Raw genomic sequence first — 112710 nt, forward strand, 5'->3', positions numbered from 1 at the left:
AAGGCCCTAGGGCCGCGGTTCGTGTGGGGTGGCCGTCGTGGGCCGGCTCCCGCCCCTGGGAATGCGGGAGGGGTGAAAGACGACAGTGCGCCCCCACCCGCGCGGGTGGGGGGGGCCGGGGGGCCACCGGCGCCGGGGCGCCGAGGCGGGGGCCGTCGCCCCCGCCCGCTCGCGGCCCGGGCGCAAGCACCAAGGGCGGGAGGGGAGGGAGGGGGTGGGGGAGGGGGAGCCCCCTCCCGGTTACGCGTCGCCGCCCGCCGTCCCCGGGTCCGCCGCCGACGCGTCCAGCAGCTGGTACCGGTCGATGGCCTGCTTCAGGGCCGAGCGGTCGACCTTGCCCTCGCGGGCGAGTTCGGTGAGCACCGCGAGCACGATCGACTGGGCGTCGATGTGGAAGAAGCGGCGGGCCGCGCCTCGCGTGTCCGCGAAGCCGAAGCCGTCCGCGCCCAGCGAGTTGTAGGTGCCCGGCACCCAGCGCGCGATCTGGTCCGGCACCGAACGCATCCAGTCGGAGACCGCGACGAACGGCCCCTGCGCGGCCTGGAGCTTGCGCGTCACGTACGGGACGCGCTGCTCCTCCTCCGGGTGCAGCAGGTTGTGCTCCTCGACGGCCACGGCCTCGCGGCGCAGCTCGTTCCAGGAGGTCGCGGACCACACGTCGGCGCGGACGTTCCACTCCTCGGCGAGGATCCGCTGCGCCTCCAGCGCCCACGGCACGCCGACACCCGACGCCATGATCTGCGCGGGGATCGCCCCGGCCTCGCCGCGCCGGTAGAGGTGGATGCCCTTGAGGATGCCCTCGACATCCACGTCCGCCGGCTCCGCCGGGTGCTGGATCGGCTCGTTGTAGACCGTCAGGTAGTAGAAGACGTCCTCCGAGTCCGGCCCGTACATGCGGCGCAGACCGTCCTGGACGATGTGCGCGATCTCGAAGCCGAAGGCCGGGTCGTAGGCGACACAGGCCGGGTTGGTCGAGGCGAGCAGATGGGAGTGGCCGTCGGCGTGCTGCAGGCCCTCACCGGTCAGCGTGGTCCGGCCGGCGGTCGCGCCGAGCACGAAGCCGCGCGCCAGCTGGTCGGCCATCTGCCAGAACTGGTCGCCGGTGCGCTGGAAGCCGAACATCGAGTAGAAGACGTAGACCGGGATGAGCGGTTCGCCGTGCGTGGCGTACGCCGAGCCGGCCGCGATCAGCGAGGCGGTGCAGCCCGCCTCCGAGATGCCGTCGTGCAGCATCTGGCCGGTCGGGGACTCCTTGTACGACAGGAGCAGTTCGCGGTCCACGGCCTCGTACTGCTGGCCGAGCGGGTTGTAGATCTTGGCGCTCGGGAAGAACGAGTCCATGCCGAAGGTGCGGTACTCGTCAGGCGCGATCAGCACGAAGCGCCGGCCGAGTTCCTTGTCCCGCATCAGGTCCTTGAGCAGCCGGACGAAGGCCATCGTGGTGGCGATGGACTGCTGCCCGGAGCCCTTCTTGACCGCCGCGTACGTCTTGTCGTCGGGCAGTTCCAGCGGCTTGGCGCGGACCACGCGGGAGGGCACGTAACCGCCGAGCGCCTTGCGGCGGTCGTGCATGTACTGGATCTCCTCGGAGTTCCGGCCCGGGTGGTAGTACGGCGGCAGGCCCTCCTCCAACTGCTGGTCCGTGATGGGGATGTGCAGCCGGTCGCGGAAGCCCTTGAGGTCGTCGACCGTGAGCTTCTTCATCTGGTGGGTGGCGTTGCGGCCCTCGAAGTTGGGGCCCAGCGTCCAGCCCTTGACGGTCTTGGCGAGGATCACCGTCGGCTGGCCCTTGTGCGCCTTGGCCGCCGAGAACGCCGCGAAGATCTTCCGGTGGTCGTGACCGCCGCGCCCCAGGTGCAGGATCTGGTCGTCGGTCATGTTCTCGACCATGGTCCGCAGCCGCTGGTCGTCGCCGAAGAAGTGGTCGCGGATGTACGCGCCGGTCTCCGTGGCGTACGTCTGGTACTGGCCGTCCGGGGTGGTGTTCATCCGGTTGACGAGGGTGCCGTCGCGGTCCTGGGCGAGCAGCGGGTCCCAGGAGCGGTCCCAGATGAGCTTGATGACGTTCCATCCGGCGCCGCGGAAGACCGACTCCAGCTCCTGGATGATCTTGCCGTTGCCGCGTACCGGGCCGTCGAGCCGCTGGAGGTTGCAGTTGACGACGAAGGTGAGGTTGTCGAGGTTCTCCCGGGCCGCGAGGGTCAGCTGGCCGAGCGACTCCGGCTCGTCCATCTCGCCGTCGCCGAGGAACGCCCACACGTGCGAGCGGGAGGTGTCGGCGATGCCGCGCGCCTCCATGTAGCGGTTCATCCGGGCCTGGTAGATCGCGCCGAGCGGGCCGAGGCCCATCGACACGGTCGGGAACTCCCAGAAGTCCGGCATCAGCCGCGGGTGCGGGTACGACGACAGGCCGTTCGGGAACCGCGACTTCTCCTGCCGGAAGCCGTCGAGCTGGGTCTCGGTCAGCCGGTCGAGGAGGAAGGCGCGGGCGTAGATGCCGGGGGAGGCGTGGCCCTGGAAGAAGATCTGGTCGCCGCCGTCGCCCTCGTCCTTGCCGCGGAAGAAGTGGTTGAAACCGACGTCGTAGAGCGACGCGGAGGAGGCGAAGGTCGCGATGTGGCCGCCGACGCCGATGCCCGGGCGCTGGGCGCGCGAGACCATGACGGCGGCGTTCCAGCGGGTGGCGTTGAGGACCTTGCGCTCGATTTCCTCGTTGCCGGGGAAGTACGGCTCGTCCTTGGTCGCGATGGTGTTGACGTAGTCCGTGCTGCGCATCTCCGGCACGGCGACGCGCTTCTCGCGGGCCCGCTCGATCAGCCGCAGCATGAGATAACGGGCCCGCTCCCGGCCTCGCTCGTCGACGGCGGCGTCCAGGGAGTCGAGCCATTCCCGGGTCTCTTCCGGGTCGAAGTCGGGAACCTGGCTGGGAAGGCCGCCAATGATGATCGGGTTGCGATCGGATGCGGAAGCCACGCTATTCCTTCGCTGGTCGGTGGAGCCCGCGGGGGAGGGAAACCCCGCTGGGGCCGGGATGCTCATCGTGTACCCCGCCGACGGTAAACGTCATCTTTACCGAGCGGTAACCCTCTCGGGGGCGCCTTGTCCGGTCAAATCGCAACCTTACGCCCAACCCGCGCATGCGTTTCGTCCGACCGTTCGGCAGACTGAAGCCGCGTAGTCCCCCATTAAGGGGCGAAGCGTGCATGATTCGTCACGGAGCGCGACGGGATCCGGCCGGAAGTTGCGGCGAGACGGCCCCAAACGTCACCGTTTCGGCGGTCTCATCGGCCGGGTACTTGCGCGATCCGCCCCGGCACGTGTGGACTACGGCCAGCACCGTGCGTACGCGCGCGGTCAAAGCATTTATCCGTTACATGATCAGGAGGCAAGCCGTGAGCGCGACCGCGGACCACGCGGAGGAGCGGACCAACCCGGCAGCGAGGCTGGGGTTCGAGCCCGGACAGGTGGTCCAGGAGATCGGCTACGACGACAACGACGTCGACCACGATCTCCGTGAAGGCATCGAGTCCATCATCGGCCAGGACCTCGTGGACGAGGACTACGACGACGTCGCCGACGTCGTGCTGCTGTGGTTCCGCGACGAGGACGGCGATCTCACCGACGGCCTGGTGGACTCCATCGGTCTTCTGGAGGATGGCGGCCAGATCTGGCTGCTGACGCCGAAGACGGGCCGCGACGGCTACATCGAGCCGAGCGACATCAACGATGCCGCGCAGACCGCTGGTCTCTCCCAGACCAAGAGCATCAGCGTCGCCAAGGACTGGGTCGGCACTCGACTCGGCACCCCGAAGCGCTGATACCCATACGCTGCACGAGCCCCCACCGGGATCACCCGGTGGGGGCTCTGCGCGCGTCGGAGGCGGGGTCTTAGGGTGGGTTTCACCGGTTCGGCCCAAACGGCCGGGCCGACGGCGGAAGGGATGCGTACGCGATGGCCATCGAGATCGGTGCCGAGGCTCCGGACTTCGAGCTGAAGGACAACCACGGTCGCACCGTGCGGCTCTCCGACTTCCGGGGCGAGCGCAACGTGGTGCTCTTCTTCTACCCCTTCGCCTTCACGAGTGTCTGCACGGGTGAGCTGCGCGAGCTGCGCGACCACCTGGACACCTTCGTCAACGACGACACCCAGCTGCTCGCCGTCTCCAACGACTCCATGCACAGCCTGCGCGTCTACGGGGAGCAGGAGGGCCTGGAGTTCCCGCTGCTCTCCGACTTCTGGCCGCACGGCGTCGCGTCCCGCGCCTACGGCGTCCTCGACGAGGACAAGGGCTGCGCGGTGCGCGGCACCTTCGTCATCGACAAGGCCGGCACGGTCCGCTGGTCGGTCGTCAACGCCCTGCCGGACGCCCGCGACCTCGACGATTACGTCAAGGCGCTCGCGACTCTCTGACGACGCTCGGGCGAAACGTCTGTTTCTGCGGGGAACCCGTCACTAGGATCCAGACGTTGATCCCAATGCCAACGCACGACCCGGGGGCCGACGCCCCCGGAAACCAATGGAGGGACTCGTGGGAGTCAGCCTCAGCAAGGGCGGCAACGTCTCGCTGACCAAGGAGGCCCCTGGCCTGACCGCCGTCACGGTCGGTCTGGGCTGGGACGTCCGCACCACCACCGGTACGGACTTCGACCTCGACGCCAGCGCCATCCTGGTGAGCGAGGCGGGCAAGGTCCGCAACGACCAGGACTTCGTCTTCTTCAACAACCTGAAGAGCGCCGACGGCTCGGTCGAGCACACCGGTGACAACCTCACCGGCGAGGGCGAGGGTGACGACGAGCAGGTCAAGGTCGACCTGGCCGGTGTCCCGGCCGACGTGGCCAAGATCGTCTTCCCGGTGTCGATCTACGACGCCGAGAACCGGCAGCAGTCCTTCGGCCAGGTCCGCAACGCGTTCATCCGCGTCGTGAACCAGGCCGGCGGCGCCGAGATCGCGCGGTACGACCTCTCCGAGGACGCCTCGACCGAGACCGCCATGGTCTTCGGCGAGCTGTACCGCCACGGCGCGGAGTGGAAGTTCCGCGCCGTCGGCCAGGGCTACGCCTCGGGCCTGCGCGGCATCGCGCAGGACTTCGGCGTCAACGTCTGATCGGACGGACGGGCGTCTGTCCGCCGGGATCGGCCGGACAGGCACCAGCAGGCAGGCTCCGGCGCCGCACCCCGGGTGCGGCGCCGGAGGCGCCTCGTCGCGTACGCGCGGCGCGGGCGGCAGTAGCACCACAGCAGTGACACAGGCGGCGCGGGCGGCGTGAGCGGTGCGCGCGGCACTGGCGACACCACAGCGGTACACCCAGGGGAGGAATCATCGTCATGGGCGTCACACTCGCCAAGGGAGGCAATGTCTCCCTCTCCAAGGCCGCTCCCAACCTCACCCAGGTGCTCGTGGGCCTCGGCTGGGACGCGCGCTCCACCACCGGAGCCCCCTTCGACCTCGACGCCAGCGCTCTGCTGTGCCGTTCGGGAAGGGTCCTCGCGGACGAGTACTTCGTCTTTTACAACAACCTCACGAGCCCCGAGGGCTCCGTCGAGCACACCGGCGACAACCTGACCGGTGAGGGCGACGGCGACGACGAGTCGCTGATCGTGGACCTCAGCCGGGTGCCGGCCCAGTGCGACAAGATCGTCTTTCCGGTGTCGATCCACGAGGCCGACAACCGCGGTCAGACCTTCGGTCAGGTGTCCAACGCGTTCATCCGCGTCGTCAATCAGGCGGACGGGCAGGAACTCGCCCGCTACGACCTCTCCGAGGACGCCTCGTCCGAGACCGCGATGATCTTCGGCGAGCTCTACCGCTACCAGGACGAATGGAAGTTCCGGGCGGTGGGTCAGGGGTACGCCTCCGGACTTCGGGGGATCGCTCTAGACTTCGGGGTCAATGTTTCGTAAAGCCTCGTATACCTCACGATGGGGAAGACAGTGATTCTGAAAACCTTCGGCTGGTCGTTCGCGATCACAGCGCTCGGCCTGGCGGCCGCCGTGCTGTACGGGGGGTGGGAGGCGTTCGGAGTCGTCGCGATCCTCTGCATCCTCGAGATCTCGCTCTCGTTCGACAACGCGGTGGTCAACGCCGGAATCCTGAAGAAGATGAATGCCTTCTGGCAGAAGATCTTCCTCACGATCGGCGTGCTCATCGCCGTCTTCGGCATGCGGCTCGTCTTCCCCGTCGTGATCGTCGCGGTCAGCGCCAAGATCGGCCCGATCGAGGCCGTGAACCTGGCGCTCAACGACGCCGACCGCTACCAGGAACTGGTCACCGACGCCCACCCGTCGATCGCCGCGTTCGGTGGCATGTTCCTGCTGATGATCTTCCTCGACTTCATCTTCGAGGAGCGTGACATCCAGTGGCTGCGCTGGATCGAGCGTCCGCTGGCCAAGCTCGGCAAGGTCGACATGCTGTCGGTCTGCATCGCGCTGATCGTCCTGCTCGTCTCCTCGATGACCTTCGCGGTCCACGCGCACCAGCACGGCGGCACCCACGTCGACAAGGCGCAGACGGTGCTCATCTCCGGCATCGCCGGCCTCATCACGTATCTCGTCGTCGGTGGCCTGTCCAGCTACTTCGAGAACAAGCTGGAGGAGGACGAGGAGCGCGAGCACGAGGCCGAGGAGGAGGCCGCGCGCAGCGGCAAGAAGGTCTCCACCATCGCCCTCGCGGGCAAGGCCGCGTTCTTCATGTTCCTCTACCTCGAGGTCCTCGACGCGTCGTTCTCCTTCGACGGTGTCATCGGCGCCTTCGCCATCACCAACGACATCGTCCTGATGGCGCTCGGCCTCGGCGTCGGTGCGATGTACGTCCGTTCGCTGACCGTCTACCTGGTCCGCCAGGGCACCCTCGACGACTACGTCTACCTGGAGCACGGCGCCCACTACGCCATCGGCGCCCTCGCCGTGCTGCTGCTGGTCACCATCCAGTACGAGATCCCCGAGATCATCACCGGCTCCATCGGCGTGCTGCTCATCGCCCTGTCCTTCTGGTCCTCCGTGCGCCGTAACAAGGCGCTCGCGGCGGCCGAGGGCGGCGCCGGCAGCCCCGATGACAAGACCGGGGTTCCGTCCGGGGTGTGACACCCCCGACAATGAGGAACGCTTCACTGCGGGGCGGCCGGTGCACCCGGCCGCCCCGCGGCGTGTCCGACGAGATGTGACGACAGTGGGGGGTGCGGCCCATGGGCTTCTTCGACAATCTCTTTCCGGGCCGGGGGGATCCGTTCGGCGCGGGCGACTCGGCGTCGGGCTCCATCGATCTGACCCGCCGCCGCCCCACCGTCTCCCTCACCAAGCAGGGCGCCGCCACCGGCAACCTCCGGGTCAACCTCTCGTGGCGGATGCGCAGCCCCGATCTGGAGTACCGCTCGCGGTCGGCCGGCACCCTGCTGCGCCACCCCATGAAGCTCTTCAAGCCGGACGAGTTCCAGGCCCACACCCAGGGCGTGGCCAACGTCGACCTCGACCTCGGCTGCCTCTACGAGCTGACCGACGGCAGCAAGGGCGTGGTCCAGCCGCTCGGCGACCTCCTTGGCGAGATCAACGAGCCGCCATACGTGAAGCTCAGCGGCGACGACCGGCTCGGCTCGGGCTCCGGCGAGACGATCCACGTCAACCTCGACCACCGCGACGAGATCAAGCGGCTGCTGTTCTTCGTCTACATCTACGACGAGACGCCGGCCTTCGACCGCACCGACGCCAAGGTCACGCTCTACCCGAGCAACGGCCCGCGGATCGAGATCGAACTCGACGAGGATGCGCCGCAGGCCCGGTCCTGCGCCGTCTTCAAGGTCGAGAACGTCAAGGGCGAGCTGACGGTCCGCCGCGAGGTGCGGTTCGTGTACGGCTTCCAGTCCGAGCTGGACCGGTTGTACGGCTGGGGCATGCAGTGGGGCCGCGGCTTCAAGAGCCGCACCTGAGCGGCGAGCGTGCCGGCCGGTCCGTCGAGCCGCCGGGCCGCCACGCCGTGGAACGCGAGGGGTCCGGCCGTGGCCGGACCCCTCGGTCGCGTGGTGGTCCCGCTGATCAGCGGCCGATGAACTGCGGACCCATCGGCGGCATCCGGAACCCCGGGGCCGCGTGCGGATAGCCGTACGCGGCGTCCCCGGCGTGCGCCGCGGCCGGCTGCGGATAGCCGTACGCGGGGGCGTGCGCCGGAGCGCCGGCCGGCTGCGGGTACCCGTACGCGGGGGCGGGGGCGGGGGCGTGCGCGGGGACCGGCGGCTGTGCGGGCGCCGGGGGAGCGGTCGGCTGCGGCGGTACGGCCGGGGCCTGGACCATCGTCGCGTCCGGGTCGTGCGCCGGGGCGGCGGCCTGTGCCGGTACGGCCTGCTCCGCGGATCCGGCGAGGTCGGCGTCCGCCGGGCCGCCGGCGCCGTCCGCACCGTCGTCGACCGACACCCCGAAGGCCGTGGCGAGCCCGACGAGGCCCGTCGGATAGCCCTGCCCGACCGCCCGGAACTTCCAGTCGTCCCCGCGCCGGTACAGCTCGCCGCAGATGATCGCGGTCTCCTCGCCGGTCTCCGCCGCCACGTCGAACACCGCGAGCGGTTCGCCGCCCGCCGCGCCCGCGGCCGCGTCGTACACCTGGATCCGCAGGTCGGTGACGTGCCCGAAGGTGCCGCCGTCCGAGGACGCCGCGATCACCACCTGGTCGACCGAGGGGTCCAGGGTGCCCAGATCGGCCTCGACGGTGTCCGTCAGCCCCTCCGGCTCCCGCTTCTTGGCGAGCCGCCGTACCAGGCCCGACGGGTGCCGGGGCTGGTTGTAGAAGACGAAGTCCTCGTCGGAGCGCACCCGCCCGTCCGCGCCGAGCAGCAGGGCCGACGCGTCCACGTCGGGCACCCCGGGTCCCGGGGTCCAGCGGAGCACGGCCCGTACGGCCGCGGTGTCGAGAGGGACGTTGGAGCCCTTCAGCATCGCGTGCGTCATGCCCGTCATCTTCCCTGCCCGCCCGCCCGCCGGACAACGCGGGGGGCCGTTTCGGAGGGTCCGGATACGGACGAGTTACCAGATCTTCACGCACGCGGGGAACTACGGACACCCCTCCCTACGTACTATTACCGGCCACATATCGTCAGGGCCGCCCATCCAGTCGGGGAGATCAATGCGTCATTTCGGGCATGTCCCGGCCGCGGTGCGAGCGGATCTCTTCCACCGGGAGCCCGCGGAGTTCACGGCGGCCGCGCCCGCGGCCACCCTCGCGACGGCCCTCGGGGCCACCCTCTACAGCCCCGCCACCCGGCCCCGGCTCGCCGAGGACATACGCAAGCAGGCGGCGCGCGGAGTCGTCTCCATGGTGCTGTGCCTGGAGGACTCGATCAGCGACGACGAGGTGGAGGCGGGCGAGGCCAACCTGGTCCGGCAGTTCGCCGACCTCGCGGGGGCCGACCTCGCGCGGGCCGCCGAGGGGGAGGGCTCCGGCCTGCCCCTGCTCTTCGTCCGGGTCCGCGAGCCCCGGCAGATCGCGGACCTCACGGACCGGCTTGGCGAAACGGTTCGCCTGTTGTCCGGATTCGTACTCCCCAAGTTCACCGGCCCTCGTGGCCGCCCCTTCCTCGACGCGCTCCGCGCCGCCGAGCGGACCCACGGCCACCGGCTCTTCGCCATGCCCGTCCTGGAGTCCCCCGACCTGCTCCACCGAGAGACCCGCACCGAGACCCTGGCCGGCATCGCCGCCCTCACCGCCGAGCACCGCGAGCGGATCCTCGCCCTCCGCCTCGGCGTCACCGACTTCTGCTCCGCCTACGGGCTGCGCCGCTCGCCCCACATGACCGCCTACGACATACGGATCGTGGCCGACGTCATCGGCGACGTCGTCAACGTCCTCGGCCGCGCCGACGGCACCGGCTTCACCGTCACCGGCCCCGTCTGGGAGTACTTCCGCTCCGGCGAGCGCATGTTCAAGCCCCAGCTGCGCCGCAGCCCCTTCCTGGAGGGCCGCGCCGAGGAGCTGCGCACCACGCTCATCGAGCACGACCTCGACGGCCTGCTGCGCGAGATCGAGCTCGACCGCGCCAACGGCCTGCTCGGCAAGACCTGCATCCACCCCAGCCACGTGGTACCGGTGCACGCGCTGTCCGTGGTCACCCACGAGGAGTTCAGCGACGCCGAGGACATCCTGCGCCCGGACCGCGACGGCGGCGGCGTACTCCGCTCCGCGTACACGAACAAGATGAACGAGGTGAAGCCGCACCGCGCCTGGGCCGAGCGGACCCTGCGGCGCGCCGAGGTCTTCGGCGTCGCGCGCGAGGACATCGGCTTCGTGGAGCTGCTCACCGCGGGCCTGGCCGGCTGACACCGGCCGGACCGACCGCGGCCGGGAACGCCCCCGGCCGCGATCCTGCCCCGGAACCCGTACGGCCGCGATCCGGCCGGAGACCGACGAGAGGAAGACGACGACGTGGTGTGGACCGGAACCTGGGTCGCGGAACGACTGGGGGTCGAACTCGGCGGGGACGAGCGGCTGCCCGACCTGCTGGGCCTCGCCCTGCGCCGCAACCCCAAGCGGGCACACCTGCTCGTCTCCAACGTGCTCGGCAAACACGTGCCGCAGAGCCCCGGCGTCATCCACGACGCCGGTGTCACCCTCGGCCGGCGCGTCCACGACCTGCTCGGCCCGGAGGAGGCCGCCGACGCCGTCGTCCTCGGCTACGCGGAGACCGCCACCGCCCTCGGCCACTGCGTCGCCGACGGCCTGGGCCACGCGCCGTACCTGCACTCCACCCGCCGTCCCGTCGCGGGCATGACCCCCGCCGGCGGCTTCGAGGAGTCTCACTCGCACGCCACCTCGCACCTGCTGCTGCCCGAGGATCCGGAGCTGCTGAGCGGCGACGGCCCGCTCGTCCTCGTCGACGACGAGTTCTCCACCGGCAACACGGTCCTCAACACCGTCCGGGCGCTGCACGCGCGGCACCCCCGCAAGCGGTACGTGATCGTCGCCCTCGTCGACATGCGCGGCCCCGCCGACCGCGCCCGCTTCGAGGACTTCGCCGCCGACCTCGGCGCCCGCGTCGACCTGGTGGCCGGCGCGAGCGGCACCGTACGGCTGCCCGACGGGGTCCTGGAGAAGGGCCAGGCTCTCGTCGCCGCCCACGAGGACCCGTCGGCCCCGCCGCCCCCGGCACGCCCGCGTACCCCCGTACGGGTCGACCTCGGCTGGCCCGGGCACATACCCGACGGCGGCCGGCACGGCTTCCACGCCGGGCACGCCGCCGCTCTCGACGACGCCCTGCCCGCCATGGCCGCGCGCCTGGCCGAGACCCTCGGCGAGGACGGCGAGGACGGCGACGGCGACGCCGAGGCCGGTGACCGTGACGGTGGCGTGCGCCGTGTCCTCGTCCTCGGCTTCGAGGAGCTGATGTACGCGCCGCTGCGGCTCGCCACCGAGCTGGAGCGGATCCTGGCCCCGGCCGGCACCGAGGTCCGCTACTCCACCACCACCCGTTCGCCCGTCCTCGCCGTCGACGACCCCGGCTACGCCATCCGCACCCGCCTCGCCTTCCCCGCGCACGACGCGCCGGCCGACGGGCCCGGCGAGCGGTACGCGTACAACGTCCGGGGCGGCGGCTTCGACGCGGTCGTCGCCGTCGTCGACTCCGCCGCCGACACCCCCGCCCTGCACGCCCCCGACGGACTGCTGGCCCAGCTCGGCGGCGCCGCGCCGCGGGTCGTCCTCGCCGTCGTCCCCTCGTACGTCCCCTCGTACGTCCCCTCGTACGTCCCCGCGTACGTCCCCGCGTCCGCCGCTTCGGACGCCGCGGGGGACCAGGCCCGGACCGCCGGCGCTCCCGGAAGGAACCCCATGCCGCCCGAGACCCCGACCTCCGGCCCGCTCGCCGAGCCGCTGCGCGGACCCGCCTTCTCCTCCTACGCCCCCGACGAGGTCGGCTGGCTGCTCCAGGACCTGTCCGGCGTGGAGCTGGAGGCGCCGACCGAGGAGCGCGAGGAGGCGATCCAGAGCGGCGGGGCGCACTACGCCGAGTCGCTGCCCGTCGAGTACCAGCCCAGCGCGCGCTACCAGGAGCTGTTCCACACCGCCCTGGAGGAGTCCGCCGCCCGGATCGCCCGGGCCGTCGGCGCCGTCACCGAGACCGTGCTCGCCGAGCGTGCCGCGCGCCCGGGCCGCGGCCGGCCCGTCCTCGTCTCGCTGGCCCGCGCCGGCACCCCCGTCGGCGTCCTCATGCGCCGCTGGGCGCGGGCCCGGCACGGCCTGGACCTGCCGCACTACGCCGTCTCCATCGTGCGCGGCCGCGGCATCGACGCCAACGCGCTGCGCTGGCTCGCCGCCCACCACGACCCGGCCGACATCCTGTTCGTCGACGGCTGGACCGGCAAGGGCGCCATCACCCGCGAACTCGCCGACGCCCTCGCGGACTTCCCCGGCTTCAGCCACGAGATCGCGGTCCTCGCCGACCCCGGCTCGTGCGCGCACACCTACGGCACCCGCGAGGACTTCCTCATCCCCTCCGCGTGCCTCAACTCCACGGTGTCCGGTCTGATATCGCGTACCGTCCTGCGTTCCGACCTGGTCGGCCCACACGACTTCCACGGCGCCAAGTTCTACCGCGAACTCGCCGACGCCGACGTCTCCGGCCTCTTCCTCGACCGCGTCGCCGCCCACTTCGACGCGGTCACCGACGCCGTCGACGCCGACGTACGGGAACTCCTCGCCGCCGACCGCACCCCCACCTGGGCCGGCTGGGCGGCCGTCGAGCGGATCAGCGAGGAGTACGGCATCCACGACGTCAACCTCGTCAAGCCCGGCGTCGGCGAGACCACCCGGGTCCTGCTGCGCCGCGTCCCCTGGAAGATCCTCGCCAAGCGGGGCGCGGGCGCCGACCTCGCGCACGTCCGGCTGCTCGCCGAGCAGCGCGGCGTACCAGTCGAGGAGGTCGACGAACTGCCGTACAGCTGCGTCGGGTTGATCCACCCTCAGTACACGCGCGGGGCGACCGGCGCCGACGGCCGGACGGTGGTGTCCCGATGACCGCCACCGCCGGTACGCGGGGGCCGGTCCTGGTCGCCAGCGACCTCGACCGCACCCTCATCTACTCCACCGCGGCCCTCGGCCTCACCATGCCCGACGCCAAGGCCCCGCGCCTGCTGTGCGTCGAGGTCCACGAGTCCAAGCCGCTCTCGTACGTCACCGAGGACGCCGCGCAAGAGCTGGGCGCCCTCGCCGCCGAGACGGTCTTCGTGCCGACCACCACGCGCACCCGCAAGCAGTACCAGCGCCTCAACCTCCCGGCGAGCGCGGCGAGTTCGGGCGCGGGTCCCGCGTACGCGATCTGCGCCAACGGCGGTCATCTGCTGGTCGACGGCGTCTCCGACCCCGACTGGCACACCCGGGTGCTGCGCGGGATCGCCGACGCGTGCGCCCCGCTCGCCGAGGTCCGCGCCCGCCTGGACGCCACCGGTGACCCGTCCTGGGTGCGCAAACACCGGGTCGCCGAGGACCTGTTCGCGTACCTCGTCATCGAGCGCGACCGGATGCCCGGCGACTGGCTGCCCGACTTCACGGCGTGGGCCGACGCCCGCGGCTGGACCGTCTCGCTCCAGGGCCGCAAGGTGTACGCCGTGCCGAAGCCGCTCACCAAGAGCGCGGCCATGCGCGAGGTCGCCCGCCGCACCGGTGCCCGGCTCACGCTGGCCGCCGGCGACTCGCTCCTCGACGCGGACCTGCTGCTCGCCGCCGACCGTGCCTGGCGTCCGGGGCACGGCGAACTCGCCGACACCGGCTGGACCGCCCCGCATGTCGAGACCCTGGCCGAGCGGGGCGTCGCGGCGGGCGAGGAGATCCTGCGCCGGTTCCGGTCGGCGGCCGCCCAGGCGTAGAAACGGTCGTGGCGGCCGCTATCCGCAGCAGCCGCCACCACAGCAGCCGCCCCCGCCGCCACCGGCGTTGGGGGCGGACGCGGCGGTGCCGCCCACCGCGACGGCGGACAGCAGCTTCACGGTGTCGTCATGCCCGGCCGGGCAGGCGGCGGGGGCGGCGGACTCCGCCATGGGGCGGCTGAGTTCGAACGTGTCGCCGCAGGTGCGGCAGCGGTACTCGTAACGAGGCATGGGCCCAGCGTACGGCCCCTGTTTCGATTCAGGACCTGCCGCGTTCCTCGCGGATCCGCTCCACGACCCGGCCGACGTCCGCGCGGATCGTCTCCAGTTCGGTGAGGAAGGCCCAGTAGTCCGGGTGCCGGCCGGTGTCGAGGATGCCGACCGCGCGCTCGATACGGGCCACCGCGGCGTCCAGCGGGCCGGCGTCGCGCGGGTCGGGCGTGCTGCGGCCGGCCATGGCGAGGCGCTGCGCGTCCCGGACGGCGAACCGGGTCCGCTCGATCTCGTCCTGCGGGTCCTTCGCGACGGCCTCCAGGCGCCGCAGCCGATCCCCGGCGGCGGAGACGCCCTCATCGGCGGTGTTGAGCAGGGCGCGGGCGGTCGCGAGCTGGGAGGTGGCGTCGGGCCAGCGCTGTTCGGCGCGGGCGGTGGCGGCCTCGGCGAGCCGTTCGCCGGCCTGGCGGGCGGCGGCCTGGGCCTGCTCGGGCACGTCCTGGAGGTCGCGCCAGCAGGCGGCGGCGAAGCGGCGGCGCAGCTCGGACAGGACGGGCTCGACGCCGGCGGCGCGGGTGGTGAGCGCCTCGGCGCGGGTACGGAGGGACACCAGGCGCTTGTCGATCTCGGCGGCCCGCTCGGGCACCTGCGCGGCCTCGGCCCGTACCGCTTCCGCCTCGCGCAGCACCTGGTCGGCGCGGCGCAGGGTCTCGGTGGCGCCGTGCCGGCCGGCGCCCTCGTTCAGCTTGGTGAGCTCCGGCCCGAGCGCGGCGAGCCGCGCCGCCAGATGATCGGCCCGGAATCCGGCCTCCCGAGTGGCGTCGAGAGCACCGCTCGCATCCCGGAGCGCCGCTCTCGCCCGCTCGACGGCCGGGGCGAGCCGCGCCAGCTGGCTCTCGGCCCGTGCCAGCAGCGGCCCAAGCCCCTGCTCGAACCGGTCCAGCTCCCCCTTGACCCGTACGAGCTCGTCCCTGGCCCGCTCCAGCTCGGTCCGCGCCCGCCCGGCGGTCGCCGCGTCCAGCTCGACGCGGTCGAGGTCATGGGCGTCGACGGCGGTGATGTAGCCGCCGCTCACCTCGTCGATCCGCCGCCCGAGCGCCGCGAACCCCTCCATGGCGCGCCGCGCGTCGGCCGAGTCGTCCATGGCGGTGATCGTCTCGATGGAGATCCGCAGCCCCCGCTGCGCGGTGTCCAGCTCGTAGAACGCGGCCGCCGCGGCATCCTTCGCCGCCTGCGCCGCCGCCCGCCGGCTCTCGTCCCGGCCCCCGCCGAACCACCGCCGGCCCCCACCGCTCCCGCTCCCGGCGAAGGCGTGCGGCAGCAGCGCGGCCGCGAGCAACGGCATGGCGAGGGAGAGCCGCAGCGTGGACATCCCGGACCTGGCCCTGCCCCTGCGCCCGCTCGCCGCCACGTTCCGTCTCCCGTGCTCGCTCCGTCACCCGCCCGGCTGCCCGGCAGCCCGGATCCGCTTCATTCTCCCACCTGCCAGGGACGCGCCCACGGCCCCCTCGGTTCACCCCCCACCCCACACCCCCCACCGGTTTGCGGCACCCACCCGACGGCCATGTACGCTGTTGCTTCACTCCACGGGTGCGTAGCTCAGGGGTAGAGCGCTGCTCTTACAAAGCAGATGTCGGCGGTTCGAAACCGTCCGCGCCCACCAGCAGGTAGTACGACGAAGGCCCAGGTCACCGGTACCAAACCGGGAATCTGGGCCTTGTTCGTCCCTCAATCGGGTAGGCAGCGGAGGGCGCGTCGTGCCAGATGCGTGGCCAGGCTCGGCAGGCCGGGCATCTCGCGCGAGGTAGAGGGGTGGAAGACGCCTCTGCCCGGCAGACGGCCGGCCACACGCATGGACCCGGCACCTTGCATCCTGAAGCCCTGCGGGTCTATCCCGGGGCTGGGCCGTGTCTTCCGGATCTTGATGCATCCGGGCCTGGACGCGATCGCGTCGATCACCTGCCGGTGATCCGCCACCGCCCACCCCGCTTCGGAGCCCGGTCAGGCAGTAACGGCTCGATCCTCGCCCACTGGGCATCAGTCAAGGACACACATCAACCAACGATCAGATGATCAGAGGGGAACGGTGCTAGGGGCGCAGCGACGCTAATCGCACGAGTCGCAGATGCCAGTCGAAGGCAGTTGGACGAAACAATGTCCACAGACCCTCGGTGGCTCCTCGGCACGCTCGCGGCGGCGCTTGACACTGGCTTGCAGTCTGGGAGCGAGGGCCGGCACACCACCGCCAGGCGGCAAGGCCGCCCCAAAGCGGCGATAGCACGCAAGGCGCGCCTCGGCAGCGTGATGTTCACGCTCAAGCTCGTCCTCAACTGGCGGTTCTCCAGCGACTGCCAGAACTTCCTTGTAGCCGCCGCCCACCTTCCCGTCGTCCGTGTGGACCACCAGGGCCGTCAGCGGTGGGTCGCCGCGATGTTGCGCTTCACGGACTACCCGGCCCAAGACCGGACCGATCCAGTTGTGCAGGAGAGCCTTGGTCCGAATGCCACTCCTGCTCTGAATCTCCTCTGCCAAGTCCTTGTAGGTGATCACTGCGTGGTACGTCTGCGCTACACCGATGAGGATCGAGTACGCCTCGGCACCCCAGGCTTCTCGTGCCTCCTGGGTTGTCGGCTTGCCGGCCCCACGCTCGGATTCCCTCTGACTCATCCCCACCCCGCGGTGCGTTCGTTGGTTGGCGCTCTTACGCATCCTCCCTCTGGAGAGGATCAGGGCGCTATGGATCTGCTTGGGCCCGGCCGGGCACCGACCGAAATGCCCGCAGAGGCGCACAGCGGCAGCTGTGGGCGGTGCAGGGCACTTGAACGCCCGGAGCGGCGGCCCGCTTCGGGCAGCACCGAGGCCAAGGATCTGGAACTGATCTACGAGTACTTCGACGGACGCGAGCACGATGTCGAAGCTGTCGCCTCCGCGGTCGCATCGCGTGTTCTGCGCGGCGCTGGCAACAGCTACGTCGAGGGTGGCTCACCCGACGATCCGGCGACGGCGGGGCGGGCTTCGTCGGGAGACTCGACATCGGCAACGGATTGGCCGGCACCAGTCTCGTCGTTCTCGGGCAGGCGAAATGCGTCAAGCTCGACAACCTCGTGGCCGCCGAGCAGATCGCTCGCGTGGTGGCCAGGCTTCGACGCGGCTGGAACGGTGACCTCGTCTGACCGCGCGTTGCCGAACCTTGTGCCGTATCCGTGCTGCCGTCCGACTGCGATTGCGCCTCCCCCGGTGGGGGTGGGGTTGGGAGCATGGCGGCTTCCGAGGGGGAGGTGCGGGATGGTTCAGCCCACGTGCAATGCGCCGACGCAGAGTGGTGGTCGTTGTAAGAGCAAGGCGATCATGGGTAGTTCGCGGTGTGCGAAGCATCAGGGGCCGTGGTCGGCTTATGGGGTGCAGCAGCGGAAGAAGAAGGAAGCCGAGGCCAAGATGCGGAAGCTTCGTAGGAAACGATGACCAGGGTTGTTCGCCTGCCGAGCTGACCGTGCGGGGGCGGGGTAGGTTGCGCGGCATGACCAGTGACTCTCCGATCTGTCCTGAGTGCGATCAGCCTCTGGAACCGCGCGGGCTTCTTCTCATGGGGCGTGAGGAGGACGCCAAGCGGACCTGCCGTGCCATGTGGCGGTGTCCGGCCCGGCACGTCTGGTGGCACTGGGCCGATCGGTCGGACGAGCCGTTGGAGGTCTTCCCCTACCCGGACTTGGCCAAGTGACAGTGATCAGGGAGTGATCGTGCCTGTCCACCAGTGAGGTTTCGGCGAACTGCTCCGCTGTGGCGAGGGCGGCCGTCTCAGCCTCGGCCGGGGTGCGGTAGCGGACGAGTGTTGTCGGTGTGCCCAGCGTGGCCCGCCAGTTCACGAGGTGCCTTCTCATGGCCGTGCGTTCGGGGAGGTGTAGGCGGTGCCGCCGGCACGGGCGAGGGTGGTGGCGAGGTGGTGGTGGTTGTGGGCGCGGGTGGCTTCGGGGAGTGGGGGGAGGAGTTCTTCCCAGGCCGGGAGGAAGGTGCCGCGGAGCTGGAGCAGTCCCGCGGGGCGGGCGAGGAGCCAGAAGTGGAGGTGGGCCGCGCCGTCGCCCCAGCGGTTGACGTGGACCCGGGCGACGTCGTCGAGGGTGAGCATGGCCCGTTCCACGCGCTGGAGGAGCGGGCCGAGTTCGGCCGCGCGGGCCGGGGGCAGGTCCGTCAGGTCGTGGTGGGCGCGGGGCTGGAGCAGCACCGTGGCGGGGAGTCGGGACTCGGTGCCGGGGGCGTCCAGGCGCCAGTGGTCGTCGGCCCACAGCGCGTCGGTGACGGGCCGGCGGCAGGTCGGGCAGTCGGCGGGGCCGGACTCGCCCGCCCGGTCCGGTTCCGGGAGGACCGGGGGCTGGAGCGGTTTGACCCGCAGGCCGCCCTCGAAGGGGAAGGTGTTCCAGTTCGCCAGCGAGTCCTCGGGCAGCGGCAGGCGCTCGCCTAGGGGCAGGCGGTCGGCGAAGGTCTCGCGCGGTGTCGGTCGGGTCGGTTCCATGGTTCCCCCGTGAGGTGACGTCCCTGTGCGTCGGTGCCGCGGCGGCGCCGGCAGAGCAGGGTGGCATACTCCCCGGCATGGACGACATGGGGGACGGGCCGGAAGTGCCGCCGCACAACGGGGAGATGACGCCGAAGGCGTACGTCGACGAGCGGCTCGGGCAGTATCAGGCGTGGTACGACCGCAAGGCCACCAAGATGAAGGCGATGCATCTGCGGATGCGGACCGTGTCGGTGGTCGGGGCGGCGCTCGTGCCCGTACTCGTGAATCTGGACCTGGGGTTCGCGCGGGTCACGGCCACCGTGCTCAGTGTGGTCGTGGTCGCGTCGGTGTCGCTGGAGAGCGTCTACCGCTATCGCGAGCAGTGGAAGAACTACCGCTCCACCGAGCAACTCCTCGGCCACGAGAGGGTCTACTTCGCCGCGCGGGTCGGTCCGTATCACAAGCTCTCCGGGCGGGAGGCGTTCACGACGCTCGTCGCGCGCGTGGAGAAGGCGATCGCCAGCGAGAACTCGGCGACGCTCAACGTGATGACCCTGGGCGGGCAGGTCAACGCCGAGTTGCAGCAGTACGGGCTGCCCGCGCAGCGTGACGCGAGCGTGGCCCCGTCCGTACCCGCGCCCGTGCCGGACACCGCACCCACGCCGGAAGCCGCGGTCCCGGCCCCCGCTCCCGCGACCGGAACCGTCGCCGGCGCGTGAGGGGCGTCAGGCCTCGAAGTCGTACTCCAGGACGTACGTGGACGCGTCCAGCGTCATCTCGTTGAACTCGACCGCGACTCCCGTCTCCGTCACGGCCGTTCGGCAGATCAGGATCACCGGCGTGCCCGGTTCGAGGGCGAGCCCGGTGGTCTCGGCCGGGGTCGGCATCCGGCAGCGGATCTCCTCGCGGAAGCGGACCGGCCGGTGGCCGTGCTCCGCCAGCCGGGCGTAGGTGCCGCCCGGCCCGGTGTCCGGTTCGGTGATCGCGGTGCCCTCGGTGAACGGGGCCGGCAGGTACGAGACCGCGAGCAGCACCGGCTTGCCGTCCAGGACGAAGCGCCGCCGGCGGACGCAGACCGGCGCCTCGGGGGAGTCCAGGCCGAGCGCCCGGGCCACCCGCGGGCCCGCCGGGGCGGCCGCGGACACCTCGACCCGGTCCACCACGAGGGTGCGGTCGCCGAGGTCGGCCGACCAGACCGAACGGCCGTTGCCCCATCGTTCGCGCGACAGCCGGGTGACGCCCCGGCGGCGCAGCGGGCGGAACGAGCGGACGAAGACCCCGACACCCTTGCGGGCCTCGGCCAGGCCTTCGGCGCGCAGCACGGACAGGGCCTGGCGGGCGGTCATCCGGGCCACGCCGTGCGCGGCCATCAGATCGTTCTCGCCCGGGAGCCGGTCGCCGGGCGCGAAGGCGCCCGCATCCATCGCGGTTCTCAACTCGTCCGCGATGCGCTGGTACTTGGGCCTCCGGTCGCCGCCGTGGTCAGGCATGGGTGGACCACTCCCTTCCGTCTGCCGCACACCCTAAGGCCCGGTTCCGGGGGCTCGGGGCCGCCGGTGCGCCGTCCCGGGCCCGGAGTCCGTCCATCGGGGGACTTCTCTAGAGACGCGTTGACAGGGAGCTGCGCCAGAGCTTGTCTGAGTGGTATCCATCTGATCTCCGACTGGGACGGGAGGGATAGGTGCAGGCACAGCCCGAGGCCGGTGATCTCGTGCGGGACACGGCCACCGGAAGGGTCGGTTTCTACGTCGACAGGGTCGGCGGCCGTTTCGTCATCCGGCCGGTGCGCGGCGGCCTGGAATGGCACGCCGAACCCGCCGACGTCCAGCTCGCGACGCCCCTGCGGGAGCTCCGGGCCCGCGCCGCCGAGATCAACGCCCGCAGCAGACGGGGCTGGGGCACCTGACGGGACCGGGCTGCCTGACGCGACCGAGGTGCCTGACAGGACCGTGGGGACCCGGAGGGGGACCCGGCGGCACCGGGGACCTGGCGCTGTCAGTGGTGCGCGTCACACTGGAAGCATGTGCCGAAGCATCAAGACCCTCCGCCCGCCCGCGCTGCCCCACGAGGCCACCGGGGACGACATTCACGCGGCCGCGCTCCAGTACGTCCGCAAGGTCTCCGGCTTCCGCGCCCCCGCCGCGCACAACCAAGAGGTGTTCGACCGCGCCGTCGAGGAGGTCGCGGCGGCCACCGCCCGGCTCCTCGCCGATCTGGAGGTACGCGGAGCGCACCCCGTCAGGCAGCCGGAGCCGCAGGAGCAGGAGTAGGCGCACCCGCACCCGCACCCACGCCAGGGCCCGCGGCGCGAGACCGGGCCGAGCGCGCCTTGGCCGTACGCCGGAGGGTGAGGGCCGCGAGCGAGCCCGCCAGGAACAGGGCCAGGACCGGGACGCAGGCGCCCAGCCAGGTCGCGCCCAGCCAGTGGCCGCCGAGCCTGCCGAGCCCCACGCCGTACCCCGCCCACACCGTGGCCGCCAGGGCCGACCAGGGCAGGAAGTCGCGCGCGGGGCGCCCGGTCGCGCCCGCGCCGAAGGCGACCACCGAGCGTCCGGCGGGCGCGAAGCGGGCGAGGACGACGAGCGGGCCGCCGCCCCGGGCGAGCGCGTCGCCGAGCCGGGTCCGCGCCGTGGCCAGCCGGCGCGAGCGCGCGGCGGCACGGGCGATCCGGCCCTCGCCGCGCCGGGCCAGCCGGTACGCGGCGAGATCGCCGAGGAACGAGGCCGCGGCCGCGCAGAGCAGCAGCGGGAGCAGGCCGGGGGCGTACGGGCCCTGCGCCGCGGCGGCCCCGCTCGCCCCGCCCGCGACGACGGCCGAGGCGGACGCGGTGGCGGCGGTGACGACGAGGATGCCGCTGGGCAGCACCGGCAGGAACACGTCGAGCAGGATGGACGTCGACACCACCGCGTAGATCCACGGGCTCGCGGTCAGCGACGCCAGTGACCACCCCGTGCCGTCGAGCACGTTCACGCTGCGGAGCCTACGCGGCGCCCGCGCTCCCGAGGCGCGCCGGGTCGCCGCCCCGCGCCCCGCGCAGCCCGTCGAGCGCGAGCGCGCCCGGTCCGGAGAAGACGAGCAGCAGGAAGGCCCAGCAGAACAGGGCCGCGTCCTCGCCGCCGTTCTGCAGCGGGAACAGGGCCCCGGTCTGGTGGACGCTGAGGTACGCGTACGCCATCGAGCCGGAGGCGACGAACGCGGCGGTGCGCGTGCCGAGTCCGAGCAGCACGAGGGCGCCGCCGACGAGCTGGATGACGGCCGCGTACCAGCCCGGCCAGGCCCAGGCGGCCAGGGTGCCGCCGCCGTGGGCGCCGCCCAGTACTCCGAAGAGCTGGGCGGCGCCGTGGCAGGCGAAGAGCAGGCCGATGACGATCCGGAACAGACCGAGCGCGTAAGGGTGGGCCCGGTTCAGGGAACTCGTGAGCGTGCGCATGAGGGGGCTCCTTCGGTCCCGGCCCGGACAGGGCGAGCGGGCCGTGGGGGAGGCGGCAGTCCGATGGACCTTAGGGAGAGCGGCCTCACTCATGCTCGAAGCCCGGTACGGGCTGGGGTGATTACCCCTGGAGCCGGTGTCCCGGGGCGGCTCAGCAGCCGTTCAGGGTCGACTGGAGCGCGCTCTTCTCCGCCGAGTCGATGCTGAGGTTGTAGTAGTACTTCACCTGGACCCACATGCGGACGTACGTGCAGCGGTACGCCGTGCGCGAGGGCATCCACTGGGCGGGGTCCTTGTCGCCCTTGGCCTGGTTGACGTTGTCGGTGACGGCGATGAGCTGGGGGCGGGTCAGGTCGTTGGCGAAGGCCTGGCGCTGCGGGGTGGTCCAGGAGCTGGCGCCCGAGCGCCACGCCTCGGCGAGGGGGACGACGTGGTCGATGTCGAGGTCGGAGGCGGCGGTCCAGGTGGCGCCGTCGTACTCGGAGTACCAGCTGCCGCCGGTGGCCGCGCAGTTGGCGTCGGTGGTGACGTTCACGCCGTCCCGCTTGAGCACCGTCTCGCGGGTGTTGCAGGTGCCGGACTGGGTGATCCAGTGCGGGAAGAGGTCGCGGCTGTAACCGGTGGAGGAGCCGTCGGTCTTCACCGTCAGGGCGGCGAGGTAGGTGCGGGCGGTGGCGGCGCTGACCGGGGTGGGCGGGGACGCCTGCGCGGCGGGAGCGGTGGCCAGGAGGCCGGTCACGGTCAGGGCGGCCGACGCGGCGAGGACGGCTATTCGACGCGCGTAGACGGTGGGGGCGGCGGCGGACATGCGAACTCCCTTGATGTGGGGGGCCGGTGAGCCGGTGTGGCCCGGCCATCGTGTCGGCGCACGGTTTCCGTGGAGGGTGCGCCAGGTTACAGAGTGGCGACATGTGCACGTCACATCAAGGGGTGGCGGGCGGTTGGCGAGACGACGCCACGGCACGCGTGCCGGGCATATGCCGACGAGAGGGGGCGAAGCGGGGCGGGGCGGCGCCGCGGTCAAGTGCCGTGCCACCGCCCCTGGTTATGGGGGGTGTACGACGTCCGCCGGGCGCACCCTCGGCGCCCGTTCCGGCGTAAGCCCGGCGTGCGCACCCGGTGTAAGTCCGGCGTGCGCACCCGGCGTACGGGTACGCCTCCGGTGTCCGTGCCCGGTCTCAGCCCAGCATGTCCTCGATGAGGTCGGCCGCCCGCGCCGTGCCGCCCTCGGCCCGCGCCTCGTCCCGCAGCCGCGCCGAGCGACGGGCCACCTCCGGGTCGCCGGTCAGCGCGCGCAGCGCCGCCCGCAGGTTCTCGGCGGTGGCGTCGGCGGTGTCGATCCGGCGGGCCACGCCCAGCTCCACGAGCCGGTCGGCGTTCATGAACTGGTCGGCCGCCTGCGGCACCGCGATCATCGGCACGCCGGCCAGCAGCGCCTCGCCGCAGCCGCCCATCCCGGCGTGCGTGACGAAGGCGTCCGCCTGCTCCAGGATCGCCCGTTGTGGGACCCACGCGTGCACCTCGACGTTGCCCGGGATGGTCCCGAGTTCCGCCGGGTCGGTGTGCTTGCCGATCTGGAGGACGACATGCCAGCCGGGCAGGTCGCCGAAGGCCGCCAGGCACCGGCGGTAGAAGTCCGGCTGCTGCGTGAACGCCGAGCCGAGCGAGACCAGGAGCGCGTTCTCCGCGTCCGCCGGCCGGGCCCACTCGTTCTTCTCCGGCGGGTCGAAGCACGGGCCGACGAAGGTCACCACGCTGGTGTCCACCCGGTCGGCCTGCGGCTGCATCGCCCGGGCGATCAGCGCCACCGCCCGCCCCGGAGGGCCGGGGAAGGCGTCGGTGTCCAGCGTGGTCGCCCCGCAACCGGCCAGCCACCGCGCGAACTTCGCCCGGTACGCGTCGGCGCCGGGCAGCTTCCACAGCTGCGCCGCGACCTCCTCGGCGTACCCCTCCCACGCCACGAACGTCGGGGACAGCTGGAGCGCGGGCCGCCCCTGCGCCTCGGCGAGGGCGCGCGCCTCGTAGGCGCCGATGTCGTACAGGTACAGGTCCGCCGGATCGTCGTCGTAGACGGCGCGCAGTTGGGGCAGCGCCTGGATGGCGTCGTCGAGGAAGAGTTCGCTCGCGGCGATCGGATCGTCGGGCCAGACGTTGTCGATGAACGGCAACGTCGAGGAGAAGGGCACCAGTTCGGCGCCCATGGGCTCGATGAGGTGGGCCACCGCCGGGTCGTTGGCGTAGGTCACCCGGTGGCCGCGGGCCACCAGTTCGCGGAGGACGGCCAGGCTCGGCAGCATGTGGCTGACGAGTGGGACGCCGACCATGGCGATATGGGCGCGGCGACGGGACATGCGGCATCAACTCTTCCGGTTCGAAGGCGTCTTCGGTGGAGACGGATCGGGTCTCGGTCGGCAGGTGTCGGTCGGCAGGTGTCAGGTGTCAGGTGTCAGGCGCCCGGGGCCGCGGCCTCCAACTCGTCGACGCTGCCCGACATGATCGTCCGTACGTGCGCGGTGATGTGCTCGGCCGGCCAGTCCCACCACGCCACCGCGAGCAGCCGGGCGACGTCCTTCTCGTCGTAGCGGGTCCGGAGCAGCCGGGCCGGGTTGCCGCCGACGATGCCGTAGTCGGGCACGTCGCGGGTGACCACCGAGCCCGAGCCGATGATCGCGCCGTGCCCGATCCGTACTCCCGGCAGGATCGTCGTCCCGTGGCCGAACCAGACGTCGTTGCCGACGACGGTGTCGCCCCGGTTCGGCAGCCCGGTCAGCAGGTCGAAGTGGTCCGCCCAGGAGCCGCCCATGGTGGGGAAGGGGAAGGTCGAGGGGCCGTCCATCCGGTGGTTCGCGCCGTTCATGAGGAACCGCACGCCGGTGCCCAGCGCGCAGAACCGGCCGATGACCAGCTTCTCCGGCCCGTAGTGGTAGAGCACGTTGCGCGTCTCGAACGCGGTGGGGTCGTCCGGGTCGTCGTAGTAGGAGTACTCCCCGACCTCGATCAGCGGGGACGTCACCAGCGGCTTCAGCAGCACCACCCGGGGCTGCCCGGGCATCGGGTGGAGAACGGTCGGATCGGCGGGCACCGGCATGCGGAGGGCTCCCTCGTCGGCGGCGGACTGGTGGGGGGATCGTCATCCGACTGGCGGCGGATCGTCGGCGAACCGGCCGGCGAACCGGCCGGTGGACCGGCCGGTGGACCGGCCGCGGACCAGCCGTGGACCGCGTGCGGACCGGCCCTGGACCGCGTACGGATCGGACGCGGGTCGGATGGGTGTACGGCCCATGATCGCGATTTCATGCCGCCCCGGCATCCCTATTTGCCCGCGCGCCGAACGGGTGAACGTCGTCCGGTCCGCGCCCCGGCGGCCCGGACGCGTTCCTAGGGTGCCGACCATGAGCATTCCCACCGAGCCGATCGGCAGCGTTCCACGCCCGGCCGCTCTGCACCACGCACGCATCCAGCACGCCAATGGCCGGATCAACGACGAGGAGTTGGCCGAGGTCCAGGCGCAGGCCGTCGCCGACACCCTGGACAGGCTCGAGAAACTGGGCAGCCCCGTCCTCGTCGACGGCGACCAGGCCAAGCCGTCCGCCGTCACCTACCCCCTCGACGGCTTCACCGGCCTCGCCCCGGACGGCGTGGCCGTCCCGTACGCCGACGGCCACGTCCGGACCCTGCCCCGGCTGACCGCCGGACCCTTCCGGTACGGGGTGCGCGCCGACGCGTACCTCCGTACCGCCCGGCAGCACACCGAACTCCCCGTCAAGGCGACCGCCGTCGCCCCCTCCGCCCTCAGCCTGCTCTACCCCGCCGACGGGATCGACGGCTACCCGCGCGACACCTTCCTGGACGACCTGCTCGCCGAGTCCGAGGCCGAGATCCGGGCCTGCCTCGACGGGGGCGCGCACCGGGTCCAGCTGGACTTCGGCGAGGCGCGGCTGGCGCTGAAGCTGGACCCCTCGGGCGGGGTGCTCGACGAGTTCGTCGCCCTCAACAACCGGGTCCTGGAGCGCTTCACCGAGGAGGAGCGGGCGCGGATCGGCGTGCACACCCACCCGGGCGCGGACCAGGGCTCCACCCACAGCCTGGACGTCGACTACGCCGCTCTCCTGCCCCGCCTCTTCCAGCTGGCCGCGGGCAGCTTCTTCCTCCAGATGGCGAGCGAGCCCGACCCCGAGCGGGTGCTCGCCGTGGTGGCCGGCACGCTGCGCCCCGACTCCCGGGTGTTCGTGGGCGTGACCGACCCGCTCGACTCGGCGGTCGAGCCGGCCGAGCGGGTACGGGACCGGGTGCTGGCCGCGGCCCGCCACATCCCGGCCGACCGGCTCGGGACCTGCGACGACGCCGGGTTCGCGATGTACGCGGACGACACCGCGCTCTCGCGCGAGACGGCCTTCGCCAAGATCGACGCCCGGCTGCGCGGCACCGAGCTGGCCGCCCGGGAACTGGGTCTGTAAGCGGTACGGCCCGCCCTGGAGGACAGGGCGGGTACGGCGGGTGTGCGGGGTCTCGCGGGCCGACGGCCCGCGGGCCTACGTCTCGCGGGCCGAGGCGCGCGGCTTACGTCACGCGGGCTTACCTCACGCGGGCTTACCTCACACGGCGGCGAACCGCAGAGTGATCGAGCCGTCCCCGGACGGCTCGATCCGGATCCCCGCCAGGTCCGCCACATGGACGTCCGGGCCGAAGGCGGCGGCCCGCGGGCCCACGCCCACGACCCGCATCCCGGCCGCGCGGCCCGCCTGGATGCCCGCCTCGGAGTCCTCGAAGACGACGCAGTCCTCCGGGGCGAAGCCCAGCTCGGCGGCGCCCTTCAGGAAGCCCTCCGGGTGCGGCTTGCTCGCGCTCACGCTCTCGGCGGTGACCCGCGTCCCGGGCAGCGACAGGCCCGCCGCGCCCATCCGGGCGGTGGCGAGCGCGAGGTCGGCCGAGGTCACGAGGGCGTGCGGCAGCGGCGCGAGCGCCGCCAGGAACGCGGGCGCGCCCGGCACCGGCACGACCCCGTCGAGGTCGGCGGTCTCCTGGGCGAGCATGTCCCGGTTGTCGGCGTGGTTCTGCTCCATGGGGCGGTCCGGCAGCAGCGCGGCCATGGTGGCGTACCCCTGGCGTCCGTGGACCACCTTCATGACCTCGTCGGGGACCAGCCCCTGGCGTTCGGCCCAGCGCCGCCAGCAGCGTTCGACGACGGCGTCGGAGTCGACGAGCGTGCCGTCCATGTCGAGGAGCAGGGCGCGGGTGGTGAGGGACGCCGGGGTGGGGGCGGTCATGCGGGATCTCCAGGTGGGTTCGGAGATGGGGAGGAACAGTACGAAGCGGTCCCGCCCGCCGGTCAGGGTGTGCGGGCGGAACCACTTTGTTCGTCCACGATACAAAACGGCGCCCCGGAGCCGCCAGCCCCGGCCCACATCCCGGACCGGGCCGGGCCGGACCGGACCGGACCGGACCGCGAGAGGCACCCCCGGCCTACTGGTGGTCGCCGCCATCCTGCCGCGACTCCGCCTCCAGCGCCGCGCGCGTGCTCGGCCCGTACACGCCCCGGGGATCGCCGCTGAGGGCCCGGGTCGCCTGGAACGCCGCGACCCCGCGCTCGACCCGCCGCGTGTACGAGCCGTTCACGGGCCCCAGGTAGAGCCCGAGCTGTCGCAGCCGCCCCTGCAGATCCGCGACCTCCGGGCCCGTCGAACCCGAGCTCAGCGTGGTCGCCGCCGTGGTGTGGGGCGCCGTCGGGGCCGTCCTGTGCGGCTCCGCCGGGGTCGTGGCCGGGGTCGACGGTACGGCCGGCGCCGTCGAACCGGCGGAGGAGGCGGTCGGGGACGCCGAAGCGGAGGGGGAGGCCGTCCGCGGGGACGCGGACGCCGAGGCCCGGTCCGGGGACGCGGAGACCGAACCGGACGCCGTGGGGGAGGGGGTGGTGGTCGGCGCCTCGGATACGGCGTCGTTCCCGAACGCGCTCGTGGTGGTCACGGGCTCGGCGGCCCGGTCGTCGCCGTCGGAGCCGCCGACCAGCGCGGTGGCCAGGAGCGCGGTCCCGACGACGCCCGCCGCGACGACCCCCGCGGTCAGGGCTCCCCGGCCCCGGCCCTGGCTCTTGCCCCGCCGCCGGCCGCCGCGCCGCCCCGCGCCCGCCGCCCCGGGGACGTACCCGAGGGTGTGCGCGGGCTCGTCCGCAGGAGAGGGCGAGGGTGGGTACGGATGCGCGTACGGGTCGGCTCCGGCGCCCGTACCGGTCTCGTACGCGCCCCCCGACGCGTACGCCGCCCCGGCCCCGTACCCCGTTCCTTCCCCGTACCCCGCCGTGCTCGCGTCGGCGGTCCCCGGCGCCGGCATCGGCACCTCGGGCGGCAGCGGTCCCGCCGGCATCGCCGCCGTCTCCGCGTCCGTGGCGCCCAGCGTCACGTACGGCCGGATCCGCAGCGGCTCGAAGTCCTCGGCGGCCTGCGCCGCGATCCGTGCCGCCTCCTGCTCCGCGGCCCGCTCGGCGGCCTGCGCCCGCGCGCGATCGCAGGCGCAGCCGGGTCTGTGCGCCCCGCAGTCGGGACAGACGTGTCCGGACATCGTTGGATCCCCTCCCCAGTCAACTGCGAGCGATTATGCAGCCCGCCCCTGTGCCGGGAGGGAACACCCGTACACCCGCGCACGTCTCCCGCAGGACGTAAGAGGACAAACGCATCAGGATGGAGGGCACGGACCGGACCGGAGGAGAGCGGAGAGCCCATGGCCCAGGACGTACCCGCGCCGGACGGCGACGACGGTCCCGCTCCCGGGAACGGCCCCGGATCGGCCTCCGGCCCCGAATCCGCCCCCGGCCCCGGATCGGCCTCCGGCCCCGAATCCGCCCCCGGCCCCGGACAGGGCCAGAACCGCCGCACCCTCGGCTTCGCCATCGGCGCCCTCCTCATGGGCCTGCTCCTGGCCGCCCTCGACCAGACCATCGTGTCCACCGCCCTGCCGACCATCGTCAGCGACCTCGGCGGCATGGAGCACCTGTCCTGGGTCGTCACCGCCTATCTGCTCGCCTCCACCGCCGCCACCCCGCTGTGGGGCAAACTCGGCGACCAGTACGGCCGCAAGCGGCTCTTCCAGGGCGCCATCGTCCTCTTCCTCATCGGCTCGGCGCTCTGCGGCCTGTCCCGGAACATGCCCCAGCTGATCGGCTTCCGCGCGCTCCAGGGCCTGGGCGGCGGCGGGCTCATCGTGCTGTCGCAGGCGATCGTCGGCGACCTCGTCACCCCCCGCGAACGCGGCCGCTACCAGGGCCTCTTCGGCGCCGTCTTCGGCACCACCAGCGTCCTCGGCCCGCTGCTCGGCGGACTGTTCACCCAGCACCTGTCCTGGCGCTGGGTGTTCTACATCAACCTTCCCATCGGCATCGTCGCCCTCTTCGTCATCGCGACCGTCCTGCACATCCGGGTCGGCACCACCCGCCACACCATCGACTACCTCGGCACCTTCCTCATCGCCTCGATCGCCACCAGCCTGGTCCTCGTCGCCTCCCTCGGCGGCAGCACGTGGGCCTGGGCCTCGCCGCAGATCATCGGCCTGACGGTGCTCGGCGCCGTCCTCCTCGTCTGGTTCCTCTTCGTGGAGCGGCGCGCCGCCGAACCCGTCCTGCCGCTCAAGCTCTTCGGGATCCGGACCTTCGCCCTCGCGTCCGTCATCAGCTTCGTCATCGGCTTCGCGATGTTCGGTGCGATGACCTACCTGCCGACCTTCCTCCAGGTCGTGCACCGGGTCACCCCCACCATGTCCGGCGTGCACATGCTGCCGATGGTCGCCGGTCTGCTGCTCACCTCCACCGGCTCCGGGCAGATCGTCTCCCGCACCGGCCGCTGGAAGGTCTTCCCGATCGCGGGCACCGCGCTCACCGCCATCGGCCTGCTGCTGCTCCACCGGATGACCGAGTTCACCCCGACCTGGGAGATGAGCCTCTACTTCTTCGTCTTCGGCGCCGGACTCGGCCTCGTCATGCAGGTGCTCGTCCTCATCGTGCAGAACGCCGTCTCCTACGAGGACCTCGGCGTCGCCACCTCCGGAGCCACCTTCTTCCGCTCCGTCGGCGCCGCCTTCGGTGTCGCCGTCTTCGGCACCATCTTCACCAACCGCCTCACCGGCAACCTGGCCGACGCCCTCGCCGGCGTCCCGCTCCCGCCCGGCGTCGGCCCCGCGACCCTCGCCGCCGACCCGCGCGCCCTCGTCGCGCTGCCGCCCGCGCTGCGCCCCGCCGTCCTGCACGCGTACGCCACGTCCATCACCGACGTCTTCCTGTACGCGTCCCCGGTCGTCCTGGTCGCCTTCGTCGTCTCCTGGTTCCTGAAGGAGGACAAGCTGCGCGGCTCGGTCACCGCGCCCGACGCCGGCGAGACCCTCGGCACCGGCCCCGTCGAACGTTCCTCGTACGACGAGTGCGCCCGCGCCCTGTCCCTGCTCGGCTCCCGCGCGGGCCGCCGCCAGGTGTACGAGAAGATCACCGCCCGCGCCGGGCTCGACCTGCTGCCCGCCGCCAGCTGGCTGCTGCTGCGGGTACGCCGTCATGGCGCCGTCGAACCCGGCCGGCTCGCCGCGACCACCCCCGTACCGCCGCAAGTGATCACCCAGGCGGCCCGCCAGCTGGAGCAACGCCATCTCGTCGCGCGCGAGGGCGTACAGCTGATCCTCACCGAGCAGGGAGCCGAGACGGCGGTACGGCTCGGACGGGCGCGCGAGGACTCGCTGGCCGAACTGCTCGGCGACTGGTGGGGGCCGGACCGGCCGACGGACCTGGTACGCCTGGTGGAGCTGCTCACCGACGAACTGAGCGGCGCGAACGGCGAGCAGCTGCGCGGGCGGAGGCCGCCGGGGCCGCCGAGACCAGCGGGGCCGGGCGACGAGGGACCGCCACCGCCGTGACGGCCCGGCCCGGGATCCCCCGAGCCGGGCCGTCATGGTGGATCGGGCCTCCGGTCCGAGTAGCGCGTCTTCACGTGCACCTCGAAGTTGTAGTACGTGGCCGTGATGGAGGCCTTTCCGGCGGCCGGAGCGGCAGGAGCCACTGGGGCGTCCGGGGCCGTCGGGGACGGCAGGGCCTGCGCCGGCCCCGCCTGGAGGCAGAGGGCGGTCACGGCCGCGATCGGGATCCCGGCCAGGACCCGACTGATCTTCTTCATACGATTCCTTCCCCCGTTGGGGATTGCGCTTGTGGCACTCGCCCCTGGGCCGGGGCGACACGACGAGCTTGGGCGGCCGGAGTCCGGGGAACCTTGCGCGCTGTCGGAATCCGCAGGCCGGGACGTACGTCAGGACGCGGCCCGGAGGCGTTCGCGCACCCGGTCGGCGTCCGGGTGGCCGAGGGCCTCCAGGACGCGCAGGGCGTCCTGGTACGCGGCCCGGGCCCCGGCGTGGTCGCCGACGGCGCCGAGGCCGTCGCCGAGACTGGTGAGGGTGTCGGCCTGGTAGTAGCGGTCGCCCAGCTCCGTGAAGAGCCGCAGGGAGTGGCGGAGGCAGACGACAGCGTCGGCGTGCTGGCCCAGCCCCCGGTGGGCGTAGGCGAGGCTGTCCCAGCTGTACGCCTGGCCGGTGCGGTTGCCGACCTGCTCGAACAGGGCGAGCGCGTGCCGGCACGCCGTCAGGGCCTGCCGGTGGCGGCCGAGGAGCGACTGGCACCAGCCGATCACGTTCAGGGCGCTGGCCCGGCCGGGCGGGAAACCGGCGGCGGTGTAGTGGCGCAGGGTCGCCACCGCGTGGGCGAGCGCCTCCGCGTCGCGTCCCTGCTTCTGGCTCACCCAGGACAGGGTGCGCCGGGTGTGCGCCTGGCCGGTCTCGTCGGCCAGCCGCGCGTAGCGGACCAGGGCGTCGTCGAGCAGCGTGCGGGCCTCGTCGTGGCGGCCGGACCAGGAGAGGGCGACGGCGAGACCGTGCCGGCTGTGCGCGATGCCGTACGCGTCGTCCGCGTGGTGGGCCGCGCGCAGCGCCGTGTCCTGGACGTGCCGCCACTCGTCCCAGGAACCGCGCCGCTGCAGGTGGGTGCTGAGCGTCCAGGCCAGCCGCCAGGCGTGGCCCGGGAATCCCGCGGCGGCGGCCCGGTCCACCAGCGCGAGGAGGGTGGCGTGTTCGGCGGTGAACCAGCCCGACGCCTCCTCGTGGCCGGCGAAGTCCCGCACCTGGCTTCCGGGGTGGGGCGGGTCCATGGCGACGGGGTCGCGGTGTTCGTCCAGGATCCGGTCGGCGGCTTGGGCGGTGTGGAGGTAGTGGTCGAGCAGCCGGTGTTCGGCGGCGTGCCGCCCGGACGCCGGCTCGTCGGCGGCCAGCCGCGTTCCCGCGTAGGCGTGCAGCAGGTCGTGCAGGAGGTGACGGTCCGCGCCGCGGCGCTGCAGCAGTCCGGCGTCGGTCAGTTCCTCCAGCAGGACCCGCGTGGCGGCCGGGGACGCCCCGGCCAGCGAGGCGGCGGCGGGCAGTGCGAACTCGGGCCCCGGGTGCGGGGCCAGCAGCCGGAAGATCCGCGCGGCCCCCGGCGACAGCGCGCGGTACGACCAGGAGAACACCGCCGACACGTCGGAGTCCCGGCCGTCGGGGACGGCGAGCGCGCGCAGACCGTGGTCCTGGTCGCGCAACTCGTCGACGAGCGAACGCAGCGGCATCTCCGGGTTCGTCAGCGCGCGGGCGGCCGCGACGCTGAGCGCGAGGGGCAGCCCGGCGCAGTGCCCGACCAGGTCGTCGAGGGCGTCCGGCTCCGCGGCCGCGCGGGCCGCGCCCATCCGGCTGACGGCGAGTTCGCGCGCTTCGGGGGCCGTGAGCGTGCCCAGGGCGAGGGGCTGCGCCTGGAAGCGGGCCACCAGACCGGCGAGCAGGCGCCGGCTCGTCACCAGCACCAGACAGCCCGCGCCGCCGGGCAGGAGCGGCCCGACCTGGTCCGCGTCGCGCGCGTTGTCCAGGACGAGCAGCAGGCGCCGGTCCGCGGTCAGGCTCCGGAACAGCGCCGCCTTGCCGTCCGCGTCGGCGGGCATGCGGTCCGGGCCCACGCCGAGCGCGTCGAGCAGCCGGTGCACGGCCTCCGCGGGCGCCATCGGCGCCTCGGCCGGCCCGAAGCCGCGCAGGTCCAGATAGAGCTGCCCGTCCGGGAAACGGTCCATGACCCGCCGGGCCCAGGACAGGGCCAGCGTCGTCTTCCCGACGCCCGCCAGCCCGCTGACGGTGATCACGACCGCCGTCCCGGCCCCAAGGCTCAGCTCGGCCGACTGGGTTTCGAGGGCGGTGAGTTCACGGTCCCGGCCGATCAGGGAGCGTACGGTCAGCGGCAGTTGCCGGGGAGACGGGGGCGATGGGGGCGGCGGTGGTGCGGTGGTCCGCCCGGTGAGGGGTGCGGCGACGGAGGTTCCGGAACGGGCCGGGTCGAGCGTGGCGTCCCGGCTGAGGATGCGCCGATGGAGACGCCGTATCGGCTCGCTGGGGTCGACGCCCAGCTCCTCGGCCACCTGGCGGCGCAGCCGGGTGTACGTGTCGAGGGCGTCGGCCGTGCGGCCCGACCGGTAGAGCGCGAGCATGAGCTGTTCGGCCAGCCGCTCGTCCAGCGGGTATTCGGTCGCCCGGGCGGACAGCCGGCTCAGCAGCCGTTCATGTCCGCCCTGTCGTAAGGCGGCGTCGTTCCGCTCCAGTTCCGCCACTAATCGTTCCTGCCGCAGGGCCGCGCGCATGTCGTCCGCCCAGGCGCTCTCCACCACGCCGAACGGCTCGCCGCGCCACAGGCCGAGCGCCTCCTCGTACAGCTCGACGGCCCGGGGGTCGTCGGCCGACCGGGCCCGGCCGACCAGACCGCGGAACCGGTGCAGATCCACGGCGTCCGGGTCCACGCGCAGCAGGTAACCAGGGCCCTGCCGTTCCACCGTGACGTCCTCCGCCGGCGCCACGACCCGCCGCAGGCGCGACAGGTAGCTGTGGAGGGCGGCCCGGGCCCGCTGCGGCTGCCGCTCGCCCCACACCCGGTCCGCCAGCTGCCCCAGGGTGACCAGCCGGCCGGTGTCCGTCAGCAGGGCGGCCAGCACGCACTGCTGCCGGGCGTGCCCTACGGCCACCGGCCGCGTGCCGACCCGTACCTCCACGCCGCCGAGCAAGCCGAACCACGTACTCATCCCGCCCCCTTCCCGAGCCGCACCGCTCTGGTGCGCTCAACAGAATCGCGGACGCGGCACCCCGGACACGAAGCTCTGGCGCCCGGCGCTTCCCGCGTGTCGGCGTACCCCGAGGTGTGTCGGATACGCCGGGCATCGACCGGGTCAGAAGTCGAGCGTCAGAAGTCGAGCGTCAGAAGTCGACGGGGTCCCGGACCAGCGGACAGGTCATGCAGTGCCCGCCCCCGCGCCCCCGCCCCAGCTCGGCGCCGACGATGGGCAGGACCTCGATGCCGGCCTGCCGCAGCAGCGCGTTGGTCTGGGTGTTGCGGTCGTACGTGAAGACGACCCCGGGCTCCACGGCGACGGCGTTGTTGGCGCTGTCCCACTGCTGCCGTTCGGAGGAGTACTCGTCCCCGCCGGTCCCGATGACCCGCAGCCGCGACAGGCCGAGGGCCTTCGCCACGACGTCCGTGAACGAGGTGGCGCCCTCGTCCGTGATGTCGACGCCGGGCGACGCGCCGTCGCCCGGGCGCAGGGTGAAGGTGCGGACGGCGCTCATGATCTTCGGGTAGAGGGTGACGACGTCGCGGTCCGCGAAGGTGAAGACGGTGTCGAGGTGCATCGCGGACCGGAGTCTCGGCAGGCCGGCGACGACGACGCGTTCGGCGGCGCCGTTCTCGAAGAGCGCGCGGGCGACCTGGGTGACGGCCTGGCGCGAGGTGCGTTCGCTCATGCCCATGAGCACGACCCCGTTGCCGACGGGCATGATGTCGCCGCCCTCGAACGTGGCCTGCCCCCAGTCCTTCTCGGGATCGCCCCACCACACGGTCGCGTCCCGGTAGTCGGGATGGAAGGTGTAGATCGCCTTCATGAGGAGGGTCTCGCCGTGGCGGGCGGGCCAGTACAGCGGGTTGAGGGTGACGCCGCCGTACAGCCAGCAGGTGGTGTCCCGGGTGTAGAGCGAGTTGGGCAGCGGCGGCATCAGGTACTCCCGGGCGCCGTGCCCTTCCCGGGCGAGCGCCACGTACCCGGGCCGGGAGTCCTCGGGCAGGTCCGTGACCGACAGGCCGCCGATCAGGTACTCGACGAGCAGCCGGGGCGCGAGCGAGTCGAGGTACGCGCGGGTGTCGTCCACCAGGCCGAGCCCCACCTCGTTGGGCACGATCTTCCGGTCGAGGAGCCAGGTACGGGCCTCGGGGAGGGCCATGGTCTCGGCGAGGAGATCGTGCAGCTCGACGACCTCGACGCCGCGCCGGGTCAGTTCGGCGACGAACGCGGCGTGGTCGCGCTGGGCGTTCTCCACCCACATGACGTCGTCGAAGAGCAGCTCGGCGGCGTTCGTCGGGGTGAGCCTGCGGTGGGCGAGCCCCGGGGAGCAGACGAGCACCTTCCGGAGCCGCCCGACCTCGGAGTGGACGCCGAGCGCCGGGCGGGCGGCGCCGGTCTCGGGAGTACGCGTGGTCATGGGCGGCCTTTCCGGTGTCGGGCGGGGGAGGGGGAACGGGCAGGTACGGAGGGCGTGCACGCGGGCGTACGGGACCGGGCGGGCGTACGGGACCGGGCGGGCGTACGGGACCGGGCGGGGGTCACAGGGCGATCCAGCCGACGGCGAGGGCGACGATCCCCAGGGCGGCCCCGGCGACGGAGCCGGCGAGGATCACCGCCTCCCGCGGCGAGAACAGGCGCCGGCCCAGCTCCCGGCGCGCCTTGACGAAGAGGAGCGTGGCCGGGGCGTACACGATGAGGGAGACGAGGACGAACTTCAGCCCCGCGGCGTAGAGCAGGAACGCCGTGTAGAGGGTGGCCAGGGCCGCGACGACGACCTCGCGGCGGGCGCCGGTGCCGGGGCTCCCGGCCCCCTCCCGTACCGGCCACAGCGCGAGCTTCAGGGCGAAGGCGGCGGCCAGGAAGAACGGGATGAGGGTCAGGGCGCTGGTCAGATCGAGGGCGAAGTCGAACGCGTCGCCGGAGAACGCCGTGACGACCAGGACGACCTGGGTGAGCGCGCTCGACAGCAGCAGCGCGGGCACCGGCACGTCGGAGAGGCTGACCCGGGCCAGGAAACGCGGCATGTCCTTGTCCTTGGCGGCGACGAACAGCACCTCCGCGGCCATCAGGGTCCAGGCGAGATACGCGCCGAGGACGGACACGATGAGCCCGGCGCTGACGAAGGTCTTGCCCCAGGTGCCGACCGCCGCCTCCAGGACGCCGGCCATGGACGGCTGGCGCAGCCGGGCGATCTCGGCCATGGGCAGGATGCCGTACGACACGATGGTGACCGAGGCGAAGACCGCGAAGACGCCCACGAACCCGAGGAGCGTCGCGCGCCCGACGTCCCGGCGGCGCTGGGCGTGCCGCGAGTAGACGCTGGCGCCCTCCACGCCGAGGAAGACGAACACGGTGGCCAGCGTGGTGCCGCGGACCTGGTCGAAGAGGGAACCGGCGTAGTCCGCGCCGCGGAGGTTGTCCGTGAAGACGGAAGGTTCGAAGAAGACCAGGGCCAGGACGACGAAGACGAGGATGGGCACGAGCTTGGCGGCGGTCACGATCCGGTTGATCGCCGTCGCCTCCTTCACCCCGCGGCGGATGAGCAGGTAGAAGGCCCACAGCCCGACCGAGGACAGGACGATCGCGAGAGCCGTGTCGCCGTCGCCGAGCGCGGGTGCGACCGCCCCGAGCGTCGACATGATGAGCACCCAGTACGTCACGTTGCCCACGCACACGCTCGCCCAGTAGCCGAAGGCCGAGAAGAACCCGAGGTACTCCCCGAAGCCCGCCTTGGCGTACGCGTAGACGCCCGCGTCGAGGTCGGGCCGGCGGACGGCCAGAGTCTGGAACACGAACGCGAGCATCAGCATCCCGAGGCCCGCCACCGCCCAGGCGATCAGGGCCCCGGTCACTCCCGTCTCCTGGGCGAACCGGCGCGGCAGGGAGAAGACGCCGGCGCCCACCATGGAGCCCACGACCAGCGCGGTGAGCGTCAGGAGACTGAGTTTGGCGGTCTTCGGCGTACCGCCACCGCCCCCGTCGCCGCCACCGCCGTCGGCCCGGGCGTCCTCCAGGGTGTCGGCAGACGGCATGGGGCACCTCGTCCAAGCGCTCGATCCACGGCGGCACCGGAAACCGGATCCGGAACCCGATCCGGGACCGGAACCCGGGCCAGGACCTCAGCCGGAACGGGGACCCGGGCCGGAACCGGAGCGGAGACCCGGGCCGGAACCGGAGCGGCCGCGGACCGGTGGCCCCAGATCCGCAACCTATGCGCCCCGGGCGCCCCGGGCCCGCCGGACGCGTCCATCCGGGGCCGGGGCGCCCGCACGGGGACTTCGCGGGCCCTAGACGGCAGCGGCCGCCACGAGATCCTTGCCGTACCAGATCTCCATGTACGGGCCGCTGCAGTACGCCGGTATCTCCGCGTACCCGTGCCGTGTGTACAGCGCCCGCGCCTCCACCAGGTCGAGCCGGGTGTTCAGCACCATCCGCGTGGCGCCCAGGGCGCGCGCCGCGTCCTCCAGGCTGCCGAGCAGCGCGGACGCCCCGCCCTTGCCCCGGAACTCGGGCAGCAGGAACACCCGGGTCAGCTCGGCGCGTCCGTCGTCCAGCAGGAGGACGCCGCCGCAGCCGACGGGCTCGCCGCCGTACCGGGCCACCAGGAACTGCCCGGTCGGCGGCGTCAGCAGCTCGACCCCGTCGTTCGTCAGTCCCGAGTCGACCTCCGCCGTGGTCGCGGGACGTCCCCAGTAGCTGCTCGCGACGTCGTCGTAGTACGTACGGCGCAGCGCGGACGCGACCGGCGTGTCGTACGCCTCGGGGGCGAAGGTCCAGGTCCTCACCTGGTCCGCGGCGCTCATCCGGCCTGCTTCGGGGCGGTCTGCTGGACGACCTCGAAGGACCACACCGTCGACCCGGTCGCCGCCGGCTTCGGCCGCTCGCCGCCACCCGCGCCGCCGCCCTGGTGGGCGGACTTCATGGGGCCGTTCATCCAGTTCTGGAAGTCCTCCTCGCTGCGCCACCGGGTGTAGACCAGGTAGTCGTCGGTGCCCTCGACCGGGCGCAGCAGCTCGAACCACTCGAAGCCGTCCGAGCTCTCGACGGCACCGGCGCGCGACGCGAAACGCTGCTCCAGTACCGCGCGCTGCTCGGCGGGGACGGTCAGGACGTTGATCTTCACGATGCTGGGCACGGAACACCTCTCGGCAAGCGCGGGCCGGGCACCGCGCCCGGCCGTGACCGCGTGGGTGCAGTCTCCTCCATCGGCCGCCCGCCCGGTCGGGCGGGTGGCCGATGGAGGCGCGGCGGGGTGACGGGCTCGCTGACGCGGCTACGCGGTCACGCGGGCGATCAGCAGGCCGTCGTAGCCCTTCGTGCCGACCGTCTGGAAGGCGGTGGCGTCCAGACGCGGTTCGCGGGCGACGAGTTCGAACATCTCGCGGGTGCCGGTGATCGCCGGGTCGTCGGGGTGCGGGGTGGTGATCGCGCCGCCGCGGACGACGTTGTCGACGATCACGAGGGTGCCGGGGCGGGAGAGCTTGAGCGCCCAGGCGACGTAGTGCGGGTTGTTCACCTTGTCGGCGTCGATGAAGACGAGGTCGAACGGGCCCGCGCCCTCCGCCTCCAGCTTCGACAGGGTGTCCAGGGCCGCGCCGGTGCGCACCTCGACGATCGTGTCCAGTCCGGCCCGGGCGAGGTTGCGGCGGGCCACGTCCGCGTGGACGGGGGAGTACTCCAGGGTGATCAGTCGGCCGTCGGCGGGCAGGGCGCGGGCCAGCCAGATCGTGCTGTAGCCGCCGAGGGTGCCGATCTCCAGGATGCGGCGGGCGCCCTGCGTCACCGCGAGGAGGTGGAGCAGCTTGCCCTGGTTGGGGGCCACCGCGATCCGGGGCAGTCCGGCGGCCTCGGAGTCGGCGAGGGCGGCCGTGAGGGCGTCGTCCGCCGGGGCGAGCAGGTCGGTGACGTACGCGTCGACGGCGGTCCAGCGGGCTTGATCGTTATCGGTGCTCATGCGGCCGAACGTACACCGGGCCGGGCGCGCCGGGCCCGTACGACCGCGAAGCCGCCGCCCGCGGCGAACAGCGCGAGCAGCGCCCCGCCCACGGTCAGCAGCCAGACCGGGACGGCGCCGACCGTCCATAGCCGGTCCTTCCAGACGACCTGGCGGTACGGGGTGTCGGCGGACGCCCGGACGAGTTCGTGGTCGCCGTCGATGCGCGACGGGTCGGGGAAGGACTGGTCGACGGCGGTGAGGAAGACCTTCCCGGAGCCGGCGAGACGGGCGAGTTCGCCGGCCGGCGGCGGGGTGACGGCGCCCGCGAACAGCACCTCGGGGCGCTTGCCGCCGATGGCGCCCTTCGGTTCCATCCGGTGGCCGGCGAGCACGTACAGGCCGAGCGACTGCGGGGTGGCGGCGAGCCGGGACAGCCGCATCGGGTAGACGGGGCGGTCGTTGGCGAAGCGGATACGGATCGGGTCGAGGGCGCCGTACAGCTTGGCCCCGTCCCGCTCCGGGGCGAGGCGGACGGCGACGTACTCCCAGCCCTGGTCCACGTACGGGCGCAGGGCCTCGGAGAGCCGGTCGGACAGTTCGAAGCCGTTGTCGTGCAGCCAGTCGCCGAGCGCGGCCGGGTCGGTGGCCGTGAGCCGGGCGATATCGAAGGGGCCGAGCCGTTCGCGGCCGACGACCCCGACACCGGGGCCGCCCGGGCGCGGCGCGGCGCCCACCGCGTCGTCCATGTCGCCGGGGGCGAAGGGCCAGTCGGAACCGCGCGGCCAGAAGTGGTCGCGGGTGCGGTGCTCGGGCGCGGTGAGCCGGTCGAGTTCGTCGAAGAGGGCCGGGTCGGCCAGGTCGACGTCGGCGCGGTGCGGCACGGGCATGATCCAGGCGGCCTGGTCGGCGTCGCCGTGGACGGTGAAGCGCATGACGATCTGCTCGGTGCCGCCGCGTCCCTCGGCCCCGCGGTGCTCGTCCCAGCGCACCACCGAGGTCTCCCGGTCGACGCCGAGCCGCGCCATCCGGTTGGTGACCATGGCGCCGCAGCCGCAGGCGTACGCCGGTGCGACGAGCGTGCCGAGCTGGAGCGCGAGCAGCAGGCCGAGCGCCGTCAGGATTCTTCCGATGGTCCGGTGGCTGATGCCGTGTATCCGTGTCCCCCGCATGCCGGATCGGACGCGCGAACGGATCTTTCGGTTCCGATCGCGCGCCGCCGGCCGGCCGGCCGTTCGGACCGCCGCTTGGCCGTCCGCTCGGCCGACCGGTCAACCCGCCCTGACCTGAAGCTCCTTGATGCCGTTGAGCCAGGACGCGCGCAGCCGGCGCGGCTCGCCGGCCAGGGTGAGGCCGGGGAGTTCGTCGGCGAGGGCCTCGAAGATGAGGTCGATCTCCTTGACGGCGAGTGACTTGCCGAGGCAGAAGTGCGGTCCGCCGCCGCCGAATCCCAGGTGGGGATTGGGGTCCCGGGTGATGTCGAAGAGTTCGGGGCGGTCGAAGACCTCGGGGTCGTTGTTGGCGGAAGAGTAGAAGATTCCGACCCGGTCGCCCTGCCGGATGAGCTGTCCGCCGAGTTCGGTGTCCTGGGTGGCGGTGCGCTGGAAGGCGGTCACCGGGGTGGCCCAGCGGACGATCTCCTCGGCGGCGGTGGCCGGCCGTTCCCGCTTGTACAGCTCCCACTGCTCGGGATGGGTGAGGAAGGCGTGCATGCCGTGGCTGATGGCGTTGCGCGTGGTCTCGTTGCCCGCGACGGCGAGCAGCAGCACGAAGAAGCCGAACTCGTCGGAGGACAGGTTGCCTTGGCCCTCGGCGGCGACGAGCTGGCTGACGATGTCACCGGCCGGGCACTTCTTGCGGTCGGCGGCCAGGTTCATCGCGTAGCCGATGAGTTCCATGGCGGCCTCGGCGCCGATCTCCTCGGTGATCGCGTACTCGGGATCGTCGTACGCCACCATCTTGTTCGACCAGTCGAAGATCCGGGCCCGGTCCTCCTGGGGTACGCCGATGAGTTCGGCGATGGCCTGAAGCGGCAGCTCGACGGCGACCCGGGTCACGAAGTCGAAGGTGCCGCCCGGGATTCCGCCAGGTGTCCCGTTCGTCCCGCCTCCCGCGCCTCCCGCGGCCGCCGCGGCGGCCTTCGCCTCGGTGACGATGGCGCGGGCCCGGGAGCGCAGGGCGGACTCCAGGCCGCGGATGGCGCGCGGGGTGAAGCCGCGCTGCACGATCTGGCGGACCCGGGAGTGCTCGGGCGGGTCCATGTTGAGCATGATCAGCTTCTGGACCTCGATCTGGTCCCGGCTGATGTGCTCGTTGAAGCGGATGACGGCGGTGTTCGCGTTCGACGAGAACAACTCCGGGTGGGTGGACACGTACTTGACGTCGGCATGCCGGGTGACGGCCCAGTAGCCCTCGTCGGCGAAGCCGGTGACACCGGGCGGCTGGGCGCACCACCAGACGGGCGCGGTCTGCCGCAGTCGCGCGAACTCCGGGTGAGGGACGCGGGCATGGAGCAGATCGGGGTCGGTGGCGTCGAACCCTTCGGGGAGACTGGGACAGCGCATCGGCACACACTCCAGATATCTGATGGTCCATCAGAAGTTGCCGGGAAAGGTAGTGAGCGGCCCCGCAAGAGGCAAGGCATACGGGGGGAAGTATTGCGTTCCGGACCCTTGCCTACCGGCGGTAACCCCCATAAGACTGCACTCATAACTAGAACGCGTACTAGTTCTGCGTGAAGTTGCGCGTGCTGTGCATGTCTCTGCGCGCTCCTGCCCGGTCCCGCCCAGTTCTGTTCAGCCCTGACCGACCCTGACCAGCCCTGTTCGTGCAGTTCCACGTGACCCGTCGACCGGTGGGGTGCCGGGAACACCCGTACCGGGCGAGGAGAGGACCAGCTCATGGCCGCGGAACCCGTCATCGTCGAAGCCGTACGCACCCCCATCGGCAAGCGCCACGGCGCGCTCGCCAACCTCCACCCCGCCTACCTCCTCGGCGAGACCTACCGTGAACTCCTCGGCCGCACCGGCATCCCCGCCGACTGCGTCGAGCAGGTCGTCGGCGGCACCGTCACCCACGCCGGCGAACAGTCCATGAACCCCGCCCGGACCGCCTGGCTCGCCATGGGACTGCCGTACGAGACTGCCGCGACCACCGTCGACTGCCAGTGCGGCTCGTCACAGCAGGCCAGTCACATGGTGGCGAACATGGTGGCGGCCGGGGTCATCGACGTCGGGATCTCCTGCGGCGTCGAGGCCATGTCGCGGGTGCCGCTCGGCTCGGGCTCCAAGCACGGGCCCGGCAAGCCGTTCCCGGACGAGTGGAACGTCGACCTGCCCAACCAGTTCGAGGCGGCCGAGCGCATCGCCCGCCGCCGCGGCCTCACCCGCGAGCGCGTCGACGCCTTCGGTCTGCTCTCCCAGGAGCGCGCGGCCGTCGCCTGGGCCGAGGAGCGCTTCAAGCGCGAGACCTTCGCCGTCCAGGTCCCCACCACCGAGGAGGAGCAGCACGCCGGACAGGGTATGTGGCGGCTGGTCGACCGCGACGAGGGGCTGCGGGACACCAGCATGGAGGCGCTGGCCGGGCTCAAGCCGGTGCTGCCCACCGCCGTGCACACCGCCGGCACCGCCTCGCAGATCTCCGACGGTGCCGCCGCCCTGATGTGGGCGTCCAAGCGGATGGCCCGCGCGCTCAAGCTGCGGCCCCGCGCGCGTATCGTCGCCCAGGCCCTCGTCGGCGCCGACCCGCACTACCACCTGGACGGGCCCGTCGACGCGACCCGGGCGGTGCTCGGCAAGGCGGGCATGTCGCTGAAGGACATCGACCTCGTCGAGATCAACGAGGCGTTCGCCGCGGTGGTGCTGAGCTGGGCGGACGTGTTCGGGCAGGACCTGGAGAAGGTGAACGTCAACGGCGGCGCCATCGCCCTCGGCCACCCCGTCGGCGCCACCGGGGCCCGGCTGATCGCCACGGCCCTGCACGAGCTGGAGCGGCGGGACAAGGAGTTCGCGCTGATCACGATGTGCGCGGGCGGCGCATTGGCCACCGGCACCATCATCCAGCGGCTCTCCTAGCCCGTATACAACGGGACGGGTACGCGAAAACGCCGCAGGCCCCGCTCCCCCTAGGCGATAAGGGGGCGGGGCCTTGCGACGTCAGGATGTGAGGCTGTCGGCTCAGTACCAGCCGTGCGACTGCCAGAAGTTCCAGGCGCCGTTCGGCGAGCCGTAACGCTCGTTCATGTAGTTGAGACCCCACTTGATCTGGGTGGCGGGGTTCGTCTTCCAGTCGGAGCCGGCCGAGGCCATCTTCGAGGCCGGAAGGGCCTGGACGAGGCCGTAGGCGCCGCTGGAGGAGTTGGTGGCGTGGTGGTTCCAGCCGGACTCGTGCTCGACGATCTTGCTGAAGGACGCGTACTGATTCGACGGCACGATCTGGCGGGCGATCTCCTGGGGGGTGGCGGCCGAGGCCGTACCCGTCGTGCCGAGCACCGCGCCGGAGGCGCCGACCAGAATCGCCGCGGAGGCGGCGAAGGCCTTCTTGCGGGCAGAGACACGAGTGGTGATCGAGCGGATCAAAACGTCATACCTAACGTCGGGGACAAAAGGCGCGCCGGGCGATTTCGGCAAGCCGGAACCAGAGCCCGGGGAATCCGGGATCCGGGGGGAACCGGTCTGCCTGCCCCGGTGACGAGCACCGGCTGCCTGGCGACGTCCACCAGAGAAGCAAACCCGGCGGGGGGCTGGCAACGCCCCCCGGTACGAGCCCGGATCGGAGAAGGCCGCCGGGCGCCCCGTCCCCGTACCGGATGTTTCCGCAGGTCATGTGCGCGTATGGGGGATATGGGTGAGGTGTCCGGGTCTACTACTGCGCTTCGGACGTGATCTGGGCCCTATGAGCGGCCTCACCCGCAGCGCCCTGTCGAGGGCCCTCGAATGTGACCTGGGCCTCGAAGTTCGCGCGTCTCGTGGCCCGCCGCAGCGCCCTCAGGAGCACCCCGCCGGCGGTGAGCGTGAGCACCACGGTGAGCAGCGCCCGGCCCAGGTCCCAGCCGAGCGAGGTGGCGGCCACGTACGCCAGGAAGCGCACCAGGTTCTCGCCCAGCGGCCCCCCGGGCTCGAAGGAGATGCCCTCGCCCATGCCCTGGCCGCCGGTGCCGCCGACCGTCACCCAGCCGTAGAGGTTGGTGACCGTGCCGTACGCGAACGCCGCCGCGAAGCCGTACGCCGCCAGCATCAGCCGCTCCGCCCGGCCCCGGATCCGCTCCGGGCCCGGCAGCAGACCCGCGCCCATCGAGAACCAGCCCATCGACAGCATTTGCGTCGGCAGCCACGGCCCCACCCCGCCGGTGAGCAGCGCGGACGCGAACATCGTGACCGCGCCGAGGACGAAGCCGAAGCCCGGGCCGAGGACCCGGCCGCTCAGCACCATCAGGAAGAACATCGGCTCCAGGCCGGCCGTCCCCGCCCCGATCGGCCGCAGCGCCGCGCCCACGGCGGCGAGCACGCCCAGCATGGCCACCGCCTTCGCGTCCATGCCGCAGTCGGCGATCGTCGCGACGACGACCGCGATGAGCAGCGGCAGGAGCAGGGCGAAGAACCAGGGCGCGTCGGCGGCGTGGTCGGTGAGGGCCGAGTCCGCGTCCGCGAAGAGCGGCCAGCCGACCGCGATCAGGCCGACCACGGAGACGAGGACGAGCGCGGCGACGGAGCGCGGGCCCAGCCGGATCGGGCGCGCGGCCCGCGTCCGGGCCTTCGCCCCGGCGGTCGTTCCGGCCTTCGTCCCTGCGGTCGCCCCGGTGGTCGTCCCGGTGGTCGTCCCGGTGGGGCTGGTCATCGCAGCGCCTCCTCGACCTGCTCGACCGTGAGCCAGGGGCCCGGCGCGAGGATCTTCGCGACCTGCGGCGAGAAGGCCGGGGACGACACCACGACCTCCGCCGTCGGGCCGTCCGCGACCACCTCGCCGCCCGCGATGATCGCCACCCGGTCGGCCAGCTCCGCCACCAGCTCCACGTCGTGCGTCGCGAGGACGATCGCGTGGCCCTCGGCGGCCAGCGCCCGCAGGTGGGTCACCAGTCGGGCCTTGGCCGCGTAGTCCAGGCCGCGGGTCGGCTCGTCGAGCAGGAGCAGCGGCGGGCGGGCGGTGAGGACGACGGAGAGCGCGAGCGTCAGGCGCTGGCCCTCCGAGAGGTCGCGTGGGTGGGTCGTGTCCGCCACCCCGGGCAGCAGCTCGGCCACCAGGGCGCGGCAGCTGCCGGGCGGCGCGCCCGCGTCGGCGTCGGCCGCGGCGCACTCGGCCGCGACCGTGTCCGCGTACAGCAGATCCCGCGGCTCCTGGGGGACGAGGCCGACCTGCCGGATCAGCGTGCGCGGGTCCGTCGCGTGCGGGACCAGGCCCGCGACGCGGACGGTGCCGGACGCCGGGGTGATCGTGCCGACGAGGGTGCCGAGCAGGGTGGACTTGCCGGCGCCGTTGCGGCCCATGAGCGCGACCGTCTCCCCGGCGCGGACCTGGAGGTCGACACGGCGCAGCGCCTCGACACGGCCGCGGCGGACGGCGAGGCGTTCGACCGAGACGAGCGGGGCCGAGGGGTCGGGGGCGGCGGCGGCCTGGGCGCCGGGAGCACCGGCCTTCCGGCGCCGGCCGAAGAGGGAGAATCCGCCGGCCCTTGTAGAGGAAGGGACATCCGGGAGAGGGCTGGGCGTGAGCGCGGGCGTGGTGCCGGGCGCCTGCCGCGCGGGCGCCGGGGCCTGGTCGGCCAGGCGGGCGCGCAGGGGCGCCGCGCGGCGGCGGGCGTCGCGGACCGTGAGCGGCAGCGGGTCCCAGCCGGCGGTCCGCCCGAGTGCCACCACCGGCGGATGCACCGGCGACAGCGCCATGATGTCGGCCGGCGGCCCCATGGTCGCCTCCGGGAGCAGCAGCACCTGGTCCGCGTACTGCACCACCCGTTCCAGCCGGTGCTCCGCCATCAGCACGGTCGTCCCGAGGTCGTGCACGAGCCGCTGGAGTACGGCGAGGACGTCCTCCGCCGCCGACGGGTCGAGGGCCGAGGTCGGCTCGTCGAGTACGAGGACCTTGGGGTGCGGGGTCAGCACCGAGCCGATCGCGACCCGCTGCTGCTGCCCGCCCGAGAGGGTGGCGATCGGCCGGTCCCGGAGTTCGGCGAGGCCCAGCAGATCGAGCGTCTCCTCGACCCGCCGGCGCATCACGGCGGGTGCGAGGCCGAGGGACTCCATGCCGTACGCCAGCTCGTCCTCGACCGTGTCGGTGACGAAGTGCGCGAGCGGATCCTGGCCCACCGTGCCCACCAGGTCGGCGAGCTCGCGTGGCGGATGCGTCCGGGTGTCGCGTCCGCCGACGGTGACGCGGCCGTGCAGGGTGCCGCCGGTGAAGTGCGGGACGAGTCCCGACACCGCGCCGAGCAGCGTCGACTTGCCGACCCCGGACGGGCCGACGAGCAGCACCAGCTCGCCCTCGGGGACGGTGAGGTCGATGTCCTTGAGGGTGGGGGAGGCCTCGCCGTCGTACGTCACCGAGACGTTCTCGAAACAGATCACCGCGACGACCTCTCTGACTTCTCTGACCTCTCCGGCTTCTCCGGCCACTGCGACCGCTCAGGCTCCTGGGGCCCGAGCGGCCTCGACGGCCTCAACGGCCTCAACGACCTCGTGGGCTTCTCCTGGCTCTCGGGCTCCACGGACACCTCTGGCACCACGGGTCTCCCTGGTCCCACCGGCCCGCTCGGCACCGGGGCCACGAACGCGGGCACCAGACCCAGCAGCACGGCCAGGGCCGGCCACACCGGCAGTCCGGGCGCCTCCAGGGGGACGACTCCGGGCCGCAGCGCCTCGGGAAGCGCCGACGCCGCCGCGATCATCGCGGCGGCCACGGCGACCCCCGACCCCGCCACCAGGCAGGACCGCACGCCCCACCGGTCCGGCCGGTACCGGGTCCGGGTCGTCCGCCGCCCGCCGAGCCTCAGCCCGGCGACGGCCGCGGCGAGCCCGGCCACGAGCAGCGGCAGCCCGTATCCGGCGCCCTGCGCCGCGAGCAGCCCGTACGAGCCGGCGCACACCCCGAGCAGCCCGCCGAGGGTGAGGACGGCGGTCGTGCGCCGGACCACGCGCGGCACGTGCGCCGTACGGCCGTACCCGCGCGCGTCCATCGACGCCGCCACCGCGACCGACCGCTCCAGGGCGCCCTCCAGGACCGGCAGCCCGATCTGGACGAGGGCCCGGACGCCACCGGCGGGACGGCCGCGCAGCCGGCGGGCGGTGCGCAGCCGGGAGACGTCGGCGACCAGGTTCGGCGCGAACGTCATGGCCACGACGACCGCCACGCCCACCTCGTACAGCGCGCCCGGCAGCGACTTCAGCAGCCGCGCCGGGTTGGCGAGCGCGTTCGCCGCGCCCACGCAGATCAGCAGGGTGGCCAGTTTCAGCCCGTCGTACAGGGCGAACACCAGCTGTTCGGCGGTGACCCGGCCGCCGATCCGGATGCCCTGCGCCCAGTCGGGCAGCGGCAGCTCGGGCAGCGTGAACAGCTCCACGGACCCCGGGATCGGGGTGCCGAGGAGCAGCGAGAAGAACACCCGCAGCCCGACCACGAACAGGCCGAGCTTCACGAACGCGCCGTACGAACGGGCCCACGGCGCGTCCGTACGGCGGGCCGCGACGACGTAGCCCGCGACGCCGACGAGCAGCCCGAGCAGCAGCGGGTTGGTCGTCCGGGAGGCGGCCACGGCGAGGCCGAGCGCCCAGAGCCACCAGGCTCCGGGGTGCACGGCGTTGGAACGGTTCGCCTCGGGGGCGCGCAGCGGGGTCATCGCGGAGTCGTCTCGGGCCGTCCGGTCAGCCGCGCCGCCGGCGCGCCTGCCAGACACCGGCCGCGCCGAGCGCGAGCACGGCGGCCCCACCCGCGACCAGGCCGACGGACGGGCCGCCGGAGGAGCCGCCGGACCCGGCGGACCCGGCGGACTTCTCCGCCGGCCCCGCCTGCTCGGTCTTGCCCTGGCCGTCCTGGACGCCCTCGGTGCCCTGCGCGTCCGAGCCGGTCACCGCGACCTGCTCGCCACAGCCCTTGGCCGGGTACCCGGCGATGCCGCACAGCAGCGCGTTCGCGTCGTACCGCAGCGGCTTCGCGACCCCGGCCAGCGCCTCCGCCGCCGAGGCGTCCTCGCGGACCAGCGGGCAGCCGGTGCGGACCATCGGCTGCGGCGGGGTCTCGCCGGACGGGGCGTCCTGGGCGGTGCCGAAGTCGATGACGACCGCGACCCGCTTGCTGCCCGCCTTCTCCGGCACGTCCGCGCAGAGCTGCCGGAAGTTCGGGGCGGTGGAGGGCTTCTTGGCGTCGGCGGAGTCCGCGCTGACCGCGAAGCGGAAGCCGATGACGTCGCCGTCGGCGGGCCGGGCGGTCGCCGGGCCCTGCGCGGCGAAGCCCCAGCCGGTCTTGCCCGCCTCCCAGTAGGACCAGTAGCGGTAGCCGGCGGCCTGCGCGGGCGCGGCGACGGCGACCGTGACGGTGACGGCGGAGAGGAGGGCGAGAAGGCCGGCGGCGAGCGCGGTGCGGACCCGCGTCGCGGCGCGGGTGCTCCGGACGCCCCGGACGCCCCGGTTGCCCCGGTCGCGTACGGGCGAGAGGCGGCGGGTCACTTCTTGCGGCCGCTCAGGAGGAAGCCGACGCCGACGCCGACGACCGTGCCGATGCCGATGATCCACCACACGTTGAAGCCGCCCTCGTCGTCGGCGCCGGTGGACGCCTCCGAGTTGTCGGGGGCCTTCGGGGCCGGGCCGGTGGCGTTGAGCTGCTCGATCAGGTCGAGGGTGCCGAAGCTGCGCGGGTCGGTTTCCATGGCGTGCGCGGCGAACACGAGCTGCGCGTACGCGCCCGGGCCGTTGGTCTTCGCCCACTCGCCGGCGTTCTTCTCCAGCCAGGCCAGCGCGCCCCGGGCCTCCTTCTTCGCGCCGGCGGCGGCCAGCGCGACGACGGCGTCCGCGGTGTTGCCGTAGTCCGGCAGCACGGTGGCGTTCTCGGCGCCCGGCATCGGCGGGACGTCGAGGTGCCCGGTCTTCGCCAGCCGGCCGGTCAGGTAGGCGGCGCCGTTGGCGGCGGTCCCGTCGGGCGTCGGCGGGTTCGTGTCCACGCAGGCCGGGGTCTGCTGGGGCTCGGCGCCGCGCGCGGTGAGGCCCTTGCCGAGGCCGGCCAGGGTGGCGGCGGCGGTGGCGTCGTCGTTGGCGACGAGCTTGCCGGTCTTGTCCGGCTGGTACGCGAAGGCGCCCGCGCCGCCGTCCTTGACCTCCTTGCCCGCGCACGGCAGGGCGAAGGTGACGAGGGCGTCGTACGGGGTCTTGCCGTCGGCCGACTTCACGGCGGAGGGCCGGACCTTGGCCGCGGCGAGGGCGCCGATGACGAGGGAGGTGGAGTTGGCGTCGCTGGGGGTGGCCGGGCCGCCCGGGGCGGCGGGGTTGTAGCTCCAGCCACCGTCGGCGTTCTGCGCGCCCTTCAGCCAGGCGGCGCCCGCCTGGGCGGCCTGCTTGGTCTTCTCCGGGTCGGCGGACTGGGGGGCCACGGCGATGAGCGCCTGCACGGCGGCGGCCGTGGCGTTGGTGTCCATGACCGTCTTGGCGTCGCAGGGCGCGCCCGCCGGGTCGGGGCGGAACGAGGCGAAGCCGCCGTCCGCGCACTGCTGGGCGAGCAGCCACTCCACCGGCTGGTCGGCGGGCTGGATGCCGGAGGTGCGCTGCGCGAGGAAGGCCAGCGACTGGCGCCAGACGCCGTCGTAGGTCGGGTCGCCCTTGCCGTACAGCCCGGCCGGGACCGTGACGGGGGAGGGCGTCGGCGACGGCGCGGCCGCGGCCACCCCGGCGGCGGTGGTGCTGAGCACGGCACCGGCCGCGAGTGCGGCGGCGGCGCGGCGAACGCTGATCATGAGTCCCTCTCCTGTGTGCCGGACACCGGCACACGGAGGGCCGGCGCACGGCCCGTATTCCTCGACGATGCCGGCGCTCACGTCCCGTACAGGGCAATCCGACTCGCCGCCCGGGCGGGCGGCTCACGGCTGCGGGTCAGTGCCGGAATCCCACCGGCTTCCCCCTGTACGGGCATGACGACAGCCGCCGATTCTACCGGCTGGACATCGCGCTGCCAGGGCGCCGTAGGTCACATGCGCTGCGGCCTTGGCCGGATCGGGAATCGGAGATCCGCGGGGCCTGTCCGCTCCTCACCACGCGGAGGACAGCCGGGTAGGAGTCGATCACGGAGCCGGTGCGGGCTTCGCGGGTTCGGCGAGGCTGTGGCGGATGGTGGCGTCGCCGAGGCGTACCGCGGCAGCCAGCCGGTCGAGCAGGCCGGCCGACAGTCCCCTGCGGCCGAGAGCGCAGGCCCGCACCAGCGACTCGCAGTCCTGGATTTGCCGGACGGTGGCGAGCGCGGTGAACGTGGGGTGGGCGAGGCCGTCGCGGGCGGCGTAGCCGTCGTTGGCCTGGGCCGTGCGCTGGTGGAGGTTTTCGACGACCTTCCGTGCGGCGGGCGATTCGACCGGGCCGAGGGCGTCGAGGACGGTAAGGCCGAGACGGGTATCGAAGACGGTCATGCCGTGTCCGGAATCGTGGTGAAGGTAGGTGTCCACCAGGTGGGGCAGTCTGTCGCCGGTCGGTTGCGAGGCTACTTGGCGGGTGAGGACGTTCAGGCAGAGGGTGACCACCCGTTCCCACGGCTCGCCTGGCGTCGTCTCGGTAAGCAGATCGGCGGCCTGTTCCGCACCCCCCGCGACGAGGGCGGCGACCACGGCTACCTGCCGGCCGTCGAGCATGCGGTTGCCGATGCCGTGGTGCGCCGTGAGGTGTGCCAGGGCCTCCTTCCACTGGCCGGCTGCGGTAAGGGAACGGGTGCCGTCGGCGAGGAGAACGTGCCAGAGCCAGGCGCGGATCTCGTGCCGGTCCCCGGCGGTCGCGGTGAGGCGAGCGGGAACCGCGATGCCCTCGATCCGGGTGGCTGTGCCGGCGCCGACGGCCTCGTACAGGCGAAGGAGACCCCGGCGGCCGTCGTCGGGGTGGCCGGAGCGGATCCGGAGGCGGGTGAGGTTGACGACGGGTTCCAGGGCGTGGATCGCGCTCTTGGCGGGAAGCGGGCAGGCGTGGAGGTAGGCGGCGGCGTGCTGGTGGCACAGGTCGCGGGCGAAGCCGGGGAGGCCGGTGTCGGAGGCGATGAGCGCGGCCTGGTTGTAGACGGCGGAGGCCAGACCCTGGTGGTGGGATTCTGCGGCCTTGGCGGCCAGCTCGCCGAGGGCGTGGACGCGCTCCGGCAGGGGCAGGCAGGCGGGGCGGAAGCGGGCGATGAGCGGGAAGCGCCGGGCGGTTGGGCTGCGTGGGTCCATGAACACCTCGGGGAAGCTGGGGGACGGCTGCCCACCGAAGGGGTTGGGCGGCAGCCGTCGTTGTGAACGTGGTGGCTACTGCCAGGTGACGAGGATGCGGCCCAGTGGGGTGTACAGGGCGAAGGTGCCGGGGACGGTGGTGGGCGGAGTCGCGTCGAGTGCCTGGATCTCGAAGGCCGCGACTCGGTCGCGGTAGTCGTGGTCCCAGGTGCGCATGGCGTCGATGGCCTGCTCCACCAGGGTCTCGTGGCCGGGTCCGTGACCGGCGACACCGAATTCCCACAGCTTGCCGCCGTCGGGTGTCTTCTGGTCCGACAGGCGGCGGGTGAGATAGATGAGGGCGCCTTCCGCGAAGGCCGCGGTGGAGGAGGGGTAGGGGTCCTCGGTGAGCACGGTGCCCTTGGCGTTCTGCGGGAACAGCATCAGCGACAGGCCGGACGGCAGGACGCAGGTCAGCCACAGTTCCATCCACTCGGGTGACTCCATGGCCCGGTACATCACGCCGGACCAGACCACCGCGCGCGGCTGGTCGAGCATGCCCGTCAGCGCGTCGGCGTCGACGTGCTGCTCGGCATGGGCCTGGAGCCGGACCGAGCCGTCCGCCGTCAGCGGGATCCGGCGGCGGTCGTCATCGGCGATGCCGCGTCGCAGGGGCATGAAGGTGTTCATCTTGCTGCTCACGGACACCCACCGGCCGTCGCTCGCATGCTCGTACGCGATCGAGCGGGAGACGCTCCCCTTCAGGCGCTGAGGTACGAGCAGTCGTCCGCCCGGGGCGAGCTGGTCCGTCCAGGCGGGTGGGATGCCGTGGGCGCCGACGGTCGCGATGATCCGGTCGTAGGGGGCGCCCTCGACGTACCCCACGGCGCCGTCTCCCAGCATGGTGGTGACGTTGTCGACCTCTGCCGCCATGAGATTTCGGCGGGCGCCGTCGACGAGGTCGTTGTCCACGTCGATGGTGGTGACATGGCCTCTGTCGCCGACCAGCGAGGCGAGCAGGGCGGCGTTGTAGCCGGTACCGGCGCCGAGCTCCAGGATCCTCTGGCCGGGCTGGGGCTGGAGCTGTTCCAGCATGAGGGCTACGACGCTGGGCTGGGACGCGCAGCTGATCGACGTTCCGTCGCTGTCGCGCTTGATGCTGACGGTCGTGTCGGCGTACGCGGCCTCCAACGACACGCCGGGGACGAAGAGATGACGGGGCACGGTGCGCAGCGCGTGCTCGATGCTCCGAGTATGGACGTGGCCTTCGCCGGCGATCTGGTCGATGAGGCGGTTGCGGAGATGCTCGGCGTGGGCGCCGGTCTCCTCGAACGTGTCGGTGTTCACCCGGGTGAAGTTAGTGCTCGGTGTGCCTGGTTCGACCGGGGACGCGGTGCTGTCACTCGTTCCCATGACTACCTCTTTCGCTAGTGAGGACAAGGTGCTCTGGTCTTCCAACAGGAGGCCGGCGCGGTTGCAGTGGAAGATCACGTGGTGGGCGATCACGGCGCGCAGCCCTCGTTCGAGCTGTCCGCCGCGAGCGAGGTGCGCGAGCTCCGCGCCGGCTTGTACGAACGCCGCGAGCCAGCCTTTGCGTTCGGCCAGCGGACCTCCCGTTCGGCACAGACAATCGGCGTCGGCGGTCATCAACCGAAGCATCGACCTGCGGAGAGCCCGGGTTCGCTCTGGCGACGGGAGCACTGCGGGCGGGCGAAGCGCGGCGGCCTTGGCCCATACGTCGCCCTGCTCGTACCAGTCGAGGCCGGCCGCTCGCATCATCGCGCTGATGAGTAGCACGGCGGTCTCCCGGCGCCCCAAGTGCCCGCTGGTCGTGGGGCAGGCGAGCAGGTGGCGGCTGTCGTGGTGGAAGAGGGTGTGGGCTGCTTCCATGGCGGCCTCGCCGCCGAAGGCAACGGCCTCGGGCTCGTAGATTCCGGGTGTCCACCGCACGATTCGGGCTTCGGCGACGAGGCCGTCGAGCAGGGTGCCGATGGAAGGGGCGGGCAGACCGTCGGTTCGGTAACGCAGCGGCCAGGGCTGCTTGTTCAGGTACCACCAACCGCTGATCTCCCCAGCGGCCTGGGCTGTGACGAGTTCCGGGCCGATGGCGGTGGCGATGATCTGCCGTGCGGAGCCGCGGTCGACGAAGGTGATGTTGTGCTGGTGCCAGCGGTCAGGGGACACCCTGCCTCCTTGGGGTGAAGGGGCGTTCTCAGGCGATCAGCAGGCAGGCGTCCCAGGCGGTGCGGGGTGGGGCCGCCGTGGCAGGTGCGCGCACCGCCAGGGCGATGCCGGCGGCGCCATCGAGCAGTCCCGTGCCTGGGCCGGGCGATTCCAGGATCCGGGCCGCAGCCCGCCCCGGGGCGACGTCCGGGGGGTGAACCGCAGTGAGGAGCGCCGGGATCAGATCGCGGATGCGGCCCGCGTTCCCAGGAAGGGCGTCGTCTGCCGCTCGCGCGGCGATGTGGGCCAGCCCGGCGAAGCCGTGGCACAGACCGAGTTCCGCCGTCGCGCCGATCTGGGAAGGGTCGGTCAAGGCACCGATGAGTGAGGTCTCCGCCGCGAGCTGCCGGGGGACGTCTCCGAGGGCAAGGCCGGCAAGTTGCTGGGCGCGTGCGACCCCGGCGGCGCCGTAGCACCACGACGGACGCTGAGCGGTCGGCGGCAGGACACGACCGGCTTCGAGCTCGCTGCGGGTGACCCAGTAAGGCCAGACCACCCCGTGTGCGATGTCGAATTGCCAGCGGTCGAGCCAGGCCAGGATCGCGTGGATGGCATCCCGGTGGCCGTCCACCATCACGTCTTGGCGGGCCGCGAGTGCGAGCAGAGCCAGGACACCGCCGATCCCGTGGGCGACCCCGGTGTTGGCGTGACCGCCGGGGTATCGGTCGTCCGCGCGACCGGAGGGTCCGAGCAGGGTCCACCACCCGGGCAGTGTCCGCCCGTTGTGGCTGATCGGCGTGGTGAGGTGGACAAGGTATTCCAGGACCTGTCGGACGAGGTCACCGCTCGGATCACTGCGCAGGAGGTAGGCGCCGTATCCGGTGAGCCCGCGAATCGAGTCGAACTCCGCGAGGGCCGGGGGCGCTTCGGAGGCGATGCGCCGGCGGGCGGCGGCGAGACGCCGGTGTACGTCGGTGGCGATCTGCCGGTCCAGGGCGGCGAGTGCCTTCTCGTACGGGCCGGGCATATGCCTGGCCGCGCACGCCAGAACATGGGCGAGAGCCGGTGCCCCATGGAAAGGATGGCTGTCGGGGCCGGTGGTCAGCGGTGTTCGGGTTGCGGCGGCGAGCCAATCGTTCACGCGCTGCCACGGGGAGAGGCCGGCGGCAGCGCGCTCGACGTGCAGCAGGGCGATACCAAGTAGCCCGTGGGCGAGCGATTGCCGACGCCAGTCTTCAGCCTGGGCCCGGATCCATGAGGAGCTGGGGCAGGCAAGACGGTCGGCGATCTCGTCGGAGAGCGTGTGGGCACGGTGGATGGTCACACGGGCCTGCTTTCGGAGCGGGCGGTCCAGGCGAGGGCGGCGGCCCGGGCGAGGTGGAGGCAGGCAGCTTCCTCGGGGAAGTCGACAGCTACCGCTCGTACGAAGTGGACGTGCAGCAGGGAGGTCAGCACATCGTGGAGGTCGATGCCCTGGGTCTCCGGGCCGGGCAGGTGCGCGCGATAGGCGATGAGCGCCCGGTCTCGGTCCGCCCAGGCCCGTACGACCGTGCCACCACCGGGGGCGGAGCGCAGCGCGGCCCAGTCATCGCAAGGGTCCGCGAGCCGGACCGCGTCCGTGAAGGTGGACCGGGCGATCTGATCGGGTGCCGTCGGTGGGATGTTCTCGATGAGCCAACCCATCCCGCGCCTCGTGCTGCCGAGGAACGCGGAGGCGATGGCCACGGTGTGCGCGGCGACCAACGCTCTCCGGTGCGGGCGCCGAGGGAGGGAGAACTGCGTGAGCAGTGCGCGGGAGTCGGCCCGGAAGACGTTCTCCGCCGCTGCCCAGGCGGATCCGGAGCCCCACCGCCCGATTTCCGGGTACGAGGTGGGATACCGCAGGTCCGACAGCAACCCTGCGCCGCGCATCTCGTTCGCCCAGCTGCTCACCGTACCGGCCGTCTGCGCGAACGCGTCCGGTGTGGGCAGGACGATCCTCAACCGGAGGTGCTGGTCGGGGTCGCGGAAGCGGACGAACCACCAAGGGGGGTTGCCCAGCCGATCAAGAAGCCTGGGCAGATGGGTACCGAGGAGGGTGTCCTGGCGGCGGATGTCCCCGTACAGGCTTGCGAGCAGCACCGGCGACGCGGCCGGGGTGTGGACCTCATCGGGATGCAGGACACGGGCCGGGGTGGGGCGGGGCAGGCGCGGCCAGGCAAGCGGCGTGGTGGCCTTCAGCGGCAGGACGACCTCATGTGCCCGGCCGTCGCACCACCCGAAGTCGTCCGGTGTCTCCGCCTCGGTGAGTGCGTCCGCCTCCGCACCCTTGAGGTGCTCACGTAGCAGCACGCGGTGGCCGGCCTGCCCGAGGTCGAGCGTGAGCAGCCGGTCTCCTTCGCCCACCTGCACGTGGCGGGGCAGCCGACGTGCCGCACTCCATGTGGCGAAGGCGCTGTCCCAGTGTTCCCATGGGGTGTCCGGGCCGGGCAGTTCGCGTCGCTCCAGACGCCAGCGGGCGGGCGAGAGCACGACGCGACCGTAGCGCAGGCGTGGCAGGAACGGCATGGTCGACGCGGCACCCCAGTCGAAGACGGTCACCTGGGCGCACTGCGCACGTGAGAGCTCCGTCAGGAACCGCACGAGCGGGGGAGTGTGGGTACGCGGATTCAGCGCGTGCATCCCCACGGCCTCGACCCGATGGCCCCGTGACGGCACGGCGAGAAACATGCGGCGGCCGTCGCAGCCGACTGCCAAGTCCCGCGGGTGCAGCAGGCCGTCATGCGGGGCGCGGTGCTCATCGAGACTGATCACTAAGGGCAGAACTCGTGGGACGCGGGTGACATGCGCGCTCTCCGGCAGGAGCGGGGGGAACGACAGTTGCGCCGGCTGCGTGGCACCGTCGGCGGCAGGCAGATCGGAGAGTTCCCCGACGAGTGAGTCCCGCTCCTTTGGGGCCAGCACCCCAAGAAAGCGACCTACGCCGACGCCCGCACCACGCGACACGCTCACGACTCTGAGCTCGAACTGCCCACTCTCCAGTTGCTTGGCACTTCTCGCCCGTACGCGAAACCCGAGCTCCAGGTGAGGCGGGATCCGGGCCGGCACAGGACCGGTCTCCAGGGCAGTGATCAGCTCCTCGTTCAGGGCGACCTCGTCGGTCCCGTCGAGCGCCGCCCGCTGGGCGAGCCGTACGAGAACCTCGTCGCGCTCCGAGAGGCGGGGCTTGCGCTCGGCGGCCACGGCACCGGGGTAGCCGTTCGGATAGCCGATACCGCTGTCTGCCACAACGTCGAGCAGGGGCACCAGCGAGCCGATGCCGTACCGCTCGTAGAACCGCATGTGGTACCTCTTCCACGCGGCACTGCCGTACGGCACGGCGCTTACGCGGGCCAGGACCAGGGCGGCTCGCTCCGCCTCTCGGGCAATGGCGGTTGGCAGGCCGACTGAGGCGTCCAAGCGGACATCCAGGGCGAGCGGATGACGGCGCAGCTCCGGTACGAGATCACGCATCCTTGTGACGACCGTCTTGGTCGCCCGAGTGTGCCGAAGTTCCTCCCCGATTCGGCCGAGTTCGCGCACGAGATCTCCCGCAGCCGGTACGGCCCCGGCGTCGACAGCGTCCAACTCGCCCTGGAGATATGCGAGAACATCCGTCTCGGTGCTCGGAGCGTGCAGGCTCGTGAACAGCACCCGGAGCCGCATCAGCTCGCGAAGGAGGTCCGTCACCTTCTCGGGTCCTGCCTCGGGGAATTCCGCCAGCACCTGGGCCGCGACATCGCCGAAGGGACGCGGCGTCCGGGTGGCCGAGAGGATGGTGCGTACCGGCCCGGTCAGCCGCAGTGACGCCTCGACGGGACGCGCCGAGCTCTGCACCGCATGCGACTGGTAGGGGGCGACGAGCCGGTCCCCGCGCGTCATCAGCGTGCTGGAAGCGACCAGCGGAAGCCGTACCAACAGGTCCGGACAGTGCTCCAGGCGGTCCACGACGGCGGACAGCCACTCTGCCGACGGGCTGGTAACCGGTAGGTGATCAGCCCCCCACACTGCGCGCGCACACGTGCCCAGAGTGGCGGTGGTGACGCCCGCGAACAGCCCGAACGGGGTGGCTCGATGTTCCGCTCGCAGAAGATAGCGAGCCGTGGACACCGCGGCCCGCCGGATGTCCCGGGGGCGGGGCCGCGTGGCGGCGAGCAGTATGTCGACCCGGGTAGCCAGCACGGGACTGGCGTGCCGCAGGGCGTGGCTGACCTCGCTGTCGGTCCAGATCGTCCGCAGCCAGTCGGTCTGCTTTGTACTCGTGCTGGTGGGTCCGGCGGTCAGGTCCGGCCATGCGGGCAAGGAGGGGGCCGGGCGTGTGATGGCGCGGACCAGCGCGGTGCGGGTGGCACGGAATGCCGGGGCGGTCACCTTTGCCTCCGTGAGTGAGGGGCGGAGTGGGCCGGTGCCACCACGTCGTGGTGACGCGGCGGCACCGGCTGGTTAGAGGCCGTGCGGCCAGGGCTAGGCGACGCCAGTGGTGCAGGCTCCGCAAGTGGAGCCGCAGCCGTCGTCCGTGAGGTTGGTGAGGCCGGCCGGGTCGGCGACCTCGACCAGGGTGACGTCCAGCTCGAAGCCGTCGGGCGTCGTCGACCGGGACGTCTCGGGCCGGACCTGAGTGGTGCTCGGGATGGCGGTGATCGCCATGCTGAACTCCTTGAGTTTCACGTGTTGTCGGATGAGAGATTGCTGTGCGGCCAGATGGCTTCTGGCCTTCTCGTCACGGTGCTGCGGGCAGCATGGAGACGAGAAGCATGGGTGTCGGGTGGTGACTATCGCCGTTGGTCCGGCGCGGCCGGGGTGAGCCGACGGAGTTGCCGTACGAACTGCGTCGCGACCATCCAGGGCATCCTCGGGTCGTCGAATCGCAGGATCCGTTCCACCGGGTCCGCCAGAACGCCTGGCGCCGGGTGCAGCGTTCCGTATACGCCTACGAGTTCGGCCTCGGCCGCGTAGAAGACTTGGTAGCCGCCTTCCCAGAAGGGCGGTGCGGCCCGTGCGTGCTCACCGCACACCGGGGGCTCGATGGCCATGACGCCCTCGGGCCAGTCCTCTCTCCTTCGCTGGTCCGGAGTGTCGGAAGGCAGCGGCAGCAGCCACAGCATGCCGTCCCGGCTTCGTTCGGCCGGCTCCGCGCAGACTCGGCACAGCAGCCGCTCCATGGCGAACCGCTGGGACTCCGACCGCTCGCCGACCACTCCGAGGAGCACGCCCTCGATCGAGCGGTCCTCAGCGTGTTCGTCGGTATAGGCGAGCCCGTTCGGCGTGTGGAGGAGCGGCCGCGGGCTCACGGAGCGCCTGCGCGGCAGCCGGGTACTGGCCGGCGGGGGAGAGACGGTCATGGTCCACCGTTCGTGGGTCGGATGTCGGGGCCTGGCTGCCCTCCTCCTCAGCGGTGCTGGGCGATGGAGAGCCAGGGCCGGTCAAGGCCCTGTTGATGGGGTGCGGCCGAGGGGGAGGGGAACCGAGGCCAGGGCCCCGGCTGGGGATCGGGCGATGAGGGAAGGTCGAAGGCGGCCCAACAGCGCTTGCCGTGCTCCGTCGGCTCGGCTCCGCAGCGGTCGGCGAAGGCGTCGACGAGTTGGAGTCCTCGCCCGGATTCAGCGTGTGGACCGGCGTCGGTCTCCTGGGGAAGGGCTGAGGCGGGGTCGTGGACGGCGATGAAGACCTGTACCTCGTCCTGACGGATGTCCACCGTGATCGGACCGGCCCCGGCGTGCAGTACCGCGTTCGCGATCAGCTCGCCGGCCACCAGCTCGATTCCGTCCAGCCATTCCTCGCAGCGCCGTATGTTCCACGAGCCGATGGTGGCCACGACATGGTGACGGGCCTCACGGACGGCGGACGCGGTGCTGGTGACAGGAAACGAGTGCTGGTGGTGCGCTGGCATGAGAGAGCCTCCTGAATTGCCAGGCGGGCGGGACCGCGGCGACGACGTCCTGAGGACGGGCGGCGAGCTGCCGGGTGCATTTGCATCGTTCTTCACTTCGTGTGCCTGAACGAGGCTCTGACTCGTGCCTGATGCCGCCCTTTCGTGCCCAACCGGTGTCTAATCGGTGCGCGGCGGCGTTTTTCGGCGAACATGGCTGCATCTGCCACTTGTTGCTGTCTAGCGTGGTGATGAAGCGGGCGCCGACATTGAGGAGACGCCGTGCACGCGACAGGACCGACCCTTTTCCAAGCCCTGGTCAACCAGCGCGGCTGGCAGGACTACCAGGTCTTCAAGAGACGCTACGAACAGGCGGCCCGGCAGTTGGCCGAGCTGGAGGGGCCGCGTTCGATCGCGACCGCGACCATCGAGAAGAGACAGTTCTTCCGGTACGCGCACGGCGAGGTCCGGACGCCGCAAACCGTCGCGCGCAGGGTCCTGGAGTTCATGTTTCCCGGCATCCCTGCTGCCCGCCTCCTTGGCCCCGTGCCGTCCGGGGCGGCCGCCGGCACGCCAAGCCCCGCATCGTGCCGGGGCAGTTCAGCGCAATCGATCGAGTACGGGCTTGAGGACGTGGTGACCGTGGCAGCCAACGAGTCGGCGCGGTTCGTGGCCCAGGCAGAGAGCAGCAACGTGGGACCGCACACACTGGAGCAGCTGGAATCCGACATCCGACGCATCGTCGACTCCTATCCCAATCGACCCGTGGGGCCCTTGTTTCACGAGGTCCGGGCCTTGCGCGACCGCGCCTTCGAACTCCTCGAAGGTCGCCAGCCACCGCTGTACACCCGTGACCTGTACGTCGGTGCCGGCGTCCTGTGCGGGGTGCTGGCCAACGCCAGCTTCGATCTGGGTCGTTACGACGCCGCCGAGACCCAGGCCCGTACGGCGTTCCTCTTTGGCGAGCTCGCCGGCCACAACGGGCTGCGTGCCTGGGTCCGCGGGCTCCAGGCACTTGTCTCGTACTGGGCCGGACGCCCGGCCGACGCCGTCAGGCTCGCCGAATCGGGCGCCGCGCACACCCCGGAGTCCGGGACCGCCCACATCCGGCTGGAGAGCATCAAGGCCCGCGCGTACGGCCAACTGGGCAGGCGGGCGGACGCCCTCGCCGCCCTCTCCGAAGCCGACCGTTTGCGCGAACGGCTCGCCGACGGCGACGAACTGCCCGGCGGCATGATGGCCTTCCCTCTGGAGAAGCAGCTCTTCTACGCCAGCAGTACCCACCTATGGCTGGGCGGCCCCGAGCATCTCGGCGACGCCGAGGCCCGCGCCGGCGAGGCAGTAGAGATGTTCCAGGCCGCGCCACCCGAGCGCCGGCGGCTCGGTGAGATGTCCCTGGCCCGCATGGACCTTGCCATGGCCCGCCTCGGCCGGGGTGACCTCGACGGCGCGGCCGAACAGATCCAGGAGGTTCTTGCTGTCAGCGCCCGTCGCCGCACCGAGAGCGTCGACCGGCGCGTCGGCCACTTCGGCCACCGGCTGGCGATGCATCCGGGGGCCGGAACCCCCGCCGCGATCGGCATGCGAGAGCTGATCATTGCTCATCAGGAACGCACCATCGCCGAGCTCCCGCCAGGAGGCAGCCCGTGACCACCGTGACCCTATTGCACCCCGGCTCCATGGGGGCTGCCGTCGCAGCCCAGGCCGTCGCGGCCGGCCACGACGTGCTGTGGGTGCCCCAGGGGCGCAGTGAGGCCACCTACCGCCGGGCGAAGCAGGCCGGGGCCACAGCCTGCGACTCGCTCACGGAAGCGCTGGCCCGCAGCGCCGTGGTCCTGTCCGTCTGTCCGCCGCAGGCGGCGGAGGACGTGGCGGCGGAGGTCGCAGCCCACGCCTTCACCGGGGTGTACGTCGACGCCAACGCCGTCAGTCCGCAGCGGATGCGGCGCGTCGCCGAGGAGATCCGTCCAGGCTCCGCGGTAGTGGACGGAGCGATCTTCGGGCCCCCGCCGGGCGCAGGGCGCGCGGCCCGGCTCTATCTGGCGGGGGACAGCACCGCTCTGGGCCGGGTGGAGCGGCTGTTCACGGACACCGCCCTGCATGTGTGCCGGGCCGGCGACGCCATCGGCTCCGCTTCCGCCCTGAAGATGGCGTTCGCCGGCTACCAGAAGGCCGCCCGCACTCTCGCCGGAGTCGCCCACGCACTGGCCGATGCGCACGGTGTCGGCGAACAGCTCACGGCCGAGGCCGAGGTCATGGCCTCCGCGATCCTGTCGGACCCGGAGTATCTGCCGAGCGTGGCCGCCCGCGCCTGGCGCTGGGCCCCCGAAATGGGCGAGATCGCGGACACGCTTCGCGCGGCGGACCTGCCCACGGACCTCGCCGAGGCCACGGCCCGGGTGATGGGTCGCTGGGAGCGGGACAAGGACCGGTACGACCTGCCGCTCGCCGAGGTCTTCTCCCATCTCCAGGGTTCTTCCTGAACAAGCTCCCCCACGTCCGACGATCCCGATGACCGGAACGATGGGCCCTGGACGTACAACGGGCCCCGCGCGCTGGGGCTGAGGGGTGCGGGCGGGTACAGGCGTCACACCGCGACGTACACGACCGGCTCCGTGCCCGCCACCGCCTCCGCGCGGCCGAGTTTCACCAGCCGGCGCAGGTGGGCCTCGGCCTCGCTGACCGCGATGGAGCGCGAACCGTGCGGGATGCGGTCCCAGGGGCGGTTCCACTCCATGCGCTCGGCCAGCTGCCAGGGGGTGAGCGGGGTGGCGAGGAGGGCGAGCAGGCCGGTCAGCCGTTCCTCGTGGTGGGCGAGGAGGGCGCGGACCCGGCCGGCGGCGTCGGTGAAGGCGTGCTGGTGCGCGGGGAGTACCTCGGCGACGCCGAGCCGGCCGACGCGTTCGAGGGAGTCGAGGTAGTCGCCGAGGGGGTCGCCGTTCGCCGCCTCGCCCGCCGGGTCGTCCGGGTCCTCGTAGAGGCCGATGTGCGGGCTGATCCCGGGCAGCAGATGGTCGCCGGAGAACAGCCGGCCGTGGCCGGGCAGCCCGGCGGGATGCTCCTCCTCCAGGTGCAGGCAGACATGGCCGGGGGTGTGGCCCGGGGTCCACACGGCGCGCAGCCGCCGCCCCGACAGGTCGAGGAGTTCGCCGGGGACGATCTCGCGGTCGGGCAGCGCGGCGCGCTCGCCGGGCAGGGTCCGGGTCCGTTCTCCGGTGGCCTGGGACGCGCGGGCGGCCCGGTCGGCGTAGGCGGCGCGCAGCGGGGCGAGGTGTTCCTCGGGCGCGCCGGCGGCGGTGAGCTTGCGGTCGAGGTAGCCGCGCCAACTCCCGGTCCGGGCCACGCGGCTGCGGCGTACGACGGCGATGTCGGCGGCGTGCATCGCGATCCACGCGCCGGACTCCTCCCGTACCCGGCCGGACAGCCCGTGGTGGTCGGGATGGTGGTGGGTGACGACCACACCGTGCACGTCGGCAATCCCGATCCCCAACGTTGCGAGCCCGGACGTGAGTTCGGCCCACGAGTCGGGATCGTCCCAGCCGGTGTCGATCAGCACGGGCCCGCGGTCGGTGTCGAGGACGTGGACGAGGGTGTGTCCGAGCGGATTGTCCGGGATGGGGACCCGCAGCGACCAGACGCCGCCCCCGTGCGCGGTCACCGCGCCGCCGGTCGGACCGCTCGCCGCCGCCTGCGTCATGGGGGTCCTCATCTCCGGTTGCCGGTCGGGCCGTTGCTCATCATAACGAGAACTGGTATCAGTTCTGAGGCATCGTCAGATTTGTTCGAGCGGGGTTCGAGGTTCGTCCGATAAGAGGGCGTGCGTCCGGGGCTGCCCGTCCAGGGCCGCCGGACGGGCGTGGGCCCGCGGGTTCTCGGGAGGCAGTCGGTCATGACCGGACTTGTGGAGCACGGAGAACTGTTCATCGGCGGTACGTGGACCGCCCCGCTCGGCGACGGCGTCATCGAGGTGATCTCCCCGCACACCGAGGAGGTCATCGGCCGGGTCCCGCACGCCTCCCCGGCCGACGTCGACCGCGCCGTCGCCGCCGCCCGCCGGGCCTTCGACGAGGGGCCGTGGCCGCGGCTGGGCCTGGAGGAGCGGATCGAGGTGATCGGCCGGATCAAGGACGCCCTCCTGCTCCGGCACGAGGAGATCGCCCGCGTCGTCAGCGCCCAGAACGGCTCCCCGTACTCCTGGTCGGTCCTCGCCCAGGCGCTGGGCGCGATGATGGTCTGGGACTCGGCGATCAAGGTCGCGCGGGAGTACGCGTTCGAGGAGCGGCGGGCCGGTGCCCTCGGGCCGCTGCTCGTCCGGCGGGAACCGGTCGGCGTGGTCGCGGCCGTCGTGCCGTGGAACGTGCCGCAGTTCACCGCCGCCGCCAAGCTCGCGCCCGCGTTGCTCGCCGGCTGCACCGCGATCCTCAAGCCGTCGCCGGAGTCGCCGCTCGACGCGTACCTGCTCGCGGAGATCGCCGCCGAGGCCGGGCTGCCGGAGGGCGTCCTGTCGGTTCTTCCCGCCGACCGGGAGGTCAGCGAGTACCTGGTGGGGCACCCCGGCGTCGACAAGGTCTCCTTCACCGGCTCGGTCGCCGCCGGCAAGCGGGTCATGGAGGTCGCCGCCCGCCATCTCACCCGCGTCACCCTCGAACTGGGCGGCAAGTCCGCCGCCGTCGTCCTGCCGGACGCCGACGTGGCGACGGCCGTCGCCGGCATCGTGCCCGCCGCCTGGATGAACAACGGCCAGGCCTGTGTCGCCCAGACCCGCGTCCTCGCCCCGCGCTCCCGGTACGCGGAGATCGCCGAGGCCCTCGCGGCCGCGGCCGGGGCCCTCGTGGTCGGCGACCCGCTCGACCCGGCCACCCAGGTCGGCCCGCTCGTCGCGCGCCGCCAGCGGGAGCGGTCCCTCGACTACATCGCGCACGGTCAGTCCGAAGGCGCCAAGGTCCTCACCGGCGGCGGCCGTCCGGCGGCCCTGGAACGCGGCTGGTACGTCGAGCCGACCCTCTTCGGCGATGTCGACAACTCCATGCGGATCGCCCGCGAGGAGATCTTCGGCCCGGTCGTCTGCCTCATCCCGTACGGCGACGAGGCGGAGGCCCTGCGCCTCGCGAACGACTCCGACTACGGCCTCAGCGGCAGCGTGTGGACCGGCGACGTCGAGCGCGGCGTCGACTTCGCGCGCGGGGTCCGCACCGGCACCTTCAACGTCAACACCTTCAGCCTCGACATGCTCGGCCCCTTCGGCGGGTACAAGAACTCCGGCCTGGGCCGCGAGTTCGGGCCCGAGGGACTGGCCGCCTACCTGGAGCACAAGATGATCCACCTGCCCGCCGGTTACGAGGCTCCGGGGAGTGGTGTCTGATGGGCGACCGCTGGCACGTCGAGGTCGACCGCGGCGTCTGCATCGGCTCCGGCATGTGCGTCGGCCACGCGCCCGACGCCTTCCGCCTCGACACCGCCCGCCAGTCCCACCCGGTCGCCGCGGAGACGGACGCGGGCGAACGCGTCCTCGCGGCGGCCGAGGGCTGCCCGGTCGAGGCCATCCTCCTCACCCTCGCCGACGGCGGCGAACCGGTCTTCCCGCCGGAGGAGTAGAAGAATCCCTCGCGTGTACGGAGGGCGTGGGTCAGCGCCGGACCGGCGGGGCCTCGGCGAGCGCGGTACGGGGGATCCCCCGTACCGCCAGGCGCGCCAGGAGATCGGCCTCCTGGCGCGGGGTGAGCCACAGCCACAGGGACGCGCCAGAGTCGTCGGCGCTGAACACGAGCCGGTCACCGCTCCATCCCTCGGCGCAGATCGTGTACGGCGACAGGTCCGCCAGCACGCCGAACCCGTCGTCGTCGCGGACGTCGATCGCGATCCCCATCCCGGGGTCGGCCCGCCGGGGCCGGGTACCGTTCGCCTTCTCCTCCCGGGCGAGCCGCAGCGCGGTCGCGTAGGAAGGCAGGACCTCGGGCGGCCAGGGGGCGTCGCTGTAGGCGTCGACGAAGGCCGTGTCGATGACGGGGCGCAGCACGCGCAGCGCCTCGCGATGGACCAGCGCCACGTCCGCGGGGCCCAGGCCGTCCGCGAGGACGTGCGCGCGGGCCCGGCCGTCCGTCCGCTCCTGCTCGTTCACGGGAGGACTGTGTCACGCCAGGGCACCGGCCCGCTCGTCGTTTCGCGCGGTGCGGCGCTCCCGTACCCCTTGCCGTGCCGGGGAGTTGGTTCCCGTATGCAAAACTACTCCCTCGATCACGGGGGCAAGAGGCTTTCGTGCGCACTCGTTTGGGAGAGTTGTGCGCAAGACGAAGTGGGTGGCCGCGGCCGCCGGTGTGGTGCTGCTGGTCGCGGGTTGTGGCAGCAACGACGGCTCGGACCAGGGCGGTTCGGGCGGCCGGAAGGGCGGCTCTTCGTCCTCGTCCGAGACGGGCGGCGGCGCGGAGGCGGGCGGCACGGAGCTGACCGCCGACGCGGTGCGGACGGAAATCGAGACCGCGGCGACCGGTGCCGGCTTCGAGCACGCGGCCAAGGGCGAGAACGTGCCGGAGAACCTGAAGGCGTGCATGGTCTCCTGGACCCCGGACGCCCAGAAGGCCGCCGACCCGAAGAAGTCCGCCGCGGACACGGTCGCGGCGCTCGGCAAGGGCGGCTGGAAGACCGAGAAGACCACCGAGCAGTCCGGCTCGACGATCACCGGGCTCTCCAAGGGCACCTGGAAGCTGCAGGCCAGCGACCACAGCGCGGGCATGCTGAAGCTCGTCATGTTCGTCGCCACGAACAACACGCCGGCGTGCGAGGCGCTGTTCAAGGCCGACCTGGAGAAGAACAAGAAGTCCTGACCCCGTCCGCGCCCGCGCCCCCGGACGGGGGGCCGGGCGCGGTCCGGCCCGGGCTCTCAGCCCCGCCCGGCACCCTGGGGAGCCTCGGTCGCGCTCCCCGCCCCGGCCCTGCTCTCGGCTCGGGCCCCGGCCTCCGCACTCGTCCCCGCCGCGCCGCCCCGCGCCGTCAGGTCGATCAGCCGGCACGCCATCTCGATGTCGATCTTCACCTGGGCGATCGACGCCCGCCCCGACAGCCAGGTGATGAGCGCCGAGTGCCAGGTGTGCTCGATCACCCGCACCGCCGACAGCTGTTCCGGCGTCGGCTGCTCCGTGCCCATCGCGTCCAGGATGATCGCCGTCGTCAGCCGCGAGACCGTGTCCACCTCCGGGCTCACGCTCCGGTCGGCGAACGTCAGCGCCCGTACCATCGCGTCCGCGAGCTGCGGTTCGCGCTGCAGCGCCCGGAACGCCCGCATCAGCGTCGCCGCCACCCGCCCCGCCGGGTCCTCGCCCGCCGGCGGCCGCCGGCGCAGCGTCCCGTGCATGCGCTGGAGCTGGTCCTGCATCGTGGCGACCAGCAGATGCACCTTCGACGGGAAGTAGCGGTAGAGCGTGCCCAGGGCCACCCCCGCCGCCTCCGCGACCTCCCGCATCTGCACGGCGTCGAACCCGCCCCGCCCGGCGAGCTCCGCGCTGGCGTGCAGGATGCGCCGGCGGCGGGCCTCCTGGCGTTCCGTCAGGGGCGGCGAGGACGCAGGTCTGTCTTCCGCGGTCATGGGTCCCGTTCCGTGCGGTGGGTGAGGCGGTGGAGAGGCGCTGGGAGGGCGCTGGGAGGGCGGTGCGGGGGTGGTGCGAAGGCGGTACGCGGGTGGTGCCGGAGGGGTCGCGGGGCGGGGGTGGCGGTGGTGCGAGGAGCGCTGAGGGAGCGACAGTATGACGGGTCGGCGGCCGTGGCGTGAATCACCCGATCCGCCTCTCTCCGCCGAGCTACCTGCCGGTAGATTCAATGCTCTCGGTGGACCAGAGGGATCAAGTCTGCAACTTGTTCTAGATTAGCGCGGGCGGTTACGCTCCCGCGAAAAGCACGCTCGAAGGGGGTCCCAGTTGACCGCGGAGGCCATAGAGGCAAGCCCCCGGCAGGGCGTCGGCGCGGACGGTGACCGTCCGTTGCGGATCGCTCTCCTCACGTACAAGGGGAATCCGTTCTGCGGCGGCCAGGGCGTCTACGTCCGCCACCTCTCGCGCGAACTCGCCCGCCTCGGCCACAGCGTGGAGGTCATCGGCTCCCAGCCGTACCCCACCCTCGACGAGGGCGTCCCGCTCACCGAGATCGCGAGCCTCGACCTCTACCGCCAGCCCGACCCGTTCCGTACGCCGAAGCGCGACGAGTACCGGGACTGGATCGACCGCCTCGAAGTGGCCACCATGTGGACCGGCGGCTTCCCCGAGCCGCTCACCTTCTCCCTGCGGGCCCGGCGCATGCTCGCCGCCCGCGCGGGCGCGTTCGACGTCGTCCACGACAACCAGACCCTCGGGTACGGACTCCTCGGCGGCCCCCGCGCCCTCGGCGCGCCGCTTGTCACCACGATCCACCACCCCATCACCGTCGACCGGCAGCTCGAACTCGACGCCGCCGCCGACTGGAAGCGCCGCGCCTCCGTCCGCCGCTGGTACGCCTTCACCCGGATGCAGAAGCGCGTCTCGCGCCGGCTGCCGTCCGTCCTCACCGTCTCCGGCACCTCGCGCAAGGAGATCGTCGACCACCTCGGTGTCCGCCCCGACCGCATCAGCGTCGTCCACATCGGCGCCGACACCGGCCTGTGGTCGCCGGACCCGTCCGTCGCCGAGATCCCCGGCCGGATCGTCACCACCTCCAGCGCCGACGTCCCCCTCAAGGGCCTGATCCATCTGATCGAGGCGCTCGCCAAGCTCCGCACCGAGCGGCCCGACGCCCATCTCGTCGTCGTCGGCAAGCGCGCCGAGGACGGGCCGGTCGCCCAGGCCATCGAACGGTACGGACTCGACGGCGCCGTCCGCTTCGTCAAGGGCGTCACCGACGCCGAGCTGGTCGACCTCGTGCGCTCGGCCGAGGCCGCCTGCGTCCCCTCCCTCTACGAGGGCTTCTCGCTGCCGGCCGCCGAGGCCATGGCCACCGGCACTCCGCTCGTCGCCACCACCGGCGGTGCCATCCCCGAGGTCGCCGGACCCGACGGCGAGACCTGTCTCGCCGTCCCGACCGGTGACGCCGGCGCCCTCGCCGCCGCCCTCGGCCGGCTGCTCGGCGACCCCGAACTCCGGGCCCGGCTCGGCGCCGCCGGCCGCGCCCGCGTCCTGGAACGTTTCACCTGGGCCCGCGCGGCGCAGGGCACCGCCGAGCTCTACCGCTCCGCCATCGCCGCCCAGGGCGCGGGCCCAGGCGCCGGCCGCCGCGGCCGCGCCACGGCCGCCCGCCGCTGAACCGCGGCACCGGCACCGGCACCGAGTGTGGGGCCCTCGCACCCCGAACCCGCGAGCGGTCCACCCCCGAGGTCCGGGGCCCCCGAGCCCCGAGACCCCGTAGCCCCCGAAGCACCTGAAAGGCAGACCCCGTGCTGACCGTCGACTTCACCCGCTTCCCGCTCGCCCCCGGCGACCGCGTACTCGACCTGGGCTGCGGCGGGGGCCGGCACGCCTTCGAGTGCTACAAGCGCGGCGCCCAGGTCGTCGCGCTCGACCAGAACGCGGAGGAGATCCGCGAGGTCGCCAAGTGGTTCGCCGCCATCAAGGAGGGCGGCGAGGCTCCGGCCGGCGCCACCGCCACCGCGATGGAGGGCGACGCGCACAACCTGCCCTTCCCCGACGAGTCCTTCGACGTCGTCATCATCTCCGAGGTCATGGAGCACATCCCGGACGACAAGGCCGTCCTCGCCGAGATGGTCCGCGTCCTCAAGCCGGGCGGCCGGATCGCGGTCACCGTGCCCCGCTACGGCCCCGAGAAGGTCTGCTGGGCGCTCTCCGACGCGTACCACGAGGTCGAGGGCGGTCACATCCGCATCTACAAGGCCGACGAACTGCTCGCCAAGATGCGCCAGGCCGGCCTCAAGCCGTACGGCACCCACCATGCGCACGCGCTGCACGCCCCGTACTGGTGGCTCAAGTGCGCCTTCGGCGTCGACAACGACAAGGCGCTGCCGGTCCGCGCGTACCACAAGCTCCTGGTCTGGGACATCATGAAGAAGCCCGCCGCGACCCGGATCACCGAGCAGCTGCTCAACCCGGTCGTCGGCAAGAGCTTCGTCGCCTACGCCACCAAGCCCCACCTCCCCAAGGGCGACGCGCAGTGACCTCACCCGAGCGGATCGCGGAGCACCTGGTCCTGCCGGGCGTCCTGACCGCCGAGCAGGCCGCCGAGACGGTGGCCGGCATCCTCGCCGTCCAGCGCGAGGACGGCGCCATCCCCTGGTTCCGCGGCCACCACCTCGACCCCTGGGACCACACCGAGGCCGCCATGGCCCTGGACACGGCCGGGGAGCACGAGGCCGCCGCCCGCGCCTACGCGTGGCTGGCCCGGCACCAGAACCCCGACGGTTCCTGGTACGCGGCGTATCACGACGGCGACCCCGACGACGTCACCGACCGCGGGCGCGAGTCCAACTTCGTCGCGTACATCGCCGTCGGCGTCTGGCACCACTATCTGTCGACGGGCGACGACGTCTTCCTCGACCGCATGTGGCCCGTCGTCTACGCGGCCGTCGAGTTCGTCCTCGGCCTGCAGCAGCCCGGCGGGCAGATCGGCTGGAAGCGGGAGGCGGACGGCGCGGCGGTGAACGACGCGCTGCTGACCGGCAGTTCCTCGATCCATCAGGCGCTGCGCTGCGCCCTCGCCCTGGCCGACGAACGCGAGGAGCCGCAGCCGGACTGGGAGTTGGCGGCCGGCGCGCTCGGCCATGCGATACGCAGCCACCCCGAACGCTTCCTCGACAAGTCCCGCTACTCCATGGACTGGTACTACCCGGTCCTCGGCGGCGCGGTCGACGGCACGGCGGCGAAGACCCGGATCGACGAGCAGTGGGACGACTTCGTCGTACCCGAGCTGGGCGTGCGCTGCGTCCTGCCCAACCCGTGGGTCACGGGCGGCGAGAGCTGCGAACTCGCCCTCACGCTCTGGGCGATGGGCGAGTCCGACCGCGCGCTCGACATCCTGAAGTCCATCGGTCACCTGCGTGCCGACAACGGCGCCTACTGGACCGGGTACGTCTTCGAGGGCGACCAGGCCGTCTGGCCGGAGGAGCAGACGACCTGGACCGCGGGCTCGCTGCTGCTCGCGGTGGCGGCGCTCGGCGGCGAGGAGGCGACGGTCGCGGTCTTCGGCGGCGAGCGGCTGCCGCGGGGCCTGGAACCGGACTGCTGCGCCTGATCGTCCGTACGATCGTTCACCCGTTCGATTCGTGTGGGACGCACGTAAATGCGGGATCTCGGGCGGCTCTAGGATGTGCGTGCCCATGGCACTCATGAGCACGCACAACAGGGAGAATCGGGCGCGATGGACGGTGCGGGGTCGGACAGAGACCTTGACCTTGAATGTGACGTCGACCGGGACGCCGACCGGGACGTCGACCGTGACCTCGCGGGCGAACTGCTCGCGCTGAAGAAGGAGTCGGGGGCGAGCTTCGCCCGGCTCAGCCAGAAGACCCACTACGCCAAGTCGTCGTGGGAACGGTGGGTCAACGGCAAGCAGTTCCCGCCCCGCGACGCCGTCGAGAGCCTCGCGCGGCTCTGCGGGACCGACCCCGGACCCCTGCTCGCCCTCTGGGACACGGAGGACGCCCGACGTACCGCCCCGGCCCCGGTGCCGGACTCCGACGAGGCCGAGCCGGAGGCCGGTGAGCCCGCCGAGGCCACCGCGCCTGCCGAGGCCGGTGAGTCCGCGGCCGCGGAAGAGTCCCCCGTCCCCGCGCGCCGCAACCGCCGTACCCTCTGGGGCTCGCTCGCCGCGGCCGCCCTCCTGGTGGCCGGCGCGGGCGCGTACACCGTCGCCGCCCTCTCCGGCGAGGACAAGCCGCCGGCCCCGAAGCCGACCCCGGTGGTGAAGGTCGCGGGCCCGGCGGCCGGCTGCACGCTGGCGGCCTGCGAGGGCCGCGACCCGAAGAAGATGAACTGCGGCGCCGACGCGGTCACCGTCCGCACCGGCTCCATCCCCCCGGACCTGGTCATCGAGCTGCGCTACAGCGGCGCCTGCAAGGCCGCCTGGGGCCGGATCTCCTTCGCCGAGGTCGGCGCCACCGTCCTCGTCAACAACTCCGACGGCGCCGCCCAGGCGGACGTCGTCCACTACGACCGTGACGTCTACACCCCGCTGATCGCGGCCCCGGACCACGGCTCGGTCTTCGCCTGCGCGGCCCTCCCGAAGAAGAAGGGCGCCGAGGACACCGCCCCCACCTGCACGGGCCGGTTCATTCCGAGCCAGGAGCGGGCGCGGCAGCCGTAGCCTTCGCGCCGGTGCGGCTCAGCACCTCGTTCGCGTTCTTGTTCTGGCGGTCCGTCAGCGTCCGCCAGTCCTTCGCGATCGCCGGATTCCCGTCCAGCCATCGCTGCTGTACGGCGGCGAGCCGGGTGTAGGCCGTCGTCAGATAGCCGGTCTCGTCCTTGCAGCGCAGATCCGCCTTCAGGGCCGGGCTGGTCGCGCGCTCCTCGGCTGTGCGGACGGACGCGAGGAGCCGGGCCGGATCCTGCTGCGGGAAGCCGGACCGCTTCATGCAGTCCCGCCAGCGCCCGGTCACGCTCTGGAACGCGGGATCCTTCTCCACGCTCGTGCGGGCCTGCTCCTGTGCCTCGAAGAGCATGATCCGCACCTGGAGCCACCGCATCCGGCCGTCGCCGAGGAGCCGTGTCTCGGCCTCGGCCAGACAGCCGTTGCCCGGTCGGGACACGGCCATCCGGACGCCCTTGGCGGTGACGCGCTTGTCCTGATCGCCGAAGAGGGTCCGCCCGTACGCCTCGGTGCTCTCCGGGCTGCCCGGCTTCGGCGGCGTGTCGGCCTGCGGCGCGGCGGTGGCGGCAGGCGGTGTGGCGGACTCCAGGCCGAACGGCTGCGGCAACTGGTCGGCGTTCTCCGCCTCCTGCGTCTTGGCGACGGGGGCGTAACGGAACCCCTGCTCGGCCATGCACGCGATGGCGAACTGCCGCTGAGCCTCGTGGCTGCGGGTGTTCGGGGTGAAGAGGAGTCCGGTGATCGGGGGCCGCTGCCGCAGCTCGGCCGCGTCGGCCCGGGCGACCGGGGTGGCCTGGGCGGCGGTTCGGTGGTCCGGTGCCTGTTCCCGCGGCGTGCCGCACCCGGAGAGGGCCGCCGAGGCCGCCAGGCCGAGCGTGAGCGTGAGCGCGAGCGCGAGACGCCGGGGAGCACGGGGAGCACGGGGAACGCGGGGGGCCGACGACCTGGTGTCGCCGGCCCCGTGTCGCTCGTCGGACATCAGAAGCAGGGGATGGTGGTCGTGGGACGGAGCCGCAGGGAGCTGGCCTGGTTCCGCTGCGTCCAGTCCAGCTGGTCCCAGTTGACCTGGCTGCCGGGGTTGACGCAGAAGATCAGCCCGCCGCCGTAGTTGATGTCCTTGTAGTAGTGGCTCTCGTAGCCGCCGTTGCTGGAGTTGCTGGCCGCCATCACCTGGTCGTTCACCGGTTCGCCGGTGTCCTCCCAGTAGTCGTTGGTGAAGTCGGTGTCGCTGTTGAAGAACGACTTGTGCCCGATGCTGCCGACGGAACCCTGGAAGACGCAGTGGTAGCCCGACGGGCAGGAGGCACCGGCGGCCGCCTGCCCCGCCGTGGCGACGCCGCCCGCGAGGAGGAGCGCGGTCGCGCCCGCCAGGGACGCGATCCGCTTGCCGAGGCCGGTGTTCCGGCTTGTCCTGGACATCAACGAGGTGCCTTTCGGGTGCGTGGAGCGGGAAGGGGGACGGGGCCCGGCAGACCCCCGTTCAGCCGGGCCCCGGGGCATGTCAGAAGCAGGAGATCGAGGTCGTGCTGCGGACCTGCAGGGAGCTGGCCTCGCCCGACGTGCCCCAGCCGTCGCCGTCGTTGCCGTAGTGCTCCAGCTGCGAGGAGTCGACGGAGCTGCCGGGGTTGACGCAGAAGAGCAGCCCGCCGCCGTAGTTGATGTCCTTGTAGTAGTGGCTCTCGTAGCCGCCGGTGCTGGAGTTGCTGGCGGCGTGCACGGCGTCGTTCACCACCATGTTGGTGTAGATCTCGAAGTAGTCGTCGGTGAAGTTGGCGTCACTGTTGAAGTACGCGTGCTTGGTGCTGTTGTAGATCGAGGCGGAGAACACACAGTGGTAGCCGGCCGGGCAGTTGGGGCCGGCCGCCGCGGGGAGGGCCGTGGCGACGCCGCCCGCGACGAGGAGCGCCGTCGTGCCGAGGACGGCGCCGGCCCGCTTGCGGAGCCCGGAGATGCTGCTCATTCGCTGATCCACCTTCTTGTCGTGAGCGACCCGGCGGGCCGCGCGCGCAGACAGGCTCGCACCGCCCGCCCGCGCCGGTATTGGACGAAAACGCGAGCTTGCGAGGCCGGGAGGTTCGGGAGGTCGCCCAGGACGCGGGGCGGCGGGGTCAGCCCGTGATCCAGGCGGCGTTCTCCGTACCGCCCGCGGCCAGCCACCGTCCCGGCGGCATCCCTGTCAGGGCGTTGAACTCCCGGCCCAGATGCGACTGGTCGAAGAAGCCGCACACCGCCGCGGTGTGCGCCGGCCCGTGCCCCGCCGTCAGTTCCCCGACGGCGCGCCGCAGGCGCAGCACCCGGGCGAGCCGCTTGGGCGTGAGCCCGATCTGTTCCCGGAACCGGCTCTCCAGGTGCCGCAGGCTCCAGCCGGTGCGGTCCGCGACCTCGCCGATCCGCATATGGCCCTGGGCCTGGTGGAGCAGCCGCCACGCCTCCAGGACCGCGGGCGCGACCGTGTGCGCGGGCGCAGCGTCCGCCGTCCACGCGAGCAGGGTCTCGTCGAGCAGCGCGAACCGTTCCGCCCAGCCCGGCGCGTCCGCCAGGCGCTCGCCCAGCGTCCGGCAGCGCGCGCCCAGGACGTCCTCCGGGTCGGTCAGGACGTCGCCGAGCTCCGCGAGGGACGCGCCGCCGAACAGCCGGTACGCCGCCCACGGCGCCAGGGCCAGCTCCACCCCGTGGAGTTCGCCGCCGTGCCCGAGCACCCGGGCGCGGGTGTGCAGCCCCGACACGACGGACGTGTGCCGCGCCGTCCCCGCCCCGGCCCCGGCGCCTGCCGTCGTTCCGCCCCCGCCCACCCGCAGCTCGCCGCCGAGACCGATGAGGAGCGACACCCGCCCGCTCGGCAGGACCAGCCGGTCCTGCGGCACGCCCGCCCGCGCGCGAAAGCCGCGGTACGGGCCGATGCCCGCGCGCAGCCGTGCGTCCGGCGCCTTGATGAACCACTCGCACCGACCGCCACCCGTACACACCCGGTGTCTGACCATCGACCTCTCGACCCTCCCCCCGCCCGGAACCGTCCCGGGCCGGTGATCCACTGTCCGAGCGGTCACCGGGCGGGGGCCAGAGGCGCCGCCGTCCCAGGGACGCCGAGGGACGTCCCACGGCTCTGACCTGCGGAGATGCGGAGGGTGGCGAGAGAGGAAGGGATGCCGTACGCCGTACGGGGCCCTCGGCCGGCCCGCTCGCGGGCGCCGCCCGAACCCGTACGGGTCCACGAGTCCCGCCCCGCACCCGCACGTACGGACCCACGAGCCCGCCCCCGACCCGTACGGGTCCGCCCGCCGGCGTCCCGCCGTGCCCCGGGCGACGCTGGCGCCACACCCCCGGGCAGGCCCCGGGGCCCCAGGGAGGTCTCACCGTGCCCCGCTTCGTACGCGCGCGCGCCGCGCGGCCGCCGCGCTGTTCCTGTCCGGCGCGCTGCTCACGACGACCGCGGCCTGCGGCGGCGGCGACAGCTCGCAGTCCATGACGACCGGTACCGCCGCGACCCCGACCGCCTCGGCGAGCTTCGAGCAGCAGAAGCTGGCCAAGACGCGTTTCGTGGCGAACGCGGGTCTCGCGGCCGGCGCGACCTATCAGTGGATCGTGAAGCCGTACCGCGCGGGCACGTTCAACAAGGGCGCCGACGGGCGCACCTTCGCCCTCGTCAAGGCCGGCCTCGCGGGCGCGTTCACGTACAACCGGCTCAAGGCCGCCGTGAACAACGCCAAAGGCGACCCGCTGCTCTCGAAGGCGGTCGCGCCGCTCAGCGCCGGCATCGAGTCGCTCAAGCAGCTCGGCACGAAGCTGCGCGACGGCGAGGCGAGCGCGGGCGACATCGGGTCCTTCGAGAGCGTCATCAACGGGGTGGAGGACGCGGGGAAGAGCGCGGGCGCGGAGGTCGTCGACAAGGTCCCCAGCGCCTCCCAGCTCGGCGGCGGCTGAGGCACTCCCAGGGGAGACCCCCAGGGGAGACTTCCAGGGGCGTCCCCTAGGAGTTCAGCTCCGCCAGCGTCCGGAGTGTCATCGGGTCCGGTGCCGTGACCAGCAGGTCCGTCACCGGGCCCTTGCGCCATTCCGCCAGCCGTTCGGCGATCCGCTCCCTCGGTCCGACCAGGGAGATCTCGTCGGCGAAGGCGTCCGGTACGGCGAGCACCGCCTCTTCGCGCCGCCCCGCCGCGAACAGCTCCTGGACGCGCCGCGCCTCCGCCTCGTACCCCATCCGCCCCATCAGATCGGCGTGGAAGTTACGGGCCGTGTGCCCCATGCCGCCGATGTAGAAGCCGAGCATCGCCTTCACCGGCAGCAGCCCGGCCGCGATGTCCTCGCACACCTGGGCGCGCACCATCGGCGCGACGAGGAAACCGTCGCGGAGCGGGGCCGTCAGGCCGTACACCTCCGCCCAGCGGGTGGGGGACCAGTACAGCGGCAGCCAGCCGTCGGCGATCCGCAGCGTCTGCGCGACGTTCTTGGGACCCTCGGCACCGAGCAGCACGGGAAGTTCCGCCCGGAGGGGGTGGGTGATCGGTTTGAGGGGCTTGCCGAGGCCGGTGCCGTCGGGGCCGTTGTACGGGTGCGGGTGGTAGCGCCCGTCGAGCGTGACGGGCCCCTCGCGGCGCAGCACCTGCTTCACCACGTCCACGTACTCGCGCGTCGCGGTCAGCGGCGAGCGCGGGAACGGCCGCCCGTACCAGCCCTCCACCACCTGCGGCCCGGACAGCCCGAGTCCGAGCGACATCCGCCCGCCGGAGAGGTGGTCGAGGGTGAGCGCGTGCATGGCCGTCGCGGTCGGCGTGCGGGCGGCCATCTGGGCGACGGCCGTCCCGAGCCGGATCCGGGAGGTGTGCGCGGCGATCCAGGTGAGCGCGGTGAACGCGTCGGAACCCCAGGCCTCGGCGGTCCAGACGGAGTGGTAGCCGAGGCGTTCGGCCTCGCGGGCCAGGTCGAGAGAGGTGGGGGAGGGGCCGCGTCCCCAGTAGCCGAGGGCGAGTCCGAGACGCATGCCGGGCAACCTTCCGACGTGGCGTGACGTGGCGTGGTGCGGCGTGGTGCGGCGTGACGTGAAGCGACGCGATCCGGCATGGCTGACGTTGCGTCAGATCGCTTGCGTCCGGCGACTGTACGACAACGGCCCCCCGCCCGGAAGGGATCCGGACGAGGGGCCGTCGACGAGGCGGACCGGAAGGACGTCGTTCCCGGTGCTCAGCCGCGCTGGATGCCGGTGGTGTCCTGCAGGACACCGCGCCGGCCGTCCTGGGTCTGGGCGACGAGGGCCTGGCCGCGCTGCTCGACGGCCAGGTACCAGGTGCCGGGGGCCAGTTCGGCGATGGGGGCCGGGCTGCCGTCCTCACCGTAGAGCGGGCGGGCGACGGGGACCGCGAACCAGAACGGCGCGAAGTCCGCCGCCGGAGCCTGCCCGTGGGCCGGCGCGGCCTGGCCCTGCGGCTGGGCCTGCGCCGGCGCCTGACCCTGGGCCGGGCCCTGACCGCCGAAGGGCTGCTGGCCGCCGCCGAGCGACGGGTCGGGCTGGGCGCCGTACGGCTGCTGCTGGGCGCCGGGGTAGCCGTAGCCGCCGGGCGCGCCCTGCTGGCCGAACTGCCCGGCCGGACCGGCCTGGCCCGCCTGCATGCCGTACGGCTGCGGGGTCTGCGGCCGGGGCGCGCTGAGCAGCGGGGCCTGGAGGGCCGGGACGAGCGGGCCGGCGATGGCCGCGCCCGCGAGGGCGAGCGAGGCGATGAGGCCGAGGATCAGGCCGGCACCGGCGCTGCTCGACTCGAAGACCCACATGAGGAGGGTCCAGGCGGCGGCGACGGTGAACGCCACGCCGACCTGGCCGAGCTCCAGACCGGCCACCTTGCGCTGCTGCTGCTGGGGCAGCGCCCGCGAGACGACCACGAGGGCGGCACCGGCGATGCCGAGGAGGAAGGAGCCCCAGCCGAGCGGGGACACCTCCCACGAGAACGGCGAGTCGAACGCGTCGCACGCGTTGCCCGGCAGGTCGCAGCCGGAGATGCCGAGGAACGAGGCGATGAACAGCACCACCGCTGCACCGATCAGCACGCCATCGCCTCGAGTGAGGGAGCGGATATTCACGTAAAGAGTCCTTCGTCGGGTCGTCTCGTCGGGGTGGCGCGAAGCACGGGGGCGGCCCCGTCGTCGGGGGCGAATCTATCGTCCGGCCGGCCGCCAGGCGGTTCTACCCCTTGAGGTAGGCCCCGATGCCGTCGGCGATCCCCTGCGCCGCTTTCTGGCGCCACGAGGCGTCCGTCAACAGGGCGGCGTCCTTCCCGTCGCGCATGTTGCCGCATTCGAGGAAGACCTTGGGCACGGTGGAGAGATTGAGCCCCCCGAGATCGTCGCGCACGTCCAACCCGGTACCGGAACCGATGTAGTTGGCCGGCTTGTTGCCGGTGGCCCGGGAGAAGTGCGTGACGAGCTTCTCACCGAGGGTACGGGACGGCGCCATGATCGCGCTGGTGTCGGCGGCCCCGTCCTTCACGCGTGCGGGGAGAATCACATGGAACCCGCGGTTCCCGGCCGCCGAGCCGTCGGCGTGGACGGAGACGACGGCGTCGGCCTTGGCGTCGTTGCCGATGCGGGCACGTTCGTCGACGCACGGACCGTAGGGGCGGTCGGCGTCATGGACGAGCACGACCTTGGCGCCCTGCTTCTCGAGAAGGGCGCGAAGGCGGTGTGAGACGTCGAGGGTGAAGGCGGCCTCGGTGTAGCCGGCGTTGGTGGAGGTGCCGGTGGTGTCGCATTCCTTACGTTTCGTTCCGATATCCACCTTCTTATTGATTTCGGTGGAATGCCGGAAGTTTCCGGGATTGTGGCCCGGGTCGACGACGACCGTGCGTCCGGCGAGCGGACGGTCGGCCGTCGGTGTGGAACGGCCGGCCGAGCGGGTGGGTGCGGGACCGCCCGGAGTGGCCGAATCCTTCGCTCCGGGGACGGCGCCGGCGGCCCCGGAGCCGCCGGTGGCCTTCGCGTCGGCGGTACGGGAGGACCGCTCCGCCGGAGAGGCGTCGGAGGCGCCGCCGCAGGCCGTCAAGGCGAACGGGAGTGCGAGCGGCAGGGTGAGGGCGAGGAACTTGCGGTGGTGGTACGGCACCCCGCGACCGTAGCGGTTTCCGGCCAGGAATGCCCGCGGCGGAATCAAGTGGGTGGAAGGTGTGTAAGGGGAGGGTGAAGGATGTGCGGGTCGCACCAGTGTGACGAACTAGCGTGGCGAGCCAGTGTGATGAACAGAGGGGGGACCGGTGGCCGGGGACCAGCACGACCGCGGCGGCGAGGGTACGGCGGGGCGGGACGACCGCACGGGTGACGGAGCGTCAGCTCCCGTACCGCCGCCGCCCGCGCAGCCGCCCGTATACGACGCGATTCCGCCCGGGTACGAGCGGCAGGCGCCGCCGTCGGGAGCGGGCGCGGCGGAGGACGTGAGCGACGCGGTGCCGGAGGTGAACGACGCCGTGCCGCCGGGCTTCGAGCCGGTACGGCCCGCCGGGACGGCCGAGCCCGCCGGACCCGCCGGGCCCGCGAGCGGTGCGCTGCCGCCGGCCGACGGGGCTGCTCCCGCGCCCGCCCAGCCCATACCCGCGCAGCCCGTGCCCACGCCCGCACCTACGCCCACGCAGCCGGTGACGCCTCCGCCGCCGGCACCGACCACCCCGCCGGGGGCGCAGTCGGGGCCCCAGGCGGGAGCTCCGGCGGTTCCGCAGACGGGTCCTCCGGCGGGTCCGCAGCCGGGTGCGGACCCGGAGCCGGTGCCCGGGTTCGGGCCGCCGATGGCGGCGGCCGGGGGATTCGGCGCGCCGGGGCAGGGCGCGGTCCCGCCGGGTTACGGGGCACCTCAGCCCGGTTACGGCGGCGCGCCGCAGTCCGGCTACGGCGCGACCCCTCCCGCGTACGGCGCGGTCCCGCCGGGCCAGGGCGGCGGCATGCCGCCGGGCGGCGGGTTCCCGCTGCCTCCCCTGGCTCCCGGCCCCTCCGTGCCGCCCCCGCCGCCCGGACCCGCGAACCCCGCGCAGGCCGCCGCCGTCGCCCTCCTCAACCTTTCCGGTCTGGGCCTCGGCTACGTCCTGCTCAAGAAGTGGGCCTTCGCCGCGGTGTGCTGGGCCGCCGTGATCGTGCTGCTCGTCGTGGCGCTGCCCGCCGACCCCGACGGCATCCCGCTGGGCGTCCTCGTCGCGTTCGGCATCGTCCAGCTCCTCGCGGCCGCCGACGGCGCCCGGCGCGCCCTCCACGCCCGTCCGGAGACCCTGGCCCTGCCGGACCGCCGGAAGTTCGTCCTGCCGGTCGCGCTCGTGCTGCTGGTCGCCATCCCCGGCGGCGGCACCTTCGCGTACGGCGCGGCCCGCGACGAAGCCGTCGAACAGTCGCTCCTCGACCGGCTGGCCGTCGCCGACGGCAAGGTGAAGAAGAGTGCCGACCAGAGCTTCGAAACGGCCAGGGCCACCTACCGCGACGCCCTCGACACGTACCAGGAACTCGGCACCCGGCACGCCGGCTCGCGGGCGGCGGGGAAGGTCCCGGACCGGCTCCAGGCGTACTACAAGGCCGTCTCCTCCCCGTACGACCGCGAGAACTTCTGCGGCGCCATCGCCCCCCTCAAGCACCTGCGCTCCCTGCCGGAGGTCGTGGACCGCAAGCTGCTCGGCGACCTCGTCGGCAAGGCCGACGACCCGCTGGCCCGGTCGCTGTTCGAGTGCGGGGTCAACACGATCGGGGCCGCGGGCACCGAGCAGACGGCGGCCGACCAGTTCAACGAGGTGACGAAGACCTTCCCGGACTCGCCCTACCCCGCGCGCATCGAACCGACCCTCCGCGCGAAGCTGAAGGCGCGCGAGCAGGGCATGGACTCCTCGCCCTGCGAGACGGCGGAGGACCTGCAGCGCTTCACCACCACCCTGACCCGGATGCCCGGTGCCACGTACGGCAAGCTCGCCGGCGACGCGGAGCGGTCCGCGTGGCGCGGTGAATTCGGGTGCGGCATCAGCCAGTTCAAGGACAAGAAGTTCGAGGAGGCGGTCACGACGATGGACGCCTTCGTGAAGAACAACCCGTCCAGCTCGAAGGCCGACCAGGCCCGCAACGTCTCCATCGCCGCCGAGATCGCCCAGGAGACGGACGCCGCCGGCAAGAAGGTCCCGTCCGGCGCGACGGCGGGCGGCTCCGGTCAGCAGATGGTCATCAGCAACGACGGCCCCGGCGAGGTCCAGGTCCTCTTCACCGGCCCGGTGACCGGCCGCATCACCATCCCGGCCTGCGGCTCCTGCAAGGCCTACCCGGGCATCCTCATCCCGAAGTCGGGCCTCAAGCCCTGCTCCGGCAGCTCCTCCAAGTATCCCAAGCGCACCCTGTACCTGCCCGCGGGCACCTACCAGTTCCTGCAGAAGCGCAACAGTACGACGACGTCGGCCGAGGTGAAGAAGGCGAGCAGCGACAAGATCGAGTCGGGCTACAGCTACACCAACTGCCTGTACGTGACGTCGTTGTACTAGCCGCCGGTGCGTTCGGCCCCGGCCTCCGTGAAACGTGTCGAAAAGGAGGCCGGGGCCGAGCGGCACCGCGGGTCACGAAGGCTGCTCCGCGCGCGAGCGGGGACGACCCCCTCAGCCCCGGCGCCGCAGCACCCGCAGCGAGTCCGTCACCGAGATCTCCTCGAAGCCGCCCGACTCCAGCGCCCGCAGGTAGACGCGGTACGGGGCCTGACCGCCGTCCGCCGGGTCGGGGAAGACGTCGTGGATGACGAGGAGGCCGCCGGGGGCGACCTTCGGGGCCCAGCCCTCGTAGTCGGCGCCGGCGTGCTCGTCCGTGTGGCCGCCGTCGATGAAGACGAAGCCCAGCTGCCCCGCCCACACCGCCGCGACCTGCGGCGACCGGCCCACGACCGCGACGACGTGGTCCTCCAGGCCGGCCTTGCGCAGGGTGCGCCGGAAGGTCGGCAGGGTGTCCATGACGCCGACCTCGGGGTCGACGACGGTCGGGTCGTGGTACTCCCAGCCCGGCTGCTGCTCCTCGCTGCCCCGGTGGTGGTCCACGGTCACCGCGACCGTCCCCGCCGCCCGCGCCACGTCCGCGAGCAGGATCGTCGACCGCCCGCAGTACGTGCCGACCTCGAGGAGCGGCAGCCCGAGCTTCGCGGCGTCGGCGGCCGCGGCGTACAGGGCGAGCCCTTCCTTGGCCGGCATGAAGCCCTTCGCGGCCTCGAAGGCGGCGAGGATCTCGGGGGTGGGCTCGGCGGCGGGCATGGGCGGGTCCTCCTACTGGCGAGTACGCGGTACGAGCGCCCATGGTGCCTTACGCGCCCCACGCGAACCACACCGTCTCCCCCGACCCGTCCCGTCGCCCCCGCCGGCCCGCCTCCGCCACCTCCCTCGCCCCGCTTCGGGCACCCCCGCCTGCCCGTCCTCACCCACCGTGAAGCCCATCCGCCGGCTTGTGTCGATTTCCGCTGGAAAGGGGGGCGTTGTGTGATTCACGCCACCGGAGCGGAGTGACCCCACTACGCTCGGCTACGAATCAGAACTACCGCTTGCAAGCGTGAGCTTGGGGGTGCCTCGGCATGGCCAACATCCGTAGCCTCGATCCCAGCGCGTCGCCGCTGGACTACTACGGTTCCGAACTCCGGCGCCTGAGGGAGGAGGCGAAGCTCAGCCAGCAGCAGTTGGGGGACATTCTTTTCTGTACGGCATCCCTGATCGGGCAGATCGAGACGGCGAAGAAGGTGCCCACCCGCCGATTCTCCGAGCAGCTCGACAACGCCCTGATGACCGGGGGCCAGTTCACCCGCCTCATCGGTCTGGTGCTGCGCAGTCAGCTGCCGAACTGGTTCCAGCCGTACGCGGACATGGAGGCGCGGGCGACGTACATCTGCGCCTTCCAGTCCGACGTGGTCTACGGCCTGCTCCAGACGCCGGAGTACGCGCGCGAGGTGCTGGGCGCGCGCCGGGACGGCGACGACCTCGAGAACACGGTCGCCGCCCGCCTGGAGCGCCAGCGGATCATGGACCGCGACACACCGCCCATGGTCTGGGTGATCATGAGCGAGGCCGTGCTCTGCCAGGAGGTGGGCGGGGCCAAGGTGATGCGGGACCAGCTCGCCCATCTGCTGGAGATGCAGCGGCGGGAGTGGGTGAAGATCCAGATCCTTCCGTTCTCGGCGGGGGTCCACGCGGGTATCGCCGGTTCCTTCAACGTCCTGCGCTTCGAGGACGACCCCGACATCGTCTACACGGAGGACTTCGTCCAAGGCCGCATGACCGCCGATCCGTCAGCCGTCCGGGAGGGTGTCCGTCGCTACGATCACCTGCGGGCCGCCAGCCTCTCCCTGAAAGAGTCGGCCGAACTGATCGCCCGGGTAATGGAGGAGCGCTATGGCGACCGATCGGGACCTGGCGGGGGCATGCTGGCGTAAGTCCTCGTACAGCGGCGACAGTGGCGGTGACTGCGTCGAGTGCGCGCCGCTCGGGACCGCCGCCTGGCGTACGCCGCCCCGCCGTGCCGGAGCCGGCGGTCAGTGCGCCGAAGCCCCCGATCCAGCGGACCCAGCCGGTCTCGCCCTTCTCGGCGAGCTCGCCGACCCCGCCGGTCCCGCGGGCCCTGCCGACTCCGCCGGCCCTGCCGACTCCGCCGCCCCTGCCGGCCCTGCCGGCCTCGTCGATGCTGCCGCGCGTGTCGCCGTACGGGACTCCAAGTGTCCGGCCGGCCCCGCCTTCCTCGCGTCTTCGGGCGCGTTCGCGGAGTTCGTGACCACGGTCGCGGTCGCGGACACGGCCGCCGAAGGCGCCGACGACTGAATCCGGCCCCCGCCCGCGTGGCCCTGCCGAGGGCATCGCGGCCCGGGACCGTGCGGCGTCGGCCGAGAGGCCCCGTAATCCCCGGAATCCCTGCCCCATCTGACCTTCCGTCAGATTGAAACGTGTTCTAATCTGCCGTGCCATGGGCATCGCCATCACGCACGAACAGCGGGAGCTCGCCCGATCCGTCCGCGGCTGGCTCACCCGCGCCGTCCCCCGCGAGGAAGTCCGCAGGCATCTCGACGATCCCGCCCTCGCCGCGACCCGCCCCGCCCACTGGGCCGGTGTCGCCGCGCAGGGGCTGCTCGGGGTCCATCTGCCCGAGGAGTACGGGGGAGGGGGCGGCGACCTCGTCGACCTCGCCGTGGTCCTGGAGGAGGCCGGGCGGGCGCTGCTGCCGGGGCCGTATCCGGGGACCGTGCTCGCCGCCGAACTGCTGCACCGCGCCGGGCGCGGCGAGGAGGCGGCCGCGCTGGCCGCCGGGGAACGGATCGCGGCCGTCGCCCTCGGCGCCGGAAGCCTGACCGCCGCGCCCTCCCACGCCGCCGACGGCCTGATCCTCGACGGCGTCGCCCCGCCCGTGCTCGGCGCCGCCCACGCCGACCTGGTGATCCTGCCCGCGCGCTCGCCGCACGGCACGGTCTGGCTCGCGGTGGACGCCGGCACCCTCGCCGTACGTCCGCACGACAGCGCCGACCCGGTCCGGCCGACCGCCGAGGTCGCCGCCGACGGGGTGTTCGTCCCCGGGGCGCGGCTGCTCGGGACCGTCGACTCCGCACTCGTGCACGACCTCGCCGCCGTCCTCCTGGCGGCCGACGCCTGCGGCACCGCCGCCCGCGCCGTCGAGACGGCGGCCGAACACGCCCGTACGCGCGTGCAGTTCGGGCGGCCCATCGGGCAGTTCCAGGGGGTCAAGCACCTGTGCGCCGACATGCTCGTCCGGCTCGAACAGGCCCGCGCGCTGGTGTGGGACGCGGCCCGGGCTGCGCGCGGCGAGGCCGCCGACGTCCGCGCGTACACCGCCGCGCTCGCCGCCGGGGCCGCGCTCGACACCGCGTACGGCTGCGCCAAGGACTGCATCCAGGTACTCGGCGGCATCGGCTTCACCTGGGAACACGACGCCCACCTCGCCCTGCGGCGCGCCCTCGTCGCCCGCCAGCTCCTCGGCGCCGGCGACACCCACCGCCTCACCGCCGTCCGCCACGCCGCCGCCGGTGTACGGCGCGAACTGCGCCTCGAACTTCCCGAGGAGGCCGAGGCGTTACGGAAGCAGGCGCGCGAAGTCCTCTCCACCGCCGTCGGATTGACGCCGCGCGAGGCACGGCGGGAGCTGGCCGGCACCGGCTACGCGGCGCCGCACTTGCCCCCGCCGTACGGGCTCGGTGCCGGACCGGTCCACCAGCTCGCCGTCCAGCGGGAGATGACCGATCTCGGCATCGCCCTCAGTCCGCTGTCCATCGCCACCTGGGTGGTGCCCTCGCTCCTCGCGTACGGCACGGCCGCCCAGCAGGAACGCTACCTCGGGCCCACCCTGCGCGGCGAACAGCAGTGGTGCCAGCTCTTCTCCGAGCCCGAGGCCGGCTCCGACCTGGCGTCCCTCCGCACCCGCGCCGAACGGACCGACGACGGATCCTGGCGGATCACCGGACAGAAGGTGTGGACGAGCACCGCCAGGGAAGCCGACTACGGGATCCTGCTCGCCCGCACCGACCCCGACGCGCCGAAGCACCGCGGGCTCACCTACTTCCTCGTCGACATGCGCGGCACCCCCGGTATCGACATCCGGCCGCTGACGGAGATCACCGGGGACGCGCTGTTCAACGAGGTGTGGTTCGACGGTGCCATCCTGCCGGCCGACGCCGTCGTCGGCGCGGTCGACGACGGCTGGCGGGTCGCCCGCAACACCCTCGGCAACGAACGCGTCCACATGGCCGACCAGGCCGTCTTCGACACCGGCCTGGAAGCGCTGATCACCGCCTCCGCGGCGGCCGACGGCGCGGTACGGGCCCGGATCGGCGCCCTCGTCTCCGAGGCGCACGCCCTCGCCTGCGTCGGACTGCGCACCACCCTGAACCGGGTCTCCGGCCTGGAACCGGGCCCGGGCGCGAGCGTCCGTAAGCTCGTCCAGACCGGACACCAGCAGAAGGTCGCCGAACTCGTGCTCGAACTCCTGGGCCCCGACGGCGCGTTGGCGGAAGGACCGGGAAAGCGGGCACTGCACCAGCTCCTGATGTCGCGCTGTCTGACCATCGCCGGAGGCACGACCCAGGTACAGCTCAACGTCATCGCCGAGCGACTGCTCGGCCTGCCCAGGGACTGAGACCACTCCGAACCCGAGGGAGCCGCTGTGAAGACGTACATCGTGGGCGTCGGCATGACGAAGTTCGAGAAGCCGGAGACCCGGGACTGGAGTTACGGGGACATGGCGAAGGAGGCCGGCGGCGCCGCCCTGGCCGACGCGGGCGTCCCGTACGAACGGGTCCAGCAGGTCGCCGCCGGCTACTGCTTCCAGCCCTCGACGGCCGGACAGCGCGCGGTCTACGGACTCGGGCTCACCGGCGTACCCGTCTACAACGTCAGCAACAACTGCGCCACCGGATCGACCGCCCTGATGATGGCCCGGCAGTTCGTCGCGGGCGGTGCGTCGGACTGCGTCCTCGCCCTCGGCTTCGAGAAGATGACGCGCGGCGCGCTGGGCGGCGGGGCGAGCGGCGGCGACTTCGCGTCCTCGCCTGTGGCCCGGCACTACGGCGTCATGGCCGCCCGCCACGGCTTCGCGGCGACCCCGCCCACCGCCCAGATCTTCGGCAACGCGGCCCGCGAGCACATGGAGCGGTACGGGACCACCGAGGCCCAGCTCGCCGCCGTCGCCGCCAAGAACCACCGGCACTCCGCCCGCAACCCCCGCGCGCAGTTCCAGGACGTCTACACGGTCGAGGAGATCCTGGCCGCCAAAACCGTCCACGCGCCCCTCACCCGCCTCCAGTGCTCCCCGACCTCCGACGGCGCCGCCGCCGCGCTCGTCGTCTCCGAACGCTTCGTGGACGCCCACGGGCTGGGGGAGCGGGCGGTGGAGATCGCCGCCCAGGCGATGACCACCGACACGGAGGAGTCCTTCGCCTCCGGCTCCTGCATCGACGTCGTCGGCCGCCCCATGTCCCGCGAGGCCGCCCTCCAGGTCTACGAGACGTCCGGGCTCGGCATCGACGACGTCGACGTCGTCGAACTCCACGACTGCTTCTCCATCAACGAGCTGCTGACCTACGAGGCGTTGGGCATGTGCGAGGAGGGCGCCTCCGGCAAGCTCGTGGAGTCGGGCGCGACGACGTACGGCGGCCGCTGGGTCGTGAACCCCTCGGGCGGTCTCATTTCCAAGGGCCACCCCCTGGGCGCCACCGGCCTCGCGCAGGCGGCCGAACTCGTCTGGCAGCTCCGGGGCGAGGCGGACGACCGCCAGGTCGCCGGGGCGTCCGTGGGGCTCGCGCACAACATCGGCCTCGGCGGGGCGGCGGTGGTGACTCTTCTGCGGCGTCAGGCGTGACGAAGAGTCCGGGCGGATGCGGGGCCAACTCCCCTTCAGAGAGGCGTGGATAAGCGCTGTGCGGGTTCGGACACGGGTGCGATCATGACGGCCATGCCGCCTTCGCCCCGTACCGGCCCCGGCCCCGACACCGATGCCGACGTCGGCACCGGCCGAGCCTCCGCGTCCTCCCTCCCCGCTCCCCGCAGCCTCTGGCTGGTGGTCCTGGTCACCTGCGCGGGCCAGTTCCTCGTCGTGCTCGACGTGTCCGTGGTGAACGTGGCGCTCCCGTCGATGCGGGAGTCGCTGGGGCTGACGGCGCCGGGACTGCAGTGGGTCGTGAACGTGTACTCGATCGCGTTCGCGGGCTTCATGCTCCTCGGCGGGCGCGCGGCGGACCTGTTCGGCCGCAAGCGCATGTTCCTGGTGGGGCTCGCGCTGTTCACGGTGGCCTCGGCGGCGGGCGGACTGGCGCAGGAGGGCGGGCAGTTGCTCGCGGCCCGCGCGTTCCAGGGGCTCGGCGCGGCCGTCCTGTCCCCGGCCACGCTCACCCTCGTCACCTCCGCCGTCCCGGCCGGACCCGCCCGCACCCGGGCCGTCGGCACCTGGTCGGCGATCGGCGCGGCCGGTGGCGCGGCGGGCGGTTTCGTGGGCGGAGTCATCGTGGACCTGCTCTCGTGGCGCTGGGTGCTGCTCGTCAACGTGCCCGTCGGCGTGCTCGTCTTCGCCGGCGCCTACGCGTGGCTGACCGAGAGCCGGGCAGGCGGCGGGCGTCGGCTCGACCTGCCGGGCGCGGTGCTCGTCACGGCGGGCCTGGCGACCCTCGCGTACGGCATCGTCCAGACCGAGGAGTCCGGCTGGACCGCCCCCGCGACCCTGGGCCCGCTGGCCGCCGGACTGCTGCTGCTCGCGGCCTTCGTCGCCGTCGAGGCGCGGACGGCCGAGCCGCTGATGCCGCTGCGGATCTTCCGTACGCGGGCGGTGTCCGCCGCCAACACCGCGATGCTGCTCTGCGGCCTGCTGTCCTTCGGGACGTGGTTCTTCATGACGCTCTACGCGCAGAATGTCCTCGGCTACCCGCCGATGATCGCCGGCCTTGCCTTCGCCCCCAGCTCCGTCAGCATCGTCGTCGGCTCCAAACTGGCCCCGCGCCTGCTGCCCCGCTTCGGCACCCGCCGGGTCGCCGTCCTCGGCGTGCTGACCGCCGCGGCCGGTTACGTGTGGCAGTCGACGATGACGGTCGACGGCACGTACGTCACGGCGATCCTGCTGCCCGGCATCCTCATCATGTTCGGCATGGGCCTCGGCACCACCCCGCTGGCCGTCCTCGCCACCGGCCACGTCCCCGCCGCCGACGCCGGCCTCGCCTCGGGCCTCATCAACACCTCCCGCACCATGGGCGGCGCCCTCGGCCTCGCGGCCCTCTCCACCGTCGCCGCCTGGGCCACCGCGGGCTCCACCACCCCGGAAGCCCTCACCGCCGGCTACGCCACCGCCTTCCGCGTGGCGGTGTGCGTCCTGCTCGCGACGGCGCTGGTGATGACGCTCTGGCTGCCCAAGCCGGACAAGCCTGTGCAATAAGGCAACTGTGGCGAGGCGCGGGTCATTGGGCCCGACGGAGCTCAGGCCGAGGGCGCTGCCCGGGGTGCTGACGGTCTGGCGCCGGCGACGGAGTCGGCGGTGAGCCTGGAGCCGGCAGGGACGCCGATGCAGGAGCGGCCGAGGAGCTTTATTGACAACGACGGCATCCGCTTCCGCGACCTGAGGCACTCGGCAGGGGCACATTCGAGCCCTGTCGGAGTGGGGTCAGAGCCAGCCCTGTTGGCGGGCCGCGCGGACCGCTTCCATGCGGTTGCGGGTGCCCGTCTTGCCGATGGCCGAGGAGAGGTAGTTGCGGACCGTCGACTCCGAGAGGTGGAGTCTCGTCGCGATGTCCGCGATCGTGGCGCCGTCGACGGAGGCGCCGAGGGCGTCGCGTTCGCGGGCCGTCAGGGGGTTGGGGCCCGCGCTGAGGGCGGCCGCGGCGAGGGCCGGGTCGATGACCGTCTCGCCGCGCAGGGCCTTGCGGATCGCCTCGGCCAGGTCCTCGACCGGGCCGTCCTTCACCAGGAAGCCGACCGCGCCCGCCTCCATCGCGCGGCGCAGATAGCCGGGCCGGCCGAAGGTCGTGAGGATGAGGACCCGGCAGTCGGGCACCTCGTCCCGCAGGTCCGCCGCCGCGTCGAGGCCCGAGCGGCCCGGCAGTTCGATGTCCAGCAGGGCGATGTCAGGGCGGGCCGTCAGCGCCGCGTCCACGATCTGGTCACCGCGCCCCACCTGGGCGACGACCTCGATGTCCGGCTCCATCCCGAGCAGCAGCGCGAGCGCGCCGCGCATCATGCCCTGGTCCTCGGCGAGGAGGACTCTCGTACACCGGGCGGGGCGCTGGTCCTGCGGCATCTCGTTCACGGGCACCAGGGTAGGGCGCAGGCGGGGCGGCGCCCCGCTTTCACTCCCGTCCCGCGCTCCAGTCCCGTCGCCGTTCCCAGCGCAGGTAGTGGAACATCGCGGTCAGCGCCGGGACCAGAACCGCGAGGCTCTGGGGGAGGGCGGCGTCGGGGAAGAAGAAGTGGAACACGGTCCAGATCAGGTTGAGGACGGCCACCTGGATCACCAGGAGCTTCCCGAGCGCGCACCACCGGGCCCACCTGCGCGCCCGCGCTCTCTTCCGCATCCGCGCCCATTCGCGTTCCCGCGCCTCGTCGTCCATGCCCCGCCACCCCCTGCCCTCGCGCCGCCCTCAGGGCGGGATCGCGGTCAGTCTGGTGTACGGGCCTTCGCGCGGGCAGGGCGTCTGTCCGGCAAACTGCCCGCCGTTCGGTTGCCGGTCACCGGTCACCGGTCACCGGTCTACGGGTGGTCGCCGCCGTCCTCGGGTTCCGCCTCCGCCGGTTCCACCGGGAGTTCCGCCGTCACGCGGAAGCCGCCCTGGGGGAGGGGGCCCGAGGTGAAGGTGCCGCCGGCGGCGGCGAGGCGTTCGTGGAGGCCTTTCAGGCCGCTGCCGGATGTGCCCGCAGCGGTACCAGCGGATCCGGCACCGGTTCCGTTGTCGGTGACGGTCAGGCGGACCCGTTCCGGGCCGCCACCGATCTCGATCTCGCAGCGGGTCGCGCCGCTGTGGCGTACGGCGTTGGTGGCCGACTCGCGGACCACCCAGCCCAGCAGCGCCTCCGTCTGCGGCTCCAGCGGCGGGCCGGACTGGCGGACCACCGGCTCGATGCCGGCCGAGGACAACGCGTCGCGGGCGCGGTCCAGTTCGGTGGTCAGGCTGCCCTCGCGGTAGCCGGTGACCGCCTCCCGGATCTCCGTCAGCGCCTGCCGGCCGACCGACTCGATGTCCGTGATCTGCGCCAGTGCCGCGTCCAGGTCGCGCGGCGCGAGCCGCCGCGCCGCCTCCGACTTCACGACGATCACGGACAGGGTGTGGCCCAGCAGGTCGTGCAGGTCGCGGGAGAAGCGCAGGCGTTCCTTCTCGACGGCCGCGCGGGCGAGTTCCTCGCGGGTCTCGCGCAGTTCGTTCACCGTCTGGTCCAGGGCGAGGATCGTCGCCGTCACCATGATCGAGATGAAGGTCCCGTACACCACCCCGAACGAGTCCCAGCTCGCCTTGATGAACGTCACCGCTGCCACGGCCGCGGTCAGCGGGATGGTGATCAGCCGCAGCATCCGGCCGCGCCGCGTGACCGCTCCGACCGCGAGGCCGAGCAGCGGGAAGAGCAGCAGCCAGGACTCCCCGTACCCGATCGTCAGCCCGAAGGTGACGGCGCCGAGCGCGATGAGCAGTCCCCAGGTGAGCGGGGTCTCGCGGGTGCGCGGGTGGAAGGCGCGGATGACGACCGCGATGTAGAGGGTGTTGAAGGTCAGCAGCCCCAGGCCGCCGATCCAGGGGTTCGGGGCGTCGCCCGAGACGAGATGGGACAGCGCGCCCAGGCCGAGCAGCAGCCAGGGGATCAGGCTGAGTCCGGTCGGACGGCCGCCGCGCCTGCTCTCGGCGCGGCGTCGTCGGAATTCACCTTTCGCCATCGGTATCCCTCGCCCCTCGTCCGCTGGTCCTCGTCAGACCGTCCGTGCGGAACGACGGTACGAGACCGCCGCGTACAGGCCGAACAGCGCGGCCCACGCCACCAGGATCGTGATCGTGGCGATGCCGGGCGCCGTGCCCTCGGTGACCGCGCGGCCCAGTTCGGCGAAGCGGTTGGTCGGCGTGTAGTCGGAGAGGGAGCGCAGCCAGCCGGGGAACAGGTCGATCGGGAACCACAGGCCGCCGACGACCGCGAGGCCCAGGTTGCAGGCCACGTTGACGGCGCCGGCCGCCTGGCTGGAGAGCCGGTAGCCGTTGCCGAGCCCGAGGAGGGTGAAGGGCAGCGAACCCGCCCACAGGGTGAGGGCCACGACGGCCCACTGCCAGCTGTCGAGCCGTACGCCGTTGACCGTGGCGCCCGCGAGCAGGACGGCGGTGATGGCCGGCAGGACGATGACGCTGCCGGTCAGGGCCCGGCCGACGACCACCTGGCGCGGGCTCATCGGGGTGACGCGCAGCTGGCGCAGCCAGCCGGTGGACTTGTCCTCGGCGACGCCGGTGCCCAGCGACAGGGCGGCGCCCAGTGCGCCGTACGCCGCCATGCCGATCATCGCGGCGGACTTGAAGGCGGGGTCGTTCTGGCCGCCGAGGTTGGTGAAGAGGAGGTACATCATGACGGGGACGCCGATCGAGGAGATCACGAAACCGACGTCGCGCAGGGTGCGGCGGACTTCGAGGCGGACATACGCGGTGATCATCGGGACATCTCCAGGGAGTGGGCGTCCTGGGCGGTGCGGGCCGCGGACGCGCGGGTGAGGGTGAGGAAGGCCTCGTTCAGGGAGACCGGGGCGACCTGGAGGCGGCGTACGGCGTCACGCTCGGCGAGGGCGCGGACGGTCGCGTCGGAGTCGTCGCTGCGGACGTGGGCGCGGTCGCCGCGGATCTCGACGGAGGTGACGCCGGGCAGCGCCGCCAGGCCCTCGGAGGAGCCGCCGGCCAGGTCGAAGGAGACCGTGGTGCCGCCGGCGGCGCGCTTCAGTTCGTCCGCGGTGCCGTCGGCGAGGATCCGGCCGGAGTCGACCACGACGATGCGGTCGGCGTGGGTGTCGGCCTCCTCCAGGTAGTGGGTGGAGAAGAGGACCGTGTTGCCGCGCCGGGCGTAGCCGCGCATCGAGTCCCAGAAGGCCTCGCGGGCCTCGACGTCGAGGGCGGCGGTCGGCTCGTCGAGGACGATCAGCTCCGGGTTGCCGGCCAGCGCGACGGCGAAGCGCACGCGCTGGGCCTGGCCGCCGGAGAGCCGGTCGGCGCGGCGGCCGGCCAGGTCGGTGAGACCGGCCAGGGCCAGGGCCTCGTCGACGGGCAGCGGCCTCGGGTAGGTGCGGGCGACAAAGTCGACCAGCTCGCGGATGGTGACCCGGGGGACCGGACGGCCGTCCTGGAGCATGGCGCCCACCCGGCCGGCGCCGACCGCGCGCTCGGGGGTGCCGTCGAAGAGGCGGACCCGGCCGCTGTCGGGTGTGTCGAGGCCGAGGAGCAGGTTGATGGTGGTGGACTTGCCGGCGCCGTTGCGGCCGAGCAGGGCGACGGTCTCGCCGCGGCGGATGCGGAGGTCGATGCCGTCCACGGCGCGGACGTGGCCGAAGGTCTTGGTGACGGCGGCGAAGGCGACCGCGGTGCCGTCGACGGCGTCGGCGGCGCGGGTGGCGGCCTGGGCGGCGGGGGTGCTGGACGCTTGTTCGTTCGTCATGGGTATGACGCTACGGAGCGGGGGAGGACCCGGGCAGGCTCTGGTGTACGGACCTGGCCGTGACAAATGTCCTGGGTCCCGGCCGGCCCGGTCGAGGCCGCCGACGCGGGGCTCGGATCGGGCCGTCGCCCGTACGGATACGGATATCTGACGTACCGTCAGGAGGGTTCCCCTCGTCAACTCCCTCCGCTATACATGGGGATCGCCGCTCTAGAACGCGTTCTAGAACACGAACGAACCGACGAACGCGGTCCGGACCGGCTCCCGCACGGCCTCGGCGTGGTCGACGGTGCGGACGGCCGCGCCGAGGTCTCCAACCGCCACAAGGAGCAGCAAGCCGATGCCCATTGACGCCGCCAAGGCCGTCGCCGCCGAACCCCGCAGCGCGGAGATCGCCTGGGACCACAAGGACGTCCAGCTCTACCACCTCGGCCTCGGCGCGGGCGCGCCCGCGACCGACCCCGACGAGCTGCGCTACACCCTGGAGTCCCGGCTGCACGTCCTGCCCAGCTTCGCCACCGTCGCGGGCGCCGGCATGGGCGTCGTCGGCGGTCTGGGCGCCCCGGGCATCGACATCGACCTCGCCGCCGTGCTGCACGGCGGCCAGTCGATCACCCTGCACCGGCCGCTGCCCGTCGCCGGCCGGGCCGTCTCCACCTCCCGGGTCGCCGCCGTGTACGACAAGGGCAAGGCCGCCGTCCTGGTGCTGCGCTCCGAGGCCGCCGACGCCGACGGGCCGCTGTGGACCAGCGACGCCCAGATCTTCGTCCGCGGCGAGGGCGGCTGGGGCGGCGACCGCGGTCCCTCCGAGCGCCTCGCCGTGCCCGACCGGGCGCCCGACGCCACCGTCGAGCGGCCCGTCCGTGAGGACCAGGCCCTGCTCTACCGGCTGTCCGGCGACTGGAACCCGCTGCACGCCGACCCCGAGTTCGCCAAGCTCGCGGGCTTCGACCGGCCGATCCTGCACGGCCTGTGCTCGTACGGCATGACCCTCAAGGCGGTCGTCGACACCCTTCTCGGCGGCGATGTCACCCGCGTGCGCGGCTACCGCACCCGCTTCGCCGGAATCGTCTTCCCCGGCGAGACCCTCCGGATCCGGATGTGGCGTCTCACGGAGGGGGACGGCGGCGACAGCGGCCGCGTGCAGGTCACGGTCACCGCCGTGGAACGCGACGACGCCCCCGTACTCGCCGACACCGTCGTGACCGTCGCCGACCCCTCCTGAGGGCCGGCCGTCTCCGCACCCCGAACCGCCCCGCCCCGCCTCGGACCCGAGTCAGCTGATGGGAGCCGCACCATGCGCGCAGCCGTACTGCACGAGATCGGCCAGGACAAACTCGAAGTCCTCGACGACGTCGAGGCGGTGGGGTTCGGACCCGGCAAGGTGCGGATCCGGATCCGGGCCACCGGCCTGTGCCACTCCGATGTCTCCGCGATGAGCGGCGTCCTGCCGCAGCCGGCGCCGTTCGTGCCCGGCCACGAGGGCGCCGGGGAGATCCTCGACGTCGGCGACGGCGTCACGGGTCTCGCCGTGGGGCAGCGGGTGCTGCTGTGCTGGCTGCCCGCGTGCGGGAGCTGCCCCGCCTGCAGGCGCGGGCAGACCCAGCTCTGCCTGGCCGGGTTCATGAACGCCGGCACCCCCAACTTCCGTCGCGCGGGCGGCGGTTCCGATGGCGGTGCGGGTGAAGTCTTCGGCTTCGCCGGGACCGGGACGTTCGCCGAGGAGGTCGTCGTCGACGCGCGCTGCGCCGTGCCGATCCCCGACGACGTGCCGTACGACATCGCCGCGCTCATCGGCTGCGGCGTGACCACCGGACTCGGCGCGGCCATCAACACCGCGAAGGTGGCGGCCGGTTCGTCGGTCGCCGTCATCGGCTGCGGCGGCGTCGGCATCTCCGCCATCCAGGGCGCCCGGCTCCAGGGCGCCGCGCAGATCGTGGCCGTCGACCCGGTCGAGTCGCGCCGCGAGGCCGCCCTCGGATTCGGCGCCACCGAGGCCGTCGCCCCGGACGCGCTCGCCGACGCCAAGCAGCGCGTGACCGGCGGCGAGGGCTTCGACTACGTCTTCGAGGTCGTCGGCAAGTCCGCCACCGCGCGCACCGCCTACGACACCACCCGGCGCGGCGGCACCCTGTGCGTCGTCGGCGCGGGCGCCCTCGACGACTTCCTCCAGCTCAACATGTTCGAGCTGTTCTTCGACGAGAAGCGGATCCTGCCGTCGATGTACGGGGGCGGGGACGTGCTCCGCTCGTACGAACGGGCCATCGCGCTCTGGCGGGCCGGCCGGATCGACCTCGCGTCGCTGATCACCCACCGGGTGCCGCTGAGCGGCATCAACGAGGCGCTGGAGCAGATGCGGACGGGCGCGGCGCTGCGGACCTGCATCGAGCTCTGAGGCGACCGGCACCCGGAACAGCGCTCACGACGGCGTCCGGGGCGGGAGGACCCGCCCCGGAGGCCTCCGAGGAGTGCCCGAAGCAGCGCGTGAACCGGTGCCGGAAGTGCCCGAACCAGTATCCGAAGCGACGGCCCACGCGTTGTCGCTCACGGGATCCCCAGCGGATCCGAGGCTTCAGAGGCTTCACCGGAGAGGACGCGAACCATGTCACTGCCCCGTGTGTCCCCGTCACCGGCGGCTCAGCCGCTGGCGGGGCTGAGCGCGATCGTCACCGGCGCCGGCCGCGGCCTCGGCCGGGCCGAGGCGCTCGAACTGGCCCGGCTCGGCGCGGCCGTCGTCGTCAACGACTACGGCCAGCCCGGCCGCGACGGCTCCGGCGCGGCGTCAGCCGCCCCCGCCGAGGAGGTCGTCGCCGAGATCCGCGCGGCGGGCGGCCGGGCCGTCGCCCACCTCGGCGACGTCGCCGACTTCGAGACCGCGCGCGCCCTGGTCGGCCTGGCCGTGAGCGAGTTCGGCAAGCTGGACGTCCTGGTCAACAACGCGGGCATCCTGCGCGACCGGATGGTCTTCTCGATGGGCGAGGACGAGTGGGACTCGGTCGTCCGGGTCCACCTCAAGGGCCACTTCAACACCACCCGTTTCGCCGCCGCGCACTGGCGCGAGCGCGCCAAGGCGGGCGAGAGCGGGGTCTTCGGCCGGATCGTCAACACGTCCTCGGAGGCGTACCTCGCCGGCTCGGCCGGGCAGCCCAACTACGCGGCGGCCAAGGGCGGCATCGTCGGCCTCACCACCTCCTCCGCGCTCGCCCTCGCCAAGTACGGCGTCACCGTCAACGCCATCTGCCCGCGGGCCCGCACCCGGATGACCGAGGACGTCTTCGCCGGGTTCGCCGAGCCGGCGTCCGCGGACGAGCTGGACCCGCTGGCGCCGGAGCACGTGGCGCCGCTCGTCGGCTATCTCGCCGCGCCGGCCGCGGCCCGGGTCAACGGACAGCTGTTCGTCGTCCACGGCGGGATGGTCGCGATCGTCGACCGGCCCCGGGTGGCGGCCAAGTTCGACACGGCCAAGGACGTCTTCAGCTACGAGGAGCTGGACGGGCTGCTCACCCCGCACTACGCGGACCGGCCGGCGGGGGAGACCTTCGCGGCGGCGGAGGTGCTGGGCCTCAAGAAGGGCTGACCACGTCCGGAAGGGCCGACCGCGACCGTACGCCGGCGACCGTACGGCGACCGTACGACGAGAGGGGCCCCGGGACCGGTCGTGTGACCGGTCCCGGGGCCCCTCTCCCCCTGGTCGCGGGGGGCCGCCGATGGTGTCTACTGCGTCTCGGGCTCGCGCCGGTGACGGCCGTTCGCCGAGGACGAGGAGTCCTCGGTCGGTGCGGCCGGGCCGCGGTGCTTGCCCGAGCCGTTCGGCTCCTGCGCGTCCGTGTTGCTCATGGTGGAACTCACCCCGTATGCGTCGCTCTTGCTGGTGCGGCCCGTGAGTCTAGCCAGCGGGTTCGCGGTCCGTCAGCGGCGCATCGCGGAGTGGAACCGGACGACATGCCTTCGTTTCGCCGCCCCCGGACCCCGGCTCCGGCGCCCGCCGCGCACCGCCTCCCGGGCCCGTTCCCGAGACCGTCTCCGCGCCCGACTCCCGTGCCCCGCCCGGCTCCGGGACCGGGACCGTCCGCCGCCCCGCGCCCGGGTACCGGTACGCGTCGGCCTCGGGCGACGGTGCCGGTACGGCGGGACCGGCGGGCTCCGCCAGAGCCGCGACACCACAGGGCGTGTCGTCCGTCACGTACGGCAGCCGCAGCACCCCGCCGGCCGTCCACAGGCCCGCCCCGGCCAGCCAGCCCGGCGGGACGGCCGCGTGCAGCATCCGCCGCTCGCGCGGCCGCCACAGGCCGACCCAGCTGCCCGCCGCCGCGTCGATCCGCAGCGCGACCCCGCAGTCCTCCGGCAGCAGTACCTGCCCCGGCTGCACCGCGAACGGCGTCACCGCCGCGTCGTCGAGCCGCAGGCACTCCGGGAAGCGCACCGGCAGCGCGCTGCCCAGCACGCCCCAGGCCAGCCGGTCGTGGCCCGGCGACGGCGCGTCGGAACGCAGCACGAGCAGGCCGCTGTCGGCGTCCGCGAGCAGCAGCCGGTCGTTGCTGTCCGGGGTGATCTCCAGGAGGGGCGTGACCTCGCCGCCACGCTCCAGGTCGACCGTGACCGTCTTCACCGGCCCGCCGTCCAGGCGCCGGTCGAGGGCCAGCATCCGGCCCGTACGGTCCAGCCACACCCCGCCCGTACAGCGGCCTCTGATCGCGGCGACCCGCTCGGGCCCGAACGCCCCGCCCGCCACCAGCCACAGCGTGGTGGTGTCCGTGTCCGCTTCGACGCACATCGCGTACGCGCAGATGCCGTCCGGCGATGGTGGCAGCAGGGTCAGCGCGCCCGGCGCGGGCGCCTCGACCGCGCCGAGCGACAGCTCGCCGGTGGCCGGGCCGGTCGGGTAGAGCAGCGAGAACGTGTGCCGGAGCCCGTCGGTTCGCGGGGCCGTGCGGTCCGCGAGCACCCGCCCGTCCGCGAGCGGCAGCAGCGGCGTGCCGGGCTCCTCGGGCCGCCCGAGCGGGAGCGGGACCGCGTACGGCTCGGGGCCGTCCAGCGTCCACCGCTCCACGTACCGCGTGTCCCCCGCGCCGCCGAGCCGCGCCGCGTAGGCGCCGTTCGCGGTGATGGTGAATCCCCGCGCGGGTGTGTCGACGGCGCAGTCCGCCATCGTCATGTTCGCCGTCGCGCTCGTCGCCGTCGCCGTCGCCGGCGCCGTGGCCATAGCCGTCGTCATCGCTGTCATCGACGCGTCACCTCCGGCCCACGAAGCTAGTTTTCGCACTTCCTGCCGAACAACACGAGGCGGGCCACTTCACCCCAAAGGGTGGCGGTGGGGAGATTCGACTGAGAAGTGCGGGGGTGTTGTGCTGACGCGAGAAGGGGTGAGTAAGGTAAGGCGAACCTAAGTCGAGATGGCGGGGGTGGTCCATCAGTGTCTTTCCGTACCGTCTCACCCCTTTCGTCCGTACGTGTCAGGAGACCCGTCATGTCCCTTCGTCGTCGTGGCACCGCTGCCGCCGCCCTCGGCCTCGCTGCCGCGCTCACCCTCGCGGCCTGCGGCGGAGGCGATGACACCGCGTCGGGCGGCGGCGCGGCGAAGGGCGCCGAGGGCGACAAGAAGAAGGACGTCGCCGTCGGAGGCAAGGACTTCGGCGACGCCGCCGCCAAGACGGCCGCCATGGGGACGAAGGCGGCGCCCGGCCAGTTCCCGCGCACCCTCACCCACGCCCTCGGCAGCACCGAGATCCCGGCCGCGCCCAAGCGCGTCGTGGTCCTCGACGTCGGCGAGCTCGACAACGTCGTCTCCCTCGGCATCAAGCCCGTCGGCTACGCCCCCTCCGAGGGCGACGACGGCATCCCCGGCTACCTGAAGAAGGACGCCGGCGACCCGAAGTCCGTCGGCACCATCAACAACCTCAACCTGGAGGCCATCGCCAACCTCCAGCCCGACCTCATCCTCGGCAGCCAGCTGCGCGCCGCCGACAAGTACGACGAGCTGTCGAAGATCGCGCCGACCGTGTTCTCCATCCGCCCCGGCTTCACCTGGAAGGAGAACTACCTGCTCAACGCCGCCGCCCTGGACAAGACCGCCCAGGCGAAGTCCCTGCTCACGGCCTACGAGACGAAGGCGAAGCAGCTCGGCACGGACATCGGCCCGAACAAGCCGACCATCTCGATGGTCCGCTACCTCCCGGGCAAGATCCGCCTCTACGCGAAGGACTCCTTCATCGGCACCATCCTTCAGGACGCCGGCCTGCCGCGGCCCGCGAACCAGCAGGTGAACGACCTCGCCGTCGAGGTCAGCCCGGAGAAGATCGACCAGGCCGACGGCGACTGGATCTTCACCGGCGTGTACGGCGACGCCAAGGCGACCAAGCGCGACACCGCCCAGGCCAACCCGCTCTGGAAGAACCTCAAGGCCGTCAAGGCCGGCCAGGCCAAGGACGTCCCGGACGAGACCTGGTACCTGGGCCTGGGCGTCACGGCCGCGAACAGCGTCCTCGACGACCTGCGGGCGGACCTGGTCAAGAAGTAGGGAGTGGTACGGGCGGGGCGCGGCACGGGCCGGGGCGCGGGCGCACGGCGTAACGGCCCCCCGCCCGTACGGGTTGTCCACAGCCGTACGGGGGTCCCCCGCCCCCGTTGTCCACAGGCCAGGACGGCGGGGTGCGGCGGGCAGGTAGCCTTTCCTCCGTGCCCCGTCTGTCTGAAGTCATCGCCGAGCTCGACGCCCTCTGGCCGCCCGAGCGGGCCGAGCAGTGGGACGCCGTCGGCACCGTCTGCGGCGATCCCGACGCCGAGGTCCGGCGTGTCCTCTTCGCTGTCGACCCCGTCCAGGAGATCGCCGACGAGGCGATCCGGCTCGGCGCGGACCTGCTGATCACCCACCACCCGCTCTATCTGCGCGGGACGACGACCGTCGCGGCCTCCCACTTCAAGGGCCGCGTCGTGCACACGCTGATCAAGCACGACATCGCCCTGCACGTGGCGCACACCAACGCGGACACCGCCGACCCCGGCGTCTCCGACGCCCTGGCCGGCGCGCTCGACCTGCGCGTCACCGGCCCGCTCGTCCCCGAGAACAACCTCGGCCGGATCTGCGAGCTGGACCGGCCGGAGACGCTCGCCGAGTTCGCCGCCCGCGCCGCGAAGCGGCTGCCCGCCACCGCGCAGGGCATCCGGGTGGCCGGCGACCCGGACATGACGCTGCGCCGCGTCGCCGTCAGCGGCGGCTCCGGCGACAGCCTCTTCGACGCCGTGCGGGCCGCCGGGGTGGACGCGTTCCTCACCGCCGACCTGCGCCACCACCCCGCCTCCGAGGCGACCCAGCACTCGCCCCTCGGGCTCGTCGACGCCGCCCACTGGGCCACCGAGTGGCCCTGGTGCGAGCAGGCCGCCGCCCAGCTCGACACGATCTCCGACCGTCACGGCTGGGACCTGCGCGTCCACGTCTCGAAGACGGTCACCGACCCCTGGTCCTCCCACCACACCTCTCCTGGAGCCCCCAACTGAACGCCGCGCCCGCCGACCAGATCCGACTCCTCGACGTCCAGGCCCTGGACGTGCGCCTCCAGCAGCTCGCGCACAAGCGCAAGTCGCTGCCCGAGCACGCCGAGATCGAGTCGCTGAACAAGGACCTCACCCAGCTGCGCGACCTGCTCGTCGCCGCGCAGACCGAGGACAGCGACTGCGCCCGCGAGCAGACCAAGGCGGAGCAGGACGTCGACCAGGTGCGCCAGCGCGCCGCCCGCGACCAGCAGCGCCTCGACTCCGGTGCCGTCTCCTCCCCGAAGGACCTGGAGAGCCTGCAGCGCGAGATCGCCTCGCTGGCCCGCCGCCAGGGCGACCTGGAGGAGATCGTCCTGGAGGTCATGGAGCGCCGCGAGTCCGCCCAGGAGCGGGTCACCGAGCTGACCGGCCGTGTCTCCGCCGTCCAGGCCAAGGTCGACGACGCCACCACGCGCCGCGACGCCGCCCAGGGCGAGCTGGACACCGAGACCGCCTCCGTCACCAAGGAGCGCGAGCTGGTGGCCGGCTCCGTCCCGGCCGACCTGATGAAGCTGTACGAGCGGCTGCGCGCCCAGCAGGGCGGCGTCGGCGCGGCCCGCCTGTACCAGCGCCGCTGCGAGGGCTGCCACATCGAGTTCAACATCGCCGAGCTCAACGAGGTCCGGGCCGCCAAGACCGACGCCGTCGTGCGCTGCGAGAACTGCGGCCGGATCCTGGTCCGTACGTCCGAGTCCGGCCTGTAGTCGGCCGGAAGGAAAACGGGACTGCCCGCGATGACCATGCCGCGTGAGCTGATCGTGGAGGCGGACGGCGGATCCCGGGGCAACCCGGGGCCCGCCGGTTACGGTGCCGTCGTGCTGGACCCGGCGACGGGCGCGACGCTCGCGGAGCGCGCCGAGTTCATCGGCGTCGCGACCAACAACGTGGCCGAGTACAAGGGACTCGTGGCCGGGCTCCGGGCGGCGCTCGACCTGTTCCCGGACGCCGCCGTGCACGTCCGCATGGACTCCAAGCTGGTCGTCGAGCAGATGTCCGGGCGCTGGAAGATCAAGCACCCCGACATGAAGCCGCTGGCCGCCGAGGCCGGACGGATTTTCCCGCCCGGCCGGGTGCGGTACGAGTGGATCCCGCGCGAGCGCAACAAGCACGCGGACCGGCTCGCCAACGAGGCGATGGACGCGGGGCGGCGCGGCGAGCAGTGGAGCCCCGCCGCGTCGTCGGCCGTCTTCGACCGGCCCGCCGCCGACCTCACCGCCGATCTGGCCGCCGCCCGCAAGGCGGCGGGCGACGCGACGGCGGGCGCCGCCCGGGCCCGCGCGGCCCTGTCCGGCGCGACGGCGGCCACGACCGCCGGCCGGCCGGCCGCGGCCCCCGCCGACGACGGTCTGTTCACCCCCGACGAGGCCCTCGCGGCCCAGGCCCGCGCCTCGCTCGCGGCCGCCGCCACGGTGGACCGCACGACGGCGACGGGCGACTTCGAGGCCGAGGCCGCCCACCCCGAGACCCCCGCGGCCGCACCCGCCGCCGAGGCGTCCGGCGCCCGGGGCTGGGCCGGGCCGGACATGGGCGCGCCCGCCACCTTCGTGCTGCTGCGGCACGGGGAGACGGCGCTCACGCCCGAGAAGCGGTTCTCCGGCAGCGGCGGCGCCGACCCCGAGCTGTCGCCGGCCGGCCTGCGCCAGGCGGAGGCCGCGGCCGCCGCGCTCGCCGCGCGCGGCACCGTCCAGGAGATCGTCAGCTCGCCGCTCACCCGCTGTCTCCAGACCGCCCAGGCCGTCGCCACCCGCCTCGGCCTGGAGGTACGGGTCGACAACGGGCTGCGCGAGACCGACTTCGGCGCCTGGGAGGGGCTGACCTTCGCCGAGGTCCGCGAGCGCTATCCGGACGACCTCGACGCCTGGCTCGCCTCCTCGAAGGCCGAGCCCACCGGCGGCGGCGAGAGCTTCGCGACCGTCGCCCGCCGTGTCGCGGCCGCCCGGGACCGGCTGACCGCCGTGTACGCGGGTCGCACGGTCCTGCTCGTCACCCACGTGACCCCCGTCAAGACCCTGATCCGGCTCGCCCTCGGCGCCCCGCCCGAGTCCCTGTTCCGCATGGAGCTGTCCGCGGCCTCGTTCTCGGCCGTCGCCTACTACGCCGACGGCAACGCCTCCGTCCGCCTCCTGAACGACACCTCGCACCTGCGCTGACGCGGACCCGGGCCGGGCTGGGCCGGGTGGGGGCCGGACCGGACCAGGCCCGGCCGGGAATCCGCTGGACCCCGGCCCCGGGCCCGTACCAGCATCGGGGCATGAGCCGGCACTTCACCGACGACCACGCGGCCTTCCGGGCCGCCGTGCACGCGTACCTCGCCGCCGAGCCCGTACGGAACACGGCGATGCTCACCCTGCTCGACACGCCCGATCGGATCGCGGGCGCCCGCGGCTGGTGGACCGACCCGGCCGACGGGCGGGTGACGGGCGCCGTGCTGGTCTCCCCGGCCCGGGTGCCGCTGCTCGCCGCGATGCCCGGCGTGGCCGCGCGGGCGCTGGGCGCCGTGCTGCCCGGGGCCGCCGAGGTGACGGCCGTACGCGGCGAGTCCGGCACCGTCGAGGCGTTCGCGGGGGCGCTCGCCGAGGCCACCGGACGGTCGTGGACGCCCGAGCGCGGGATGCGGCTCTTCCGGCTCGGCACCCTCGTCCCGCCGCACCCCGCTCCGCCCGGCGCCGCCCGCCTCGCGGGCCCGGCCGACCTGCCGCTGGCGCTCGCCTGGACGCGGGAGTTCGCCCGCGCCGTCGGCGAGGACCCGGACACCGACTACACGGCCGCGATCGGGAGCCGGGTGACGGGCGGCCGGCTCCGGCTGTGGGAGGCGGCCGGCGAACCCGTCGCGATGGCGAGCGTCTCACCGGTCCTGTCCGGCCAGGCCCGGGTCTCCCTCGTCTACACCCCGCCCGCCCACCGGGGCCACGGCTACGCCGGCGCCGTCACCAGCGCGGCGAGCCGGGCCGCCCTCGACGCGGGCGCCGCGCACGTGCTGCTCTTCACCGACCTCGCCAACCCGACGAGCAACGCCCTCTACCAGCGGCTCGGCTACCGCCCGGTCACCGACCACTCCGCCGTCGTGTTCAGCTGACGGACGCGCTGCCGTGTCAGGGACGGGCCAGGGCCGCCGCCTCGCGCGCCAGCGCCTCGACCCGCGCCCAGTCGCGGGCGGCGAGCGCGTCGGCCGGCAGCATCCACGTACCGCCGACGCAGGCGACGTTCGGCAGCGCCAGATACGCGGGCGCCGAGGCGAGCGAGACCCCGCCGGTCGGACAGAACCGGGCCTGGGGGAGCGGGCCCGCGAGCGACTTCAGATACGGGGCGCCGCCCGCCGCCTCGGCCGGGAAGAACTTCAGGTCCGTCACCCCGCGTTCGAGCAGCGCCAGCACCTCCGACGCCGTCGACACGCCCGGCAGGAACGGCACGTCCGAGGCGCGCATCGCGTCGATCAGCCCCTCCGTCCAGCCGGGGCTGACGAGGAACCGCGCGCCCGCGCCCGCCGCGTTCGCGACGGCCGCCGCCGAGACGACCGTGCCCGCGCCGACGACGGCCTCCGGGACGGCGTTCGAGATCGCCCGGATCGCGTCGAGCGCGGCCGGGGTCCGCAGGGTCACCTCGATCAGCGGCAGCCCGCCCGCGACCAGGGCACGGGCCAGCGGTACGGCGTCGTCGGCGTCGTCGATCACCACGACGGGGACGACAAGGGCGGCGGGGGCAAGGTCGAGCACGCTCGTCATGCGCCCATCCTGGCGAGGACGAGTGGGCTGTGCAACGAACGTTGCACATCCTGCAACACCCCCTAGGGAGAGGTCAGTGGATCTCGTCCACCAGGACGTCCAGGGCCCCGGTCTTGCCGCCGTCCTCCACCACGTACCCGAGGTCCCGCAGCGCCTCCGTCAGCTCCGCCGGACCCGCCGGCTCCGCGCCCGCCTCCAGCAGGGCCCGTACGATCCGGCCCTTCGTCGCCTTGTTGAAGTGGCTGACCACCTTGCGCGTCGGCGCGTGCAGCACCCGCACCGTCGCCGTCCGCGCCGCGACCTCGCCCTTCGGCTTCCATGCCGTCGCGTACGCCGACGACCGCAGGTCCAGGACCAGTCCCTCGCCCGCCGCCTCCGGCAGCACGCCGGCCATCGCGCCGCGCCAGTGCGCGCCCAGCGCCCCGAGCCCCGGCAGCTTCACGCCCATGGAGCAGCGGTACGAGGGGATCGCGTCGGTGACCCGGACCGCGCCCCACAGTCCGGAGAAGACGAGCAGCGAACGGCCCGCGCGCTCCCGCGCCGCCGCGTCGAGCGTGGCCAGGCCGAGCGCGTCGTACAGCACCCCGGTGTAGATCTCCCCGGCGGGCCGCGCCCCGGCCGTGCGCAGCTCGGTGTTCTTCGCGACCTCGCCGCGCAGCCCCTCGCTCAGACCCAGCACCGTGCGCGCCTTCTCCTCGTCGGCGAGGCAGAGCTCCACCAGCTCGTCGAGGACGGCGGCCCGCGCCTCGGTGAGCCCCGGCAGCGCCAGCGACTCCAGCTTCAGCGGCGCCCCGTGCCCCGAGGCGGCCTTGCCTTCGGAGGGCGGCAGCAGGACGAGCACGGTGGTTCTCCTTCGTACGGACGGGATGGGGCGGCCGGCCCCGGGGCCCAGCCTACGAGGTACGGCGCCGGCGCCCATTCGAAAGGTTTCGCGCGCTCCCGGTGCCGGAGGGAGAAGTCCGACGACCCTGGCCGCGCCGACGGCTCGCTGAAGCGGCACATGAGCTGTGGCGATCCAGCCCGCGATCTCATTTCGGGCATTCGAAAGTTTCGTTTCAGTTGCCGAAAGTATTGACATCGAGTGAGGAGGGCCGCATATTCCTCGTCTGGCGGATCCCGCCACCGCATCCGGATGTCCTTCGCCCCGTGTACGAGGAGGAAGCACCGCCATGCAACGCACCAGATCCGACGGACCCGGCACACTCGGCCGGGGCGTCTGCGCCCTCGTCCTCGCCCTCCTGACGGCGTTCCTGCTGCCCGCCACCGCCCGCGCGGACACCGTCGTCAACACCAACCAGACCGGCACCGACAACGGCTACTACTACTCGTTCTGGACCGACACCCAGGGCTCCGTGTCCATGACCATGGGCGGCGGCGGCCAGTACAGCACCCAGTGGAGCGACACCGGCAACTTCGTGGCCGGCAAGGGCTGGTCCACCGGCGGCCGCAAGGCGGTGACCTACTCGGGCACCTTCAACACCTCCGGCAACGCCTACCTGGCGCTCTACGGCTGGTCCACCAACCCGCTCGTCGAGTACTACATCGTCGACAACTGGGGCTCGTACCGGCCCACCGGCACCTTCAAGGGCACGGTCACCTCGGACGGCGGGACGTACGACATCTACAAGACGACCCGCTACAACGCCCCGTCGATCGAGGGCGTCAAGACCTTCGACCAGTACTGGAGCGTGCGCCAGTCGAAGCGGACCGGCGGCACCATCACCACCGGCAACCACTTCGACGCCTGGTCCAACGCGGGGATGAAGCTCGGCACCATGAACTACATGATCATGGCGACCGAGGGCTACCAGAGCAGCGGCAGCTCCAACATCACCGTCGGCGGCACCGACGGCGGCGGTGGTGGTGGCGGCGGCGGTACGAGCTGTTCGGCGACGCTCTCGGCCGGGGACTCGTGGAGCGACCGCTACAACCTGAACGTCGCGGTGAGCGGTTCGAGCACCTGGACCGTCACGGCCAACGTGCCGTCCCCGGCGAAGGTCCTCGCCACCTGGAACGTCACCGCCTCCTACCCGAGCAGCCAGACCCTGGTGGCGAAACCCAACGGCAACGGCAACAACTGGGGCATGACGATCCAGCACAACGGCAACCAGACCTGGCCCACGGTCTCGTGCGGCGCGTCCTGATCACGTAGCGCGCTCCGTACCCATGGACGCCGGCTCCACCCCCGTACGGCGGTACGGGTGGCGGAGCCGGTTCGCGCATTCCTGGTGCCGTCAGTCGACCTCGACGGACGCGTGCAGCCGCCGCCGGTGGTCCAGCTCCCGCACCGGACCGGTCAGGGTCACCCGGGTGGTGAGCAGCGGCCGGGTGCTGGACGCGCCGAACCGCAGCTCCAGCTCGCCCGGCTCCACGATCCGCGTCCCCTCCCGGCCGGTGAACGAGGCGAGATCCGCCGGGACGGTCACCCGGATCCGCCGGCTCTCCCCGGGCTCCAGACCGTCGACCCGCGCGTAGGCGATCAGCCGCTGGACGGGCTGGACCACGGAGGCCACGGGATCGTGCAGATACAGCTGGACGACCTCGGTGCCGGCCCGCTCGCCGGTGTTGGCGACGGTGAGGGCGAGCGCGAACGCGCCGTCCGTGGCCGCCTCGGTGTCCTCGACCGTGAGGTCGCTCCAGGCGAACGTGGTGTACGTCAGGCCGTGCCCGAAACCGAACGCCGGGGTCGGGTCGATGGTGGAGACCTCGCCCGCGTGGCCGAGCCGGGCGGCGAGATACGTGGACGGCTGGGCGCCCGCCCGGCGCGGCACGCTCACCGGCAGCCGGCCGCTCGGGGCGGTCCGCCCGCTGAGGACGGCGGCCAGCGCGGCGGTCCCCGCCTCGCCCGGGAAGAAGGACTGCACGACGGCCGCGGACTCGTCGGCGGCGCGCCCGAGCGCGTACGGCCGGCCGGCCAGCAGGACCGTCACCACCGGCGTACCGGCATCGAGCAGCGCGTCCAGCAACATCCCCTGAGCCCCAGGGAGTTCAAGGGACTCCGCGTCGCAGCCCTCGCCGCTGGTGCCGCGTCCGAAGAGCCCGGCCCGGTCGCCGATGGCCGCCACGACGACGTCCGCGCCGCGAGCGAGCGCCACGGCCTCGGCGAAGCCCTCGGTGGCGTGGTCGTCGACCCCGGTGCCGGGCGCGACGACGATCTCGACGTCCGGGAACTCGGCCCTCAACGCCTCGGCCAGCGTGGGCAGTTCGATGCCGAGCGGCATGTCGGGGTGCTGTCCGCCGACGTGGACGGGGAACGAGTAGCAGCCGAGGACGGCGGTGGGCGCCTCGGCGGTGGGCCCGATCAGCGCGATCCGGCGCACCGTGTGGGACCCGGGAGCGAGCGGCAGGACGCCGTCGTTCCGCAGCAGCACGATCGCCCGCTCCGCGACCCGCCCGGCCAATTCCCGGTTGGCGGCCGGGTCCAGGTCCACCATCCCTCGTACGGCATCGGGCCCGGCCGTCGCGCCGGCCTCGCGCAGCACCGCCGGGACGGGGCTCCAGTCGGCGTCGAGCAGCCCCAGTTCGGCCTTCTGCGTGAGGACCCGCCGGACCGCGCGGTCCACCAGCTTCTCGGGGACGCGCCCGTCCCGGACCGCGTCGAGGAGCGGGGTGCCGAAGGTCTTGACCGTGGGCAGTTCCACGTCGACCCCGGCGGCGAGCGCGAGCCCGGCCGCCTCGCCGTCCGAACCGGCCACCCCGTGCAGGGTGTTGAGGAACGCGATGCCGAAGTAGTCGGCCACCACCGTGCCGCCGAAGCCCCAGGTGTCCCGGAGCAGTCCGGTGAGCAGCCGCTCGTCCGCGGCCGACGGGATGCCGTCGGTGTCGGTGTACGCGTGCATCACCGCCCGCACCCCGCTCTCCCGCACCGCCATCTCGAACGGCGGCAGGATCACGTCCGCCCGCTCCCGGGCGCCCATGCCGACCGGGGCGAGGTTGCGGCCCGCCCGGGAGGCGGAGTACCCGGCGAAGTGCTTGAGGGTGGCGACGATCCCGGCGGACTCCAGCCCCCGCACGTACGCGGTGGCGATCGTCCCGACGAGGTACGGGTCCTCGCCGATGGTCTCCTCGACCCGCCCCCAGCGCGCGTCGCGGACGACGTCGAGGACGGGCGCGAGCCCCTGGTGCACGCCGACCGCCCGCAGGTCGCGGCCGATGGCCGCGGCCATCTCCCGTACCAGCGCGGGATCGAAGGTGGCGCCCCAGGACAGCGGGACGGGATACGCGGTGGCGCCCCAGGCGGCGAAGCCCGCGAGGCACTCCTCGTGGGCGATGGCCGGGATGCCGAACCGGTTCGCGGCGGCGATCCGCGCCTGCGTCCGCATCAGGGACAGGGCGCCGAGCGCGGGGTCGACGGGCACGGTGCCGAAGGGCCGGGTGAGCTGGCCGAGACCGGCCGGCAGCAGCGCGGCGAGGTCGACGGCCGCCTCCATGTCGTGCTGGTGCGGGGCGACTTCGGTGCCCTCGGCGGAGGCGCCGACCCACACGCCGTACAGCTGGGCGGTCTTCTCCTCCAGCGTCATCGCGCGCAGCAGTGCCTCGGCGCGGTCCGCCGCGCTCAGCGTGCGATCCCGCCAGGCGGGCAGCGGGTGGGAAGAGGACGGGGACAGGGGTTGGGAAGGGGACGGGGGCAGGGGCAGGGGTTGGGGGTGGCCGGTGGCGGCCAGGTCGTCGGTCATTTCCCTCCGACTCCCATCAGACCCTGGACCAGGGCCCGTCGGGCGAACAGGTAGACGAGCAGGACGGGGAGCATGGACAGGACGACGGCGGCGAGGAGGGCGGGGATGTCGACGCCGTGCTCCGTCTGGAAGTCGTACAGGCCCATGGTGACGACCTTGTTCTCCGCGGACTGGGTGAGGACGAGCGGGAACAGGAAGCCGTTCCACGCCTGGAGCGAGGAGAACACCACGATGGTGGACAGGCCGCTCTTGGACAGCGGCAGGACCAGCTGGTGGAAGATCCGCCAGGGGGAGGCTCCGTCGAGGGTCATCGCCTCGTAGAGCTCGGGGGAGACGTCCCGCATGACGCCGGTCAGGATGAGGGCGCTGACCGGCATGGAGAACGCGGCCGTCGGCAGCACGATGCCGATGAGGCTGTCGTACAGGCCGGCCTGGTCGATCAGGTAGAAGACGGGCACGATCACGGCCTGGGAGGGGACCGCGAGGCCGAGCAGGAACATCCGGAAGACCCGGCCGGTGGCCTTGCCGTCGTTGCGGACGATGGCGTAGGCGAGCGGCGGCACCAGCACGACGACGATGCCGACGACGCACACCGTGACGATCACGGTGTTGAGGAAGTACTGGCCGAAGCCCTCGCTCAGGTCGTTGACGTAATTGTCGAGGGTGAAGCGCTCGGGGAACGAGAGCGGACCGTTCCCGGCGTAGTCGGCGCGGGTCTGGAAGGTGGCGACCAGCATCACGTACAGCGGCAGGCCGACCACGAACAGCCAGACCAACGAGCCGAAGCCGGCGAGGTAGTTGGGGCGGGCCCGCATCACACGCCCTCCATGGTGCTGCGCATCTTGTCGTAACCGGTCAGGCGGACCATGACGAGCGAGACGAGAGTGGCGACGAGGACGAGGAGCAGGGCGATGGCGGACGCGGCTCCGAAGTCGAAGCTCTTGAAGCCCTTTTGGTACATGTAGTAGGCGCTGTTCGTGGTGTCGGTGCCGGGGCCGCCCTGGGTGAGGATCAGCACGGTGTCGAAGGTGGTCAGCCCGCCGACCACCATGAGGATCATCGACGTGACGATGCTGTTGCGCAGCTGCGGCAGGGTGATGTGGAAGAACTGGCGGACCGTGCCCGCGCCGTCGATCTGCGCGGCCTGGTAGAGGACCCGCGGGACGGCGCGGGCGGCCCCCTGGTAGATCAGCGTGTGCAGCGGGGTGAACTGCCAGGTGCTCACGAAGACGAGGACGCCGATGGCGCCCGCCCGCACACCCAGCAGATTGCCGTCGCCGAACAGCCACGTCGCCTGCGACGGCACGCCGAAGTTGGGGTCGAGCACGGCGCGCCACAGGACCGAGACCGCGGTGATCGACAGCAGGAGCGGGACGAAGTAGATCGCGGACAGGACGGCCCGGTTGCGCTGGTGCCCCGCGGCCCAGACCCCGAGCAGGATGCTGATCGGGGTCTGGACGACGACGCCGAGGACGGTGAGCAGCAGACTCAGCCAGAGGCTGTTCACCATCACGGGGTCGTCGAGGAGCTTGTCCCAGTTCTCCAGGCCGGCGAACCGCGGGGAGCCGATGCCGTTCCAGCGGGTGAAGGACAGGACGACGACCAGGAGCAGCGGGACGAGGGCGAACAGGCCGAAGAAGACGGCCGCGGGGACCGCCCAGGCGAAGCCCGGACGGCCGACCGTGGAGGAGGAGGTCATGTCAGGCGCCTCGAAGGTCAGGCCGCGGGCAGGCTCTGCATGGCGGCGATGAAGGCGTCCGCGTCCGACTGGCCGTTGAAGAACTGCTGGACGGCCGTGTAGATCGTGGTGGCCGCGGCGGGCGGGTACGCCTGGTCCCAGGAGAGCTGGAAGGCGGGGGCCTTCGCCACCAGGTCGTACTGGTACTTCGAGTACTCGGGGTTGTCCGAGTCGCCGAGGAACATCGCGGTGTTGGTGGTGGTCGGCAGGTTGCCGATGCCGAGCTGCGCCTTGACGAAGTCGTCCGAGTACATGAGCTTCAGGAACGCGGCGACGGCGTCCGGGTGCTTGGTGCTCTTCAGGACCGAGTAGTAGTTGTTCGTGTTGCCGGCGAGGTTGGCCGGGTCGCCCTTGCCGCCGGTGACTGTCGGGAAGGTGCCGTAGCCGAGGTCGCTCTTCACGAAGTCCGGGTGGGCGTCCTTGAGCGTGGAGTACTCCCAGGAGCCCATGAGCTCGAAGGCGGCCTTGCCGGTGGCGAGGAGGGCGGGGGAGCCGCCGTCGGTGAACTTCACCGAGTCGTAGTTCGTGCCGAAGGCGCCGGCGTCGACCAGCTCCCTGAGCATGCCGAGGGCCTTCTTGCTGTCGGGGCTCGCCCAGGCGTTCTTGTCGCCGCCCGCGGCCTTCGCGAAGAGTTCGGGCCCGGCCACCCGGTCGTAGAGGTACTGGAACCACATCTGGGTGGGCCACTTGTCGCCACCGCCGAGGGCGATGGGGGTGACGCCCTTGGACTTGAGCGTCTTGACGGTGGTCAGCAGCTCGTCCCAGGTGCGCGGCACGGAGACGCCGGCGTCCTTGAGGACCTTCTTGTTGTGGAACATCAGGACGGGCTGGGTGCCGCGCATGGGGATGCCGTACGGCTTGCCGTCGACGACCGCGGTGTTGAAGACGGACGGGAGGAAGTCCGACTTCAGGCGGGGGTCCTTCTCGATGAAGCCGTCGAGCGGCATCAGCAGCCCCGCGTCGACGTAGGGCTTGATGCTGCCGCCGCCCCAGTTGAAGAACACGTCCGGCGCCTGCTTGCCGCTGATGACGGTCTGCAGCTTGGTCTGGTAGTCGGCACCGGGGATGGTGTCGAGGACCGCCTTGACGTCGGACGTCTTGTTGAACGTGTCGACCAGCTGCTTCTCGACCTTGTTGGTGGCATCGCCGTAGACCAGGATGTGGATTTTGTCCTGCTCCTTCCCGGCCGACGCTCCGGAACCGCCGCAGGCCGCCAGGGACAGGGTCATGGCCAGGGCCGCCCCGCCGACGACCGTGGTTCTCAGGAGCCGTGTGTGACGCTGCATCGCCCGCCTCACTTCTCGAAAGTGTTTCGCCTCAGGTAGCGAAATTTCATGTGGCCGGACGCTATGGTCGGGCCGGTGAGCGGGTCAACCCTTCGGTGACGCGTTATCAAAGCGTGACTATGTAGGGGAGTTGGGTGGTGCTTTATGCTGCTCGGCATGCGAGATGGCGAGGTGAACCGGCGAATCACGCTGGCGGAAGTGGCGCAGCAGGCCGGGGTGTCGCTTTCGACAGTTTCGAAAGTCCTGAACGGCCGGCAGGACGTGTCACCGGCCACGCGCGGCAAGGTCGAGCGGCTCCTGGAGACGCACTCGTACCGGCGCACCACCCGGGCCGCCCGCGAGGCGCCGCTGATCGAACTCGTCTTCCACGAGCTGGACAGCGTCTGGTCGATGGAGCTCATCCGGGGCGTCGAGAACCTCGCCAAGGCCCATCAGGCGAGCGTGGTGCTGACCGAGAGCGGGACCCGGCACGCCCCGGCGGCGGACTGGATCGAAGGCGTGCTGCAGCGCCGGCCGATCGGAGTGATCCTGGTCTTCTCCTCGCTCCCGGACGTCGTGAAACGGCAGCTCGGCGCGCGGTCGATCCCCTTCGTGATCATCGACCCGGCGGGGGACCCGGAACCGGACGTGCCGTCCGTCGGGTCCGCGAACTGGTCCGGCGGTGTCGCCGCCACCCGCCACCTCATCGACCTCGGCCACCGGCGCATCGGGATCGTCACCGGACCCGAGGACGTGCTCTGCTCCCTCGCCCGGCTCGACGGCTACCGCTCCGCCATGAACATGGCCGGGCTCGATCACGACGCCTCCCTCGTACGGTTCGGCGACTTCCACGTCGAAGGCGGCTACGAGCGGGCCGTGGAACTCCTCCGGCTGCCCGACCGGCCCACCGCGATCTTCGCCGGCAGCGACCTCCAGGCGCTCGGTGTCATGGAGGCGGCCCGGGTCTGCG

Annotated in this window: 102 protein-coding genes, 1 tRNA gene and 1 riboswitch (1 of these 104 only partly in view); of the genes, 43 read left to right on the forward strand and 60 right to left on the reverse strand. The window is 72.7% G+C overall.

Annotated elements, in window-relative coordinates; all coding sequences use genetic code 11:
• Nucleotides 1–240: 240 nt before the first annotated feature.
• Nucleotides 241–2973 carry a pyruvate dehydrogenase (acetyl-transferring), homodimeric type gene (aceE, locus tag ABZ693_RS07360; RefSeq protein WP_359874370.1) on the reverse strand — a complete coding sequence of 911 codons (2733 nt, stop codon included), beginning with the start codon at nt 2971–2973 and terminating at the stop codon, nt 241–243.
• Nucleotides 2974–3392: 419 nt separating this feature from the next.
• Between aceE and ABZ693_RS07365 the strand changes: the two genes are divergently transcribed.
• The 6 genes from ABZ693_RS07365 to ABZ693_RS07390 all read left to right on the forward strand — a co-directional run bounded on the left by ABZ693_RS07365 (nt 3393) and on the right by ABZ693_RS07390 (nt 7920).
• The gene (locus ABZ693_RS07365; RefSeq protein WP_359874372.1) at nt 3393–3818 is read left to right on the forward strand and encodes a DUF3052 domain-containing protein; all 426 of its coding nucleotides are present in this window, start codon (nt 3393–3395) and stop codon (nt 3816–3818) included.
• A 134-nt stretch (nt 3819–3952) separates the two neighbouring features.
• A complete protein-coding gene (locus ABZ693_RS07370; RefSeq protein WP_359874375.1) occupies nt 3953–4411 on the forward strand; it encodes a peroxiredoxin in 459 nt (152 codons plus the stop codon).
• A 118-nt stretch (nt 4412–4529) separates the two neighbouring features.
• Nucleotides 4530–5105, forward strand: coding sequence for a TerD family protein (locus tag ABZ693_RS07375; protein ID WP_356544535.1), 576 nt, complete (start codon nt 4530–4532; stop codon nt 5103–5105).
• Nucleotides 5106–5326: 221 nt separating this feature from the next.
• Nucleotides 5327–5902, forward strand: a complete 576-nt coding sequence (locus ABZ693_RS07380; RefSeq protein WP_359874377.1) for a TerD family protein — start codon at nt 5327–5329, stop codon at nt 5900–5902.
• A 30-nt stretch (nt 5903–5932) separates the two neighbouring features.
• The gene (locus tag ABZ693_RS07385; protein ID WP_359874709.1) at nt 5933–7081 is read left to right on the forward strand and encodes a DUF475 domain-containing protein; all 1149 of its coding nucleotides are present in this window, start codon (nt 5933–5935) and stop codon (nt 7079–7081) included.
• A gap of 101 nt (nt 7082–7182) precedes the next feature.
• On the forward strand, nt 7183–7920 hold the full coding sequence (locus tag ABZ693_RS07390) for a TerD family protein (protein WP_359874379.1): 738 nt from the start codon (nt 7183–7185) through the stop codon (nt 7918–7920).
• Nucleotides 7921–8026: 106 nt separating this feature from the next.
• Here ABZ693_RS07390 and ABZ693_RS07395 read toward each other — a convergent pair whose 3' ends face one another.
• Complete coding sequence (locus ABZ693_RS07395) at nt 8027–8941, reverse strand: TerD family protein (RefSeq protein ID WP_359874381.1); 915 nt, start codon at nt 8939–8941, stop codon at nt 8027–8029.
• Between the two features lie 166 nt (nt 8942–9107).
• Between ABZ693_RS07395 and ABZ693_RS07400 the strand changes: the two genes are divergently transcribed.
• The 3 genes from ABZ693_RS07400 to ABZ693_RS07410 all read left to right on the forward strand — a co-directional run bounded on the left by ABZ693_RS07400 (nt 9108) and on the right by ABZ693_RS07410 (nt 13837).
• Complete coding sequence (locus ABZ693_RS07400; protein ID WP_359874383.1) at nt 9108–10298, forward strand: HpcH/HpaI aldolase/citrate lyase family protein; 1191 nt, start codon at nt 9108–9110, stop codon at nt 10296–10298.
• A 105-nt stretch (nt 10299–10403) separates the two neighbouring features.
• On the forward strand, nt 10404–12989 hold the full coding sequence (locus ABZ693_RS07405; protein WP_359874385.1) for a phosphoribosyltransferase: 2586 nt from the start codon (nt 10404–10406) through the stop codon (nt 12987–12989).
• Nucleotides 12986–13837 (forward strand): HAD family hydrolase, encoded by an 852-nt coding sequence (locus tag ABZ693_RS07410; RefSeq protein ID WP_359874387.1) that lies wholly within the window; start codon nt 12986–12988, stop codon nt 13835–13837. The genes ABZ693_RS07405 and ABZ693_RS07410 overlap by 4 nt, the downstream gene beginning before the upstream one ends.
• An 18-nt stretch (nt 13838–13855) precedes the next feature.
• On the opposite strand, the gene ABZ693_RS07415 is transcribed toward ABZ693_RS07410, so the two are convergent.
• Both ABZ693_RS07415 and ABZ693_RS07420 read right to left on the reverse strand, forming a co-directional pair.
• Nucleotides 13856–14068 carry an FmdB family zinc ribbon protein gene (locus ABZ693_RS07415; RefSeq protein WP_359874389.1) on the reverse strand — a complete coding sequence of 71 codons (213 nt, stop codon included), beginning with the start codon at nt 14066–14068 and terminating at the stop codon, nt 13856–13858.
• A 28-nt stretch (nt 14069–14096) separates the two neighbouring features.
• A complete protein-coding gene (locus ABZ693_RS07420) occupies nt 14097–15422 on the reverse strand; it encodes a coiled-coil domain-containing protein (protein WP_359874391.1) in 1326 nt (441 codons plus the stop codon).
• A gap of 216 nt (nt 15423–15638) precedes the next feature.
• Between ABZ693_RS07420 and ABZ693_RS07425 the strand changes: the two genes are divergently transcribed.
• Nucleotides 15639–15713, forward strand: a tRNA-Val gene (locus ABZ693_RS07425).
• 1381 nt (nt 15714–17094) lie between these two features.
• Nucleotides 17095–17223, forward strand: a complete 129-nt coding sequence (locus ABZ693_RS07430; RefSeq protein ID WP_359874393.1) for a PDDEXK family nuclease — start codon at nt 17095–17097, stop codon at nt 17221–17223.
• Between the two features lie 701 nt (nt 17224–17924).
• Here ABZ693_RS07430 and ABZ693_RS07435 read toward each other — a convergent pair.
• Nucleotides 17925–18557: an HIT family protein gene (locus ABZ693_RS07435; RefSeq protein ID WP_359874395.1), complete on the reverse strand. Its 633-nt coding sequence runs from the start codon at nt 18555–18557 to the stop codon at nt 17925–17927.
• Nucleotides 18558–18634: 77 nt separating this feature from the next.
• Between ABZ693_RS07435 and ABZ693_RS07440 the strand changes: the two genes are divergently transcribed.
• On the forward strand, nt 18635–19258 hold the full coding sequence (locus tag ABZ693_RS07440) for a DUF4231 domain-containing protein (protein ID WP_359874397.1): 624 nt from the start codon (nt 18635–18637) through the stop codon (nt 19256–19258).
• Nucleotides 19259–19264: 6 nt separating this feature from the next.
• Here the strand turns inward: ABZ693_RS07440 and ABZ693_RS07445 are convergent, their stop codons facing one another.
• Nucleotides 19265–20029 (reverse strand): GntR family transcriptional regulator, encoded by a 765-nt coding sequence (locus ABZ693_RS07445; RefSeq protein WP_359874399.1) that lies wholly within the window; start codon nt 20027–20029, stop codon nt 19265–19267.
• Nucleotides 20030–20220: 191 nt separating this feature from the next.
• On the opposite strand from ABZ693_RS07445, the gene ABZ693_RS07450 reads away from it, so the two are divergent.
• The gene (locus ABZ693_RS07450) at nt 20221–20445 is read left to right on the forward strand and encodes a hypothetical protein (protein WP_359874401.1); all 225 of its coding nucleotides are present in this window, start codon (nt 20221–20223) and stop codon (nt 20443–20445) included.
• Between the two features lie 115 nt (nt 20446–20560).
• The gene (locus ABZ693_RS07455; protein ID WP_359874403.1) at nt 20561–20809 is read left to right on the forward strand and encodes a DUF2277 domain-containing protein; all 249 of its coding nucleotides are present in this window, start codon (nt 20561–20563) and stop codon (nt 20807–20809) included.
• Here ABZ693_RS07455 and ABZ693_RS07460 read toward each other — a convergent pair.
• From ABZ693_RS07460 to ABZ693_RS07480, 5 genes are all read right to left on the reverse strand, one after another.
• Nucleotides 20778–21509 (reverse strand): DedA family protein, encoded by a 732-nt coding sequence (locus ABZ693_RS07460; RefSeq protein ID WP_359874405.1) that lies wholly within the window; start codon nt 21507–21509, stop codon nt 20778–20780. The two genes, ABZ693_RS07455 and ABZ693_RS07460, sit on opposite strands and share 32 nt — an antisense overlap.
• Before the next feature lie 10 nt (nt 21510–21519).
• Nucleotides 21520–21969 (reverse strand): DoxX family protein, encoded by a 450-nt coding sequence (locus ABZ693_RS07465; protein ID WP_359874407.1) that lies wholly within the window; start codon nt 21967–21969, stop codon nt 21520–21522.
• A gap of 151 nt (nt 21970–22120) precedes the next feature.
• The gene (locus ABZ693_RS07470; protein ID WP_359874409.1) at nt 22121–22777 is read right to left on the reverse strand and encodes an HNH endonuclease family protein; all 657 of its coding nucleotides are present in this window, start codon (nt 22775–22777) and stop codon (nt 22121–22123) included.
• Between the two features lie 370 nt (nt 22778–23147).
• A complete protein-coding gene (locus ABZ693_RS07475) occupies nt 23148–24320 on the reverse strand; it encodes a macrolide family glycosyltransferase (RefSeq protein WP_359874411.1) in 1173 nt (390 codons plus the stop codon).
• 95 nt (nt 24321–24415) lie between these two features.
• Nucleotides 24416–25057, reverse strand: coding sequence for a CatB-related O-acetyltransferase (locus ABZ693_RS07480; protein ID WP_359874413.1), 642 nt, complete (start codon nt 25055–25057; stop codon nt 24416–24418).
• A 304-nt stretch (nt 25058–25361) separates the two neighbouring features.
• Between ABZ693_RS07480 and ABZ693_RS07485 the strand changes: the two genes are divergently transcribed.
• Entirely contained in the window at nt 25362–26426 is a 1065-nt protein-coding gene (locus ABZ693_RS07485; RefSeq protein WP_359874415.1) for a uroporphyrinogen decarboxylase/cobalamine-independent methonine synthase family protein, read from the forward strand.
• A gap of 138 nt (nt 26427–26564) precedes the next feature.
• Here the strand turns inward: ABZ693_RS07485 and ABZ693_RS07490 are convergent, their stop codons facing one another.
• Both ABZ693_RS07490 and ABZ693_RS07495 read right to left on the reverse strand, forming a co-directional pair.
• Complete coding sequence (locus tag ABZ693_RS07490; RefSeq protein ID WP_359874417.1) at nt 26565–27236, reverse strand: HAD-IA family hydrolase; 672 nt, start codon at nt 27234–27236, stop codon at nt 26565–26567.
• 196 nt (nt 27237–27432) lie between these two features.
• A complete protein-coding gene (locus ABZ693_RS07495; RefSeq protein WP_359874419.1) occupies nt 27433–28524 on the reverse strand; it encodes a peptidoglycan-binding domain-containing protein in 1092 nt (363 codons plus the stop codon).
• Nucleotides 28525–28683: 159 nt separating this feature from the next.
• Between ABZ693_RS07495 and ABZ693_RS07500 the strand changes: the two genes are divergently transcribed.
• Complete coding sequence (locus ABZ693_RS07500; protein WP_359874421.1) at nt 28684–30855, forward strand: MFS transporter; 2172 nt, start codon at nt 28684–28686, stop codon at nt 30853–30855.
• 32 nt (nt 30856–30887) lie between these two features.
• Here the strand turns inward: ABZ693_RS07500 and ABZ693_RS07505 are convergent, their stop codons facing one another.
• From ABZ693_RS07505 to ABZ693_RS07545, 9 genes are all read right to left on the reverse strand, one after another.
• Nucleotides 30888–31112, reverse strand: coding sequence for a hypothetical protein (locus ABZ693_RS07505; protein WP_359874423.1), 225 nt, complete (start codon nt 31110–31112; stop codon nt 30888–30890).
• Nucleotides 31113–31241: 129 nt separating this feature from the next.
• On the reverse strand, nt 31242–34070 hold the full coding sequence (locus tag ABZ693_RS07510) for an AfsR/SARP family transcriptional regulator (RefSeq protein ID WP_359874425.1): 2829 nt from the start codon (nt 34068–34070) through the stop codon (nt 31242–31244).
• Nucleotides 34071–34242: 172 nt separating this feature from the next.
• The gene (locus tag ABZ693_RS07515; protein ID WP_359874427.1) at nt 34243–35517 is read right to left on the reverse strand and encodes an arginine deiminase; all 1275 of its coding nucleotides are present in this window, start codon (nt 35515–35517) and stop codon (nt 34243–34245) included.
• A gap of 121 nt (nt 35518–35638) precedes the next feature.
• The gene (locus tag ABZ693_RS07520) at nt 35639–37132 is read right to left on the reverse strand and encodes a basic amino acid/polyamine antiporter (protein ID WP_359874430.1); all 1494 of its coding nucleotides are present in this window, start codon (nt 37130–37132) and stop codon (nt 35639–35641) included.
• A 255-nt stretch (nt 37133–37387) separates the two neighbouring features.
• Nucleotides 37388–37903 (reverse strand): GNAT family N-acetyltransferase, encoded by a 516-nt coding sequence (locus tag ABZ693_RS07525; protein WP_359874432.1) that lies wholly within the window; start codon nt 37901–37903, stop codon nt 37388–37390.
• Nucleotides 37900–38235, reverse strand: coding sequence for an antibiotic biosynthesis monooxygenase family protein (locus ABZ693_RS07530; RefSeq protein WP_359874434.1), 336 nt, complete (start codon nt 38233–38235; stop codon nt 37900–37902). Before ABZ693_RS07530 ends, ABZ693_RS07525 begins: the two co-directional genes overlap by 4 nt.
• A 138-nt stretch (nt 38236–38373) precedes the next feature.
• The gene (locus ABZ693_RS07535; RefSeq protein WP_359874436.1) at nt 38374–39054 is read right to left on the reverse strand and encodes an O-methyltransferase; all 681 of its coding nucleotides are present in this window, start codon (nt 39052–39054) and stop codon (nt 38374–38376) included.
• Entirely contained in the window at nt 39051–40205 is a 1155-nt protein-coding gene (locus ABZ693_RS07540; protein ID WP_359874438.1) for a DUF2330 domain-containing protein, read from the reverse strand. The genes ABZ693_RS07535 and ABZ693_RS07540 overlap by 4 nt, the downstream gene beginning before the upstream one ends.
• 99 nt (nt 40206–40304) lie before the next feature.
• Nucleotides 40305–41597 carry a cytochrome P450 gene (locus ABZ693_RS07545; protein ID WP_359874440.1) on the reverse strand — a complete coding sequence of 431 codons (1293 nt, stop codon included), beginning with the start codon at nt 41595–41597 and terminating at the stop codon, nt 40305–40307.
• Nucleotides 41598–41933: 336 nt separating this feature from the next.
• On the opposite strand from ABZ693_RS07545, the gene ABZ693_RS07550 reads away from it, so the two are divergent.
• Nucleotides 41934–43106, forward strand: a complete 1173-nt coding sequence (locus ABZ693_RS07550; RefSeq protein ID WP_359874442.1) for a steroid 3-ketoacyl-CoA thiolase — start codon at nt 41934–41936, stop codon at nt 43104–43106.
• Nucleotides 43107–43208: 102 nt separating this feature from the next.
• Here ABZ693_RS07550 and ABZ693_RS07555 read toward each other — a convergent pair whose 3' ends face one another.
• From ABZ693_RS07555 to ABZ693_RS07615, 13 genes are all read right to left on the reverse strand, one after another.
• Nucleotides 43209–43610 carry an aggregation-promoting factor C-terminal-like domain-containing protein gene (locus ABZ693_RS07555; RefSeq protein WP_359874444.1) on the reverse strand — a complete coding sequence of 134 codons (402 nt, stop codon included), beginning with the start codon at nt 43608–43610 and terminating at the stop codon, nt 43209–43211.
• A 286-nt stretch (nt 43611–43896) separates the two neighbouring features.
• The gene (locus ABZ693_RS07560; RefSeq protein WP_359874446.1) at nt 43897–44868 is read right to left on the reverse strand and encodes an ECF transporter S component; all 972 of its coding nucleotides are present in this window, start codon (nt 44866–44868) and stop codon (nt 43897–43899) included.
• A complete protein-coding gene (locus ABZ693_RS07565) occupies nt 44865–46589 on the reverse strand; it encodes an ABC transporter ATP-binding protein (protein ID WP_359874448.1) in 1725 nt (574 codons plus the stop codon). The genes ABZ693_RS07560 and ABZ693_RS07565 overlap by 4 nt, the downstream gene beginning before the upstream one ends.
• On the reverse strand, nt 46586–47857 hold the full coding sequence (locus ABZ693_RS07570; RefSeq protein ID WP_359874450.1) for an energy-coupling factor transporter transmembrane component T: 1272 nt from the start codon (nt 47855–47857) through the stop codon (nt 46586–46588). Before ABZ693_RS07570 ends, ABZ693_RS07565 begins: the two co-directional genes overlap by 4 nt.
• Before the next feature lie 25 nt (nt 47858–47882).
• Entirely contained in the window at nt 47883–48683 is an 801-nt protein-coding gene (locus tag ABZ693_RS07575; protein WP_359874452.1) for an SCO2322 family protein, read from the reverse strand.
• Nucleotides 48680–49957 (reverse strand): SCO2321 family membrane protein, encoded by a 1278-nt coding sequence (locus ABZ693_RS07580; protein ID WP_359874711.1) that lies wholly within the window; start codon nt 49955–49957, stop codon nt 48680–48682. Before ABZ693_RS07580 ends, ABZ693_RS07575 begins: the two co-directional genes overlap by 4 nt.
• Before the next feature lie 94 nt (nt 49958–50051).
• Nucleotides 50052–50124, reverse strand: a riboswitch (cobalamin riboswitch).
• A 160-nt stretch (nt 50125–50284) separates the two neighbouring features.
• A complete protein-coding gene (locus tag ABZ693_RS07585) occupies nt 50285–51406 on the reverse strand; it encodes a hypothetical protein (protein ID WP_359874454.1) in 1122 nt (373 codons plus the stop codon).
• 75 nt (nt 51407–51481) lie between these two features.
• Complete coding sequence (fxlM, locus tag ABZ693_RS07590; protein ID WP_359874456.1) at nt 51482–53569, reverse strand: methyltransferase, FxLD system; 2088 nt, start codon at nt 53567–53569, stop codon at nt 51482–51484.
• 28 nt (nt 53570–53597) lie between these two features.
• Nucleotides 53598–54872: a lanthionine synthetase C family protein gene (locus tag ABZ693_RS07595; RefSeq protein ID WP_359874458.1), complete on the reverse strand. Its 1275-nt coding sequence runs from the start codon at nt 54870–54872 to the stop codon at nt 53598–53600.
• Complete coding sequence (locus ABZ693_RS07600; protein WP_359874713.1) at nt 54869–57796, reverse strand: lantibiotic dehydratase; 2928 nt, start codon at nt 57794–57796, stop codon at nt 54869–54871. Before ABZ693_RS07600 ends, ABZ693_RS07595 begins: the two co-directional genes overlap by 4 nt.
• 234 nt (nt 57797–58030) lie before the next feature.
• Nucleotides 58031–58213 (reverse strand): FxLD family lanthipeptide, encoded by a 183-nt coding sequence (locus ABZ693_RS07605; protein ID WP_359874460.1) that lies wholly within the window; start codon nt 58211–58213, stop codon nt 58031–58033.
• Between the two features lie 125 nt (nt 58214–58338).
• A complete protein-coding gene (locus ABZ693_RS07610) occupies nt 58339–58908 on the reverse strand; it encodes a hypothetical protein (protein ID WP_359874462.1) in 570 nt (189 codons plus the stop codon).
• A 47-nt stretch (nt 58909–58955) separates the two neighbouring features.
• Nucleotides 58956–59456 carry an ATP-binding protein gene (locus ABZ693_RS07615; RefSeq protein WP_359874464.1) on the reverse strand — a complete coding sequence of 167 codons (501 nt, stop codon included), beginning with the start codon at nt 59454–59456 and terminating at the stop codon, nt 58956–58958.
• 261 nt (nt 59457–59717) lie between these two features.
• Between ABZ693_RS07615 and ABZ693_RS07620 the strand changes: the two genes are divergently transcribed.
• The gene (locus tag ABZ693_RS07620; protein ID WP_359874466.1) at nt 59718–61085 is read left to right on the forward strand and encodes an NsdA family TPR-like regulatory protein; all 1368 of its coding nucleotides are present in this window, start codon (nt 59718–59720) and stop codon (nt 61083–61085) included.
• On the forward strand, nt 61082–61918 hold the full coding sequence (locus ABZ693_RS07625) for an NAD(P)-dependent oxidoreductase (RefSeq protein WP_359874469.1): 837 nt from the start codon (nt 61082–61084) through the stop codon (nt 61916–61918). Before ABZ693_RS07620 ends, ABZ693_RS07625 begins: the two co-directional genes overlap by 4 nt.
• Nucleotides 61919–62022: 104 nt before the next feature.
• Here ABZ693_RS07625 and ABZ693_RS07630 read toward each other — a convergent pair whose 3' ends face one another.
• Nucleotides 62023–63132 (reverse strand): Strvi_7410 family MBL fold metallo-hydrolase, encoded by a 1110-nt coding sequence (locus ABZ693_RS07630; RefSeq protein ID WP_359874471.1) that lies wholly within the window; start codon nt 63130–63132, stop codon nt 62023–62025.
• Between the two features lie 192 nt (nt 63133–63324).
• Here ABZ693_RS07630 and ABZ693_RS07635 point away from each other — a divergent pair, with 192 nt between their 5' ends.
• Both ABZ693_RS07635 and ABZ693_RS07640 read left to right on the forward strand, forming a co-directional pair.
• Complete coding sequence (locus tag ABZ693_RS07635; protein ID WP_359874473.1) at nt 63325–64797, forward strand: aldehyde dehydrogenase; 1473 nt, start codon at nt 63325–63327, stop codon at nt 64795–64797.
• The gene (locus tag ABZ693_RS07640) at nt 64797–65030 is read left to right on the forward strand and encodes a ferredoxin (protein ID WP_359874478.1); all 234 of its coding nucleotides are present in this window, start codon (nt 64797–64799) and stop codon (nt 65028–65030) included. The genes ABZ693_RS07635 and ABZ693_RS07640 overlap by 1 nt, the downstream gene beginning before the upstream one ends.
• 31 nt (nt 65031–65061) lie before the next feature.
• On the opposite strand, the gene ABZ693_RS07645 is transcribed toward ABZ693_RS07640, so the two are convergent.
• Nucleotides 65062–65553, reverse strand: a complete 492-nt coding sequence (locus ABZ693_RS07645) for a hypothetical protein (RefSeq protein ID WP_359874480.1) — start codon at nt 65551–65553, stop codon at nt 65062–65064.
• A 160-nt stretch (nt 65554–65713) separates the two neighbouring features.
• Here ABZ693_RS07645 and ABZ693_RS07650 point away from each other — a divergent pair, with 160 nt between their 5' ends.
• On the forward strand, nt 65714–66256 hold the full coding sequence (locus ABZ693_RS07650) for a hypothetical protein (protein WP_359874482.1): 543 nt from the start codon (nt 65714–65716) through the stop codon (nt 66254–66256).
• A 56-nt stretch (nt 66257–66312) separates the two neighbouring features.
• Here ABZ693_RS07650 and ABZ693_RS07655 read toward each other — a convergent pair whose 3' ends face one another.
• Nucleotides 66313–67014, reverse strand: a complete 702-nt coding sequence (locus ABZ693_RS07655) for a TetR family transcriptional regulator (RefSeq protein WP_359874484.1) — start codon at nt 67012–67014, stop codon at nt 66313–66315.
• A gap of 328 nt (nt 67015–67342) precedes the next feature.
• On the opposite strand from ABZ693_RS07655, the gene ABZ693_RS07660 reads away from it, so the two are divergent.
• The 4 genes from ABZ693_RS07660 to ABZ693_RS07675 all read left to right on the forward strand — a co-directional run bounded on the left by ABZ693_RS07660 (nt 67343) and on the right by ABZ693_RS07675 (nt 71705).
• Nucleotides 67343–68695, forward strand: coding sequence for a glycosyltransferase family 4 protein (locus ABZ693_RS07660; protein ID WP_359874486.1), 1353 nt, complete (start codon nt 67343–67345; stop codon nt 68693–68695).
• 131 nt (nt 68696–68826) lie between these two features.
• Entirely contained in the window at nt 68827–69561 is a 735-nt protein-coding gene (locus ABZ693_RS07665; RefSeq protein WP_359874488.1) for a class I SAM-dependent methyltransferase, read from the forward strand.
• A complete protein-coding gene (locus tag ABZ693_RS07670; RefSeq protein ID WP_359874490.1) occupies nt 69558–70634 on the forward strand; it encodes a prenyltransferase/squalene oxidase repeat-containing protein in 1077 nt (358 codons plus the stop codon). The genes ABZ693_RS07665 and ABZ693_RS07670 overlap by 4 nt, the downstream gene beginning before the upstream one ends.
• A gap of 126 nt (nt 70635–70760) precedes the next feature.
• A complete protein-coding gene (locus ABZ693_RS07675; RefSeq protein WP_359874492.1) occupies nt 70761–71705 on the forward strand; it encodes a helix-turn-helix domain-containing protein in 945 nt (314 codons plus the stop codon).
• Here ABZ693_RS07675 and ABZ693_RS07680 read toward each other — a convergent pair.
• The 4 genes from ABZ693_RS07680 to ABZ693_RS07695 all read right to left on the reverse strand — a co-directional run bounded on the left by ABZ693_RS07680 (nt 71671) and on the right by ABZ693_RS07695 (nt 74689).
• Nucleotides 71671–72687 carry a hypothetical protein gene (locus ABZ693_RS07680; protein WP_359874494.1) on the reverse strand — a complete coding sequence of 339 codons (1017 nt, stop codon included), beginning with the start codon at nt 72685–72687 and terminating at the stop codon, nt 71671–71673. The genes ABZ693_RS07675 and ABZ693_RS07680 overlap by 35 nt on opposite strands.
• Nucleotides 72687–73127 (reverse strand): peptidase inhibitor family I36 protein, encoded by a 441-nt coding sequence (locus tag ABZ693_RS07685; RefSeq protein ID WP_359874496.1) that lies wholly within the window; start codon nt 73125–73127, stop codon nt 72687–72689. Before ABZ693_RS07685 ends, ABZ693_RS07680 begins: the two co-directional genes overlap by 1 nt.
• Before the next feature lie 82 nt (nt 73128–73209).
• Nucleotides 73210–73668 carry a hypothetical protein gene (locus ABZ693_RS07690; RefSeq protein WP_359874498.1) on the reverse strand — a complete coding sequence of 153 codons (459 nt, stop codon included), beginning with the start codon at nt 73666–73668 and terminating at the stop codon, nt 73210–73212.
• Nucleotides 73669–73816: 148 nt separating this feature from the next.
• Entirely contained in the window at nt 73817–74689 is an 873-nt protein-coding gene (locus ABZ693_RS07695; RefSeq protein WP_359874500.1) for a helix-turn-helix transcriptional regulator, read from the reverse strand.
• 481 nt (nt 74690–75170) lie between these two features.
• Between ABZ693_RS07695 and ABZ693_RS07700 the strand changes: the two genes are divergently transcribed.
• Nucleotides 75171–75629 (forward strand): hypothetical protein, encoded by a 459-nt coding sequence (locus ABZ693_RS07700; protein ID WP_359874502.1) that lies wholly within the window; start codon nt 75171–75173, stop codon nt 75627–75629.
• Nucleotides 75630–75675: 46 nt separating this feature from the next.
• On the opposite strand, the gene ABZ693_RS07705 is transcribed toward ABZ693_RS07700, so the two are convergent.
• From ABZ693_RS07705 to ABZ693_RS07715, 3 genes are all read right to left on the reverse strand, one after another.
• Nucleotides 75676–76686, reverse strand: coding sequence for an LLM class F420-dependent oxidoreductase (locus ABZ693_RS07705; RefSeq protein WP_359874504.1), 1011 nt, complete (start codon nt 76684–76686; stop codon nt 75676–75678).
• 200 nt (nt 76687–76886) lie between these two features.
• A complete protein-coding gene (locus ABZ693_RS07710) occupies nt 76887–77777 on the reverse strand; it encodes a hypothetical protein (RefSeq protein WP_359874506.1) in 891 nt (296 codons plus the stop codon).
• A gap of 103 nt (nt 77778–77880) precedes the next feature.
• Nucleotides 77881–78795 carry an N-acetylmuramoyl-L-alanine amidase gene (locus ABZ693_RS07715; RefSeq protein WP_359874508.1) on the reverse strand — a complete coding sequence of 305 codons (915 nt, stop codon included), beginning with the start codon at nt 78793–78795 and terminating at the stop codon, nt 77881–77883.
• A gap of 148 nt (nt 78796–78943) precedes the next feature.
• Here ABZ693_RS07715 and ABZ693_RS07720 point away from each other — a divergent pair, with 148 nt between their 5' ends.
• Nucleotides 78944–81184, forward strand: a complete 2241-nt coding sequence (locus ABZ693_RS07720) for a hypothetical protein (protein WP_359874510.1) — start codon at nt 78944–78946, stop codon at nt 81182–81184.
• Nucleotides 81185–81295: 111 nt separating this feature from the next.
• On the opposite strand, the gene ABZ693_RS07725 is transcribed toward ABZ693_RS07720, so the two are convergent.
• Entirely contained in the window at nt 81296–81934 is a 639-nt protein-coding gene (locus tag ABZ693_RS07725; protein ID WP_359874512.1) for a class I SAM-dependent methyltransferase, read from the reverse strand.
• Nucleotides 81935–82248: 314 nt separating this feature from the next.
• Here ABZ693_RS07725 and ABZ693_RS07730 point away from each other — a divergent pair, with 314 nt between their 5' ends.
• The 5 genes from ABZ693_RS07730 to ABZ693_RS07750 all read left to right on the forward strand — a co-directional run bounded on the left by ABZ693_RS07730 (nt 82249) and on the right by ABZ693_RS07750 (nt 88583).
• Nucleotides 82249–83100, forward strand: a complete 852-nt coding sequence (locus tag ABZ693_RS07730) for a helix-turn-helix domain-containing protein (protein ID WP_359874514.1) — start codon at nt 82249–82251, stop codon at nt 83098–83100.
• The gene (locus ABZ693_RS07735; protein WP_359874516.1) at nt 83060–83482 is read left to right on the forward strand and encodes a DUF397 domain-containing protein; all 423 of its coding nucleotides are present in this window, start codon (nt 83060–83062) and stop codon (nt 83480–83482) included. The genes ABZ693_RS07730 and ABZ693_RS07735 overlap by 41 nt, the downstream gene beginning before the upstream one ends.
• 142 nt (nt 83483–83624) lie before the next feature.
• Nucleotides 83625–85802 (forward strand): acyl-CoA dehydrogenase family protein, encoded by a 2178-nt coding sequence (locus ABZ693_RS07740; RefSeq protein WP_359874518.1) that lies wholly within the window; start codon nt 83625–83627, stop codon nt 85800–85802.
• Between the two features lie 27 nt (nt 85803–85829).
• Entirely contained in the window at nt 85830–87023 is a 1194-nt protein-coding gene (locus tag ABZ693_RS07745) for a thiolase C-terminal domain-containing protein (RefSeq protein ID WP_359874520.1), read from the forward strand.
• An 84-nt stretch (nt 87024–87107) separates the two neighbouring features.
• Entirely contained in the window at nt 87108–88583 is a 1476-nt protein-coding gene (locus tag ABZ693_RS07750; protein ID WP_435842363.1) for an MFS transporter, read from the forward strand.
• A gap of 225 nt (nt 88584–88808) precedes the next feature.
• Here ABZ693_RS07750 and ABZ693_RS07755 read toward each other — a convergent pair whose 3' ends face one another.
• The 6 genes from ABZ693_RS07755 to ABZ693_RS07780 all read right to left on the reverse strand — a co-directional run bounded on the left by ABZ693_RS07755 (nt 88809) and on the right by ABZ693_RS07780 (nt 93157).
• Nucleotides 88809–89441: a response regulator gene (locus ABZ693_RS07755; protein ID WP_359874715.1), complete on the reverse strand. Its 633-nt coding sequence runs from the start codon at nt 89439–89441 to the stop codon at nt 88809–88811.
• A 49-nt stretch (nt 89442–89490) separates the two neighbouring features.
• On the reverse strand, nt 89491–89751 hold the full coding sequence (locus ABZ693_RS07760) for a hypothetical protein (protein WP_359874524.1): 261 nt from the start codon (nt 89749–89751) through the stop codon (nt 89491–89493).
• Nucleotides 89752–89891: 140 nt separating this feature from the next.
• Nucleotides 89892–91064, reverse strand: a complete 1173-nt coding sequence (locus tag ABZ693_RS07765; RefSeq protein ID WP_359874526.1) for a sensor histidine kinase — start codon at nt 91062–91064, stop codon at nt 89892–89894.
• A gap of 33 nt (nt 91065–91097) precedes the next feature.
• A complete protein-coding gene (locus ABZ693_RS07770; protein WP_435842364.1) occupies nt 91098–91820 on the reverse strand; it encodes an ABC transporter permease in 723 nt (240 codons plus the stop codon).
• Nucleotides 91817–92809 carry an ABC transporter ATP-binding protein gene (locus ABZ693_RS07775; protein ID WP_359874528.1) on the reverse strand — a complete coding sequence of 331 codons (993 nt, stop codon included), beginning with the start codon at nt 92807–92809 and terminating at the stop codon, nt 91817–91819. The genes ABZ693_RS07770 and ABZ693_RS07775 overlap by 4 nt, the downstream gene beginning before the upstream one ends.
• A gap of 222 nt (nt 92810–93031) precedes the next feature.
• Nucleotides 93032–93157, reverse strand: a complete 126-nt coding sequence (locus ABZ693_RS07780; protein ID WP_359874530.1) for a hypothetical protein — start codon at nt 93155–93157, stop codon at nt 93032–93034.
• On the opposite strand from ABZ693_RS07780, the gene ABZ693_RS07785 reads away from it, so the two are divergent.
• The 3 genes from ABZ693_RS07785 (at nt 93150) to ABZ693_RS07795 (ending at nt 96386) form a co-directional block, all read left to right on the forward strand.
• A complete protein-coding gene (locus ABZ693_RS07785) occupies nt 93150–94034 on the forward strand; it encodes a MaoC/PaaZ C-terminal domain-containing protein (protein WP_359874532.1) in 885 nt (294 codons plus the stop codon). The two genes, ABZ693_RS07780 and ABZ693_RS07785, sit on opposite strands and share 8 nt — an antisense overlap.
• Before the next feature lie 72 nt (nt 94035–94106).
• On the forward strand, nt 94107–95204 hold the full coding sequence (locus tag ABZ693_RS07790) for a Zn-dependent alcohol dehydrogenase (RefSeq protein ID WP_359874534.1): 1098 nt from the start codon (nt 94107–94109) through the stop codon (nt 95202–95204).
• Between the two features lie 207 nt (nt 95205–95411).
• Nucleotides 95412–96386 carry a 3-oxoacyl-ACP reductase gene (locus tag ABZ693_RS07795; RefSeq protein ID WP_359874536.1) on the forward strand — a complete coding sequence of 325 codons (975 nt, stop codon included), beginning with the start codon at nt 95412–95414 and terminating at the stop codon, nt 96384–96386.
• A 137-nt stretch (nt 96387–96523) separates the two neighbouring features.
• On the opposite strand, the gene ABZ693_RS07800 is transcribed toward ABZ693_RS07795, so the two are convergent.
• Both ABZ693_RS07800 and ABZ693_RS07805 read right to left on the reverse strand, forming a co-directional pair.
• Nucleotides 96524–96646, reverse strand: a complete 123-nt coding sequence (locus tag ABZ693_RS07800) for a hypothetical protein (RefSeq protein ID WP_359874538.1) — start codon at nt 96644–96646, stop codon at nt 96524–96526.
• 49 nt (nt 96647–96695) lie between these two features.
• Nucleotides 96696–97958 carry a hypothetical protein gene (locus ABZ693_RS07805; protein ID WP_435842367.1) on the reverse strand — a complete coding sequence of 421 codons (1263 nt, stop codon included), beginning with the start codon at nt 97956–97958 and terminating at the stop codon, nt 96696–96698.
• Between the two features lie 318 nt (nt 97959–98276).
• On the opposite strand from ABZ693_RS07805, the gene ABZ693_RS07810 reads away from it, so the two are divergent.
• The 5 genes from ABZ693_RS07810 to ABZ693_RS07830 all read left to right on the forward strand — a co-directional run bounded on the left by ABZ693_RS07810 (nt 98277) and on the right by ABZ693_RS07830 (nt 103415).
• Nucleotides 98277–99326, forward strand: coding sequence for an ABC transporter substrate-binding protein (locus tag ABZ693_RS07810; RefSeq protein ID WP_359874540.1), 1050 nt, complete (start codon nt 98277–98279; stop codon nt 99324–99326).
• A gap of 158 nt (nt 99327–99484) precedes the next feature.
• On the forward strand, nt 99485–100303 hold the full coding sequence (locus ABZ693_RS07815) for a Nif3-like dinuclear metal center hexameric protein (RefSeq protein WP_359874542.1): 819 nt from the start codon (nt 99485–99487) through the stop codon (nt 100301–100303).
• The gene (locus ABZ693_RS07820) at nt 100300–101043 is read left to right on the forward strand and encodes a zinc ribbon domain-containing protein (protein ID WP_359874721.1); all 744 of its coding nucleotides are present in this window, start codon (nt 100300–100302) and stop codon (nt 101041–101043) included. The genes ABZ693_RS07815 and ABZ693_RS07820 overlap by 4 nt, the downstream gene beginning before the upstream one ends.
• Before the next feature lie 30 nt (nt 101044–101073).
• The gene (locus ABZ693_RS07825; RefSeq protein ID WP_359874544.1) at nt 101074–102489 is read left to right on the forward strand and encodes a bifunctional RNase H/acid phosphatase; all 1416 of its coding nucleotides are present in this window, start codon (nt 101074–101076) and stop codon (nt 102487–102489) included.
• 101 nt (nt 102490–102590) lie between these two features.
• Nucleotides 102591–103415 (forward strand): GNAT family N-acetyltransferase, encoded by an 825-nt coding sequence (locus ABZ693_RS07830; RefSeq protein ID WP_359874546.1) that lies wholly within the window; start codon nt 102591–102593, stop codon nt 103413–103415.
• 16 nt (nt 103416–103431) lie between these two features.
• Here ABZ693_RS07830 and eda read toward each other — a convergent pair whose 3' ends face one another.
• Together eda and yaaA are read right to left on the reverse strand one after the other, a co-directional pair.
• Nucleotides 103432–104061, reverse strand: coding sequence for a bifunctional 4-hydroxy-2-oxoglutarate aldolase/2-dehydro-3-deoxy-phosphogluconate aldolase (eda, locus tag ABZ693_RS07835; protein ID WP_359874548.1), 630 nt, complete (start codon nt 104059–104061; stop codon nt 103432–103434).
• Between the two features lie 73 nt (nt 104062–104134).
• The gene (gene yaaA, locus ABZ693_RS07840; protein ID WP_359874549.1) at nt 104135–104902 is read right to left on the reverse strand and encodes a peroxide stress protein YaaA; all 768 of its coding nucleotides are present in this window, start codon (nt 104900–104902) and stop codon (nt 104135–104137) included.
• Between the two features lie 328 nt (nt 104903–105230).
• On the opposite strand from yaaA, the gene ABZ693_RS07845 reads away from it, so the two are divergent.
• Nucleotides 105231–106205 (forward strand): glycoside hydrolase family 11 protein, encoded by a 975-nt coding sequence (locus ABZ693_RS07845; protein ID WP_359874551.1) that lies wholly within the window; start codon nt 105231–105233, stop codon nt 106203–106205.
• A 90-nt stretch (nt 106206–106295) separates the two neighbouring features.
• On the opposite strand, the gene ABZ693_RS07850 is transcribed toward ABZ693_RS07845, so the two are convergent.
• The 4 genes from ABZ693_RS07850 to ABZ693_RS07865 are packed head-to-tail and all read right to left on the reverse strand — an operon-like array spanning nt 106296 to nt 111761.
• Entirely contained in the window at nt 106296–108737 is a 2442-nt protein-coding gene (locus ABZ693_RS07850; protein ID WP_435842365.1) for a beta-xylosidase/alpha-l-arabinosidase, read from the reverse strand.
• Nucleotides 108734–109552 (reverse strand): carbohydrate ABC transporter permease, encoded by an 819-nt coding sequence (locus ABZ693_RS07855; protein WP_359874553.1) that lies wholly within the window; start codon nt 109550–109552, stop codon nt 108734–108736. The genes ABZ693_RS07850 and ABZ693_RS07855 overlap by 4 nt, the downstream gene beginning before the upstream one ends.
• Nucleotides 109552–110436, reverse strand: coding sequence for a carbohydrate ABC transporter permease (locus ABZ693_RS07860; protein WP_359874555.1), 885 nt, complete (start codon nt 110434–110436; stop codon nt 109552–109554). The genes ABZ693_RS07855 and ABZ693_RS07860 overlap by 1 nt, the downstream gene beginning before the upstream one ends.
• A gap of 17 nt (nt 110437–110453) precedes the next feature.
• Nucleotides 110454–111761: an ABC transporter substrate-binding protein gene (locus ABZ693_RS07865; RefSeq protein ID WP_359874557.1), complete on the reverse strand. Its 1308-nt coding sequence runs from the start codon at nt 111759–111761 to the stop codon at nt 110454–110456.
• A gap of 144 nt (nt 111762–111905) precedes the next feature.
• On the opposite strand from ABZ693_RS07865, the gene ABZ693_RS07870 reads away from it, so the two are divergent.
• A protein-coding gene (locus ABZ693_RS07870) for a LacI family DNA-binding transcriptional regulator (RefSeq protein ID WP_359874559.1) crosses the window boundary here: on the forward strand, nt 111906–112710 show its 5' portion. 266 nt of this gene lie beyond the right edge of the window; only the first 805 of its 1071 coding nucleotides appear in the window; its start codon is at nt 111906–111908; its stop codon lies off the right edge, out of view.

Origin of the sequence: Streptomyces laurentii, from assembly GCF_040635425.1 — a bacterium.
Lineage (GTDB): Bacteria > Actinomycetota > Actinomycetes > Streptomycetales > Streptomycetaceae > Streptomyces > Streptomyces laurentii.

Excerpts from the sequence above, each read along its gene's own strand:
- ABZ693_RS07370 (WP_359874375.1), top strand. The coding sequence starts at position 3,953 with ATGGCCATCGAGATCGGTGCCGAGGCTCCGGACTTCGAGCTGAAGGAC.
- ABZ693_RS07380 (WP_359874377.1), top strand. The coding sequence starts at position 5,327 with ATGGGCGTCACACTCGCCAAGGGAGGCAATGTCTCCCTCTCCAAGGCC.
- ABZ693_RS07390 (WP_359874379.1), top strand. The coding sequence starts at position 7,183 with ATGGGCTTCTTCGACAATCTCTTTCCGGGCCGGGGGGATCCGTTCGGC.
- ABZ693_RS07395 (WP_359874381.1), bottom strand. The coding sequence starts at position 8,941 with ATGACGGGCATGACGCACGCGATGCTGAAGGGCTCCAACGTCCCTCTC.
- ABZ693_RS07400 (WP_359874383.1), top strand. The coding sequence starts at position 9,108 with ATGCGTCATTTCGGGCATGTCCCGGCCGCGGTGCGAGCGGATCTCTTC.
- ABZ693_RS07410 (WP_359874387.1), top strand. The coding sequence starts at position 12,986 with ATGACCGCCACCGCCGGTACGCGGGGGCCGGTCCTGGTCGCCAGCGAC.
- ABZ693_RS07415 (WP_359874389.1), bottom strand. The coding sequence starts at position 14,068 with ATGCCTCGTTACGAGTACCGCTGCCGCACCTGCGGCGACACGTTCGAA.
- ABZ693_RS07420 (WP_359874391.1), bottom strand. The coding sequence starts at position 15,422 with ATGTCCACGCTGCGGCTCTCCCTCGCCATGCCGTTGCTCGCGGCCGCG.
- ABZ693_RS07435 (WP_359874395.1), bottom strand. The coding sequence starts at position 18,557 with ATGGAACCGACCCGACCGACACCGCGCGAGACCTTCGCCGACCGCCTG.
- ABZ693_RS07440 (WP_359874397.1), top strand. The coding sequence starts at position 18,635 with ATGGACGACATGGGGGACGGGCCGGAAGTGCCGCCGCACAACGGGGAG.
- ABZ693_RS07445 (WP_359874399.1), bottom strand. The coding sequence starts at position 20,029 with ATGCCTGACCACGGCGGCGACCGGAGGCCCAAGTACCAGCGCATCGCG.
- ABZ693_RS07455 (WP_359874403.1), top strand. The coding sequence starts at position 20,561 with ATGTGCCGAAGCATCAAGACCCTCCGCCCGCCCGCGCTGCCCCACGAG.
- ABZ693_RS07465 (WP_359874407.1), bottom strand. The coding sequence starts at position 21,969 with ATGCGCACGCTCACGAGTTCCCTGAACCGGGCCCACCCTTACGCGCTC.
- ABZ693_RS07470 (WP_359874409.1), bottom strand. The coding sequence starts at position 22,777 with ATGTCCGCCGCCGCCCCCACCGTCTACGCGCGTCGAATAGCCGTCCTC.
- ABZ693_RS07475 (WP_359874411.1), bottom strand. The coding sequence starts at position 24,320 with ATGTCCCGTCGCCGCGCCCATATCGCCATGGTCGGCGTCCCACTCGTC.
- ABZ693_RS07480 (WP_359874413.1), bottom strand. The coding sequence starts at position 25,057 with ATGCCGGTGCCCGCCGATCCGACCGTTCTCCACCCGATGCCCGGGCAG.
- ABZ693_RS07485 (WP_359874415.1), top strand. The coding sequence starts at position 25,362 with ATGAGCATTCCCACCGAGCCGATCGGCAGCGTTCCACGCCCGGCCGCT.
- ABZ693_RS07490 (WP_359874417.1), bottom strand. The coding sequence starts at position 27,236 with ATGACCGCCCCCACCCCGGCGTCCCTCACCACCCGCGCCCTGCTCCTC.
- ABZ693_RS07495 (WP_359874419.1), bottom strand. The coding sequence starts at position 28,524 with ATGTCCGGACACGTCTGTCCCGACTGCGGGGCGCACAGACCCGGCTGC.
- ABZ693_RS07500 (WP_359874421.1), top strand. The coding sequence starts at position 28,684 with ATGGCCCAGGACGTACCCGCGCCGGACGGCGACGACGGTCCCGCTCCC.
- ABZ693_RS07505 (WP_359874423.1), bottom strand. The coding sequence starts at position 31,112 with ATGAAGAAGATCAGTCGGGTCCTGGCCGGGATCCCGATCGCGGCCGTG.
- ABZ693_RS07510 (WP_359874425.1), bottom strand. The coding sequence starts at position 34,070 with ATGAGTACGTGGTTCGGCTTGCTCGGCGGCGTGGAGGTACGGGTCGGC.
- ABZ693_RS07515 (WP_359874427.1), bottom strand. The coding sequence starts at position 35,517 with ATGACCACGCGTACTCCCGAGACCGGCGCCGCCCGCCCGGCGCTCGGC.
- ABZ693_RS07520 (WP_359874430.1), bottom strand. The coding sequence starts at position 37,132 with ATGCCGTCTGCCGACACCCTGGAGGACGCCCGGGCCGACGGCGGTGGC.
- ABZ693_RS07525 (WP_359874432.1), bottom strand. The coding sequence starts at position 37,903 with ATGAGCGCCGCGGACCAGGTGAGGACCTGGACCTTCGCCCCCGAGGCG.
- ABZ693_RS07535 (WP_359874436.1), bottom strand. The coding sequence starts at position 39,054 with ATGAGCACCGATAACGATCAAGCCCGCTGGACCGCCGTCGACGCGTAC.
- ABZ693_RS07540 (WP_359874438.1), bottom strand. The coding sequence starts at position 40,205 with ATGCGGGGGACACGGATACACGGCATCAGCCACCGGACCATCGGAAGA.
- ABZ693_RS07545 (WP_359874440.1), bottom strand. The coding sequence starts at position 41,597 with ATGCGCTGTCCCAGTCTCCCCGAAGGGTTCGACGCCACCGACCCCGAT.
- ABZ693_RS07550 (WP_359874442.1), top strand. The coding sequence starts at position 41,934 with ATGGCCGCGGAACCCGTCATCGTCGAAGCCGTACGCACCCCCATCGGC.
- ABZ693_RS07560 (WP_359874446.1), bottom strand. The coding sequence starts at position 44,868 with ATGACCAGCCCCACCGGGACGACCACCGGGACGACCACCGGGGCGACC.
- ABZ693_RS07570 (WP_359874450.1), bottom strand. The coding sequence starts at position 47,857 with ATGACCCCGCTGCGCGCCCCCGAGGCGAACCGTTCCAACGCCGTGCAC.
- ABZ693_RS07585 (WP_359874454.1), bottom strand. The coding sequence starts at position 51,406 with ATGGACCCACGCAGCCCAACCGCCCGGCGCTTCCCGCTCATCGCCCGC.
- ABZ693_RS07605 (WP_359874460.1), bottom strand. The coding sequence starts at position 58,213 with ATGGCGATCACCGCCATCCCGAGCACCACTCAGGTCCGGCCCGAGACG.
- ABZ693_RS07610 (WP_359874462.1), bottom strand. The coding sequence starts at position 58,908 with ATGACCGTCTCTCCCCCGCCGGCCAGTACCCGGCTGCCGCGCAGGCGC.
- ABZ693_RS07615 (WP_359874464.1), bottom strand. The coding sequence starts at position 59,456 with ATGCCAGCGCACCACCAGCACTCGTTTCCTGTCACCAGCACCGCGTCC.
- ABZ693_RS07630 (WP_359874471.1), bottom strand. The coding sequence starts at position 63,132 with ATGACGCAGGCGGCGGCGAGCGGTCCGACCGGCGGCGCGGTGACCGCG.
- ABZ693_RS07635 (WP_359874473.1), top strand. The coding sequence starts at position 63,325 with ATGACCGGACTTGTGGAGCACGGAGAACTGTTCATCGGCGGTACGTGG.
- ABZ693_RS07640 (WP_359874478.1), top strand. The coding sequence starts at position 64,797 with ATGGGCGACCGCTGGCACGTCGAGGTCGACCGCGGCGTCTGCATCGGC.
- ABZ693_RS07655 (WP_359874484.1), bottom strand. The coding sequence starts at position 67,014 with ATGACCGCGGAAGACAGACCTGCGTCCTCGCCGCCCCTGACGGAACGC.
- ABZ693_RS07675 (WP_359874492.1), top strand. The coding sequence starts at position 70,761 with ATGGACGGTGCGGGGTCGGACAGAGACCTTGACCTTGAATGTGACGTC.
- ABZ693_RS07680 (WP_359874494.1), bottom strand. The coding sequence starts at position 72,687 with ATGTCCGACGAGCGACACGGGGCCGGCGACACCAGGTCGTCGGCCCCC.
- ABZ693_RS07685 (WP_359874496.1), bottom strand. The coding sequence starts at position 73,127 with ATGTCCAGGACAAGCCGGAACACCGGCCTCGGCAAGCGGATCGCGTCC.
- ABZ693_RS07690 (WP_359874498.1), bottom strand. The coding sequence starts at position 73,668 with ATGAGCAGCATCTCCGGGCTCCGCAAGCGGGCCGGCGCCGTCCTCGGC.
- ABZ693_RS07695 (WP_359874500.1), bottom strand. The coding sequence starts at position 74,689 with ATGGTCAGACACCGGGTGTGTACGGGTGGCGGTCGGTGCGAGTGGTTC.
- ABZ693_RS07700 (WP_359874502.1), top strand. The coding sequence starts at position 75,171 with ATGACGACCGGTACCGCCGCGACCCCGACCGCCTCGGCGAGCTTCGAG.
- ABZ693_RS07705 (WP_359874504.1), bottom strand. The coding sequence starts at position 76,686 with ATGCGTCTCGGACTCGCCCTCGGCTACTGGGGACGCGGCCCCTCCCCC.
- ABZ693_RS07725 (WP_359874512.1), bottom strand. The coding sequence starts at position 81,934 with ATGCCCGCCGCCGAGCCCACCCCCGAGATCCTCGCCGCCTTCGAGGCC.
- ABZ693_RS07730 (WP_359874514.1), top strand. The coding sequence starts at position 82,249 with ATGGCCAACATCCGTAGCCTCGATCCCAGCGCGTCGCCGCTGGACTAC.
- ABZ693_RS07735 (WP_359874516.1), top strand. The coding sequence starts at position 83,060 with ATGGCGACCGATCGGGACCTGGCGGGGGCATGCTGGCGTAAGTCCTCG.
- ABZ693_RS07740 (WP_359874518.1), top strand. The coding sequence starts at position 83,625 with ATGGGCATCGCCATCACGCACGAACAGCGGGAGCTCGCCCGATCCGTC.
- ABZ693_RS07750 (WP_435842363.1), top strand. The coding sequence starts at position 87,108 with ATGACGGCCATGCCGCCTTCGCCCCGTACCGGCCCCGGCCCCGACACC.
- ABZ693_RS07755 (WP_359874715.1), bottom strand. The coding sequence starts at position 89,441 with ATGCCGCAGGACCAGCGCCCCGCCCGGTGTACGAGAGTCCTCCTCGCC.
- ABZ693_RS07760 (WP_359874524.1), bottom strand. The coding sequence starts at position 89,751 with ATGGACGACGAGGCGCGGGAACGCGAATGGGCGCGGATGCGGAAGAGA.
- ABZ693_RS07765 (WP_359874526.1), bottom strand. The coding sequence starts at position 91,064 with ATGGCGAAAGGTGAATTCCGACGACGCCGCGCCGAGAGCAGGCGCGGC.
- ABZ693_RS07770 (WP_435842364.1), bottom strand. The coding sequence starts at position 91,820 with ATGATCACCGCGTATGTCCGCCTCGAAGTCCGCCGCACCCTGCGCGAC.
- ABZ693_RS07775 (WP_359874528.1), bottom strand. The coding sequence starts at position 92,809 with ATGACGAACGAACAAGCGTCCAGCACCCCCGCCGCCCAGGCCGCCACC.
- ABZ693_RS07785 (WP_359874532.1), top strand. The coding sequence starts at position 93,150 with ATGCCCATTGACGCCGCCAAGGCCGTCGCCGCCGAACCCCGCAGCGCG.
- ABZ693_RS07780 (WP_359874530.1), bottom strand. The coding sequence starts at position 93,157 with ATGGGCATCGGCTTGCTGCTCCTTGTGGCGGTTGGAGACCTCGGCGCG.
- ABZ693_RS07790 (WP_359874534.1), top strand. The coding sequence starts at position 94,107 with ATGCGCGCAGCCGTACTGCACGAGATCGGCCAGGACAAACTCGAAGTC.
- ABZ693_RS07795 (WP_359874536.1), top strand. The coding sequence starts at position 95,412 with ATGTCACTGCCCCGTGTGTCCCCGTCACCGGCGGCTCAGCCGCTGGCG.
- ABZ693_RS07800 (WP_359874538.1), bottom strand. The coding sequence starts at position 96,646 with ATGAGCAACACGGACGCGCAGGAGCCGAACGGCTCGGGCAAGCACCGC.
- ABZ693_RS07805 (WP_435842367.1), bottom strand. The coding sequence starts at position 97,958 with ATGGCGGACTGCGCCGTCGACACACCCGCGCGGGGATTCACCATCACC.
- ABZ693_RS07810 (WP_359874540.1), top strand. The coding sequence starts at position 98,277 with ATGTCCCTTCGTCGTCGTGGCACCGCTGCCGCCGCCCTCGGCCTCGCT.
- ABZ693_RS07825 (WP_359874544.1), top strand. The coding sequence starts at position 101,074 with ATGACCATGCCGCGTGAGCTGATCGTGGAGGCGGACGGCGGATCCCGG.
- ABZ693_RS07830 (WP_359874546.1), top strand. The coding sequence starts at position 102,591 with ATGAGCCGGCACTTCACCGACGACCACGCGGCCTTCCGGGCCGCCGTG.
- eda (WP_359874548.1), bottom strand. The coding sequence starts at position 104,061 with ATGACGAGCGTGCTCGACCTTGCCCCCGCCGCCCTTGTCGTCCCCGTC.
- ABZ693_RS07845 (WP_359874551.1), top strand. The coding sequence starts at position 105,231 with ATGCAACGCACCAGATCCGACGGACCCGGCACACTCGGCCGGGGCGTC.
- ABZ693_RS07850 (WP_435842365.1), bottom strand. The coding sequence starts at position 108,737 with ATGACCGACGACCTGGCCGCCACCGGCCACCCCCAACCCCTGCCCCTG.
- ABZ693_RS07855 (WP_359874553.1), bottom strand. The coding sequence starts at position 109,552 with ATGCGGGCCCGCCCCAACTACCTCGCCGGCTTCGGCTCGTTGGTCTGG.
- ABZ693_RS07860 (WP_359874555.1), bottom strand. The coding sequence starts at position 110,436 with ATGACCTCCTCCTCCACGGTCGGCCGTCCGGGCTTCGCCTGGGCGGTC.
- ABZ693_RS07865 (WP_359874557.1), bottom strand. The coding sequence starts at position 111,761 with ATGCAGCGTCACACACGGCTCCTGAGAACCACGGTCGTCGGCGGGGCG.